Raw genomic sequence first — 115,343 nt, forward strand, 5'->3', positions numbered from 1 at the left:
CAGATGTCGGACGGATCCCGCGAGAACGTCCGACATCTGGAGTGTCGGCCCCGGAATCGGATCGGATCGGATCGGATCGACCCGCGGGGCGCTCAGCCCAGCAGCAGGGCGTGCAGCTCGCCGGCATCCGCCGCGCGCGCCTTCGCGCCCTCGGCTTCGTCGGGGTGGCCGAAGCCCCATTCCGAGAAGATGACCGGGATGCCGTGCTCGGCCGCGCCGTCGACGTCGTGGTGACGGTCGCCGATCAGCACCGGGCGTGAGACGTCGACACCTGCCGAGCGCAGCCGGTCGAGTGCCTGGCCGACCACGAACGACTTGCCGTCGTGGTTGCCGACGGTTCCGACCCTGGCACCTGAGACCGCGGTGAACAGCGGCGTCAGCTCATAGTGATCGAGGATCGCCCGCACCTGGTTCTCGGGCTTGGTGCTGGCCGTCGCCTGCGGGATGCCCGCGGCGTGAACTGCGCGCAGCACATCGGCGACGCCGGGGTAGAGGTCCACCGAGGCCGCGTATCCGTCTGCCGCGGCGAGAGCGCGATACCGCCGCACCGCCTCTTCGGCCTGCGCGGCGTCCATTCCCGCGCGCAGCTCGAACGACTCCAGCATCGGCGGGCCGATCCACGACGACAGCGCCTCGGCCTCGGGCTCAGGCAGACCGTACGACGCGAACACCTGTTGCAGGCGGGGGAGGATGCCGGCGGACGCGTCGGCGATGGTGCCGTCGACGTCCCAGAGGACGCAGGTGTATGACGAGGCGGGCATGCATCCAGCCTACGGGGCGCAGAGGATGCTCAGAAAAGCCGGGGGATGCCCGACTCGATGCCCTTCATGCCCTCGTAGTCGAGCACGACGCACCGGATGCCGCGATCCTCGGCGAGCACGCGGGCCTGGGGCTTGATCTCCTGGGCGGCGAACACCCCGGTGACGGGCGCGAGGTGCGGGTCGCGGCCGAGCAGCTCGAGGTAGCGGGTGAGCTGCTCCACACCGTCGATGTCACCGCGCCGCTTCACCTCGACCGCGATGGCGGCGCCCCGGGCATCCCGAACCATCAGGTCGACGGGACCGATCGCCGTCGGGTACTCGCGACGCACCAGCGTCGCGCCCTCGCTGATGAGGTCGACCTGCTCGGCGAGCAGCCGCTGCAGGTCGGCCTCCACGCCGTCCTTCTGCAGCCCGGGGTCGATCCCGAGCTCGTGCTGCGAATCGTGGATGATCTCGTAGATCTGCACGCGAAGCGCGTCACCGGTCTTCTTGTGAGTCACCCGCCACACCTCGATGACACCGGCGCCGGCCTCCTCCTCACCGGGGACCTCCGGCGAGAGCGAGCACGGCGGGCTCATCCAGTTCAGCGGCTTGTAGCTGCCGCCGTCGGAGTGCACGAGCAGGCTGCCGTCGCCCTTGTGCACCAGCAGGCGCGTGGCGAGGGGCAGGTGGGCGTTGAGCCGACCGGTGTAGTCGACCGAGCAGCGGGCGATGACGAGACGCACCCGTCGAGCCTAGTTCGTCAGGGCGGGGTCGGTGGCGCGCAACGGCTTCGCGGCCGACGAGAACAGTCCCGACATCACCACGAGCGCCACCAGGATGAACAGGGTGTTCAGCAGTCCGATGTGCTCGCTGATCAGACCGAGCACGGGCGGCCCGCCGAGGAAGGCGACATAGCCGATGGTCGCCGCCGCGCTCACCCGGGCTGCCGCCTTGGCCGGGTCGTCGGCCGCGGCCGACATGCCGAGCGGGAACCCGAGCGAGGCGCCGACGCCCCAGAGCGCGGCTCCCAGAAGCACCAGGGGGAGGTTCGGGGCGAGGATGAAGAGCAGGATGCCGGATGCCGCGGTCGCGGCGAGAACGCGCAGCACGGCGACCCGACCGAAGCGGTCGACGAGCGGCCCGCCGCACAGGCGCACGGCGGTCATGCCCACCGAGAACACGGTGAGCGCGAGCGCACCCATGCTCACCTCTTCGCCGTGGCCCTCGACGACGCCGAGGGCGATCCAGTCGTTGGCGCCGCCCTCGGCGAACGACATGCCGAGCATGACGATGCCGAGCGCGTACGTGCGCGGCTCGCGCCACGCCTCGAGAGCGGTGTGCAGACGTCGGCGCACCGACGGCTTCTCGTCGGGCGCCGGGTCGAGGGCCGCCTCGCGCACGGGCACCTGGACGAAGCAGATGACGGCAGCGGTGAGGATGATCGCGCCGATGATGCCGGCATGCGTGGCGACGTTCATCGAGAGCAGGGCGGCTCCTGCACCTGCGCCGGCGCCGATGACCGTGCCGAAGCTGAAGAAGGCGTGGAACACCGGCAGGATCGTCTTGCCCATCTGCTGCTCGATGGCGGTGGCCTCGACGTTCATCATGACGTCGACCGAGCCGTTGCCGAAGCCGAACAGCACCATGCCCAGCACGACGACGGGAATGGATCCGAACACGTCGGTGCCGACGCCGATGAGGATGACGCCCGAGCCGAAGAGCACCATGCCGATGAGCATCCCCAGGCGTGCGCCGGTGCGGGCCATCACGACCGGGCCGGTCGATATGCCGATGATCGACGAGATGCCCATAGCGAGCAGCAGCAGGCCGATCTGCGCCTTGTCGATCTGCAGCGCGGCTGCGATGCTCGGCACCCGTGACGCCCAGGTCGCGATCGACAGGCCGCTGGCGAGGAAGATCGCGAAGATCGCGATGCGCCAGCGGACGAACTGCGAGCGGGTGAGGGCGGTATCCATCCCGACAGTGTATCGAAACGATTCGATACACGAGCCCTTCGGTGGGAGCCGCGAGCTATCCTCGGAGCATGGGCACCGGGATGCGACGAGCGACGATCGCCGACGTCGCGCGCGAGGCCGGGGTGTCGACATCGACGGCATCGGTCGTGTTCAGCGGCAAGGTGAACGTCGCAGACGCCACCCGGGAGAAGGTCCTCGCGGCGGCGGCGGCCCTCGGCTACACCGGACCCGACCCTCGCGCCGCCTCGCTGCGCACGGGTCGCAGCGGCATCGTGGGGGTCGTGCTCGCCGGTGAGCTGCGGCACGCGTTCCTCGACCCGGTCACCACGGTGATGATGGATGGCCTGACCGACGCGCTGGCGTCGATCAGCACGGGCATCCTGCTGCTGCGCGACGACCCGCGCGACGACGAGCCGCCGGCCATCGCCGAGGCACCCGTCGACGCCGTCGTGCTGATCGGATGCTCGGCGCGGGCCGGCGAGCTGCTCGAGGTCGTGCGGCAGCGCGGCCTGCCCGTCGTGGTGATCGAGGGTGGGGCCGGTATCGAGGTTCCGCAGGTCACGCTCGACAATCGTGAGGCGAGCGCGACCATCTCCCGGCATGTATTCCAGCTCGGGCATAGACGAGTGGCGAGCATCACGCTGCCGGTGGACTCGGCGCGAGAGCGCGTGCCGCTGACTGCGGAGAGGGAGGCGGTGGCCACCGTCTCTGTCACGCTCGACCGGCTGGCGGGCTTCCGGGAGGTGTTCCCCGGGGCGGTGGCCGTCACGGCGGGGGGCAGCCTGGTCGACGAGGGCTACCTGGTCGCCCGCATGCTGCTCGCCACCGACGACGGAGCTCTGCACGACGACCGGCCGACCGCGATCATCGCGCAGAGCGACCTGCTCGCCGTGGGCGCCATCCGAGCGGCTGAAGAGCTCGGACTGCGGGTGCCCGACGACCTCACGGTGGTCGGCTTCGACGGCATCGCCGCCGACGGGCTCGGCTCGCTCGAGCTCACCACCATGGCGCAGCCTGCGCTCGAAAAGGGTCGCGCGGCAGGCGAGCAGGTGACGCGGATGCTCGGGGGCGAACCGGGCGAATCAGTGCACTTCTCGTGCGAATTCCGCGCTGGGGAGACATCTGCCCCGCCTGTTCACTGAGTCGTCGCGCAGCGGGCATTCGGCCCCGCATTGTCTTCGGATTACGCTATGTGGTTATATAACCTCATAGCGTAACTCTCAGACCTCGCGAAGGCAGGCCAGAATGAACCAGCTGGGCCCGGCGGACATCCGTCGCAGCAATGCCCTCGCGTGCCTGTCTGCGCTGCGTGCGACCGAAGACCCGGTGACGATCAGCGAGCTGGCGGCGGTCACGGCGCTCTCTCGTCCGACCGTCGAGGCGGCCATCGCGGGGTTCGAGCGACGCGGGACGGTCGTCGCCGCGGCGGCATCGGCCGGATCCAGTGCCGGAGGCCGGCCGGCACGGCGGTACATCCTCGACGAGATGAGTGCGCTGGTCGCCGGCATCGACGCCGGTCCGCGCAACGTGCGCGTCCTCATCTCGGACCTCCGCGGGCGGGTCGTGAGTCGCGCCCACGCGACGGTGCCTGGGACGCCGACCGCCGCCGAGCGTATCGACCTCGTCACCGACACCGTGCGGCAGGCCCTCGCGGCGAGCGGCGCGGCCCCCGACCGACTGCATGCGAGCTGCACAGCGGTCTCCGGAATCATCGGCGACGACGGCCGACTCGTCGACAGTTTCGCCGTGCCGGAGTGGAACGGCGTTCCCATCGCAGAGGAGGTGGCGCGACGCTTCGATTGCGAGTCCCTGATCGAGAACGACATCAAGCTCGCCGCCTACGCCGAGCATTACATGGGTGCGGCACGCGGTATCGACGACATCCTCTTCATCCAGATCGGCAACCGGATCTCGCTCGCGCAGACCTTCGGCGGGCAGATCTTCCAAGGCGCTCATCGCAGCGCCGGAGAGGTGGGAAGCCTGCGCGGTATGCGCTGGACCCGCACCTCGGTGAAGGGGAACCTCGCATGGCGCACCGGGCCGACCGGCGAGGATGTGCTCGCCGCGGCATCGGCGGGCGACGTGCAGGCGCTCGAGGAGGTGCGCGGATTCGTCACTGAGATCGCGCCGCTGCTCAGCACGGTCGCACTGGTGGTGGATCCCGCCCGGATCGTCATCGGCGGGGGACTGTCGCGCGCGGGAGAGCTCTTCGTCGACATGCTCCGCGACGAGATCCACCGCCTGATCGTCCTTCCGGCGCAGCCCGAGGTCCTGGCCTCGCCGCTCGGCTCGATAGGCTCCGCGGCCGGAGCGCTCGCCCTGGCCTTCCAGCGCGGCTCGCAGCGCCTGTTCGGCATCCCGGATGCCCCGGTGCCCACCATCACCATGCCCGCCGACGGGAAGGCAGCGGCATGACGCTCCGAGTGGGGATCGTCGGCGTCGGCGCGCGAGCCGAGATCGGACGATGGGTGAACGATGCCGGCGTCGACGCCCGACTGGTCGCCGCCGTCGACGTGCGTCCCGAGGCGGCCGCGCGGGCCCGGCGTCTGTTCGGCGACGACGTCGCGTTCGTCACGTCCCTCGACGACCTCGGGGCGCTCGACGTCGACGCGGCGATCGTCACGACTCCGGACGACGCCCACGCGGATGCCGCGGAGTTCCTGCTTCGCGCAGGAGTCGCTGTGTACCTCGAGAAGCCCCTCGCCATCACGGTCGAGGACTGCGATCGCATCCTGCTCGCGGCGTACGAGTCGGGCAGTCGGCTGTACGTCGGGCACAACATGCGCCACATGGACGTGGTGCGTCGTCTGCGCGACATCGTCGCGAGCGGTGCGATCGGCGAGGTGCGAGCAGTCTGGTGCCGGCACTTCGTCGGCAACGGCGGCGACTACTACTTCAAGGACTGGCATGCCGAGCGTGCGAGGGTCGGCAGCCTCCTGCTGCAGAAGGGCGCCCATGACATCGATGTCATCCACTGGATCGCAGGCGCCTATACCGAACAGGTCGTCGGCATGGGCGACCTCATGGTGTACGACAGAGTGACCTCGCGTCGCGACAACTCCGATCGGCTGCTGCGCGACTGGTTCAGCCATGACAACTGGCCGCCGGAAGCGCAGATCGACCTCAACCCCACAGTGGACGTCGAGGACGTCTCGATGGTGCAGATGCGGCTCTCGAACGGAGTTCTCGCGTCGTACCAGCAGTGTCACTTCACTCCCGACTACTGGCGCAACTACACGATCATCGGCACTCGCGGTCGAGCCGAGAACTTCGGTGACACAGAAGGCGGCGTCGTGCGCGTCTGGAACCGTCGGCACGACTACCAGGAACGCGGCGACCTCGAGTTCCCCATCGCCGGCGACGCGGCAGGCCACGGTGAAGCCGATCAGCTGACGATGGCCGAGTTCCTCGGGTTCGTCGCGCACGGGGGAAGCACGGCGACATCACCCGTCGCCGCGCGCCAGGCCGTCGCGACGGGCATCACCGCCACCCAGTCCCTGCGGCAGGGATCGGTGCCGATGACCATCGCGCCACTCGCTCCATCACTCCAGCACTACTTCGACAACCATCAAGTCCCCGCCTGACGGCGGGCGGGCGCTGCCTGCGCCCACCGAACGAAAGAGAGAAACATGCGGTCCATGCGAAGCGGCATCGGCGTCGGCATCATCGTCGGTGCACTCCTGCTCACCGGCTGCTCAGGCGGCGGAACGAACGGCGGAGGCGAGGTCGACACCTCGCTCGATCCCGCCGACATCAGCGGCAAGCTGTCGTACGCCATCTGGGATGTCAATCAGCAGCCAGGGATGGAGGCGCTGATCGACGACTTCAACAAGACCTACCCGAACGTCAAGGTCAAGATCGAAGTCACGGCGTATGCGCAGTACTTCACCAAGCTGCAGACGCAGGCGTCGTCGGGCACCCTCCCCGAGGTGTTCTGGATGAACGGCCCGAACTTCCAGCTCTTCGCCTCGAACGACATGCTCGCGCCGCTGTCACCGCTCGTCGAGGCCGACATGCTCGACACCTCGAAGTACCCCGAAGCGCTGAACAGCATGTACAGCCTCGGCGACGAGCAGTACAGCGTGCCGAAGGACTTCGACACCATCGCGGTGTACTACAACCGCGAGATCCTCGAGCGGGCCGGACTGGAGGAGCCCACCTCCGACTGGACCTGGGATGACTACCGGGCGATGGCCAACCAGATCACCGACCGCCTCGGCTCGGAGGGGATCATCGGCACCGGCGAGAACTACGACAACCAGCCCATGCTCTACCCCGCTATCGTCAGCAACGGCGGCAGCATCATCAAGGACGGGAAGTCCGGCTACGACGACCCGAAGACCATCGAGGCGATCCAGTTCTGGCGCGACATGGTCGCCGACGGCGCCACGCTGACCCCCTCGCAGAACGCCGACACCACCGGCACTCAGCGCTTCCTCAACGGCCAGGCCGGGATGGTGTGGTCTGGCACGTGGCAGGTCGCACCGCTGCTGGACTCCGTCGTCAAGGACAAGATCGGCGTCGTCGAGCTGCCGCTTGCGCCCTCGGGCGACCGGCAGACCGTCATCCACGGCATCGGCAACTCGATGAGCGCGAAGGCGGCCTCCGACCCTGCCGCTCAGGCGTTCCTTGCGTATCTCGGCTCTGAGAAGGCCGCGCTCATCCAGGCCGAGATGGGCACCGCCAACCCGGCCTACGAAGGAACCCAGCAGGCGTTCGTCGACTCGGCACCGGCCTACAACCTGGAGATCTTCCTCACCGCCGCGGATGAGTACGCACAGCCGTACCCGATCTCGAAGAACACCAGCGCCTGGAACAAGTTCGAGACCGAGCTGCTCCCCGAGGCGTTCTCCGGCGACCGTCCCGTCGACGAGGTCGCGAAGGAGCTCGCGGAGAAGATGAACGAGGCTCTCGGCAAGGAGAAGTGAGTCGGATGAGCTCCGCACGGAACGGGGTGGGCGCGCGCACCGCGCCCACCCCGGCCGTCCCGGTCGCGAAGCGAACGCGATCGGCCGACGGCTACTGGCCCTTCGTCTTCGTCGCGCCGCTGTTCGCCGGCGTGATCCTCTTCTACCTGTGGCCGCTCGCCCAGTCCGCCTACTACAGCTTCACCGAGTGGGGAGTCTTCGGTGGAGCGACCTGGATCGGCGCCGAGAACTACGTGCGTCTGCTGAACGATTCGCAGACGCTGCGCTCGATCCTGAACACGGTGATCTACACGGCGATCCTGCTGCTCGGCATCCCGATCGCCACGGTGCTCGCCAGTCTGCTGAACCGGCCGGGGCTGCGTTTCGCGACCCTCTATCGGATCTGCTTCTTCCTGCCTTACGTGGCGATGCCCACGGCGATCGCCATGGTCTGGAAGATCATCTACAACCAGGACTACGGCATCATCAACGCGATGCTCTCCACCCTCGGCATCCGCGGACCCGCGTGGATCTCCACGGAGTGGTTCGCGCTGATCGCCGTGTCGGTACTGGGACTGTGGATGTCGATCGGCTTCAACATGATCATCCTCGCCGCCGGCCTGAAGGGGATCCCCGCCGAGCTGTATGAGGCCTCGTCGCTCGATGGCGCCTCGCCGACGCGACAGTTCTTCTCGGTGACCGTGCCGCTGCTGACGCCGTCGATCTTCTTCCTGACCGTCATGCAGCTCATCAACGGCTTCCAGCTGTTCGACCTGCTGTACGCACTGCTCGGCCCGACCAACCCGGTGATGCCCAAGACGCAGTCTCTGGTGTTCCGCTTCTACGATGCGGCCTTCCTCGCCAACGACAAGGGCTACGCCTCGGCAGTGGCGATGGTCATCCTGCTCATCATCGCCGCGGTGACACTGCTGCAGTTCCGGATGCAGAGGAAGTGGGTGCACTATGTCGATTGACACGACCAGCACGACAGGGTCGGCGACCGAGGCGATGGTGACCCTCGGGCGACGCTCCGGCAAACGCCCCGTGGCCACGACGCGCGGCGGTCGCACGGGCAACCACACGATCGCGCACGTCGTGCTCGCTCTCGCATCGCTGCTGATGATCTTCCCCTTCCTGTGGCAGGTGAAGCTCTCACTGTCGACCGAGGCGGAGATCATGGCGATCCCGCCGAACTTCTGGCCGTCCTCGGCCGAGTGGCAGAACTACGCCGAGGTGTTCCAGCGACTGCCGTTCCTCAGCCAGTTCTGGGTCTCGGTGGGCGTCACCGCGCTGCGCACGCTCGGCCAGGTGCTGCTGTGCTCGATGGCGGGCTATGCCTTCGCGCGCATGCAGTTCCGTTTCAAGGGCGTGCTGCTGGCACTCATCCTGTCGATCCTGATGGTGCCCGCGCAGGTCTACCTCATCCCGCAGTACCAGATCATCCAGGGATTCGGACTGCTCGACACCGTGCTCGGCATCGCCCTGCCGGGACTGTTCAGCGCGTTCGGCACCTTCCTCATGGTGCAGTTCTTCCGCACCATGCCCGCGGAGCTCGAGCAGGCCGCGCGTCTGGACGGGTGTAACAGCTGGCAGATCTTCTGGCGTGTGATGCTTCCGCTCGCCAAGCCAGGGCTCGTCTCCCTCGCCATCATCACGATCCTCGCGTCGTGGAACGATCTGCTCTGGCCGCTGGTGGTCGCCAGCACACCCGAATCGATGCCGCTGTCGGTGGGTCTCGCGACCCTTCAGGGCTATCGCGCCAGCATCCACACCGGAGTGCTGATGGCGGCCTCGCTGCTGGCGATGGCGCCCGTGCTCATCTCGTTCATCATCCTGCAGCGCCGGGTCGTCGAGGGCATCGCCTTCTCCGGGCTGAAATAGAAGGGAACTCATGACTCACTCAGCAGAGTCCGACCCGCTCGTCGTCGGGCTGGTCGGGGCCGGCGGCATCTCGCAGGTGCACGCCGCAGCGTGGAAGCAGCTGGGCGCGCATGTCCTCGTGCACTCGCTCGCGGGAGCGGAGGAGCTCGCCGCCCGGCACGACCTCGAGGTCGTCGGCTCGCTCGACGAGCTGCTCGCACGGGCGGAGATCGTCGACATCGTCACGCCGACGCACACGCACGAGCAGATCGCGCTCGCCGCCGTGGCGGCAGGTCGCAACATCGTCTGTGAGAAGCCGCTCACTCTCTCCGCCGAGGCGACGCGTCGAGTCCATGCCGCGGCGGTGCGGGCGGGCGTCCAGATCTACCCCGCGCACGTCGTGCGATACATGGCGCCGTACATGCGGGCGAAGGCCGCGGTGGATGCCGGGCGCATTGGCACGGTCGCGGTGGCGCGCTTCTTCCGGGAAGGATCATCGCCCGCAGACGGCACCTGGTTCCAGAACGAGGCGCAATCCGGCGGCGTGATCATGGACCTGATGCTGCACGACCTCGATCAGGCGCGGTGGATCTGCGGCGAGGTCGAGACGGTGTACGCGGTGCAGAATCCGCCGAGCGTCGACGGCATCAGTCCGCCGTTCGTCTCAGCGCACGTGTCGTTGACGCATGTCGGCGGCGCGATCTCGCACATCCACGCCACGTGGGGCGCGATCGGCACGGTGTTCAAGACCGGGTTCTCGCTCGCGGGCGATCGCGGCGTGCTGGAGTACTCGTCGCTGGAGAACACCGGGCTGGTGCTGGAGGCTCAGGGGCACGAGCAGGGCGACCTGACCATCCCCGAGGCGGCTGTGCGGGAGAGTCCGTACCTGACCGAGCTCCGTGACTTCGCCGAGTCGTTCCGCAGCGGGCGCCCCGCGCGGGTGAGCGCGGAGGACGGTGCGATGGCTGTCTATCTCGCTCAGGCGGCGCAGCGCTCACTGAGCACCGGACAGGTGGTGACGATGGCGGAGCTCGCGCAGCAGCGGACCTCCGACCCGGACAGCGCTCATCAGGCGCAGGAGGAGACAGCATGAGCACGGACAGGCCACTGCGCATCGCGATCGCGTCCTTCGCGCACCTGCATGCGACGTCCTACATCGCCGCCCTGCAGGCCAGCCCGGGGATCGAGCTGCTGGCGAGCGATCCGGACGGGGCCCATGCCCCGGATGACCAGCCGCGCGGCGCCGCCCTGGCGGCCGAGCTGGGCGTCGACTACGTCGACGACTACGACGCGCTCTTCTCGTGGGGGCCGGACGCGGTGATCGTCACGAGCGAGAACGCCGGGCACCGCGCTCTTGTCGAGCGGGCGGCGGCAGCAGGGGCGCACGTGCTGTGCGAGAAGCCTCTCGCCACCGAGGTCGACGATGCGCGTGCCATGGTCGACGCATGCGAGCGAGCCGGCGTCATCCTCATGGTCGCCTTCCCCGTCCGCTTCGCCCCGCAGTTCGCCGCGATGCGTGCGCATGTGCAGGCAGGCAGCATCGGCCACCCGTTCGCGATCGTGGGCACCAACAACGGCAAGATCCCCATCGACGCCCGCCGCTGGTTCACCGATCCGGATCTGTCGGGCGGGGGCGCGCTCGTCGACCACGTCGTGCACTGCGCCGATCTCATCGACGCGCTCACCGGCGGGGAACCCGCGGTGACGGTGTACGCGGCGGCGAACCGCATCCTGCATGCCGAGAAGGACGTCGAGGTCGAGACAGCCGGACTCGTGACCATCACCTACCGCAGCGGCCTCATCGCCACGATCGACTGCTCGTGGAGTCAGCCCGATTCCGCTCCGACCTGGGGCGGGCTCACCCTGAAGGTCACCGGCTCGGCGGGCTCGGTAGAGATCGCCCCGTTCGCCGAGCGCGTCGACGGGCAGGGCGCGGACGGTCCCATCCATCTCGGTTACGCAACCGACACAGATGCGGCCCTGCTTCAGGAGTTCCTCGACGCAGTCCGGACGACCGGAAGGGCCAGCGCCGGAGTGGCCCCGACCGTTCGCCCGCAACCGGATGGCGGTGTCGGCATTCGCACGGTGCAGATCGTGGATGCCGCTCGGCGATCCGCGCTGAGCGGCGCGCCTGTGGCCGTCGAGGCGCTTCCCGAGGAGTGAACGACGCGGCATACGAGAGCCGCTCAGGCGAAGCAGTGCGGGTGCCCGTTCGGGCATCCGCACTGCGGGATGTGAGACGAGGTGACCGCAGGGGCGAAACGCGCCCGTAGAATAGAGTCACATCGCCCGCCTGTGCCGGAAGGTCTCGACGAGCTTGAGGAGCCGCTTATGCTGTTGCTCCTCGCCGTGTTCCTGGCCGGGTCTCTTCTTCTCCCCGTCCTGGTGCGCTGGCTCGGAGCACAGGCGTTCGTGCTCGGGGCGCTCGTCCCCGCGGCGGCCTTCGTACACGCTCTCACGCAGGCCCCACAGGTGCTGGGCGGAGGCGATGCCCCGTTCGAGCTGTACCGGTGGATACCGCAGCTCGGTCTCGATCTGTCGATGCACATGGACGTGCTCGGGTGGGTGCTGACGCTGATGGTCACCGGCATCGGAGCCCTCGTGCTGCTCTACTGCCGCTGGTACTTCTACGACGACGGGCGTGAGGTCGGTCAGTTCGCCGGTGTTCTGCTCGGCTTCGCCGGAGCGATGTACGGGCTGGTCCTCACCGACGACCTGGTGATGCTCGTGATGTTCTGGGAGATCACCAGCATCCTGTCTTACCTGCTCATCGGCCACTACCGGCGACGCGCGGCCAGCCGACGTGCCGCCCTGCAGGCACTCCTGGTCACCACGCTCGGCGGGCTCGTCATGTTCGTCGGCGTGATCCTGCTCGTCGTCGACGCCGGCACGGCCAGCATCCGGCAGCTGCTCGCCCTCGCCCCGACCGGACCGATCGTCGACGTCGCGATCGTGCTGCTGCTCATCGGGGCGATCTCGAAATCGGCCCTCTTCCCGTTCCACTTCTGGCTCCCCGGCGCGATGGCGGCGCCCACGCCGGTCAGCGCCTACCTGCACGCCGCAGCGATGGTGAAGGCGGGGATCTACCTCATCGCGCGCTTCGCGTCGATCTTCGCGCTCTCGGCTCCGTGGCGTCCGATCGTCATCACGCTCGGGGTGCTCACGATGCTGCTCGGCGGCATCCAGGCGTTGCGCGAGACCGATCTCAAGCGCATCCTCGCCTTCGGCACCGTCAGTCAGCTCGGCTTCTTCGCCGTCGTGGTCGGCTACGGCACCCCGGCGGCGGGGCTCGCCGGCCTCGCCCTGGTCATCGGGCACGCCCTGTTCAAGTCGGCGCTGTTCCTCATCGTCGGCGTGATCGACCGCCAGCTCTCCACGCGCGACATCGACGAGCTGTCCGGGGTCGGGCGCCAGGCGCCGGTGATGGCGACCGCCGCGTTCATCTCGGTGGCCTCGATGATGGGCGTCGCCCCGACGATCGGCTACGTCGCCAAGGAGTCGACCCTCACCGCGCTTCTCGAGGACGCCCTGCACGGCTCGGTCTGGGGGTGGGTGGCGCTGGTCGGGGTCACGATCGGCGCGATCTTGACCGCCGCCTACGGCTGCCGGTTCCTGTGGGGTGCGTTCTGGCGCAAGAAGGATGCCGATGGCGCACACCTGCCTGAGACGCCCTGGCCCGATCCGCCGGTGGGCTTCCTGTCGGCGCCGATCGTGCTCGCCGGTCTCACGATCACCGCAGGCATCGGCGCGCCCGCCGTCGACGTCGCCCTGCAGGGCTACGCGAGGACGCTCGGCTCGGGCGAGCCCGGTCACCTGGCGCTCTGGCACGGGCTGGAGCCTGCGCTGCTGCTCTCGCTGGGCGCGATCGCCGCGGGCATCGGGATGTTCGTGCTCAGCATCCGCACCGGGTGGGACCGTCGCCGTCGCCTGATGCGCTTCACCGCCGCCGACGCGTACTACCTGGTCATGCGCGGCGTCGACCGCCTCTCGGTGCTGACCACCAGCGTCACGCAGCGCGGTTCTCTGCCGCTGTACGTCGGAACGATCTTCGTCGTGCTGCTCGCCGCCGAGGCGACCGCGCTCGCCGCCGCGATGCCCGAGCGGCTCGCCCTCTCGGCCTGGCACACACCTGTGCAGATCGTCGTCGCGCCCGTGATGGCCGTCGCGGGCATCATCGCCGTGCGTGCCCGCAAGCGCTACACCGGTGTCGTGCTCGTCTCGGTCACCGGGCTCGGCATGGTCGTGCTCTTCGCGACGAGCGGTGCGCCCGACCTCGCACTCACGCAGATCCTCGTCGAGACCGTCACGATGGTCACCTTCGCCCTGGTGCTGCGTCGGCTGCCCTCGCGCATGGGTGAGCACAACGCCTCGGTCGGTCGGATCCCGCGGGCTGTGCTCGCCGTGGGCGTGGGGGTGGTGATGGCGTTCGTGGCCGTCGTCGCCACCCAGGCGCGCATGTTCGACCCGATCTCGATCGACTTCCCGCAGCTCGCCTACGACCTCGGGCACGGCAAGAACGTCGTCAACGTCGCTCTCGTCGACCTGCGCGGGTGGGACACGATGGGCGAGCTGAGCGTGCTCGTGCTGGCCGCGACAGGTGTGGCATCCCTCGTCTTCGTCACCCACCGCGCCGACCTGCTTTCGGCCACCCGCGACCTGCCCGAGACGAAGCGCCGCTCGACCGCGCGCCGGCCCATGGTCGAGACCGACGAGGGCCTGCGCTTCCAGACCGCGGAGAACAGCGGCGCGCCCCGCGCGTGGCTGGTCAGCGGCCAGCAGATGAAGGCCGAGAACCGGTCCATCCTGCTCGAGGTGATCGTGCGGGTGCTGTTCCACACGATCATCCTCGTGTCGATCTATCTGCTCTTCGCGGGCCACAACCTCCCCGGCGGAGGTTTCGCCGGCGGCCTGGTCGCGGGAATGGCCCTCGTGATGCGCTACATCGCCGGTGGGCGGTGGGAGCTGGGCGCCGCCGCCCCGACCGACGCCGGACGACTGCTCGGCGGGGGACTCATCCTCGCGGTGGGCGCCGCCCTGCTGCCGCTGTTCTTCGGCATGGCGCCGCTGCAGAGCACGGTGTGGGAGGCGGAGGTGCCGCTGCTGGGACACCTCGAGTTCGTCAGCTCGACCGTCTTCGACGTGGGCGTCTACCTCGTCGTCATCGGCCTCGTGCTCGACGTGCTGCGCAGCCTCGGCGCCGAGGTCGACCGACAGGCTCTCGAGGTGCGCAGCAAGGGGGCGGTGACCTGATGGACGTCTCGCTCACCCTCATCGTGATCATGGGCGTGCTCTTCGCCGCCGGGGCCTACGCCATGATGGAGCGCAGCCTGACCCGCGTGCTCATCGGCTTCCTGCTGCTCGGCAACGCGACCAACCTGCTGCTGCTGATCGTGATGGGCGTGCCCGGATCTGCGCCGTTCTACGGCGAGGAGGGTCCGGTGAGCGACCCGCTGCCGCAGGCGCTCACGCTGACGGCGATCGTCATCACCTTCGCCGTCTCGGCGTTCCTGCTCGCACTCATCTACCGGTCATGGCAGCTCGGACAGGCCGACACCGTCGAGGACGACCTCGGCGACATCGCGGTCCGCGAGCGCACGGATGCGGAAGAGGATCTGTTCGACGACGAGTCCACCGCCGAGGAGGAGTCCGCGACGACCGACTTCGTCGGCGTCACCACCGCGCCGATCACCGTGCTGAACATGCGCGATCACCCCGCCATCGTCGACGATGCCCCGGTGGACGTGCCGGACGCGCCGACGCCCGGGTCCGACGCGCGCACCGCGTCGCGCATCCGGGATGACGTGGCCCCCCGGGCCGACGAGGCCCCCCGGGCCGACGAGGCTCCCCGGGCCGACGAGGCTCCCCGGGCCGACGAGGGCGAGGACAGATCATGAGCGCACTCGTCCCCCTGATCGTGATGCTGCCGCTGCTCGGCGCGGCCGTCACGCTGATCTTCGGCCGCAACCCCCGCCTGCAGGTCGTGGTGACCACCGCCACGCTCGTGGCGGTCTCGATCATCGCGGCGGTGCTGCTGGTCACGGTGGACGCCTCGGATCAGCCACTGGCCGTCTCGGTGGGCGGCTGGCCGGTGCCGTTCGGCATCATCCTCTACGTCGACCGTCTCGCTGCGCTGCTCGTGCTCATCTCGAGCATCGTGCTGCTCGCGGTGCTGCTCTTCTCGATCGGTCAGGGTGCCGCAGACGGCGACGAGGAGACGCCGATCTCGATCTTCAACCCGACCTACCTGATCCTCGCCGCCGGCATCTTCGACGCGTTCATCGCCGGTGACCTGTTCAACCTGTACGTCGGATTCGAGATCCTGCTCGTCGCCTCGTACGTGCTGATCACCCTGGGCAGCACCGAATCCCGCATCCGCACCGGAGCGGTGTACATCGTCGTCTCGCTCGTGTCGTCGATCCTCTTCCTCGCCGCGATCGCGATGATCTACGGCGCCGTGGGCACGGTGAACATGGCCCAGGTGGCCGAGCGCGTCGCCCAGCTGCCGCAGGAGACCCAGCTGGTGCTGCACCTCATCCTGCTGATCGCGTTCGGGATCAAGGCCGCCATCTTCCCCGTGTCGTTCTGGCTGCCCGACTCGTACCCGACGGCGCCCGCACCCGTCACCGCCGTGTTCGCCGGCCTGCTGACCAAGGTCGGCGTGTACGCGCTGATCCGCACCGAGACCCAGCTGTTCGCGAGCAACGACATCAACACGCTGCTGCTGATCGTCGCGCTCGCCACCATGGTGATCGGCGTGCTCGGCGCCGTGGCGCAGGCCGAGCTGAAGCGGATCCTGTCGTTCACCCTCGTCAGCCACGTCGGCTACATGATCTTCGGTCTCGCGATAGCGACGGAGGATGCCATCGGCGCCACGGTGTACTACATCGTGCACCACATCGTCGTGCAGACCACCCTGTTCCTCGCTGTCGGGCTCATCGAGCGCAAGGCGGGCAGCACGTCGATCCTGCGCGTGAGCGGGCTGATGAAGGCGGCGCCGGTGCTGGCCCTGCTGTACTTCGTGCCCGCCATCAACCTGGGCGGTCTGCCGCCGTTCTCGGGTTTCATCGGCAAGGTGGCGCTGTTCGAAGCGGCTGCGAACGTGGGCACCCCGTTGATGATCGTGCTGATCTTCGGTGGCATCCTGACATCGCTGCTCACGCTCTACGCCCTGATGCGCGCGTGGAACCTGGCGTTCTGGCGCGAGGACGACGGGGGCGTCGAGAACGACGGCCGCATCGAGTACCTCGGCAATGCCCCGGCGGCCGACGAGCAGGGTGAGACCCGCGAGATCCCCGCGATCATGACGTATGCCACGGCAGGCATGGTCTCGGTGACCGTGGCGCTGACCGTCTTCGCCGGTCCGCTCTACGCGATCTGCGACCGGATCGGCACCGGCCTGCTGCAGCCCGTGACCCTCGAGCAGATCGACGAAGGGACGGGCTGATGAAGACCGACACCCGCCGCCGGATCATCCGCGACATCCTGCTCCAGCTGCCGTTCATGATCTGGCTGGTGCTGCTGTGGATGCTGCTCTGGCAGCAGTTCACACCGCTGGCGGTCGTCACGGGCATCCTGGTCGCGGTCTTCGTCACCCGCGTCTTCCGGCTGCCCACGGTCGAGCTGGTCGGCCGCGTGAACGTCTGGCACTCCCTGGTGTTCATCGTGCGCTTCGTCGGCGCGGTGGTCACGGGGGCGATCAGCGTGACCATCCAGGTGTTCGACCTCCGGCGCCAGCCGGGAGCCGCGATCATCGCGATCCCGCTGCGCTATGCCGACGACATCCTCACCACGCATGTCGCCGTGACCGCCTCGCTCATCCCGGGGTCGCTGGTCGTGGAGAGCGACCGCGACCGACGCATCATCTACCTGCACGTCATCGGCGTGCGCACCCGCGACGAGGTCGACAGGTTCCGCGAGGGAGTGCTCCGCTGGGAGCGCCGCATCGTGCGTGCCGTGGGCACGCCCGAGCAGTACCGGGCCCTGAAGGCCGACAAGAGCGGAGGCGCACGGTGAACCCGCTGATCATGATCATCCTCGTCGTGTTCGGCATCGCGGCGATCCTCGCGGTGATCCGCATCGTTCTCGGCCCGTCCATCCTCGACCGCACCGTCGCGTCGGATGTCCTGCTCACGGAGGTGATGTGCGTGCTCGGCGCCGACATGGCGCTGAACGGCCACACGCGCAACATCCCCGTGATGCTGATCATCGCGGCGGTCGGCGTCTTCGCGTCGATCTCGGTCGCCCGCTACGTCGCACGAAGGGACAACACGACACCATGACCGTGACATCGTTCCTCGAGATCGCCGTGCCGGCGCCCGTCGCCGAGACCATCGCTCTGGTGCTCGTGCTGTTCGGCGCGATCCTCTGCCTGTCGGCCGCCGTCGGCCTGCTGCACTTCCGCGATGTGCCCAGCCGCCTGCACGCGGGCACCAAGCCCCAGGTGCTGGGCCTCGTGCTGATCTGCCTGGCGATCGCCGTCTCGCAGCGCACGATCGGGGGCATGCTGCTCGGGCTGGTGATCGTGATCCCGGTGATCCTGCTGCAGTTCGCGACCGCGCCGCTGTCGGCGCACATGGTGGGCCGGCAGGCGTACCGCAACGGCACGATCCAGGCGCACACCCTCGTCGTCGACGAGTACGCGGAGTCGAAGCAGACCCCGCCCGCCGCCGGCTGAGCCGGTCGCGCCCGCCGCCGGGCGGCTGACGCCCCGGTGCCCGCTCGGCTGAACCGTTGACGATCCGGGGGCCGACACTCCACATGTCGGACCGATCCCGGGCATCCGTCCGACATCTGGAGTGTCGGCCCCCGGGGCGTGAAGGTGACACCCGCCGCGGGGACACCCGCCGGGGCGGCACCGGGGGCGCGGCCGGAGGGGGACGGCGGACGCCGCGGAACCGGGCGGGGTCAGAGGTCGCGGATGAAGTCGCGGATCGTGTCGGCCGCGCCACCGGAGTCGCTGATCAGCGTGCCGTGGCCATGGTCGGGGATCTCGACGAACTGGGCATCCGGAACCATGTCGACGATCTCGCGGCACCAGGTCATCGGGGCGAGCGGATCGCGCTGCCCGCGCACGACGAGCACCGGCACACCCACCCGCGGATACGCGTTCTCGGGTCGGTGCACGATCGTCGCCTTCATCTTGCGCAGCAGATGCGGTCCGCCGCGCAGGTACTCGCGCGCTCCTCGCCACAGCACTTCGGGACGCTCGTGCAGCAGGTCCCACAGCAGATATCCGGCTTGAGCCCGGATGCTGCGCGACGCGCTGTTCACCGTCGGGCCGGCGAGCACGAGCGCAGAGACGACATCCGGATGGCGCACCGCGATCTCGGCGGCGATCTGGCTGCCCATCGAATGCCCCATGATCACCGCGTCGTCGATGCGGCGGCTGCGCAGGTACGCGGCGACGAGATCGGCGTGACGCTCCATGGTGAGCGTGCGTGCGGGTTCGGGCGCCTCGCCGAAACCCGGCAGGTCGAGACCGATGATCCGACCCCCGAGGCGCGAAGTGAGGTCGAGGTACACGCTGCGGCCCATGCCGATGCCGTGCACCAGCACGACCGGCCGGCGTCCGCAGCGGAAGTCCTCGTGCACCAGCGTCGCGCCGGCGTGGGTGAACTCGCCGATGTCGGCAACGGTGCCCTCGGGTGCGAGCAGGCGTTCGGGCATCCCTCTACGGTACCCGGCCGCGGATGGGCGTCACCCGACCGACATCCCCCTTCGTCACCCGGCCGGGGCGGACGTCACCCGACCGACATCCCGGTGCGCTACCCGGCGGGGGTGAGCACCAGCCGGTCGACGGTCGCCTTCTGCACCGCCTTCGTCGAGAACGCCCACGGCTTCTGGATGCCCTTGGCCCAGTCTCCGGTCTGGTCGGTGTAGTGGGAGTTGAACGCGTGACCGCTCGCGCCGGTGAGGTGGTTCCAGGTCGACGAGTCGAAGTCGTCGAGGTCGATGACCATGCGCATCGACGGCACGGTGACCGTCGCGTACGACTCGCCCAGCCGCCAGCCGGTGGCGTTCACCACCGAGGCGCCGCCGCCGACCGGGTAGGGGCCGCGGTTGAAGAGCATCTCGACCGGGGCGATGCCCGAGGCGCCGAGGGTCGAATGGGTCAGCGAGAGCGCGTGCAGGTCGCCCCAGCGCCACGCGGTCACGTCCTCGCCCTGCAGCTCTGCGAGCTCGTCGTAGGCCTGATCAGCAGACAGTGCGAGCATCGACTCCATGTCGTCGACGCCGAGGCGCGCGTTCTGCCACAGCGGATCCGCCGGATCCTCGAGCATCTGGCCCACGACGGTGAACAGGCGCCCCTGGTCGCCGACCGGCATCGAGACCTCGCGGTCGATGAACAGGTTGTGCACGAGGTTCGACCAGAGCACGTTCGCGTAGGCCGCGGCGGGGGAGTCGGGGGCGTTCTGCACGTCCCACGTGCGCAGCAGGTCGACGGCGGCCTTCGGCCCCGTGCGCTCGACCGGCACTGCATCCATTGCGGCGGCGAGCTGCTTGCCGATCCACATCTCGTCGTCCATCTGGATGTCGCGCATGTCCTGCGCGGTGAGCGGGGCGGCCGCGGCGCGGCGCTCGATCAGGTGCGCGATGCGCGCGGCGCGGTACCCGTAGTCCCAGTCCTTCGAGAGGAAGTAGTCGTAGTCGTCGCCGACGATCGCATTGTTGGCCGTGACGATGTAGCCCTCGCGCGGGTTGTACGACACGGGCAGCTCGTCGAACGGGATGAAGCCCTGCCAGTCGTAGCTGCTGTCCCACCCCGGCTGCGGCAGGGTGCCGTCGCCGGCGCCGCGGACCGGCAGCCGCCCCGGCGCCTGGTATCCGATGTTGCCCTCGAGATCGGCGTAGATCAGATTCTGTGCGGGCACGTCGAAAAGGGATGCGGCGCGGCGGAAGCCCTCGAAATCCTCCGCCATGTTCATCGCGAAGAGGGCGCTGGAGGTGGTGCCGGGGTCGAGGGCCGTCCATCGCAGGCTGACGGCGGTGTCGCCGGACGGGATCTCGGGTGCGCCCGCGAGCGGCAGCGCAGCGTCCGCGTCGCCGACCACGGGGTCCTCGCTGATGGCGGTGAAGTCGTCTGCGAGGCCGGAGATGATCGGACCGTGGGCGGTGCGCCGGATGGTCAGCGGCACGTCGTCGCCGCCGGCGACCTTGATGACATCCTTCTCGATCTCGAGCGGGACGAGGGCGCCGTCACGCCAGTACGAGTCGCCGTCGATCTTCTCGACGTACAGATCGGCGACATCGGTGGTGAGGTTCGTGAACCCCCACGCGATCTTCGCGTTGTGCCCGATCACCACGCCCGGCATCCCCGAGAACGAGAACCCGCCGACGTCGAACGGGCAGGCCTCGCTCACCTTCCGGCACTTCAGCTGCACCTGATACCAGACCGACGGCAGCGCCGCGCCCAGGTGCGGATCGTTGGCCAGCAGCGGCATCCCGCTCTCGGTCAGATCGCCGGACACGACCCACGAGTTCGACCCGATGCCCTCGCCCGCACCGCCGAGCAGCATGCTCGCCGCCTCGATGACGCTGTCGGCCTCACGCCATTCGACGGTGCGCAGCGCGTCGGTGATCTCGGCGTCGCCGCTCCCGGAGAACGACGCAGGGGTGGCGTCGGTCGTGACAGGGTCGACGGGCGAGATCTCGGGCACGATGACCGGGTTCTTCTCGAACGGGTACTCGGGGTAGATCCGCTGGATCAGCCCGCCGGTCTGCTCGGTCGTCTCACCGGCATCGACGAGCCGCGCCGCGAGCAGGGCCCGGTCGGTCTCGTCCTCGATGTTGGTGCGCAGGTCCCAGGCCATCGCCTTCAACCATGCGACGGAATCGGCCGGCTCCCAGGGCTCGGGCTCGTAGTCGGGGTTCTGCATGCCGAGAACGGCATATTCCAGCGAGAGCTCGGCACCCGACCGCGACGACAGGTATGCGTTCACGCCGTCGGCGTACGCCTGGTAGTAGCCGAGGGTCGTCTCGTCGAGCGCCTCGACCTCCTGCTCGGCGACCGTGCGCCAGCCGAGCGTCCGCAGGAACTTGTCGGTGCCGACCTGCGAGGCGCCGAACATCTCCGCCACGCGGCCCGAGGTGACGTGCCGGCGGAAGTCCATCTCGAAGAAGCGGTCCTGTGCGTGCACGAAGCCCTGGGTGAACAGCAGATCCTCGGCGGTGGAGGCGGTGATGGTCGGGATGCCGCGGTCGTCCCGCTGCACGGTCACCGACTTCTCCAGACCTTTCAGCGCCAGCTCTCCCGACGTCTGCGGGAAGGATCGCTGGATCGTCCAGGTGAGGAAGAATGCGGCGGCGACGGCGATCACCACGAGGGCGGCGACGACGAGGAACGCGATTCTTCCGATGCGGGCGGCAAGGCTGCGGGGTCGCCTCGCAGCGGGGATATCAGTCGTCATCGGCGGAAGGTCCTCAAGGGTAGGTGGGACTGCGTGTCACGTAGTCCGAGTGCGCGTCTCGGGAAAGCGCGCGCCCTGGCATACTACCCATTCACCGAACGAGATCACATGAGCTTCGTCGACTCCAGGGCCGCCAGCATCTTCTGATTGCTGCGGATGAACGGGCGTCGCAGCACCAGGCCCAGCAGCAGGGCGGGAACGGCGAACGCGAGCAGGCAGCCGAGCGACACCCAGTAGTCGTTCTGGTAGATGCCGGCGATCGCCGAGCGCATGGCGTTCACCGCGTGCGTGGCCGGCAGGAACGGGCTGATGCTCTGGAACCACGGCGGCAGCACCTGCAGCGGGTACGCGCCGCCCGATCCCGAGATCTGCATCACCAGCAGAAGCACTGCCAGCGCTTTGCCGGCGTTGCCGAAGGTGACGACGAGCGTGTAGATGATCAGCGTGAACACCAGCGACGCGACCCACCCGGCGAGGATCAGCAGGAGCGGATGCCGCGGCTGCACCTGCGTGAACAGCACGCTGCCGAGACCGAGCAGCGAGCTCTGCAGGAATCCGACGACGGCGAAGATGCCGAACCGGCCGAGGTAGGTCTCGGTGGGGGAGAGGTCGGGCAGTCCCGTCCTGCCGCCGCGCGGCGGGTCGACGCGGATCGCGACCGAGGTCAGCAGCGCACCGACCCACAGGGCGAGCACGGTGTACAGCGGCGTCATCGCGGCGCCGAAGCTGACCACCGAGTACACCGGCACGCGGGTGAGCTCGACGGGCTCGGCGAGATGCGTCGCGAGCGCGTGGGGATCGGCGCCGATCAGCTCGGTCAGCTCGGTCAGATCGCCGGTGTCGCGAGCGGTCGCGAGCGCCGAGGCGAGCTCGTCGAACCTGGCCGCGGTCTCGGTGAGCGAGTCGGAGATGCCGGCGGTGAGCGCCTCGGCGTCGGACAGCGCCGAACCCGTCGACGAAGAGCCGGTGAGCGAGCCGGCGGCGCTCGACAGGTCGCTGCCGATCGTGTCGACGCCGGTGCTGATGCGCGCGAGCGTCGATGCGAGGGCGTCGAGCTTCGGGCGCAGGCTGTCGGTGTACGAGCGGCGCGCGTCGTCGACCGCGGACTTCGCCTGAGCGGTGAGCTGCTCGATCTCGGCGCGGGTGCTCTGGCTCGCGGTGCCGGCGATCGTGATCTGCGTCGCGGCCTCGTCGAGGCGCTCGCGCAGCGCCGTCTGCCGCGCGACGGCCGCGTCGATGGCCGACACCGATGCGTCGAACGCGTCGAGCGCGGTCTCAGGCAGCAGCGGCCGCACGTCCCGCACGAGTCCGTCGCGCAGCGTCTGCAGCTGATCGACCTGCGTCTGCACCCGGTCCGCGAGTGCGGCGATCGTGCGAGCGGCGCTCGCCGACTGCGCATCCATGGTGGCGAACACCTGCTCGATGCTCTCCGACACCGACTCGTAGCTGTCGGATGTGCCCTTCAGCGCCGCGTCGAGCGACGAGGTGGTCGACGACAGGGCGTCCTTCAGCGAGCCGGCGGCGTCCTTCCCGCCGCCGAACGCCCCGCGGGCGTCGCGCAGCGCGTCGCCGGAGGCGCTCACCAGGCCCGAGGCGCTGTCGACCAGTGGTCTGCTCGACGAGATGAGCGACGTGAACATGTCGGCGGTCCCTGCCCCTGCGCGCAGCTGCGCGGCGACCGATTCGACTCGCGCCTGCAGCCTCGACAGCGCCGCCTGGGTGTCGGCGTCGTCGAGGTAGTTCGACAGGGAGGTGATGATGTTCAGCCCGGCTTCGCTGAGCGTCTCGGTGAACACCTCGTTGATGCTCTTCGTGACTTCGCTGGCGCCCTGCCCGGTGATCTTCGGGGCGAGCGCGTTCTTCTTGTCGTTGAGGTAGTAGTCGATGCGGGTGCGATCGCCGTTGTTCGCGTAGAACGTCATCATGTCGGCGCTGAAGGTCGTGGGCAGCACGATCGCCGCGTAGTACTCGCCCGACCGGGTGCCGTCGATCGCGTCGTGCTTCGAGGTGATGACCCAGTTCAGGTCGTCGTTGGCGCGCAGCGCCGACACGACCTGTTCGCCGACGTTGATGCGCAGCGGCATGAGATCGCTCTGATAGCCGTCGTCGGTGTTCGCCACCGCGACGGTGAGGTTGCGGGTGTTCTCGAACGGGTTCCAGCTCGCGATCACGTTGAACCAGGTGAACAGCGACGGGATCACGACGAGCCCGAAGAGGACGATGACGGCCATCACGCTGCTCATCGCCCGTCGCAGGTCGTGCCGCATGACGGCGAGGACGTTGCTCACTTGTCGTCCTCCATCGGGTCGGGCCGGTCGGGTTGGTCAGACTGGTCGGGTTGATCCGGCTCATCGGGTTGGTCGGACTGGTGGGGTTGGTCAGACTGGTCGGGTCCGTCGGAGGCGCGCCCGTCGGGCGTCTGTTCCGGATGCCGGCCGGCCGGCCGGCCGAGATCGCTCGCGTCATCGGCATCCGGTGTCTGCGGCGCCTCGTCGGCGAACAGCTCGTCGAGGGCGACCGTGTCGTCGTCGGCGCCGGTCTCGTCGATGCTCCGCTGGTCGGGCTGGGCGTCGGGTCGGGCATCCGGATGCTCGAGCACCGCCGTGCGCGCCGACGTCGCGGCGTCACCGCCGGCAGACGTCGCCGCCGCGGCGGCATCGGCGGAGACGGCGGGACCCACGGAAGGAGTCGCGTCGGCACCCGGGTCTGCGAGCAGCTCGCGCTGTGCGGAGTTCTCGACGGCGAGGGCGCGGCGCAGCTCGGCATCCGGCATCTCGCTCACCTCGGCGGCCTGCTCGATGCTCTGCCTGATGTATTCGAGCGAGACGACGAAGCCGATCAGCAGCAGGCACCAGAGCGCGCCGAGACCGAGCACGACCGCCTTGGCTCCGGGGATCAGCCATCCGCACAGCGCGAGCACGGCGACCCCCGCGGCGCCGACGAGCAGCGTGAGGCGCAGGCGCGTCGCGTAGCGCTCGCCGAAACGCTGGGTGCGGCGCGCGACGTCGGCACGGAATCCGTCGCCGTCGGTCAGCGCGCGGATGATCTCGGGGGTGCGCCGGCGCGCGGTGATCTGCACGTCTTCGCTGACCATCAGCTCGGTCTCGGCCAGTCGCCGGTTGAACAGACGGGTGAAGCTGCCCAGGCGTCCGCGCAGAAGCAGCCCGAGCACCCAGGCCAGCGCGACGAAGATCGCCAGCATGCCCATGAAGCCCCACCAGTGCGCGCCGTAGAAGCCGCTGATGGTCTCGCGCATGGCGTCGATGCCGTAGGTGAACGGCAGGAAGGGATACAGCCCGCGGAAGAAGGCCGGCATCATCTCGATCGGGTACAGCCCCGAGGCCCCCGGGATCTGGACGATCACCAGCAGGATGCACAGACCCTTGCCGACGATCCCGAAGCACACTGACAACGCGTAGATGATGCTGAGGTATGCGAGCCCGATCAGCACCCCGGTGCCGACGTACGCGAGCGCGTTCGCCGTCTGCACTCCGATCACGAGATTGCCGACCGTCACGAGCACGGCTTGGAACACGGCGATCGTGGCGAACAGCAGCCAGCGACCGACGTACGCCTGGCGCACCGTGATGCCCTCGACGCCCTCGGTGTCGACCTCGACCCGGAAGATCACCATCAGCACGAACGCCCCGATCCAGAGCGAGAGGTTGGTGAACAGCGCCGCCATGGCCGAGCCGTAGGCCGCGGTGGGGAACATCGTCTTCGTGTTCACCTCGACGGGCGATGCCATGAACCGCGCGATCTCGTCGGGCTCGAGCCCGCTGACGGCGCCGAGCCGGTTCCAGATCTCGGCCGATCCGAGCGCGAGCACGTCGGTGCGCACAGTGCCGAGTGCGGTCTCGGCGGTGCCCAGGTCGCCGTCGAACGCGGCGAGAGCGTCGGCCGTGCCGGCGAGCTGCGTCTTCAGGCCACCGAGCAGGCTCTGTGCCTGAGCGACCTGGGTGCGCTGAGCGCCGAGCGCCGACGAGAACGCGTCGGCGCTCGCCGCGAGCTGCGACATCGCCCGATTCAGCTGCGGAACACTCTGCGTGAGCGCGTCGCGGATGGCGGAGGCCGAGGTCGCCGCCTGGTCGACGGCGCCGTTTACGCTGCCGGCCGCGCCCGTGACGGCGTCGATCGTGCTCGACACGTCGGCGGTCAGCGCGGTGAGGTCGGCGAGCACCTGCTGGTCGGCGGCGTTGCGCTGCTGCAGCGCGTCGATCGCCGCGCTGAGGCGCTGCGCCGCAGCGGAGCCGGATTCGGTGCGATCGAGCGCGGCCTGCAGCTCGTCGAGCGCGGCCGCGTTGCTCGCGATCACGGCCTTCAGATCGTCTGCGGTGGTGCCGACTGCGGCGTTCGCTTGCTGCAGGCCGGATGCCAGGGTCGCGATCGCGCCGTTCATCCGCGCGGCCGCATCGGCGATGAGGGTCGACCCCGAGACGTATGCGGATGTGACGCTGTCGGTGACGGTGAGCAGCTCCTGCTGCGCCTCACCTGCGATCTGCTGTGCCTGCGCGACGGCGGCCTGCACGTCGCCGAGGGTGCGGTCGACCGTGCTGAGCGTGCGGGATGCCCGGTCTATGCCGTTTGCGGCATCCATCAGCCCTGTCTGCAGTTCGGTGAGACGGTCGCGTGCGGACGAGACGGTCACGGCTGCCTCGTCGAGCGCCCCGACGGTGGAGTCGCGGGCGTCGGTGAGGCGGTCTTCGGCATCCAGCCCGGCGTCCTTCAGCTGCTCGCTGACAGCTTCGGCGACCGTCGAGACGAAAGTGCTGTTGATCTGATCGTCGAGGGTCGATGCACCGACATCGGTGATCTTCGGCGCGATCGCGCTGGCCTTCTCGTTGACGTAGTACTTCAGCTCGGGCCGGGTGAAGTCGCCCGTGGTGATGCTGACGAAGTCGCGGCTGAAGTCGGGTGGGATGATGATCGCCGCGTAGCTGCGCCCGCTGCGCACGGCATCCATCGCCTCGTCCTCGCCGACGAACTCCCAGCCCAGCTGATCGTTCTGCTTCAGCTGATCGACCAGCTCGCCGCCGATGTCGATGCGCCCCGTCAGCTCGGACGAGGCACCTGCGTCCTGGTCGACGATCGCGACACTGACCTGCTGGGTGTTCGAATACGGATCCCAGAACGCGACGATGTTGAACCATGCGTACAGCGAGGGCGTGACGATGACGCCGATGATGATGATCCATGCCTTGCTGACGCGTGCCAGTCGGCCGAGGTCGCGACGGTAGACGCTCCACGCGGTGGGCCTGGCTGCGGGGGCCGGTCCGCTCACGCGGCGATCTCCGTGATGTCGGGGTGAGCGGCGAGCAGCCGGTCGGTCTCGCGCCAGGAGAGGCCCGCGATGCTGAGCACCGTGCGGACGGCGAGGTCGGCGGCGCTGCTGCTGGAGGCGTCGGTGCGTGCGAGGACGGTGCGCGCGACCTCTTCGATCAGGCGGGAGAGGGTGGGGGCCGTGAGATCGGCGCGGAAGCTTCCGTCGTCCTGCCCGTGCCGCACGAGCTGCGCGACGGCGCGGCGCAGCGGCGCGAGGGCGATGGCGGTGTGCTCGACGTGATCCTCGTCGAGGGCGAGGGCGGCGGCGAATTGCACATGTGCGGCCTCCTGCCACAGCCGGGCCGCAAGCCGTGCGAGGGCGAGGCGCGCGTCGGCGTCGGTGATCGACTCGGCGATGGCGTTGAAGCGCTGTGCGCCGGTGCTGATCAGCTCGCGGATCAGCGCGTCACGGTCGTCGAAGTGACCGTACAGTGTGCGTCTGCTCAACCCTGCGCTGCGTGCGATGACGTCGACGCTGGCACGCGGATCGAGCGCGAGGGCGCTGCGTGCGGCATCGAGGATGCCGGCGCGGTTGGCGCGCGCATCGGAGCGAGGTGAGCGGGTCATGCATCCAGGATACGTATGTTGCACAGTCGTGTGCAACATAGTTCGGTGAACTCTCAGTGACGCGGATGCATAACGGGGGCCGACACGCCAGATGTCGGACGTTTTCGCAGGATGCGTCCGACATCTGGAGTGTCGGCCCCCGAAGTGTCACGGCCACGGCGGGCCGGAGGGCCGGAGGTCGGAGGGCCGGCGGACCCATGCGGCCGACACGCGAAAGGCGCGGACGCCGCAGCATCCGCGCCTTCCAGACGGGGATCAGTCGGTGCCGGAGTCGAACGCGGCACCCTCGGATGCCAGGTCGACCGCCTCCGCGAGCTGCTCGTCGTCGCTCTCGGATGCCGAGATCTCGGCGGCCTGACCGGCGGTGACCTTGCCGACGAGCTCGCCCGTCGCGCCGCCGACAAGGCCGAGGCCCGCGTACTGCTCGAGCCGCGAGCGCGAGTCGGCGATGTCGAGGTTGCGCATGGTGAGCTGGCCGATGCGGTCGACCGGGCCGAACGCCGCGTCGCCCACGCGCTCCATCGACAGCTTCTCGGGGCCGTACGAGAGGTTCGGCGAGACGGTGTCGAGGATGGTCCAGTCGTCGCCGCGGCGCAGGCGCAGGGTGACCGTGCCCGAGATGGTGAGTCCCACCCAGCGCTGGATCGACTCGCGCAGCATGAGCGACTGCGGCTCGAGCCAACGACCCTCGTACATCAGCCGGCCGAGGCGACGGCCCTGCTCGTGATAGGTGGCGAGGGTGTCTTCATTCAGGATGCCGTTGACCAGGCGCTCGTAGGCGATGAACAGCAGCGCCATTCCGGGGGCCTCGTAGATGCCGCGCGACTTCGCCTCGATGATGCGGTTCTCGATCTGGTCGCTCATGCCGAGCCCGTGGCGTCCGCCGATGGTGTTGGCCTCCATCACGAGGGCCACCGGATCGCTGTACTCGGTGCCGTTGATCGCGACCGGGCGGCCGCCCTCGAAGGTGACGGTGACGTCTTCGGTGTCGATCTGCACCGACGGGTCCCAGAACTTCACGCCCATGATCGGGTCGACGGTCTCGAGCGACACGTCGAGGTGCTCGAGGGTCTTCGCCTCGTGCGTGGCGCCCCAGATATTGGCATCCGTCGAATACGCCTTCTCGGCCGAGTCGCGGTACGGGAAGCCGCGCTCCACGAGCCACTCGCTCATCTCCGCACGTCCCCCGAGCTCGGTGACGAAGTCGGCGTCGAGCCAGGGCTTGTAGATGCGCAGGCGCGGGTTGGCCAGCAGGCCGTAGCGGTAGAAGCGCTCGATGTCGTTGCCCTTGTACGTCGAGCCGTCGCCCCAGATGTCGACGCCGTCGTCGCGCATCGCGCGCACGAGCAGCGTGCCGGTGACCGCGCGTCCGAGCGGGGTGGTGTTGAAGTACGTCTTCCCGCCCGAGCGGATGTGGAAGGCGCCGCACTGCAGCGCGACGAAGCCCTCTTCGACGAGTGCCGTCCTGGCATCCACCAGTCGCGATTCCTCGGCGCCGTACTCGAGCGCACGGCCGGGGATCGAGGCGATGTCGCTCTCGTCGTACTGCCCCAGATCGCCGGTGTACGTGTAGGGCACCGCGCCCTTCTCGCGCATCCACGCGACGGCGACGGAGGTGTCGAGCCCTCCGGAGAAAGCGATGCCGACCTTTTCGCCGACGGGGAGGGACTGGAGCACCTTGGACATGGCTTCAAGTCTATCGGCGCGCGGCGTGTCGCCCCGGCCCCGTTTCTCCCCTTCGAATCGCTTGAATGGCGGCAATCCGGGCCGCCGAACCGCCATTCAAGCGATTCGAAGGCGGGTAGCCTGGGCCGCATGGGCCAGGCGGTGCTGTGGGGCGCGGTTGCGGCAGCGCCGCTGCTCGTCGGGGCGCTACTGGCGCTGGTGCGCCGGTGGCCCGATCGGCTGCTCGGCATCATCCTCGGTTTCGGCGCCGGTGCGCTGATGGCGTCGATCGCCTTCGAGCTGTGGGAGCAGGGTGTGGATCTCGGCGGTCACCTGCCGCTGATCATCGGCGTCGCCGCCGGGGCGCTCTGCTACTACATCGCCGCGCGGATCCTCGATGCGCGGCAGGCGAAGAAGAAGGCGGATGCCGGTGGCGGGGCGCTCGCGATCGGGGCGCTGCTCGACGGCATCCCGGAGCAGCTCGTGCTGGGCATCGGACTCGCGTCCGGCGAGGGGGTGGGCGTCGCGCTGATCGTCGCGATCGTCGTCTCGAACCTGCCGGAGTCGATCGGCTCGGCATCGGACCTGCTGGCCGACGGTATGCGGCGCAGCCGCGTGGTGCTGCTGTGGGCAGGGGTGGCGGTGCTCTCTGTGCTCGCCACCGCAGGCGGATTCGCGCTGGCATCCGTCGTCGACAACAGCTTCCGCGCCGGGGCCAACGGATTCGCCGCGGGAGCCCTGCTGGTCATGCTCGTCGACTCGATGGTGCCCGAGGCGCAGAAGAAGGCGACCGAGTCGACGGGGCTCGCGACGGTCATCGGCTTCGCGTTCGCCGCCTGGCTCGCGCTCGCCGCCTGACCCGCCGGCCCGGACCCGCCTCCGACGGGCGCTCAGCCCGGACGCTCAGCCCAGACGCTCAGCCCAGACGCTCAGCCAGCCACGCCGCCTGGCGCTGCCACTGCACGCCGAGCCCGCCCTCGTGCTCGTTGAACGCGTACTCCACGACGTCCGCCCCGCCGCGGTGATGATTGGCCGCGGCGAACACGGTCGATGGCGGGCATACGGGATCCATCAGGGCGACCGAGTACAGCGCAGGAGCGTCGGCCCGCGCGGCGAAGTTCACGCCGTCGAAGTACGACAGGGTCTCGAAGGTCTGCGTCACGGCATCGCGATGCACCGCCAGATAGCGCACGATCTCCTGGTACGGATCGCTGTCGGTCAACCCGACCGCCCGCTCGAAGTGGCAGAGGAACGGCACGTCGGGCATGACGCCGACGAGCCCGGGGGTGAGACCGGCGGCGGCGATCGCGATGCCGCCGCCCTGGCTGCCGCCGGTGACCGCGATGCGGTCGGCGTCCACCTCTTCGAAGGCGCGCACGGCGTCGATCAACAGCGCGGCGTCGGTGAACACGCGACGGTAGTAGTACTGCTCGGGGTCGTCGATGCCGCGGGTCATGAACCCGGGAGCCGAGGCGCCGGTGCCGTGCGGGTCGGGGGTCGAGCCGCCGGTGCCCCAGCCGCTGCCCTGGCCGCGGGTGTCCATGAACACCCACGCGTACCCGGATGCCGCCCAGCCGAGGCGCTCGTGCGGCAGCCCGCGTCCGCCGCCGTAGCCGTTGTACTCCACCACCGTCGGCAGGGGTCCGGTCGCGCCGGCGGGTGCGACGTACCACCCGCGCACGCGGTCGCCGCCGAACCCGCTGAACGTCAGGTCGTACACGTCGACCAGCGTCAGGGGCGTCTCGACTCTGGTGCGCTCGGCCGGTGCGGCCAGCCGGCGCGACGAGTCGAGCGTGCGCTGCCAGAACGCGTCGAAGTCGGCGGGCTCGGCGACGGTGGGCCGGTACGTGCGCAGCTCGGCGGGAGACAGATCGAAGCGAGGCATGTCGATCAGCCTGCCGCCACGAACAGGCGTCCGGCGCCGGTGACCCGCACGGTGGCGGGGCGCGAGATCAGCACTGCGCGACCGCGCGGCATCGGGATGCGCTGGTCGTCGGATGCCAGCTCGAACTCGCCGTCGGTCGCGAGCGCGATGCCCGCGCCGTCGAGCACGATCTCGCCGTCGGATTCGATCGCGTACAGCTCGAACCCGGGATCGTCGTCCGTGCCGCGCTCGACCGGGCGGAAGACGCGGACACCGTCGGAGACGACCTCGGGAGCGAGCCGCGGGTCGCCGCCCTCGCGCGCGTCGAGCACCCGGTCGAGTTCGACCGTGTCGATGTGCTTGCCGGTGAGACCGCCGCGCATGACGTTGTCGCTCGGTCCCATCAGCTCGATCCCCGAGCCGCGCAGGTAGGCGTGGATGTTGCCCGCGGGCAGCCACAGCGCCTCGCCGGCATGCAGCGTGAGGTGCTGCAGCATGAGCGCCCCGAGGATCCCGGGGTCGGCCGGGTGCGCCTCGGCGATGCGGGCGAGAAGCGCGAAGCGGGCATCCCGTTCCGCGCCCGCGGTCACGGCCGTGACCAGCGCCGGCAGGCTCTCGTCTCCCGAGAGCAGCCACAGGAACGCCCGGCGGATGCCGTCGGCGCCGGCCAGGTGCTGCTGCCAGGTCTGCAGCGCCGCCGACGCGTCGGGCGCAGCGTCGATCAGCCCGGCGAGAGTCCGCAGGTCGGCCTGCACCTCGGCGGCGGGCCGGAAGCCGCACAGTGCCTCGAAACCGTCGTGCAGCGCGACGATCAGCTCGGGCTTCGCGTGCGGGTCGCGGTAGGTGCGGTGCGGCGCGTCGACGGGAATGCCGAGGGCGTTCTCGCGGTCGAAGCCCTCCTCCGCCTGCGCCGTGCTCGGGTGCGCCTGCAGAGACAGCGGCTCTGCCGCGCACAGCACCTTCAGCAGGAACGGCAGGGTCGTTCCCGTCTCGCGCTCCCACGCGTCGAGGGTCGGCCACGGTGCGTCGCCGAGGACGGTGCTCGGCGCGGAGGGGTGCGCGCCGAGCCACAGCTCGGCCTCCTTCCGCCCGGTCGGGGCGGTGCCGCGCACGTGAGCCACGCCGTCGACCAGCCCCCAGGCGTAGTCGCGGGGCGTGTTGTCGATCTCGTGGAAGAGGGGGGTCGTCATGATGCGGCTCCGATCGGGTGGTCAGATTGAGAGGCTCAGCGAGTGCGCTCGGCGAAGCGCTCGTGCAGCGGATGCCCGGGGCCCAGGTGGGCGAGGGCCACGGCGCCGTCGAGGCCGGACCCGGCGGCCGGCACGAACCTGGCATCCGGACGCTCGGCGCGCACGATCTCCTCGAACGCCGACCGGATCACGTCGGAGCCGAACACGCCGCCGATCGCTCCGACGGCGGCATCGGCCGGCGCGTCGGTGACCCGCAGCGCCGCGAGCACAGCCGTCGCGAGCTCGGCTGCGGCGGCGCGGCAGATGCCGATCGCGACGTCGTCTCCGGATGCCGCGTGCGCGGCTGTCGGCGCGGCGAACGATGCCACGGTGCGCACGCGATCCTCCGACGACTGCAGGGCGACGTACGCGGTCTCCAGGTCTGGCCAGCGCTCCTTCACGACCGCGGTCAGCGCCGTCGCCGGGCCGCGCCCGTCGTGCGCGCGCATCACGGCATCCAGGGCCGCTCGGCCGATCCAGTACCCGCTGCCCCCATCGCCCATGATGTGGCCCCAGCCGTCGACGCGGGTGGAGTGCTCCGGCCCGACGCCGAGCGTGACGACCCCCGTGCCGGCCGCCACCACGGCGCCCTGCCGGTCGCCGAGCACTCCCAGGAACGAGGTGACCGAGTCGTGGGACACGACGATGCGGTGCACGTCGGCGAGATCAGGGTGCCGCATCAGGGCATCCGCCTCGGCCTCGGCGGAGGTGAGACCCGAGACGCCGAAGGTCACCGTGTGCGGCGCCTCGTTCGTCACACGGGTGACCTCGGCGACCACGGCCGCGAGCTGAGCCAGCAGCGGCCGGTCGGTGAGCACGCCGGGGAACAGCCACTCCTGAGCGGTGTCGTCGGGTGCGACGAGGCGGGTCTTGATGCCCGTCTGGCCGGCGTCGATGGCGAGAAGCGTGTGCTCGGGCACGTGGACTCCCTGTTGATCGAGGGCCGCGACGCGGCCAGAAGCCAGCGTAGGACACCCGCCGTGCTCGCGTCGGTCGTGATGTCAAGCCCTGTTCATCGCCGCCGCGCTCACGGTGTACTGGGACTCACTCGCCCCCAGCGAAGGAGACACCGTGACGTCCTTATGGCTCGACGACCAGCGTGAGCGCATTCCCACCGACGCCTTCGAGCCCGACGCCCGCTACGACGCCGTGGTCGCCGGAGCGGGTCTCACCGGACTGACCACCGCCCTGCTGCTCGCGCGCGCCGGCCTGTCGGTGGCGGTGCTCGAGGCCCGCTTCGTGGGTGCCGCGGCGACCGGCAACACCACCGCGAAGCTCAGTCTGCTGCAGGGAAGCGTGCTCTCGGGCATCCGCTCGCGCGGATCCGACCGCGTCCTCACGGCGTATGTCGAGGGCAACCTCGAGGGTCAGCAGTGGATGCTGCGCTACCTCGGCGAGCACGGCGTCGGTGTCGAGCGTCGCGATGCGTTCACCTACGCGGCAACCGAGGACGGCGTGCGTTCGATCGAGAAGGAGTACGAGGCGTGCCTGGCGGCGGGACTCGACGTCGAGCGGGTGAGCGAGCTCGAGCTGCCGTTCCGTGTGCACGGCGCCATCCGACTGCGCGAGCAGGCGCAGTTCGACCCGATGGACGTGCTGCGCGCGCTCGCCGCCGATCTGCGCGAGCGGGGCGGGGTGATCGTCGAGGGCGTGCGGGTGAAGGACGTCGACACCGGCGAGCCCAGCCGGGTGATCACCTCGGTCGGCGACGTGCACGCCGGGACGGTGGTGCTGGCCACGGGTGTGCCGGTCCTCGACCGGGGCCTGTACTTCGCCAAGCTCAAGGCCAACCGCTCGTACGCGCAGGCGTACCGGATGCCGGACGCCGCCCGGATCCCGCAGGGCATGTACCTCTCGGTCGATGCACCGACCCGGTCGCTGCGCACCGCCTCGCACGACGGCGAGCAGCTGCTGCTGGTCGGCGGCAACGACCACGACGTGGGCCGCGCGGCCGATACCCAGGCCCTGGTCGACGATCTCGAGCACTGGACGCACCGTCACTTCCCCGGCGCGGAGCGCACGCACGCCTGGGCTGCGCAGGACTACCAGTCGCTGAACATGGTGCCGTTCGTCGGCTGGATGCCGCGCACCGGCAAGCACGTCAAGATCGCCACCGGCTACAACAAGTGGGGCATGACGAACGCCGTCGCGGCGGCGCTGAGCATCACGGCGGAGGTGCTCGACGGCAGCATCCCCTGGGCGCAGACGCTGCACCATCGCATCACCACGCCGAAGGATCTCGCGCAGGGTGCGGTCGCCGGCGCGGAGGTGGCGCGCGACGCCGCGACCGGGTGGATCTCGGCCGAACGGCATCCGCTGCCCACGACGCCGCCCGCGGAGGGCGAGGGCGTCGTGGGCAGCGCGGGGATGAAACCGGTGGCGGTCTCGACCGTCGACGGCGTCACCTGCCGCGTGTCTGCCGTGTGCACGCACCTGGGCGGCATCGTCACCTGGAACAGTGCCGAGCGCTCGTGGGACTGCCCGCTGCACGGCTCGCGCTTCGCCGCCGACGGCACGGTGCTCGAGGGTCCCGCGGTCGACGATCTCAGGCTCGTCGACGAGCCGGAGCTGCCCGGCGACGAGCACGTGCCGGTGGCAGACCTGCCGTAGGGCGGTTGTCAGGCCGGATCTCGGGCGCCGCGGGAGCGCAGCTCCGACCTCAGAACCCGGGGTAGTCCTGCAGGCGCTGCTCGAACTCGGCCCGGTCGGCCTCGGGCAGCACGCGGCGGGCGAAGGCGATGAGCTGGATGCCCTCGAGGGGCTCGCCCGTCTGCGCCGCGATCGCCTCGCGCTGCAGGCGGAACTCCCCGGTGGGGTCGTTCGACAGGTCGTACGCGTACGCGTAGAAGCGCATCGGCCCGGGGTAGGTGTCGCCGTAGTACTCCCAGGTGTGCTGCCGGGACGGCTCGGTCGAGCCGTACAGCTTCGCCACCATGTCGGGCGAGATGCCGGTGTCGATCTCGTTCAGCGGGTACAGGTCGCTGAGACCGCGCTCGAGGAGCACCTCGCCGATCGCCTGCATGACCTCGCGTTTGCGTGCGTCGTCCTGCACGGGCTGCTCGGTCGTCCACGCCGTCGACGTGTACCGGCGCAGCATCGACTCACCGCCGTACCCGTTGCGCTCGGGGCTCACGTCGACCGTGCCGCTCTGCACCCACGTGTAGCCGTAGCGATCGCTCAGTCGGGCGCGGATCGCGGTCATCAGAGCGTCGCCCTCGGCCTGCACCTCGTCGAGAGACGGCCCGTTCAGGGCCTCGTCGGGCGAGTAGTCCTTCACGCCCGGATACGCCTCCTCGTGCCGCTGCTGCTCGGACTTCGTGCCGCCGTACGCCTGGGTCGCCGAGGAGTACAGGGCGCCCACGGCGCCGACGGTCGCGACGTTGCAGACGAGCGAGACGGCCAGGGCGATCGCCCCCAGCATCCGGCCGCGTCGGGTGAGCAGCGCCGCGACGATCACGCCGACGATCGCGAGCTGCAGTACGAGCAGCGTCACGCCGTACAGCGCGTCGGTGCCGCCGGCGAGCATGAGCAGCAGCAGGATCACGGCGAAGACGGCCGTCGCCGAGATGGCGGCGAGCCCGACTGCGTTGACCCCCGTCTTGCGGACGGCCGCCGGGTCGGTGTAGGTGACTCCGGATGCCGTGGGCAGGCCGGCCGCGGCATCCAGCCCTCCCCGCGCACGGGCAGCGCCCGCGTAGCCGCCGACCGGGGGCAGGGGAGGGGCGCCTTCGGAGCCGCCGACGTATCTGCTGCGCTGATGATCTACCACGGCTTGTCCGTTCCCCCACCGGAGCCGTCGTCGCCCTGCCCGCCGCCGAGCTGGTCCTCTCGCTCCTGCGCGCCCTGATTCAGGCGGTCCTCGATGTCGTCGAGCCTGTCCTGCGGCGTCTCTCCCTGCTCTCCCTGCTCTCCCTGGTCTGGCTGCTGCGGCTGCTCGGGTGGCGGCTGCTGGCTCTGACGCTGCTTCTCCTGCTGGCGCCGCTGATTCTCGTCGAGCGTGTCGCTCATGTCGCGGTTCGGCTGCGGCGACTGCTGCTGGGCTGCCTCGCTGCGGCACTCCTCCGGCGTCTCGACGGTGATCTCGAGCGCTTCGCCGTACAGCTCGGCGGCTCTCGCGGCGTCGCCGTCGGCCTGCGCGGCGTCGCCCTGCCGCTCGACGACGAGCGACAGGTTGATCAGCACGGGGCACACCTGCAGCCCTTGGGCGAGGGGCAGCGCGCGCTCCAGCTCCGTCCGGGAGGCACCGAGCTCGTCTGCGCCGCCCAGCGCCGTGCCGATGTTGTACGGCGCGGCGAACGGCTCGAACCAGTTGGCGATGTCCTGCCCGCGGGCGGCCGACTCCGACTCGGCGTACGCACCAGACACGAACGTGCTGATCGACGTATGCGCGAACGCGTACATGCTCAGCAGCTTGGCCACGAGCAGCAGCGCGGCGAGCGTGAGGGGGAGGGTCGCGATCGCGACCCAGCGGCGGATCCGACGGCGGCGCCGGTTGACGGCCAGCAGGGCCGCTGCGGCATCCGCCTGCGATGGCGTGCTCATCCGATGCCCCCCTTCGGCGGCGCCGGGGCCGGCGGCGTCGGGGCCGGCCGCGCCGGCATCGGTGGCGCCGGGGCCGGCTGCGGTCGGGCGAGTCCGCGCAGCCGCACGACCGAGATGGTCGCGAGTGCGACCTCGACCGCCAGCATCGCGATCAGCGCCAGCGCCCCGATCCAGTACAGCTCGACGACGTTGCCGACCTCGCCGGAGGCCGCGTAGTCGGTGGTGCTCGTCGGCGCTTCGGGCAGGTCGATCTCGGCATCCGCCGCCCTGGCCCGGTACTCGATGCCGAGCTGCTCGGACACCCGGCGCAGGTTGTCTTCATCGATCACCGACCGGGCGGGCTGTCCCTGGTACTCGATGTATCCACCGCTCTCCGAGCCCTGGCCGGTCGTCTTCCGCATCGGCCCGCCCTCGGCGGTGCCGTAGCCCAGCACCGCCCCGCCGTCGACGTACTTCGCGCTCGAGGCGAATGACTCCGGCTCGCTCGACGCCGTCTGCTCGCCGTCGCCGAGGTAGAACACCATGCGCCCGCGCTCGGGCGACGCCTCCGCCGCAGCCGCGAGCGTGTCGGCCAGCATCCGGTTCGCGAGGCCGATCGACGATCCGCGCGACTGATCGGTCACCTCGGGCCGCAGCACGTCGAGCGATGAGATGAGCGCAGTGGCATCCGTCGTCAGCGGCAGACGCAGCTGCGCGGCCGCGTCGAAGCTGATCAGCGCGAACCGCGCCCCCGGGTACTCGTCGACGATGGCCTGCGCGTCGGCGCGGACGCCGTCGATGCGGGGGCGGTCACCTGCCCAGTCCTCGGCGACGATGCTCGCCGTCGTGTCCACGACGATCACGACATCGGTGTCGGTGGCGAGGGTCTCCGAGGTGCCACCGGGGATGCCGGGCCGCAGCAGCATGACGAAGACGACGACGATCATGCCCAGGCGCAGCGCCCACAGCCCGCGCGAGGGCCCCCTCACGAGTGCGCGCACGACGAAGAACGCCGGCACCGCGCACAGCAGCGCGAGCAGGATCGGATGCAGGACGGGCTGGAGGATCACGGGCGCCTCCCTCCGGCATCCCGAACCACGCTCAGCAGCACGACGAAGCCGAGCACCGCCACGAGCATCAGCGAGATCCACAGGTTCGGGCTGTCAACCAGGATCACCTGCGCCTGACCCTTCAGCGTCGTCGCCTCCTGCTTCTGGATCTCGGCGATGATGTCGCCCACGGTGGTGGTCGCCCGCAGCGCGTACGACTGCCCGCCGGTGAGTGCCGCCGCGTCGGCCAGCTGCGCGCTGACCTGCGCGTCCTTGCCCTGCACCGGGTTCAGGGCGAAGACACGCACGCGCTGCGCCTTCGCGTACTGCGCCGCCTCGTCGAGCGTGAGGATCGACGCGCCCGCGAGCTCGTTGTCGGTGGCGAGGATGACCGACCGGCTGCGCTCGTCGTCCTGATGGTCGAAGCGCATCGTGCACGCGGCGAGGCCGTCGCCGATCAGCGATGCACCCGGGCCGTTGAGCGTGCCGACCCAGTGCTCGGGCGTCTCGTCGACATAGTCGAAGCTGCTGCGCACATTCTGGAGTTGCTCCTTCACGAACGCGTAGTCGTCGGTGAGGGGGAACACCTGCACGGGCGAGCTGTTGAAGATGGTCAGTCCGATCCGCTCGCCCTCGAACCCCTCCAGCAGCTCTTCGAAGACGCTGAGCACCTCGACGTCGACGTCCGACATCGATCCCGACACGTCGAGGCAGAGCATGATGTCGCGGCTGGCGTTCACGGGTTGCACGGTCTTCGGCGCCATCGGACGGGCGGCGACGACCCCGCCGAGCAGCACGGCGATCGCGCCGAGCGCGACGATGCCGGACAGCAGCGCCGTCCGCCGCCGCACCGCGGCGCGGAACGAGGGCAGCGCGCGCAGTCGCTCCGCGCGCGAGACCAGTGCGGCCGGCCGGGCGTCGGCACGTCGGCCCGAGCGGATGCCGATGACCGCCCCCACCGCGACGGCTGCGGCGAGCACGCCGAGGGCGACCAGCGGCATCCACCAGATGTTCAGTGTCACGTAGTCACCCCTCAGTGCCAGCTCGTGACGACGGTGCGCGCGGCGTCGGCGCCGTAGACCGGATCGATCGCGGGTCCGCGCTGGAAGATGCTCGGGTAGTAGTGCCGGCGGATCGCGTCGATGAGGGCGGGATCGACGCCGCGAGCGACGAGATCGTCGAGCGCGAGCACCGGCGCCTCGAGCCCGGAGTACTCGTTGACGAACGCGCGCACGGTGCGGCTCAGCTCGAGATTCGCCTGTCGCGGCGTCATATTCCCCGAGCGGTATGCGTCTTCGATGCGCTGGACGTCGGCCAGGTACTCCCCGCGCAGCTGATCGAGGACCGCCGCTGCCGGCGGTGCGAGTGCGGCCTCTCCCGGCAGGGTGATGCTCTGCCTCGGCCTGGTCAGCGCGATCAGCAGCCAGGCGCCGCCGGCGAGCAGCAGCAGGATGCCGATCGCCAGCACGAGCCAGCCCCAGCCGTACTGAGCGGGCGGATACAGCTCATCAGGTGCGGGCATGCGACCTCCTGTTGAGCATGGCGAGCAGCGTGGGCACCGCCGCGCTCTGCGCGCCGAACTCGGCGTGCGCGATCTCGAGCCGTCGCAGCGTGGCATCGCGCGCGGCGGTGTGGGCCGCCTCGTCGGCGGCCAGCTCGGCCATCACCTCCACGTCGCCGTGCACGAAGTCGGGAATGGTCCAGCCGCTGTCGACGTCGCGTCGGTGCGCGCCCGCGCTGCCCGGCCGGATGACGGGGTCGGCGTCGCGCACGGTCATCCAGAGCACATCGTGCTGCACGGTGAGCCGGCGCAGCAGACCCTCGGTGTCGGGCGTCAGCGGCGCCTCGTCGGTGACGAGCACGACGATCATGCGCCGTGCGATAGTGCGCGCGGTGTAGCGCAGCAGGGCATCCCGATCCCCCGCCGCCGTGCTGGAGTCGATCGCCGCGCTCACCGTGCGCAGCGCGTGCTCGAGGGCGCCCTCGCTGCTGCCGGTCGCCAGCCGTCGCACGCGAGCGCTGTCGCCGTAGACGACGGAGAAGTCGTCACCGTGACGCACGGTGAGGAAGCCGAGGGCACCGGTCAGCAGCACGGCGAGATCGCGCTTGCCGCCCTCGTCCTCCGCGAGCGCGCGCATGCCGCGACCGGTGTCGACGAGGAACAGCACCGTGTGCTTGCGGGTGGCCTTGGTGCGCTTGATCAGCGGCTCGCCGTGACGGGCGGTCGCGCGCCAGTCGATGTCCCGCACCTGATCGCCGAACTCGTAAGGTCGCAGATCCTCGAAGTCGAGGCTGCGTCCGCGCAGCAGCGAGGCGTACGCGCCGTCCAGCGCGTGCATCGACTTCTGCGACGAGCGGATGAAGAGCGTGGCCTTCACCTGGGTGATCAGACTCGCCATGGGCGCTACGGGGTCGGCACGGACGCGAAGATCTGGTCGATGATGTCCTCGCTGCGCACGCCCTCGGCATCCGCCTCGAAGGTCAGCAGCACCCGATGGCGCAGCACGAGGTGGCGCAGCGACCGGATGTCCTCCGGCAGCACGTGGGTGCGGCCGTTCAGCAGCGCCAGGGCGCGCGACGCCTGCAGGAAGGCGATGCTCGCGCGAGGGCTGGCCCCGTACTTGATGAACCGGGCGCGTTCCTCGCCGATGTACGGCGCCGGATTGCGGGTGACGTAGGCGATCTGCACGATGTAGTTGCGGATCGCCGGGTCGATGTACACCCGCGAGGCGACGTCCTGCAGGTCGTGCACATCGTCGAGGCTGATCGCGCCGGCCACGTGCCGGTCGGGGTCGAGCGCCCCCGAGTCGATGCGGTTGAGGATCTCGAACTCCTCGGCGGGGCTCGGGTACTCGACGATCGCCTTGAGCAGGAAGCGATCCATCTGCGCCTCGGGCAGCTCGTAGGTGCCCTCCTGCTCGATCGGGTTCTGCGTGGCGATCACGAGGAACGGGCGCGGCAGCGGATGCACCTCGCCGCCGATCGTGGTCTGCCGCTCCTGCATCGCCTCGAGCATCGCCGACTGGGTCTTCGCGCTCGAGCGGTTGATCTCGTCGAGCAGCACGAAGTGGGCGTGCACCGGGCCGAGCACGGTGCGGAAGCTGCCGGTTCCGGCGTCGTAGATCTGGCTGCCGGTGATGTCGCTCGGCAGCAGGTCGGGAGTGCACTGGATGCGCTTGAAGCTGGCTTTCACGGTGTCGGCCAGAGTGCTCGCCGCTGTCGTCTTGGCCAGCCCGGGCACGGACTCGAGCAGGATGTGCCCGCCGGCGATGAGGGCGATGAGCAGGCTGGCGCGCAGGCTGTCCTGCCCGACCATCTTGGTCGCGTACGAGTCGGAGATGACGGTCAGGATGCGCTGCGCGCGAGCCAGATCGCCCGCTCCGGCGGGGGGCGCCTGCGAGGTCGATCCGGGATTCGGGAACTCAGACATCTCTCACTCCTCGTGCGCGTCGGGCGCTCGTCGACGACCGAGAACCCCCGGTACAGGGTAACCGCCCGGCCGATGCGCGAGCCGAAGGGCGGCATCGTGCAGGTGCGGTTCCCGATCCGGTTCACTCCGGCCGGCCGAGGGGCGAGGGGCGTCGCAGGGCCCCCGCGGGTTCGTGCCGATGCGCCGGGGGCCGTCGCAGGCCCTCCGATAGGATGGTCACGCCCGATCAGGGTCAGCTCATCTGCCGGTGCAAACCCGGCGAAAGCGTGCAGCACCAGGGGGTACACGCATGCCAGGAATCGTGATCGTCGGCGTCCAGTGGGGCGATGAGGGCAAGGGCAAGGCCACCGACCTGCTCGGCGAGCGCACCGACTGGGTGGTCAAGTTCAACGGCGGCAACAACGCCGGCCACACCGTCGTCATCGGCGACGAGAAGTACGCCCTGCACCTGCTCCCCTCGGGCATCCTGAGCCCCGGGGTGAACCCGGTGATCGGCAACGGCGTGGTCGTCGACCTCGCCGTGCTGTTCCAGGAGCTCGACGCGCTCGAGGCGCGCGGCGTCGACACGTCGCGCCTGAAGGTGAGCGCCAACGCGCACATCATCACGGCGTACCACCGCACGCTCGACAAGGTCACCGAGCGCTTCCTCGGCAAGCGCCGCATCGGCACCACCGGCCGCGGCATCGGCCCGGCGTACGCCGACAAGATCAACCGCGTCGGCATCCGCGTGCAGGACCTCTTCGACGAGAACATCCTGCGGCAGAAGGTCGAGGGCGCACTCGACCAGAAGAACCACCTGCTGGTGAAGATGTTCAACCGCCGCTCGATCACCGTCGACGAGATCGTCGACGACCTGCTCTCGTACACCGAGCGGCTGCGTCCGCTGGTCGCCGACACCGGGCACCTCGTCGACGAGGCCCTGAACCGCGGCGAGGTCGTCGTGTTCGAAGCCGGTCAGGCAACCATGCTCGACGTCGACCACGGCACCTACCCGTTCGTGACCTCGTCGACCGCGACGTCTTCGGGAGCGGCATCCGGCTCGGGGGTCGGACCCAACCGCCTCGACCGCATCGTCGGCATCGTCAAGGCGTACACCACCCGCGTCGGCTCGGGCCCGTTCCCCACCGAGCTCGAGGACGAGATGGGCGAGTGGCTGCGCAAGACCGGGTTCGAGTACGGCACCACCACGGGTCGCGACCGCCGCACCGGCTGGTACGACGCCCCGATCACCCGCTACGCGACGCGCGTGAACGGCATCACCGATCTCGTGCTCACCAAGCTCGACGTGCTCACCGGACTCGAGCAGATCCCGGTGTGCGTGGCCTACGACGTCGACGGCACGCGCTTCGACGAGGTGCCGGTCAACCAGACCGACTTCCACCACGCGAAGCCGATCTACGAGAGCTTCCCCGGCTGGAGCGAGGACATCTCGACGGCGCGCACCTTCGACGACCTGCCGCAGACGGCGAAGGACTACGTGCTCACCCTCGAGCGGATGAGCAACACCCGCATCTCGGTGATCGGCGTGGGCCCGGCCCGCGACCAGGTGATCGTGCGCCACGACCTGATCGACTGATCCCGCAGCCGGGAGAGGACGCAGCATGACGCGGTTCTGGATCGGCGGCTACGGCTCCGACATGGAGGGCGATGCCGAGGGCATCGGCATCCTCTCGGTCGACGAGGGCCGCGGACCGTCGACGCTGCGCCATCGCGGCACGGCCGCGCCGGTGGCATCCCCCTCGTGGCTGGCGGCGCATCCGACGCTCGACGTCGTCTACGCCGCCCAGGAGGGTGCAGGGGTGGTGCAGGCGTTCGCCCGCGCCGGAGAAGCGGCGCTGCGTCCGCTCGGCGGTCCGCTCCCCGCCGGCGACTCGGTCTGTCATCTCGCCGTCTCGCCCGGCGGACGGATGCTGATCGCCAGCTGCTACGGCGACGGACGGGTCGTCCGCTTCGGCATCGCCGACGACGGCGCGCTCGTGCCGGCCGGCGTCGACAAGGCCGCGGCCCTGCGCGCCGCGCTGTTCGGCGACGGTGGGGCCTCGGGCTTCTTCGACACTCCGGGGGCCGACACGCCAGATGTCGGACCGGATGCCGTGAACCGTCCGACATCTGGAGTGTCGGCCCCCGATGTGCATCGCGCCCGCGACCCGCACCCGCTTCCCGCGGGCGAGGAGCCGCGGGTGTCGCACGCGCACGCGGCGGTGTTCCTGCCCGACGGGCGCATCGCCACCACCGACCTCGGGTTCGATCTGGTGCGCATCTGGCGGGCATCCGGCGCGGGGCTGACGGTCGATCACGAGGTCGTGCTGCCGCGCGGCATCGGGCCGCGCCACATGGTGCTGCACCCCAGCGGGCATCTGCACGTGGTCACCGAGTACTCGTGCGAGGTGTTCACCCTGGCATCCGCCCGCGACGGAGTCTGGGGCCTCGTCTCGGCCACCACCGCGTCGCCGATCGCCCGGATCGGGGTCGACTTCCCCGCCGAGCTCGCGGTCTCCCGCGACGGGGACACCCTCTACACGGCGCTGCGCGGCAGCAACACGCTCGCGGCTCTCCGCGTGCGCGGTGGCGGCGATATTCTCGAACCGTTCGCGCTCGCCGACTCGGGCGTCGACTGGCCCCGCCACCATCTCGTGTACGACGGCACCCTGCTCGTGGCGGGACAGCGGTCGGGCACGGTCAGTGTGGTCGACCTGGACGAGCGCACCGGAGCCCCGCGCGATGTGCGCCACGTCACCGACGCGCCGACGCCGACGGTGATCCTGCCCGCGCGCTGACCCGGCCGGCCGGTGCCGGCGCGCGTCGTCCGCCGCACGGTGCACGCCACTGCCCGTGTCAAGCCCCGTCGACGAGTCGCCGCACTCGGCGAGACTGACGGCATGAGCGACGAATACGACCTCATCGTCCTGGGTGCCGGCCCCGTCGGCGAGAACGTGGCCGATCGAGCGGTGCAGGGCGGGCTCACCGCCGTCATCGTGGAGAGCGAGCTGGTCGGCGGCGAGTGCTCGTACTGGGCGTGCACGCCGTCGAAGGCGCTGCTGCGGCCCATGCAGGCGCTGCGTGCGGCGCAGCGAGTGCGGGGAGTCGACGGCGGCAGCATCGCGACCGCCGAGGTGCTCGCCCGGCGCGACGGCTTCGTATCGCACTGGTCGGACGACGGCCAGGTCACGTGGCTGCAGAGCGCCGGCATCGATCTGGTGCGCGGGCACGGCAGGCTCACCGCCGAGCGCGAGGTCACCGTGACCACAGACGACGGCGAGCGGGTGCTGCGGGCACGGCACGCGGTCGCGGTGGCCACCGGATCGGATGCCACGATCCCCGACATCCCCGGTCTCGCCGAAGCCCACCCGTGGACCAGCCGCGAAGCGACCGGCGCCGAGCACGTGCCCGACTCTCTGGCCGTCATCGGCGGCGGTGTGGTCGGCGTCGAGATGGCGACGGTCTACGCCGGACTCGGCGCGGCGGTCACGCTGATCGCCAGGCGCGGCCTGCTCGAGCGGATGGAGCCGTTCGCCGGTGAGCAGGTCGCCGAGGGGCTGCGGGGGCTGGGCGTCGACGTGCGGCTGAACACGCAGACCACCGCCGTGCGCCGCGAGGGCGACGCGGTGACGCTGACCCTCGATGACGGTCGCGAGATCACGACCGCCGAGGTGCTCGTCGCGACCGGACGAACGCCGCGCAGCGCCGACATCGGCCTCGAGACCGTGGGGCTGCGACCCGGCCGCGCGATCCAGGTCGACGACACGATGCGCGTGCCGGGCAGCGACTGGCTGTACGCCGTCGGCGACGTCAACGGCCGCGCACTGCTGACCCACCAGGGCAAGTACCAGGCGCGCGCTGCCGGCGATGTCATCGCGGCCCGCTCTCGCGGCGAGGTCATCGCCGACGACGCGTGGGGCCGTCACGTCGCGACGGCCGATCACGCCGCGGTGCCGCAGGTCGTGTTCAGCGAACCCGAGGTCGCCTCGGTGGGGATGACCGCGGATGCCGCGCGCGACACGCGACAGCAGATCGCGGTCGTCGACTACGACCTCGGCTCCGTGTCGGGCGCGGCGCTGCACGCCGACGGGTACCAGGGACAGGGGCGAGTGGTGATCGACACCGAGCGCGAGGTCGTCGTCGGGGCCACCTTCGTGGGGGCGGACGTGGCAGAGATGCTGCAGGCCGCGACGATCGCGGTCGTCGGCGAGGTGCCGATCAGCCGGCTCTGGCACGCGGTCCCCGCGTATCCGACCATGAGCGAGATCTGGCTGCGATTCCTCGAGGAGTACGGCAGGCAGTCCGCATGACAGGTCGGTGCGATTCCGCCGCAATGTCGGCGATGTCGCCTACCCTCGAAGGGATGCCAGGAGGTACGTGCATGAGAGCTGTCCCCGCAGGAGCCGCGACGCGATGATCGAGTTCCGGTCTGTCACCAAGAGGTTCCCCGATGGCACCCACGCCGTCGACGATTTCAGCCTGGTCATCCCGTCACGCAAGACGACCGTCTTCGTCGGCTCGTCCGGCTGCGGCAAGACGACGCTGCTGCGCATGATCAACCGCATGGTCGAGCCCACCTCCGGCGAGGTCGAGATCGACGGGAAGAGCGTGCTGGGCGGCGACCCGGTCGCACTGCGACGCAGCATCGGCTACGTCATGCAGAACTCCGGTCTGATGCCGCATTTCACCGTGCTCGACAACGTGGCGACCGTGCTGCGCCTCACCGGCGTCTCGCGTCGCGACGCACAGGTGCGCGCGCGCGAGATGCTCACCACGGTCGGTCTCGACCAGTCGCTCGCCGACCGCTACCCCAGCCAGCTCTCGGGCGGTCAGCAGCAGCGGGTGGGCGTCGCGCGGGGGCTCGCCGCCGACCCGAACATCCTGCTCATGGACGAGCCGTTCGGCGCCGTCGACCCGATCGTGCGCGCCGACCTGCAGCAGGAGCTCATCCGCCTGCAGGACGAGCTCGACAAGACGGTCGTCTTCGTCACGCACGACATCGACGAGGCCTTCCTGCTCGGCGACCAGGTCGTCATCCTCGATCGCGGAGCGCGGATCGTGCAGGTCGGCAGCCCGAGCGAGATCATCGAGAACCCGGCGGATGCCTTCGTCGAGGCGTTCATCGGCGCCGAGCGCGGCCGCCGCGCTCTGACCGTGAAGCAGACGCCGAACGGCGCGGTCGTCGTCGATTCGGAGGGTCGCACGCAGGGCCGCCTGGTGGAGGACACCGCATGAACTGGGTGGTGGACAACCTCGGGCTCATCGTCGAGCTCACGGTCATCCACCTGCGCCAGAGCCTCATCCCGATCGTGCTCGGGCTCGTGCTCTCGCTGCCGCTCGGCTGGGTCGCCTGGCGCTACCGGCTCGTGCGCGGGCCGGTCATCGTGCTCACCGGCCTGCTGTACACCATCCCCTCGCTCGCCCTGCTGATCCTGATGCCCGCGGCGCTCGGGTACTCCGTGATCAGCGAGCAGAACCTCGTCGCCGCGCTGACGATCTACGCGGTCGCCATCCTCGTGCGGGCCGTCGCCGACGGACTCGACTCGGTGGATGCCGACGTGCTGCAGGCGTCGACGGCCATGGGGTACGCCGCGCCGCGCCGGTTCTTCACCATCGAGCTGCCGCTCGCCGGCCCCGTGATCCTCGCCGGGCTGCGGGTGACCGCGGTGTCGACGATCTCGCTCGCCACGGTGGGCATCCTCATCGGCGTGACCAACCTCGGCTACCTGTTCACGAACGGGCAGCAGCGCCGGCTCATCCCTGAGGTGCTCGCCGGCGTCGTGGCGGTGGTGGTCATCGCCCTGCTCGTCGACGCCCTGCTGATCCTCGCGGGGCGGGCGCTGATGCCGTGGACCCGAGCGACAGCCATCGCGACTCGGCGGGCGAAGGCGGCCGACGCATGAACCTCTTCGCCGACGCGCTCGCCTGGCTGTTCTCGCCCGATCGCCTGGTGGGCACCTACGCCCTGCCGACCCTGCTCGCCCAGCACCTGATCTACACGATCGTCTCGGTCGCCGTCGCCGCCGCGATCGCACTGCCCGCGGGGTGGCTGATCGGCCACACCGGTCGCGGGCGCGAGATCGCCGTCGCCATCTCGGGCGCCGCGCGCGCGATCCCGTCGTTCGGGCTGCTCGTGCTGCTGGTGCTCGTGCTCGGCATCCTGCAGACCCCGCTCGCCGCCGTCATCACGTTCGTGCTGCTGGCGATCCCCTCGCTGCTCGCCGGCGCGTACACCGGGCTCGAGGCCATCGACCGCCGGGTCATCGATGCGGCGCGGGCGATGGGCATGACCGAGTGGCAGATCTTCACGAAGGTCGAGCTGCGACTTGGACTGCCGCTGCTCGTCGGCGGGCTCCGGTCGGCCCTGCTGCAGGTGATCGCCACCGTCACGATCGCCGCCTACGTCAACCTCGGCGGACTCGGGTGGCCCATCATTCAGGGCATCCCGCTCAGTCGTTTCGACCAGGTGCTCGGCGGGGCGATCCTCGTCGCGGCCCTGGCTCTCATCGTCGATCTGCTGATGGCGCTCGCGCAGCGAGCCGCCGTCCCTGCGGGGCTGCGCACCCCAGCATCCGCCCGTCCGTCTTCGCCGTCGCGCGCTCGACGCGCGGCATCCGCCCCTGCCTGACCCACACCGAAAGGCCCGCCATGTCCACACACAGCAGAACCCGCACCGCCGTCACCGCCGGCATCGCCATCGTCGCCGCCCTGTCACTGGCCGGCTGCGCCTCGGATTCGAACCCGCTCGACAAGCCCAGCGCCGACAGCGGCGACACGGGCGGCGACACGATCGTCGTCGGCTCGCAGGCGTACTACTCGAACGAGATCATCGCCGAGATCTACGCCCAGGGCCTGGAGAACGCCGGCTTCACCGTCGAGCGCACGTTCAACATCGGCCAGCGCGACGCCTACATGCCCGAGGTCGAGTCCGGCAACATCGACGTCTTCCCGGAGTACACCGGCAACCTGCTCGAGTACCTCGACAAGGAGGCGACGGCCACCAGCCCCGACGACGTGTACGCCGCCCTGAAGGACGCACTTCCCGACGGTCTCACCGCGCTGCAGTACGCCGACGCCAGCGACCAGGACACCTACACGGTGCTGACGTCGTTCGCCGACGAGAACGAGCTCACCTCGATCGCCGATCTGTCGAAGCTCAGCGAGCCCGCCACCATCGGAGCCGCGCCCGAGTTCGAGCAGCGCCCGTACGGCCCCGCGGGCGCGAAGGAGGCGTACGGCATCGACCTGACGTTCTCGGCCACCGGGCAGGGCACCCTCGAGGCGCTGCTGGCCGGCACGGTGCAGGTGGCAGACATCTACTCCGCCGACCCCGCCTTCCAGACCGAGGACATCGTGGCGCTGGAAGACCCCGAGAACATGATCCTGGCCTCGAACGTCGTGCCGCTCGTCTCGAGCGACATCGCCGACCAGGTCAGCGAGGTCATCGACTCCATCAGCGCCGAGCTGAGCGCCGAGGACCTCGTCGCGATGAACGTGCAGAGCACGGTCGACCAGAAGTCGTCGGCCGACATCGCCGAGGCATGGCTGAAGGACAAGGGTCTGATCTGACCCTCGTCACAGCGCCGGCGCGGCCGGGTGGGTTCGCCCACCCGGCCGCGTTCGCGTTGCGGCCGCGTCAGACCCGTTCGTCCTGCCGGGGGATGAATATCTGGTTGAGGATGATGAGGATGGATGCCGTGGCCGGCACCGCGACGAGCGCTCCGAGCAGCCCGAGCAGGGTACCGCCGACCAGCGCGCCGAGCACGACCAGCAGGCCCGGCACCTCGAGGGTGCGGTTCATGACCTTCGGCGTGAGGACGTACGCCTCGATCTGGATGTAGATCAGGTAGACGACGCCGAAGATCAGCGCGTGCAGAGGATCGGCGAGCAGTGCGACGACCGTGCCGATCGCGAGGAAGAGCAGCGGGCCGATCAGCGGGATGAGCGTCACGAGGAATGCGACGACGGCCATGAGCGGCGGGAACGGCAGACCCAGCAGCAGATAGAGCACGAGCGCCACCATCGAGTTCGCGAACGCGAGGACGACCATGCCCTGCACGTATCCGCCGACCGACTCGGTGATCTGGTCGACGATGCCGCGGGCCTGGCGGCGCTTGCGGGCAGGCGCCAGGCGCAGCATCGAGGTGATGATGCCGGGCAGGCCCACCACGAAGTACAGCGTGAGCACGAACACGATGACGAAGGCCGAGACGCCTTCCGCGATCGAGGTGCCGACCTTCAGGGCGCCCCCGCCGAGCGCGGTGAGTGTCTTGCCGTCGGTGAGCAGCTTCTCGCCATCGGCGAGCAGGGAGCCGATCTGATCGCCGAACTGCTTCTCGAGCAGGAGGTACAGGTCGGTGTGCACGAAGTCGTCGATGACCTTGGGCACCGACTTCACGAACGACGCGATCTGCTCGACGACGACGGGCACGATCAGCACGAGTACGAGACCGACGGCCGCGACGAGGGCGACGATGACGATGGCGACGCTGACGCCGCGCGACAGCCCGCGCCGGGTGAGCAGGCGGACGGCGGGGTTCAGGCCCAGCGCGGCGAACAGGGCGATCGCGACGTAGACGAGCACCGTCGACAGGCTGGTGAGCGCGAGCGCGAGCAGGAACGCCGACAGACCGCCGAGCGTGAGGAGGAATCCGAGCCGGAACGGGCGGTCCATGCGCGTCCACATCGAGCGTCGCGGCGTGGGCGCGTCGGCCGGCGAGGGGTGCTCCGCCGCTTCGGCGGCTGAGGCCGCGGCATCCGCCTCGTCGGCTGCGGCGCCGGCTTCATCGGCTGCGGCGTCTGCCTGGATGGCCGCGCCCATCTCGGCGGCCTCCGCAGCATCTGCGGCGCGGCTGGCCCTGGCTGCCGCGCGGGAGTCGCCGCCGCCGGAGGCGGCGGACGACGTGGGGTCTTCGGTGCTCATGGCGATCACTCTATGGCCGGCGCCGACCTGACCCTGCCTTCTCGGCCCGCGCTTGACTATCGTGGGAGGTGCGACGACCCCTTGGAGGATCCCATGTCCGACGAACACGCACACCACGCAGCCGAACCCGCTGAGGGCGAATACACGGATGCCGACCACGGCGACGGCACGACGACCGGCCATCAGGCGGGGCACGCCGGCGAAGCCGAAGGGGAGTACACCGACGGCGTCTACTCCGCCGACGGCCGTGAGCAGCACCTGCCGCGTCACGGCGAGGGCGCGTACACCGACGCCGACCATGCCGCCGGACGCGGTGATCACCCCGACGCCCACGCCGACGAGGAAGAGGGCGAGTACACCGACGGACGCTACCCCGACGACGGCGACGCGGGGCCCGCCGACCGCCGGCACAGCTGACGTCGTGGATGACGCCGACGCGCGCGCCGCAGGCGCTGAACTGCTGCGCCTGCGCGCCAGCATCGACAACATCGACGCCGCACTGATCTTCATGCTCGCCGAGCGCTTTCGCTGCACGCAGCAGGTCGGGCGCCTCAAGGCCGAGCACGACATGCCCGCCTCAGATCCCGGGCGGGAAGAGCAGCAGACCGCGCGCCTGCGCGCGCTCGCCGAGGAGGCCCACCTCGACCCCGAGTTCGCCGAGAAGTGGTTCAACTTCGTCGTCGCCGAGGTCATCCGCCACCACACCGAGGCCGCCGAGGGCCGCTGACCTTCGGCTCGCCCGTCGCAGCGATCCCGCTTCTTGGCGATCGTGCCTTTTCGCGCGCGTGCAATCTATGCCAGAATGTGATCGATATCCGGTTCGAAACATCAGAAACAAGCATTCAGGAGTCGCCATGCACACCACCGCCGGGGCGCACATGCGCGCAGAGCTCACCTCGCAGCCCGAGACCTGGGCGCGCGCAGCCGCCATGCGCGATGAGCAGGCGCTGCTCCCGGCATCCGGCGCCCGCATCGCCGTCGTCGGCTGCGGCACCTCCTGGTTCATGGCGCAGTCGTACGCCGCGCTGCGCGAAAGCGCCGGGCACGGCGAGACCGACGCGTTCACGGCATCCGAGTTCCCCTTCGGCCGCGGCTACGACGCGATCGTCGCCCTCACGCGCTCGGGCACGACCACCGAGGTGCTCGAGCTGACCGAGCGCGTGAAGGGCAAGACGCCCGTCATCGCCGTTGTCGGCGACACGAGCTCGCCGCTGGTCGATATGGCCGACAGTGTGATCGGCCTGCCCTTCGCCGATGAGCAGTCGGTCGTGCAGACCCGCTTCGCGACCACGGCGCTGGCCCTGTTCCGCGCGTCGGTCGGTGAGAGCCTCGACGCCGCGATCTCCGACGCGCAGGCCGTGCTCGACGGCACCGACGACGACGCTCTCGCCGAGGCCGAGCAGTACAGCTTCCTCGGTATGAGCTGGGCGATGGGGCTCGCTCACGAGGCGGCGCTGAAGATGCGCGAGTCCTCGCAGTCGTGGACCGAGTCGTACAGCTCGATGGAGTACCGCCACGGCCCGATCGCCATCGCCGCGCCCGGACGCATCACCTGGCAGCTCGGCTCCGCCCCCGAAGGCCTGCAGGCGCAGGTGGAGGCGACGGGCGCTCGTTTCGTGCAGCACCCGATCGACCCGATGGCCGACCTCGTGCGTCTGCACCGCGTCGCCCTCGACCGCGCGGTCGCGAAGGGGCTCGACCCCGACCAGCCGCGCAACCTCACCCGCTCGGTGGTCCTCGACGGCTGACAGCCCACGACGGACGGATGACGGAGGGCACGCATGTCCGAGCAGAGCGACATCCCCGAGGTGGTCGGCGACGAGTCCGGTGAGCGGCTCGCCGCTGCTGTCTCGATCGGCGCCGGCGCGCCCGTGCTGGCCTTCGACGTGGGCGGTACCGACATCAAGTCGGCGCTGTTCGACGCCGACGGCACGGCTCTCGGGCTGCGGCGCACTCCGACCCCGGTGCGCGGCGAAGACAGCCCCGCCCGGCTGATCGAGCGGCTCGCCGAGCTCGCCGACGAGCTGCGCGCACAGCATCCGGATGTCGTGCCGCAGGCCGTCGGACTCGTCGTGCCCGGCATCGTCGACGCCGAGAGCGGCATCGGGGTGTTCAGCAGCAACCTGGGCTGGCGCGATGCGCCGATGCGCGACCTGATGGCGGCGCGATTCGGGATGCCCGTGGCCTTCGACCACGACGTGCGTACGGCCAGCTGGGCCGAGCACGTGCTCGGCGGCGCCCGCGACTACGCGAACGCGGTCGTGCTGATCATCGGCACCGGCATCGCCGGTGCGCTGCTGGTCGACGGACGTCCGTACACCGCGGGCGGCTACGCCGGCGAGATCGGCCACTCGCCGCTCGGGGAGTGGCCGTGCCCGTGCGGAGCACGCGGATGCCTGGAGGCCATCGCGTCGGCCGGCGCGATCTCGCGCCGCTACACCGAGGCCACCGGCGACCCGGTCGACGGCGCCCGCGAGGTGATCGCCCGTGCTGCGGCGGGTGATGACACCGCCGCGCGCATCTGGAACGAGGCGCTCGACGCGCTCACGATGTCGATCGCCCAGCTCACGGCGGTGATCGCCCCGCAGGCCGTCGTCATCGGCGGGGGCCTGTCGCGTGCCGGGAGTGCGCTGTTCGACGAGCTGCGCACGCGCCTCGCCGACCGGCTCAGCTTCCACCGCATCCCGGCGCTGGTCCCGGCCGAGCTGTCCGGCGATGCCGGCATCCTCGGGTCGGCGCTGCGCGCACGGCAGGCGGTGCAGGCATGATCGTCACCGTCACCCCGAACCCCGCCCTCGACCTCACCTGGCACGTCGCCTCGCTAACGATCGGCGACACGCACCGGGCGGATGCCGGACAGGCGCGCGCCGGGGGTAAGGGACTCAACGTCGCCCGCGTCGCGCACGCGCAGGGGGCGGACTTGCTCGCCGTGACCACCACCGGCGGCGCGACCGGCGAGGAGTTCGCCGCGGAACTCGCCTCGTCGCGGGTTCCGCACGTGCTCGTGCCGGTCGAGGCATCCACCCGGCGCAGCATCGCCCTCGTCGACGAGGCACTCGGCGACACGACCGTGGTCAACGAGCGGGGCGTCGCCCCGTCTGACGCGGAGTGGAAGACCCTGCGGGATGCCGTGGTCCGCGCCCTCGCTGCCGGTGCCCCCGGTGCCCCGGCCCCTGGTGCCCCCGCCGCCGGTGACGAACGGGGGGCCGACACTCCAGATGTCGGACGCATCCCGCGAGAACGTCCGACATCTGGCGTGTCGGCCCCCGGTCCGGACTCGCCCGGCGCACGGGTCCTGGTGATCTCGGGGAGTCTGCCCCCTGGCATCCCGAACGACGCCCTGCCCGACCTGATCCGGCTCGGACGCGACGCCGGCGCGCTCGTGATCGCCGACACGTCCGGTCCGGCGCTGCTGGCCGCGGCGGATGCCGGGGCAGCCGTCCTCAAGCCGAACGAGCACGAGCTGCGCGACGCGACCGGCCTCGACGACCCGGTCGACGGTGCGCGCGAGCTCATCCGACGCGGAGCCCAGTTGGTGCTGCTCTCGCTCGGGGCCGACGGGATGCTGGCGGTCACGCCCACGGCATCCGGGGAGGTCGACGTGCTCCACGCCCGCCTCGGCGAGGTGCTCGCCGGCAATCCCACGGGCGCGGGGGATGCCGCGGTCGCGGCGTGCGCCGTGCTGATGGATGCCGGCATCCACGATCCGGATCCGATCCTGCGTCGCGCGACCGCGTGGTCCGCCGCCGCCGTGCTCATGCCTCTCGCCGGGGAGATCCACCCGTCCTGGCCCGACCTGGAGTCCGCGCTGACCGTCACCGCACGGCCGACCGGACCCACCGCTGATTCCGCACCCCACCCCGAGGAGGCCCGATGACACTCGCATCCGCACGCGATCTGATGCGCGAGGCAGCCGAGGCCGGTACCGGCATCGGGGCGTTCAACGTCATCCACCTCGAGACGGCGGAGGCGCTGGTCCGGGCATCCGAGCGCGCGAACCTGCCGGTCATCCTGCAGATCTCGCAGAACTGCGCCGACTACCACGGCGGCCTCGAGCCGATCGGCTGGGCCACCCTGGCCGTCGCGCGGCGCGCGAGCACGCCGGTCGCCGTGCACCTCGATCACGCCGAGCGGCCCGAGCTCGTCGACGAGGCCATCGAGCTGGGCTTCGGGTCGGTGATGTTCGACGGCGGCAAGCTCGACTACGAGCAGAACGTCGAGATCACGGCCGATGTGGCCGCGCGCGCCCGTGCCCGAGGCGTCTACATCGAAGCGGAGCTCGGTGAGGTCGGCGGCAAGGACGGCGCCCACGCTCCGGGTGTGCGCACCGATCCCGACGAGGCGCGCGCGTTCGTCGAAGCCACCGGGGTCGACTCGCTCGCCGTCGCGGTCGGCTCGTCGCACGCGATGCTCGACCGCTCGGCCTCGCTCGACATCGACCTCATCGGCCGCCTCAAGAGCGCTCTCAGCGGCATCGGCCGCTCGGGAGGCGACATCCCGCTCGTGCTGCACGGCTCGTCGGGCGTCTCAGACGATGTGATCGTACAGGCGGTCCGCGCCGGGATGACGAAGATCAACGTGTCGACCCATCTGAACGGCTTCTTCACGCGCGCGATCCGCGAGACGCTCGCCGCCGACGAGAAGCTCGTCGACTCACGCAAGTACTTCTCTCCCGCCCGTGAGGCGGTCACCGAGGAGGCGGCGCGGATGCTGCGCCTGTTCGCCCTCGAATCCGCCTGACGGCGGCCCGACTGACAGACTGGGCACGACATGAACCGCGCCGCCAGACTCACCGCCATCCTCGACCTGCTCGCAGACCAGGGTGAGGTGAGTGTCGACGACCTCGTCGAGCGCTTCGGCGCGTCCGCCGCCACCACCCGCCGCGACCTCGACAGCCTCGCCGAACGCCGCCTGCTGACCCGCACGCACGGCGGTGCGGTGGCGCAGTCCGTCGCCTACGAGCTGCCGATCCGCTTCCGCAGCCACCACGCCACGGGCGCCAAAGAGCAGATCGCCGCGGTGGCGGCATCCCTCGTCGAGCCCGGACAGGTCGTCGGCCTGTCCGGCGGTACCACCACCAATGCGATCGCGACCGCGCTCGCTGCGCGCGACGATCTCGCCGAGCAGGGCATCACCGTCGTCACCAACGCCGTCAACATCGCCGCCCAGCTGGCCATGCGCCCCGAGTTCAAGGTCGTCGTCACCGGCGGGGTCATCCACCCCCGCAGCTTCGAGCTGGTCGGTCCGTTCGTCGAGCAGCTGCTCGGCGGCATCCGGCTCGACATCGCCTTCATCGGCGTGAATGCTCTCTCGGCCGACGCGGGCGCGAGCACGCACGACGAGGCCGAGGCTGCGGTGAACCGCATGATGGCCCAGCGTGCGGACCGCGCCGTGATGGTCGCCGATTCGTCGAAGATCGGCCGCACCGCGTTCGCCCACGTCGGCGGGCCCGACCTCTTCCCGCTGGTGATCACCGACTCCGCGGCGACCGACGATCAGCGCACGGCGCTGACGGATGCCGGCTTCGAGGTTCGCACTGGGTGAGCTGCGGCGGGCGAGCTGCACCGTGTGAGCTGCAGGCTGGCGTTCGGATCGTCGCCGGAGGGGCGGGGTACCCGGACCGGGCTCGACCACGCGATCACCGGACCTGCGGCTGCCAGCGTGCGTCAGGTCACAGCCCGCGCGGCCCGGCCGCCTGGGCGAAGATCAGGCTGGTGCTGGTCGACGCCACCTCCGGCTTCAGGCTGATGGTGTCGGAGACGAGTTCGCGCAGCGCCCCGGCATCCGGAACCGCGACGTGCACGAGGAAGTCGCGGTCGCCGGCGAGGAAGTACACCCGCTGCGTCGCGGGGAGCTGTTCGAGGTAGGTCTGGAACCGGCGCAGATCCCCGCGGGCGTGGGCGTGCAGGCGGATGGTGATCAGCGCCTCCAGGTGCAGGCCCAGCGCCTCGGGCGAGATCTCGGCGTGGAAGCCGACGATCACGCCGTTCGCCTGCAGGGCGCGGACGCGCTTGAGGCACGTCGACTCGGCGATGCCGGCGATCGCGGCGAGCTCGGTGTTCGAGATGCGGCCGTTGCGGCTCAGCTCCGAAAGGAGGATGCGGTCGACGGCGTCCAGGGGGGTCTGGCCGGATGCCGAAGAATCAGGGGCCATGTGCGCACTTCCTCGTCGTGAGATGAAGAATTTGATCAGGTGAGCGCGATTCTACGCAGAATCTTCGACGCAGCATCCGCAGATCGCCAGAATCCGCATAATCGCAGGTAGGGGTGTCCGCTTTCGCGCCTCTCATCAGCTCTCTCAGGAGGACGCAATGACGCGAACGATCATCATCGGTGCAGGAATGGTCGGTCTCGCCACGGCATGGCATCTGCAGGAGCGCGGGGTCGACGTCACGGTCATCGACCGGGTCGGCGTCGCCGCCGGATCGTCGTGGGGCAACGCCGGGTGGCTCACGCCGGGCAAGACCATCCCGCTCGCCGACACCGGTCTGTGGACCTACGGGCCGAAGGCCCTGCTCGATCCGGATGCCGCGCTGCACGTGCCGTTCCGGGTGGATGCCGGGCTCTGGTCGTTCCTCGCGCAGTTCGCCGCGCACGGCACCAACCGTGCCTGGGATCGGACGATGGCCGACCTCACGCCGATCGACAAGATCGCGCTGGAGTGCTTCGACGAGCTGATCGACGGGGGTGTGCAGTCGTGGACCCGCGAGGGCCCGTTCGTGATCGGCTTCAAGGAGAAGGACCACGCCAAGGGGTTCCTGCACGAGATCGAGGGCGTGATCCGGCACGGGCAGGACGTGCCGTTCGAGCGTCTCGAGAACCCGCGCGAGCTGGCGCCGGTGCTGTCGGATGCTGTGACGCATGCGTACCGGCTCGACGGGCAGCGCTTCTTCGAGCCGGCGCCGTTCGTCGAGGCGCTGGCTGATGCCGTCGTCGAGCGGGGTGCCGAGCTGATCACCGGGTACGAGGTCACCGACGTCTCGTCGACCCGCCGTCCCGTGGTGACCATGTCGAACGGGCAGCGACTCGAGGCCGATTCTGTCGTGATCGCGACCGGCGCCTGGATGCCCGCGCTGGCCCGCAAGCTCGGGGTGCGCACCCGTGTGCAGGCCGGCCGCGGATACTCGTTCACGGTCGCCACGTCGGTGCCGCAGGAGCACCCGGTGTACTTCCCGTTCCAGCGCATCGCGTGCACCCCCTACCAGGGGCGCTTCCGCATCGCCGGCACCATGGAGTTCCGCCGTCCCGACGAGCCCTTCCAGCCGCGGCGCGTGCAGGCGATCATCGCGCAGGCGCGCGAGATGTTCCAGGGTCTCGACCTCGACGACCGTCAGGACGAGTGGGTCGGCTCCCGCCCTGTCACCCCCGACGGTCTGCCGCTGGTCGGCGCGACCCAGGCGCCGAACGTTTACGTCGCCGGTGGTCACGGAATGTGGGGCATCGTGCTCGGCCCCGCGACCGGCAAGCTGCTCGCCGAGCAGATCACCACGGGCCGCATCGCCCCCGAGATCCGCCCTTTCAACCCCCTCCGCTGACCCGAGGCCCCCGCTCCCGGGATCCGGGGTCGGTTTCGGACGCCGACGCGGCCTAAACCGTACGCAATCGACCCCGCACCGGCGGAATCCAGCCCCGCGTGCCTGCATCCGCGGTCGGGGATGTGTTCGTCCGGTCAGGCGGATACCCGAACGGAGAGATGCATCCCTGACAGCCCCGGCTCCGCTTGCTCAGGCCCGCGAGACGGGCTGCTGCAGCTCGGTGACCCAGCGGGATTCGTCTTCGAGGGGCCACGACCGCACATACAGTTCACGGCACGGACCCGAGGGCACGAAACCGCGGGCGAGCATCTCGGTGTGCAGCCCGTGCCAGGTCTTGCGGATGCCCGACATCGCGCCGAGATGGATGCCGCACACCGCGCGCTCCTCCGCGGCGAGCTCGATGATCTCTAGACCTTCGACGGGATCGCCGGCATACGCGTAGCCGATGGTCAGCAGCACCCCGTCATCGGTCGGTCGGTACTGCGCGATCGGCGTCTCGAGCATCCCCTCCGTCTCGGGCAGGCCGTCTTCGACCTCGCCGAACATGGCTCCCACATGCCGGCCGACCTCGTCGGCGGGCACGGTCGCCGTGCGGGCGATGAGGCGGACGGCGGGCAAAGGCTTCTCGATGAACTCGGCGGATGACATGCGATTCTCGCTTTCGATCAGGTGGAGGCGCCGTTCGACGTCGACGAGCCGTTCGGTCGCGATGCGGTGCTCGCGTTCCACCGCATCGCGGTGTCCGCGCAGCATCTGCATGAGTCGATCCCCGTCGATGCCCTCATCGAGCATGACGCCGATCTGCTCGAGACCGAACCCCAGCTGGCGCAGCGCGACGATCCGGTGCAGTCGGTGCAGCTGTGAGGGATCGTACGAGCGGTAGCCGCTGTGCTCGTCCACGTGGGCGGGTACGAGCAGGCCTGCGGTGTCCCAGTGTCGCAGCATGCGGTGGGTCACCTGGCCGATCTGCGCGAACGCTCCGATGGACAACATGGCTCCACTCGACCGCCTCTCACCGTGTCAGGGTCAAGTCTGGCTGATGGATGCGAAGAAGCATCGATCTCGCATCACGGCGAAGTGGTCGCGGTGCTGGTGAGCCCGCAGCGGCTGCGGAGCCGCCGCGCTCAGGAGGCGTGGCAGCAGACGGATGCGCTGCGTGAGCGCTTGGCGCGAGCACGCTCGAGCAGCCTGAGAGAGCGCCGCCCGGCATCCGGGGTCAGTTTCGTACGCTCATGCGGGCGAAACCGTACGCAATCGACCCCTCACCGGCGGAATCCAGCCCGGCAGCGCGGCGTCAGGCCATCGAGAAGTCGTAGCGCTCCGGCACGGGGCGGTCGGGGAAGGCCTCGCGCCAGAGATCCGACATGCTCAGCTCGCCCTCACGGATGTCGGGCACATCGAACTCGTCTTCCAGCATCCGTCGGGCCTCGTCGTGCGCTCCGGATGCCAGCGCCGCGCGCACCGCGAGCACGCGGAACCGCCCCTGCGCTCGGACCGCGGGAGCAAGCGCGGCGAGGAATCCGGATGCCTCCTCCGCCCGCCCTGCGATCAGCAGAGCCTCGCCGAGTTCCAGCGCGAGCGGCGCGAGATCGGGCGCCAGAGACGCGGCGTCGGTGAGAACGTTGATGCCCGCATCCACCTGGCCCTGGGCGATGCGCACCAAACCGAGCCCGCGCAGCGCCCACGCGCTGCGACGCTGCCGCAGCGACGCCTCGTAGTGCGCCGCCGCGCGGTCGACGGCCCCGGCGGCGTGCGCGATCACGCCGCGGTGGTAGTGGGTCAGCCATGTCGCCGGCGCGGCCCCGAGCAGGCGATCCCAATCTTCTCCGGCGACGTACGACACCGGGGCGTCCACGCCGGCATCGGGCGCCGATCCGTCGAGCAGCGCGCGCCAGTACTCGCCCTCGTCGCCCGCATCCCGGTCGAAGCGCACCCCGGGCAGGGCGTCGAAGTCGCGACCCAAGCGCGCGGCGAGCTCGGCCTCGAGGGCTCCCCAGGCGGCGCCGCGGTTCAGCATCCGCTCCGGTGCGGCGTCCGCGACCGCATCCAGACGTGACGAGTCGCAGCCGCCGACAGCGCGATGCACGGCCTCGCCGACGACGGCGACGGCCGCGCCCCACGCGCCGTCGGCACCGTCGACCTGCAGCGGCACGAAGGTCTCGGTCCACTCCCAGGTGGCACCGCCCGGCATCCGCAGGTGCTCGTACTGGGTGGTCGCGAGGCCGCCCTGGATCTCGAAGTACGAGCCGCCGAGCCACTTCTGCCAGTGCCGACCCCCGGCGGTGTCGCCCCAGACGAAGAGCTTGCGTCCCGACAGGCGCGGGGTCGAGAAGTGCCCCAGGCCCGAACCGTCGGGCTCGAGCGCGGCGATCCACGGCTGCGCCGCCCGATCGAGCACGTAGAACCAGTCGGCGGCGGCCGGGGCCTGCGCCGGTCGGCTCACGTCGGGCGCCGCGACGTCCACCCGCGCGAGAGTCCCGTCGTACTGCGTCTGATACGCGTGCGTCGCCGGGGCGAACACCCGCGAGCCCTCGGTCTGGGCGACCGCGATGTTCGTCCACCAGTACATGCCGGTCTCCTCGGCATGCGGATTGCGCACGCGCACCCGCACGTGCAGGGCCGCCACCTGCGAGTCGAGCGTGGCGTCGATCTGCACGATCAGCCCTCGGATGCGCTCGTACTCCCACATGCGCAGCACCGGTTCACCATCGGGCGCGGTCAGCGCGGCGGCATACAGCGGTGCGCAGGTGAGCGGCCAGTGGCCGCGCATGCCGATGTTCCACTCCACCCCGCCCGAGAACCAGGCGTCTCGCAGCCCGAGGTTCGCGGGCTGGAACACCGTGTTGCGGTAGACCAGATCGCGCCCGGTCGTCTTGTCGAGCAGGCGCACCAGGCGCCCGCCGAGGTCGACGGCGAACTCGGCCCGCATGAGATCGTTCTCGAGCACGGCGACGCGCATCGGCGAGTCGGTGCGCTCGCGGGTGTACTGATCCTGCAGCAGATACGGGTGGATGCTGCTGACCTGGCCGTACCGGATGTTCTCGGCCAGGTCGTCCGGCAGCCCGTCCGTCGCCGCCTCATACGGCGCCTGCGGCATCGCCGCGACCGCGGGCAGCGGATTCGGCGCGCCGACCGGCGCCGACGGGAGGGTGACGGAGTCGAGCGTGAGGGTGGCAGTCATGATGACGCTCACGCTAGCGCTCGCCGCGTCATACCCGCAGGTCTCGGCGCGAAAGGGCGAAGGCGGATGCCGCGGCCAGTGCCACCGCGACACCCCAGACGAGCAACAGGCCACCGGCGTCGACGCCGTCCCTCAGCGGTGGTTGGTGGTACACCCACGCGTACGGCGAGAGGGCGTTCAGCCACTCGAGGTCGTTCGACTGCCTCGCGACGGCCTGGAACACGTAGCCGAGCACGGCGACGGCTGCGGCGGCGCCGGTGGCCCACGCCTTGCGGCCGGTGAGAGCTCCGGCGAGCAGGCCCACGGTTGCGCTGAGGAAGGCGAGCCCGGTGAGGGCGAGCGCAGCGCCGGCGATGTGCGGCGGATGGATGCCCAGCTCCGCCGGCTCATTCAGCGCGTACACGATCGCCCCCGACAGGGCACCCAGCCAGAGCAGCCGCACGAGCACCGCCAGCGCCGCCTCGACCGCGTACTGCGCCCGCCCGATGCCGTGCGCGAGGTCGAGTTCGAGTCGGCCGGATTCTTCGGCGCCCGCGATAGCTGTCGAGCCCCACAGCACGGCGGCGATCGTCAGCAGCAGGAAGCCCATCAGTCCGTAGAAGGTGCTCTGCGCGTAGCCGGCGCCGGTGGCGATCTGGTCGTAGCCCAGCGTCTCGATCAGCTGCGTCGGCAGGGCCTTGATGATGTCTTCGAGCTGTCCGCTCGCGCCGAAGCTGGGGTACAGCGGCAGGTACAGCAGCAGCACCGCCGCAATGCCGAGGCTCCATCCGATCACGCTGCGCCACGACTCCCGGATGCTGCGCCGGAACACCGGCAGTACGCCCTTCATCGCGCGCCTCCCTCGTGACCCGCGGTGCCGACCGATGAGGCAGAGCCGGCGGAGTACAGGCGCAGCACGCTCTCCTCCAGATCGGGCTCCTCGACGGTCAGGTCGTGCACGGTCATCTGCGTGAGCGCCTTCACGAACGGGTCGATCGGGCCGTCTACGGTCGCGGTGAGGTGCAGCACGCCGCCGCGCGGAAGGAGGTCGATCTCGCGCACGCCCGGGATGCCCATGAAGCGGCGGCGCACGGCATCCGGATCCGATCCTTCGAGCGAGGCCCGCACTCGCCGCACCGAGCCGAGGCGCAGCGAGGCGACGTCGCCGCTCGCGACCACGCGGCCCGCCGCGAGCACCGCGACCTCGTCGGCGACCTGCTGGATCTCGCTGAGCACGTGCGAGCTGAGCAGCACGGTCTGCCCGGCATCGCGCGCTTCGCGCACCATCGAGAGGAACTCGCGCTGCATCAGCGGGTCGAGCCCGCTGGTCGGCTCATCGAGGATGAGCAGCTCGGGGCGGTGCATGAACGCCTGGATCAGGCCGACCTTCTGCTTGTTGCCCTTCGACAGGCTGCGCACCGGGCGCGACAGGTCGACGCCGAGGCGCTCCGCGAGCTCCGCGGTGTATCCGCGATCGACCGGGCCCGACACCTCGGCGTAGAACGACAGCATCCGGTGCCCGGTGACGCGCCCCTCGAGATGCAGCTCGCCGGGCACGAAGCCGATCCGGCGTCTCAGTCGGGCGCCGCCGTGCCGCGGCTCCTCGCCGAGCACGCGCACCTCGCCGGAGGTGGGACGGATGATGTCGACCAGGGTGCGCAGGGTCGTCGTCTTACCCGCGCCGTTCGGCCCGATCAGGCCGTAGATCGTGCCGCGCTGCACATGCATGTCGAGGCCATGCAGGGCAGTGCGCCACCCGAAGCGCTTGTGCAGCGCGGTGATGTCGATGACGGAACTCATGATGCGCCTCCTTCGGAGGGCTTATCGGATGCCAGGGCTTGGCGTGCCCCGTCGAGGAATGCGGTGCTCGAGTAGATGCCGTGCGTGAGCAGCTCGAGCGTGGGAAGCGTGGTGCGCACCATGCCGGCCGGACTCAGCTGGTCCTGACCGAGCATCCGGCCGACCTGCGCTCGCATCATCACGGGCGCGAGGCCCATCATCACCACGAGCAGCGTGGTCATCTCGGGGTCGCTCATCTCGACGAGGAGTCCCGCTTCGCGCTGCTCGTCGAGCATGTCGCGGGTGACGCGGACGATCTCGTCGAACAGGCGGTCGGCGGCCGGCGACCGGTCGCCGAGCATGCGCCCGAGGTAGTCGATGTACGGTCCGTAGCGCTCGACATCGTGCAGCGCGGCGCGGACGCGATCGGCCGTCGGCGTCTCGATCAGCTCGTGCTTGTCGTCGATGAACGCGGCGACGACGTAGTCGTCGCAAGCGGTGCGCAGCGCGTTCTTGTTGCCGAAGTGGTGCACGATCAGGGCGGCGCTCACGCCCGCTTCCTTCGCGATCGCGCGCAAGCTCGCCGCGTCGAACCCGTCGCGCGCGAAAGCGCGGATCGCGGCCTCGCGGATGCGGGCTCGCGCGGTGAGGTCGTCAGGTGCTGAACGCATGTACAGCAGACTAAACGCGCGTTCAGTGCGTGTCAATCTCCCTGCCTCGCGAAAAGGAGAACCACCCCTCGCTCCGGTATGACTTTCTGCCGCCTGAAGCCCTTTTGAGCGGCACGAACTCATACCGGAGCGAGAAGCGGTTCTCGATAGTGTGAGCAGGTGCCCGAGCTCGACTACAGCAGACTGCGCCGCTATCCCGACGTCGAGGCCCCGAACCTGCAGGCGTGGGATGCCACCGACCAGCTGCTCGTGCAACGCGCGCTCGACACCGGAATCGCCGGCGGTGAGACCGCGATCATCGGCGACGAGTACGGCGCGATCGCCCTCGCGCTGGCGGATGCAGGCGTCCAGGGTCTCCGCGCGCATCAGGACCTCATCACCGGCCGACGTGCGCTCGCCGCCAACGCCCGGGCGCTCGATCTGCCGATGCCCGCGGCGCACGAACTCGACAGCTCGCTGCTCAGCGGCGCGCGTCTCGTGCTGCTGCAGCTGCCCAAGGGGCTCGCCGAGCTCGAGGAGATCGCCGACGCGGTCGCCCGCTGGGCGGCGCCCGATGCCACACTCATCGCGGGTGGACGGGTGAAGCACATGGCGCTCACCCAGAATGAGGTGCTCGGGCGGTACTTCGCGGCTGTGCAGCCGCAGCGCGCGGAGCGCAAGTCACGGCTGATCGTGGCATCCGGCGTCCTGCCCGTGCCCGACCAGCCGCCGTTCCCGGTCAGCCGTCAGCACGACGGCTTCACCCTGTGCGCGTACGGCGGCGCGTTCGCCGGCGCGCGCCTCGACATCGGAACACGGGTGCTGATCGACGTGATGCCGACCCTCGCTCCGCCCGACCCGCCTGCGCTGCACGTCGTCGATCTCGGGTGCGGCACGGGGGCGCTCGCGGTCGCGTTCGCGCAGCAGCATCCGGATGCCAGGATCACCGCCACCGATCGGTCGGCCTCCGCGGCGCGCTCGGCTCAGGCATCCGTCGTCGCCAACGGCCTCGCCGGGCGCGTGACCGTGACCCTCGACGACGCGGGCTCCGAGCTGCCAGACGGATCGGCCGACCTCATCCTGCTGAATCCGCCGTTCCATCTCGGGACGAGCGTGCACGAGGGTGCCGGTCATCGCCTCATCCAGGCGGCGGCGCGACTGCTGCGCCCCGGTGGCGAGGTGTGGACGGTGTTCAACTCGCACCTCGATCATCGCGGCGTGCTGACCCGCGACGTGGGCCCGACCGAGCAGGTCGCCCGCACCCCGAAGTTCACCGTCACGCGCAGCGTCCGCCGCGGCTGACCCACCGCTTTCGAATCGCTCATATTGCCGTGTTCCGACCAGGAACACGGCAATATGAGCGATTCGAACGGAGGGGGAGAACCCCCGGTGACACGCGAAAACCGCAATCAGGATTTGCCACCGGATCAGCCATTCGTTAGCGTGGCTAGGTGGCCGAGAGGTCACAGTGACCAGTCCGCGGCCGCGTCCTTCCTTCGACACGAGCTGTACATGAAGAGGCGTGGGCGTACGGTCGATGTTCTGTCGCGGGGGTCCGAAATCCCCGTCCGTGCCGCTGTGCAGCATCTGTCGAAACGGCCTTGAGAACGTCACCCGGGCGTAACCGAAGCGGCCCGCCGAGACCCGAAGAATCGGTGGGCAACGGGGGAAACGTGTCCGAAACCGCTCTTGAAGCGCGCAACATCTACAAGGTCTTCGGTCGGAATCCGCAGCAGGCCGTGAAGCGTCTGAAGGCCGGTGAGACCCGCACCGAGGTGCAGGACGTCGGCACCGCAGCCGTCATCGACGCGAGCTTCACCGTGAACCGCGGTGAGATCTTCGTCATCATGGGCCTGTCGGGATCCGGCAAGTCGACCATCATCCGCATGCTCAACGGCCTGCACGACGCCACCGCGGGCGAGATCACGATCGGCGGAGACGCGATCACCGGCATCCCGGCCTCGCGCCTGCGCGACATCCGTCGTGACCGCGTGTCGATGGTGTTCCAGCACTTCGCGCTGCTGCCGCACCGCACGGTCGCCGACAACGTGGCCTACCCGCTCGAGCTGAAAGGCATCGGCAGGACCGAACGGCTGCGCAAGGCCGACGAGATCCTGTCCCTGGTGGGTCTCGACGGCTGGGGCGACAAGCTGCCCAGCGAGCTGTCGGGCGGCATGCAGCAGCGCGTCGGCATCGCCCGCGCGCTCGCCGCCGACACCGACATCCTGCTGATGGACGAGGCGTTCAGCGCCCTCGACCCGCTGATCCGCCGCGAGATGCAGGAGCAGCTCGTCGAGCTGCAGGCGAAGCTGCGCAAGACCATCGTGTTCATCACGCACGACCTCAACGAGGCCATGTTCCTCGGCGATCGCATCGCCGTGATGCGCGACGGTCGCATCGTGCAGATCGGCACGCCCGAAGACATCCTCACCGACCCCGCGAACGACTACGTCGAGCAGTTCGTGCAGGACGTCGACCGCGCCCGCGTGCTCACCGCCTCGAACGTCATGGAGCGCCCGCGCCCCGTCGTGGCCGAGTCGTCGGGACCCCGCACGGCGCTGCGCCAGATGCGGGATGCCTACATGTCGGCGACCTACGTGGTCGGCCGCGACCGCAAGCTCGTCGGCATCGTCACCGACCGGGATGCCGTGAAGCTCGTGCGCAAGGGCGAGTCCTCGCTCGCATCGATCATCAAGCCGGTGCCGCAGAAGGTCGACGAGAACGAGGTGCTGATGAACCTCTTCATCCCGTCGGTCGAATCCCCCGTTCCGCTCGCGGTGACGGATGCCGAGGGGCGCCTCACCGGTGTGATCCCGCGCGTCACCCTGCTCGCCGCCCTCGGCCCCGGGCCGGGAGCGACGGGCGAGCTCACCCTGCCCCTGAACCCCATGCCGCAGGCCGTCATCGACGAGGTGCTCGCCGAGGCGAGCTCGTTCACCGAGGCGGCCGCAGAGCCGGCCGTCGACGACACCCCTGCCGGCACCGCTGACACCGAGGAGGTGCGCTGATGGATTTCCGCATTCCGATCGGAACCTGGGTCGCCGGCATCGTCGACTGGGTCAAGGACAACCTCGACGGTCTGCTCGATGGCATCGCGTTCGTCTTCGGCTTCCTCGTCAACGGACTGACTGACGGTCTGCTCTCGGTGCACTTCATCGCGATCATCGCGATCGCCGCGCTCATCGCGTGGCTGGTGCGCTCGTGGCAGCTCGCAATCGGCACCGCCGTGTCGTTGCTGCTGATCGTGGGCATGAACCTGTGGGTCCCCGCCATGCAGACCATGTCGCTCGTGCTCGTCGCGACGGTCGTCGCGGTGTTGATCGCCGTGCCGCTGGGCATCTGGTCGGCCCGCAATGCCACGGTGCGTGCGCTGCTGAAGCCGGTGCTCGACTTCATGCAGACCATGCCCGCCTTCGTCTATCTGATCCCCGCGATCGTGTTCTTCGGCATCGGCGTGGTGCCCGGCATGGTCGCGACGATCATCTTCGCGCTGCCTCCCGGCGTGCGACTCACCGAGCTCGGCATCCGCGGCGTCGACGCCGAGACGGTCGAGGCCGGTCAGGCGTTCGGCGCGAAGCCCGGGCAGATCCTGCGCGGCATCCAGCTGCCGCTCGCGATGCCGACCATCATGGCCGGCATCAATCAGGTGATCATGCTCGCCCTGTCGATGGCGGTCATCGCCGGTATGGCCGGCGCCGACGGCCTCGGCAAGATGGTGGTCGAGGCGATCTCGACGATCAACATCGCCAAGGGCGTCGAGGCGGGCCTCGGCGTCGTGCTGATCGCCGTCTTCCTCGACCGGGTCACCGCCGCCCTCGGCGCACCGGCCGAGAACCACGCGTCGCTGCTCGGCGTCCTGGCGCGTCGCCGTGAGGCGCGGCGCCGCGCCTCGGCATCCGTCACCGCACCGGATGCCGTGCTGCAGCCCGCCTGAGACGGCACCCTGCAACACCCCGCAATCACACATACGCAACAGAAAGAGAACATCGTGAAGAAGAAGATCACTGCACTTCTGGCCATGGGCGCCATCGGCTCGCTCGCACTCGCCGGATGCGCCTCGGGTGGCGCCGGCGGAACGGGCGGCACCGGCGGCGACGCCGACGGCGGCTCCCCGGGCGACAAGGGCACCATCACGCTCGGCTTCCTGCCATCGTGGACCGACGGCCTGAGCACCGCGTACCTGCTCGAGAACAAGCTCGAGGAGATCGGCTACGACGTCGAGATGAAGACCCTCACCGACGCCGGCCCGCTGTACACCGGACTCGCGCAGGGCGACGTCGACATCTACCCGTCGGCGTGGCCCGAGCTGACCCACAAGAAGTACATGGACGAGTACGGCGACGACATCGAAGACCTCGGCACCTACTACGAGAACGCGAAGCTCACCATCGCGGTGCCCGAGTACTCCGAGCTCACCTCGATCGAGGACCTCAAGGGCAAGGCCGCGGACTACGACGGCAAGATCATCGGCATCGAGCCGGGTGCCGGCCTGACTGAGCAGACCACCAAGATGCTCGAAGAGACCGGTCTGAACAGCGAGTACGAGCTGGTCACCTCGTCGACCGCAGCCATGCTCACCGAGCTGAAGAAGGCGACCGACAAGCAGGAGGACATCGTCGTCACGCTGTGGCGTCCGTTCTGGGCCAACGACGCCTTCCCGGTGAAGGACCTCGAAGACCCGAACGGCCTGATGGGCGACGCCGAGGGCCTGCACTTCCTGGGCACGAAGGGCTTCGCGGACAAGTACCCCGAGGCCGCCGAGCTGATCGAGAGCATCAAGCTCGACGACGAGCAGTACGGCTCGCTCGAGGACATGGTCGTGAACGAGTACGGCGAGGGCAAGGAGCGCGAGGCCGTCCAGGCGTGGCTCGAGGAGAACCCCGACGTCATCAAGTGACCCGCTGACCGGCTGACGCTGCACCCTCAGCCGGTTACGCCCCGGGGGCCGACACGCCAGATGTCGGACGGAACGCCATGTTCCGTCCGACGGGTGGCGTGTCGGCCCCCGATTCGTATCGTCCCGGCGGCCGCGTTCGAATCGCTCATCTGGCGCCTCTGCGCGCAGTGAGACGGCAAGGTGAGCGATTCGAACGCTGTCAAGACCCCTTCAACCGACGCGTTCGCCGTCGTAGCCTGTGCGCATGGACGGGTTCGCCGCCGTCGACTTCGGCTTCGCCCGCGAGGTCCTTCAGCGGGGCATCGCGGCGCTCTACCTGGTCGCGTTCCTCTCGACGCTGAACCAGTTCCGCCCGCTGCTGGGCGAGCGCGGACTGCTGCCCGCTCCCGAGCTGCTCGCGTGGGCGACATCGTCTTCCGCGAGACGCCGGATGCTGCGCCCGACCCTCTTCACGCGCATCCGCTACACCGACCGCCGACTCGCGGCCCTGTGCTGGGCGGGGATGATCGTCGCAGGCACCGTGGTGATCGGCATCCCTCAGCTGGCGCCACCGTGGGTGCCGATGATCTGCTTCCTGCTGCTGTGGGGCGGGTACATGTCGATCACGAGCATCGGGCAGACGTTCTACTCGTTCGGGTGGGAGATGCTGCTGCTCGAGGCGGGGTTCCTCGCCGCCTTCCTCGGCTCAGCCGACCAGCCGCCGCCGACCGTCGTGATCGTGATGTTCTGGTGGCTGCTGTTCCGGCTGGAGTTCGGTGCCGGGATGATCAAGATCCGCGGCGGCCGGGAGTGGCGCGACCTGACCGCGCTGATGTACCACCACGAGACGCAGCCGATGCCGGGGCCCTTGAGTCGGCAGGCGCATCTGCTGCCGAAGTGGTTCCACAGGGGTGAGGTGCTCGGCAATCACTTCGCTCAGCTGGTGGTGCCGTTCTTCCTGTTCGCGCCGCTCGCGACGCTGTTCACACCGACCACGGTCGACGCGATCCTGCTGCTGATCGGCGCGATCGCCGCGACGATCGTCATCCTCACCCAGCTCTGGCTGGTGCTCACCGGCAACTTCGCCTGGCTGAACGCGGCGACGATCGTCATCGCCTTCTCGGCGTTCCCGACGTTCTGGTCGTCCGTCGACGTGCCGAATCCGGAGCCGCTGCGCGCCCCGAACGGCATCCCGCTGTACTGGGTCATCCTGACCTCGGCGGTCGGGATGCTGGTGATCGCGCTCAGCTGGCCCGCACTGCGCAACCTCTTCGCCCGCCGCCAGCTGATGAACGCGAGCTTCAGCCGGTGGCAGCTCGGCAACGCCTACGGTGCGTTCGGCACCGTCACGAAGCAGCGGATCGAGTACATCGTGGAGGGGACGACGGATGCCGATCCGGATGCCGCCGAATGGCGCGAGTACGAGTTCAAGGGCAAGCCCGGCGCCCTGCGCCGTATCCCGCGGCAGTTCGCGCCGTACCACCTGCGCCTGGACTGGCTGATGTGGTTCCTGCCGCTCGGTCGTTCGCTGGAGGACTGGTTCACGATGCTTCTCGTGCGGCTTCTCGAGGCTGACGAGCCGACGCTGCGGATGCTGCGTCGCGATCCCTTCGACGGCGAGCGACCCGCCTGGGTACGAGTCGTCTCGTATCGGTACCGCTTCGCGACCCGCGCCGAGCATCGAGACGCCGGCGTCGTGTGGGTGCGGGACCGGCGGCACGTGCTCGTGCGCCCGCTCGGCCTCGGGCGCTGAGGCGCCCGTGCCGGCACGCACGCACCGGCTGGTGGCCGGGCGCCGGCGGCTGCGGTCACGCAGCGGGGGCGGTCACGCACAGGGGGCGGGGCACGCCGGGAGCCCGCATACACATCGGGGGCCGACACTCCAGATGTCGGGCCCTTTCGCGGCATCCGTCCGACATCTGGCGTGTCGGCCCCCGGAACGTATCGCGAGAGGTCAGAACGTGATCGGGCGCTTCCCGGCGAGGGATGCGTACGCGGCATCCACTACGGAGACCGCCGCCAGCCCGTCGGCAGCGGTGACCCGCGCGTCGCCCCCGGTGCGGATCGCTTCGGCGAAGTCGGCCAGCTGAGCGCGATACGGGTCGACGCCGGCCGGGTCGACGTCGGTGTCGACGCGCAGGATGCCGTCGGATCCGGCGACCTCGGCGGTCGACCGGAACGGCGTGCCGGGCTCGAGCCAGTCGGCGCGCAGATGAGTGATCGCGCCGTTCGCGTGGGTGAGGGTGACATGCGCCGAGACCGGCGGCGAGACACGATCGGCGACCGCCGGCGGATCCTGGGTCGCCGTCACCTCGACGACCGATCCGGCCAGCCACAGCGCTTGGTCGATGTCGTGGATCATCAGATCGCGGATCACGCCGCCACCGGCATCCTCGGCATAGAACCAGGCCGAATCCGGCGCACCGACCGTGCGCCGGAAGGTCAGCTCGGCGAGGGTGCCGACCGATCCGATGCGCTCGTGCAGGTCGCGATACCCCTCGAAGTACCGCACGACGTGCGCGGGAAACAGCCGCACGCCGGCGTCATCGGCTGCGTCGATGAGCGCCCGCGCGTCGGCGGCGCTCGCCGCGAGGGGCTTCTCGCACACGACGTGCCTTCCGCGCGCGAAGGCGGCACGGGCGATCTCGAGATGCGTGGAAGTGGGGCTGATGATGTCGACCACGTCCACCGCATCGATCAGCTCGTCGAGCCCGCCGATGATCCGGATGGCGTAGCGATCAGCCAGCGCACCGGCATCCGTCCTGCGCAGGATCGCGACATCGGCGCCCAGCGCCATCCAGCCCTCGATGTGCACCGGGGCGATGCCGCCCGCCCCGACGATCCCCACCCGAAGCGTGCTCTTCATGGCCCGACTCTACGCCCGGGAGGGGCCGCGCGATCGGCTCAGCCCGCGAAAGGAAGCGTGGGCTGGCCCCGGATGCCGAGGTCGACGGCGAACAGCGATCCCGCCTCGGTGCCGTGGCCGGGATCGAGCCCCTGCGCCGACGTGGTGATGAACAGGGTGCTCAGCGCGCGCCCGCCGAACGTGCAGGCGCTCACCTGCGGCACCGGCAGCCGGATGCTCTCGATGAGCCCTCCCGAGCTGTCGTAGCCGTGCACGGCCGAGCCGCCCCACAGCGCCACCCACACGCTGCCGTCGGCGGCGACGCAGAGCCCGTCGGGTGCGCCGGCGTCGGACGGTATCGACACGAACGGCCGTCGGTTCACGAGGTCGCCGTCCGAGACGTCGAACACGTCGACGCGGCCGGTCGCCGTGTCGGCGTAGTACGCGTGCGAGCCCTCCGACGTGAAGGCGATGCCGTTCGAGATCGTCACCTCCGGCAGCACGTCGCTGATCGACAGATCCGCGTCGATCCGCCGCAGTGACCCGCGTCCCGCCCCCGCGTCGTAGGCCATCGAGCCGGCGAGCAGCCGGCCGTCGGGGTCGCAGCAGCCGTCGTTCATCCGCACGCCCGGATCGTCACCGAGCCGCGCGACCGCTCGGGTCTCGCCGTCGGCCTCGTCGGCCAGATACAGGGTGCGCGCTCCGACGGCGACGAAGCCGCCCGACCGGCGCGGACGCACGAAGGCCAGATACTCGTCGTCGACATGCTGCCGTGTCACGCCGTCATCGCGCAGCGTGAGCAGGTCGCCGACGGTGCCGTCGACCCATCGCAACCCGCCCCACGCGGCTGCCCAGACCGGTCCCTCGGCATGCCAGGCGATCGGCCCGGTGACGTTGTCGACTCTCACGGCTCGTCCCTCCGCAGCGGCATGCGCTCGGGTTCCGGTTCGGGAGCGAGGGAAGAACCGGATGCCCGTGCCGGGCCGATCTGACCGGCCACCTTCTGCTCGAGCACGTCGACGGCCTCGTCGGAGAGCAGGATGAGTCCGTCGAGCTCTTCGCGCACGCGCTTGTAGGCGAGGTTGCGCTCGGCCTGCGTGGCTGCGTCGTCGAGGGCGACGGTGAGCATGTGCTGCGCGCGATCGAGGCGCTTGCGCTCGTTCTCGCTGAAGTTCGCATCGCGCAGTCGGCGGGCATCGCGCTCGGCGATGTCGAAGGCGACCGCGTAGTCGCCCACCGCGTCGACGTACTCCGCGATCTCGGCCTCGCTGAGCTTCGCATCCGCAGACGCGGGGCGCAGAGTGTCGGCGATCTTCTTCGCCCGCAGGAATGCGGCGGTCAGGGGCTGTCGCCCGTCGCTCATCGCCGGGAAGGCGATGAGCTTGGCGACATCGAGCTCGTAGTCGAGCCAGCGCGCGGTGATCTCGTCGTGCTCGGCGAAGAGGCGCTCGAGCAGCTGGACGGTCGACGCGCGCTCCTCGTCGGCCGCGTCGCGCGCGAGCTTCCTCGTCTGCTGCTGCGTGCCCCCGCGGGCGGCGAGCTGGGCGGCCTTGAGCTCGCCCTTCAGACGCAGCGTCTCGAGTCGCCGCTCGTGACGGCGCTTCGATGCGCGCTCCCACGACTTGCCGATGCCGCCGGCGACGCCCATCAGCGGAAACACCAGCCACCAGTAGTTGCCGGCGAAGTCCCACATGCCCCGGGAGAACTCATCCATGATGGGCCCAGCCTACTTCCGCGCACCGCGTGCGCGAGAGGGCTCTCAGCCGGCATCCAGTTATACCCCCGGGGGTATCGGGTACGATCATCCGTACCCGAACCGAGGAGAGCGAAAATGTGCCGAGCAGTGACCTGCCGAACCTGTGGCAAGACGACGTGGGCCGGCTGCGGCCAGCACGTCGACATGGTGATGGCCGGCGTGCCGTCGAGTGACCGCTGCCGCGGACACGAGAACGAGCCCCGCACGGGTTTCTTCGCGAAGCTGTTCGGGCGGAGCTGACCGTGCGCGTGATCATCATCGGCGGCGTCGCCGGCGGCATGTCGGCGGCCACTCGCCTGCGGCGGCTCGACGAGCACGCCGAGATCATCGTCGTCGAACAGGGCGACTACGTCAGCTTCGCCAACTGCGGGCTGCCGTACTACGTCGGCGGCGTGATCACCGAGCGCGAGTCGCTGCTGCTGCAGACGCCCGAATCTCTGCGCGCCCGCTTCGCCCTCGACGTGCGCACCGGTTCCGAGGCCGTCGCGATCGACCGGGATGCCCGCACCGTCAGCATCCGGGAGGTGCGCACCGGCACGGTCGTCGACGAGCCCTACGACCACGTCGTGCTCGCGACCGGCGCCGCCTCGCGTGACGTGTTCGAGCAGACGCCCGGCGCCCCCGTCGTGTCGACCCTGCGCACGATCGACGACGTCGACCGCATCACCGATGCCCTGGCGGATCTTCCCGACGCGGGCCGCGCCGTCGTCGTCGGCGGCGGATTCATCGGCATCGAGGCGGTCGAGAACCTCGTGCACCGCGGCCTCGCCGTCACACTCGTCCAGCACGGCCCGCATCCGCTCAGTCCGCTCGACATCGAGATGGCCGCGCTCGTCGTCGACGAGCTGCGTGCGCGCGGCGTCGATCTGCGGTTGCGCGCGTCGGTCGAGTCGCTGGATGCCGTGGGCGTCCACCTCGACGACGGCACGACCGTCGCCGCCGACATCGTCATCGATGCCAGGGGTGTGCGCCCGGCGGCATCCCTCGCGGTCTCCGCGGGACTCGCGACCGGATCCACCGGCGGGATCGCCGTCGACGCGCTGCAGCGCACCAGCGACCCGCGCATCTTTGCGGTGGGAGACGGCGTCGAGAAGGTGGATGCCGTCTCCTCCGAGCCCACGCTCGTCACCATGGCCGGCCTCGCGAACCGGCACGGCCGCACCGCTGCCGACGCGATCGCCGCCGACGCGGGGCTGCTCGACGCCCCGCCCGCCGACGCGCCGCCGGCGCTCGGCACGGCGATCGTCGGCGTGTTCGATCTCGCGGTCGCGATGACGGGGTGGAGCGAGAAGCGCCTGCGGGATGCCGGTCGCGCGCACCGCGTGATCCACGCTCATCCCTCCGACCATGCCGGCTATTACCCTGGTGCCGAGCGGCTGACGATGAAGCTGCTCGTCGACCCCGACACCGACCTCATCCTCGGCGCGCAGGTCATCGGACGCCGCGGCGCCGACAAGCGCATCGACGTGATCGCGACGGCCATGCAGGCCGAGCTCACCGCGCCGCAGCTGAGCCGGCTCGAGCTCGCGTACGCGCCGCAGTTCGCCTCGGCGAAGGATCCGGTGAACATGCTCGGCTACATCGCCGACAACGCCGCGACCGGGCTGACCGAGGGTGTGCAGTGGCACGAGCTCTCCGCCGCGGTGGCCTCCGGCGCGACCGTGCTCGATGTGCGCAGCGTCGGCGAGCACGAGGCCGGAGCGATCCCCGGCAGCGTGAACGTCTCGGTCGACGAGCTGCGCGACCGGCTCCACGAGCTGCCCGACGGCGAGCTGATCGTGCACTGCCAGGTGGGTCAGCGTGGGCACACCGCCGTGCGTCTGCTGCGCCAGCACGGACGCCAGGCGCGCAACCTCGCCGGCGGATATCTCACGTGGCAGGCGGGCACCCGGATGCTCGCCGCCGACCGCTCTCTCGAAAAGGAGTCCGTATGAGCGCCGCACCCGATGACGAGATTCGCAAGGTCGTGAACCGGCTCAAGCGCGCCCGCGGGCAGCTGACCGCGGTGATCGACGCGATGGAGGCGGATGCCGACTGCCGTGACGTCGTGATCCAGCTCGCGGCCGTCGGCAAGGCCATCGACCGCGCCGGCTTCGCGGTGATCAGCACAGCGCTGAAGCACTGCGTGATCGACGGCGAGGATGCCGACGACGGCGCCCCCAGTATGGCGGAGCTCGAGAAGCTGTTCCTCACCCTCGCCTGACGCGGGCGGTCGCGGTCACCTTCCGGGCCGAAGCGGGCGTGCTCGGTCACGTTCGCGGGCCGACACGTGCCGCGCGGACTCGTTACGTTTCGGGGGCCGACACGTGCCGCGCGGACTCGTTACGTTTCGGGGGCCGACACGTGCCGCGCGGACTCGTTACGTTTCGGGGGCCGACACGCCAGATGTCGGACGTGTTCACGGGATCCGTCCGACATCTGGAGTGTCGGCCCCCGTTTCGTCTCGTCTTTTTCGTGGTGGCTGGTCTCGGCACGCGGCGGGCGAGGCTGCACGCGGGCGCGCACCGGAATCACCCGCGTCCCGGTCAACCGCGTCCCGCTTACCCGAGCTTTTCGGCGCACGGCACGCACAGTCGCGCGAAGGGGCGCACCTCGAGCCGACCCTCGGGGATGGGCCGGCCGCAGTTCGTGCAGATGCCGTAGTCGCCGGCATCCCACCGCGCCAGCGCATCGTCGTACTGCCGCACCTCGTCGGCCGCAGCATCCGCCAGCGCCGACAGCCGCGACCACTCCGACGACAGCGTCACACCCTCGGGATCGTGCTCGTCGTCGTCGTTCGACCCCTGACGGTCGTGCACGAGCTCGGCCAGGGCGGATGCCGCGTGCTCGGCGCGCGCTACCGCATCCGCCCGCTGCGCGGCGAGTGACTCACGACTGATCCCGGCCATCCCGCCACCCTAGCCCTGGTTCGGCCGTCATCGCCGGGAGCCGAATGTCGGCTTAGGCATGCGGATGCCCGGCATTCGGCTCCTCCCGACGGTCGCGCCCCCCTCCCGACGCGCTACCGCCCGCCACTCCGGTTCGGTGGACGTCGGCCGGGAGCCGAATGTCGGGGACGGGGTGCTCATGTCCGGCATCCGGCTCATCCCGACCCGCTGCCGCTCCCCGGGACGAGCCCGACGCCGCCGACCCGCACCGCGACGGCGAAGGATGCCACATCCGCACGAGCCTCGCACAGGCCTTGCCACCTCCGGGAGGGTGCGTGACGATGGGAACGCCAATCGACGGGAGACATGATGCAGCTGGGAATGATCGGACTCGGACGCATGGGCGCGAACATCGTGCGCCGACTGATGCGGGACGGACACGAATGCGTCGGTTTTGACGTGAACCAGGACGCGGTCCAGGCGATCGTCGCCGACGGTGCGACCGGGGCGAGCGACCTGCAGGACTTCGTGTCGAAGCTTCAGACGCCGCGCGTGATCTGGCTGATGGTGCCGGCCGGGCTCACCGGCACGATCGTCGAGCAGGTCGCCGATCTGCTCGACGAGGGCGACATCATCATCGACGGCGGCAACTCGAACTACCGCGACGATGTGCGCCGCGCGGCGGCGCTGCGCGAGCGCGGCATCGAGTACGTCGATGCCGGCACGAGCGGCGGTGTGTTCGGTCTCGAGCGCGGGTACTGCCTCATGGTCGGCGGATCGGATGCCGCTGTGCAGCACATCGAGCCGCTGCTGAAGACCATCGCCCCGGGCGTCGGCGAGATCGAACGCACGCCCGGACGCACCGGCGACCTCGCGCCGGAAGAACAGGGTTACCTGCACTGCGGTCCCGCCGGGGCCGGGCACTTCGTGAAGATGGTGCACAACGGCATCGAGTACGGCATCATGGCCGCGATCGCCGAGGGTCTGAACCTGCTCGAGAACGCCGACGCGGGAGTGCGCGAGGCCGAGCACTCCGCCGAGGTCGCGCCACTCGAAGAGCCCGAGTTCTACCAGTTCCCCATCGATACCGCGAAGGTCACCGAGCTGTGGCGCCGTGGGTCAGTGATCTCGTCGTGGCTGCTCGACCTCACCGCGACCGCACTGAACGAGAACCCCACCCTGCACGACCTCGCCGGCCGCGTCTCAGACTCGGGCGAGGGACGCTGGACGGTCAAGGCCGCCGTGGACGTCGGCGTGCCCGTGCCCGTGCTCTCGTCTGCTCTGTTCGAGCGCTTCGCCTCGCGCGGCGAAGACCACTTTGCGAACCAGGTGCTCTCGGCGATGCGTCTGCAGTTCGGCGGGCACAAGGAGCTTCCCGCCGGTGACGTTCTCGAGGCCGGCGGTCGCAAGTCGGAGTCGAGCGACCGCGGGCAGTCCGACACCGCGTGATCGACCCCGGCGCTCATTGAAGACGTCGGTCGAGAGGATCTCTCGACCGACGTCTTCGTGATGTGCGGGAATGCGTCCCGTTCGACTTCAGGCGAATCGGTCTCCGTCTTCCGCTGCCCCTTCTTCGTCGGCGTGCTCGCGCACGGCTGCGTCGTCGACCTGGGCGGGCGGTGTGTCCTGCAGATAGGTGCGGTCGTCGTTCGGGTCGCCGGTGCCGTCGTCCATGCCGTTCTCGAGCAGTTCCTCGTCGGTCGGCTCGTGTGCCGGTGTGCTGTCGCTCATACTCACTCCTTCGATCGGTGGAGTCCACGATCGGCGTGCTCTGCGAGGGAGTCGAGAGGCTTGACAGCCCTTGGTGCGTCGACGAGGGGACGCCACCTCCGTTGACTGGGCCCATATGGTCGCGTCAGGCGCGAGGAGGCGACCCTTCGGGACCTGCGGATGCCAAGGCGCGCACGAACCCCGCCCGCGTCAGCCGAACAGCAGGGAGAGCACGGTCACCCCGCCGCCGCCCACGATGAGCGCGACGATGGTCACCCAGGCGACGATCCGGATGCGGCGGCTGCGGCGCTCGGCGAGATCGCCGTAGTCCTCGTCGGCCTGAGTCATGCGGAAGGCTCGGTCACGGTCGGTCCGAACACCGCGGGCAGCGTGCCGCGCGAGGTCTCGCGCAACTCGTCGACCGAGACGGTGAAGACGTCCTGCACCTCGAGGGTCGGCTCGGTGTCGGTGACGCCGATGCGCAGCACGGGGTAGTCGCGCCCCTCGCACAGGCCACGGAACTTCACGTCCTCTTCGCGCGGCACGGTCACGATCACGCGGCCGGCCGACTCCGAGAACAGTGCGGTCGCGGCATCCACCCCGTCGCGCTCCATCAGCTCGGTGAGCCAGACGCGCGCGCCGACGCCGAAGCGCATGACGCCCTCGGCGAGGGCCTGGCCGAGTCCGCCCTCAGACAGGTCGTGCGCCGACGAGATCAGCCACTCCTCGCGGGCAGCTCCGAGGAGCCCTGCGAGACGACGCTCGCCGGCGAGGTCGACCTTCGGCGGCAGGCCGCCGAGGTGGTCGTGCACGACGTCGGCCCAGGCCGAGCCCGACAGCTCGGTGGAGGTCACACCGAGCAGGTAGATGTTGTCGCCGGCATCCTGCCAGCCCGACGGGATGCGACGCGAGACGTCATCGATGATGCCGAGCACGCCGACCAGCGGGGTCGGGTGGATGGGCACGTCTCCGGTCTGGTTGTAGAACGACACGTTGCCGCCGGTGACCGGGGTGCCCAGCTCGTAGCATCCGTCGGCCAGACCGTCGACGGTCTGCTCGAACTGCCACATCACCTCGGGGTTCTCGGGCGAGCCGAAGTTGAGGCAGTCGGTGATCGCCGTCGGGGTGGCGCCGGTGACGGCGACGTTGCGGTACGCCTCGGCGAGGGCGAGCTGCGCGCCCGCGTACGGGTCGAGCTGGCAGTAGCGGCCGTTGGCGTCGGTCGAGACGGCGAAGCCGAGACCCGACTCCTCGTCGACGCGCACCATGCCCGCGTCGTCGGGGAAGGCGAGCGCGGTGTTGCCGCCCACGTAGTAGTCGTACTGGTTGGTGATCCAGCTGGTGTCGGCGAGGTTCGGCGAGCCGAGCAGCTGCAGGAACTGCGTGCGCAGCGCCTCGGGCTCGTTCGACCGCGGCAGGTCTTCTGCGGCATCCGCCTGCAGCGCGTCGATCCAGGTCGGGTACGCGACCGGACGGTCGTAGACGGGGCCGTCGACGGCGACGGTCGATGGGTCGACGTCGACGATGCGCTCGCCCTGCCAGTCGATGATCAGGCGGCCGTCGCCGGTGACCTCGCCGAGCACGCTGGTCTCGACCTCCCACTTGCCGACCACCTCGAGGAACGCGTCGAGCTTCTCGGGCGCGACGATGGCCATCATGCGCTCCTGCGACTCGCTCATCAGGATCTCTTCGGCGGTGAGCGACGGGTCGCGCAGCAGAACGTTGTCGAGCGAGACGTGCATGCCGCTGTTGCCGTTGGCGGCCAGCTCGCTGGTCGCGCACGAGATGCCGGCGGCACCCAGGTCCTGAATCGCCTCGACCAGCTCGAGCTGGTACAGCTCGAGGCAGCACTCGATGAGCACCTTCTCGGCGAACGGGTCGCCGACCTGCACGGCGGGTCGCTTGGTCGGGCCGGCCTCGTCGAACGAGTCGGATGCCAGGATCGACGCGCCACCGATGCCGTCCCCGCCCGTGCGGGCACCGAACAGCACGACCTTGTTGCCGACGCCGGTGGCGTTGGCGAGCTTGAGGTCTTCGTGACGCAGCACGCCCACCGCGAGCGCGTTGACGAGCGGGTTGGCCTGGTAAACGGCGTCGAAGACGGTCTCACCGCCGATGTTCGGCAGGCCCAGGCAGTTGCCGTAGAAGCTGATGCCGCTGGTGACGCCGTGCACGACGCGCGGGGTGTCGGGGTGGTCGATGGCGCCGAAGCGCAGCGCATCCATCACCGCGACCGGACGGGCGCCCATCGAGATGATGTCGCGCACGATGCCGCCGACGCCGGTAGCGGCGCCCTGGAACGGCTCGATGAAGCTGGGGTGGTTGTGCGATTCGGCCTTGAAGGTGACGGCCCAGCCCTCGCCCACGTCGACGACGCCAGCGTTCTGGCCCATGCCGACCATGAGCCGTTCCTTCATCTCGTCGCTGACCTTCTGCCCGAACCGGCGCAGGTAGTTCTTCGACGACTTGTACGAGCAATGCTCCGACCACATCACCGAGTACATCGCCAGCTCGCCCGACGTGGGGCGGCGACCGAGGATGGTCTTGATCTGCTCGTACTCCTCGGGCTTCAGCCCGAGCGCGGCGTAGGGCTGCTCCTTCTCAGGAGTCGCGATGGCGTTCTCGACCGAGTCGGGAACATGCTGACGAGAGGCAGGAGTGGTCACGCGGGCTCCAGAAGAAGAGGGAGTCGGGGCGAGACCAGTTTAGGCGCTTATTCTTCCGCCACCTTCGACGGGGTCGTCAGTCCGTGCCGGTGTGCCCCCTCACCGCACGCCCGCCGGTGTTCGCATCTCGCCCCGACCGGCGCCCGCTGGAGAACCACCCGATGCGGCTTTCGCGGATGCGCTCTGCGGCGCCGACGCCGAACCCCCGGATGAATCCACTGCGGGCCCGTCGCCTGTCGCCCCCCGTGTCGTGCCACCGGCGATGCCGCTCCCCCGGCCCACCACGCGCGCATCGCGACCATCGCCTGCATCTGCAGGCTGGTGATCAGCACTTTGGATTGATCCACGTCCGATGTGTAGCCGACGAGATACAGCAGAGACGGTCCGCCGCGTCCGCTGGCATACAGCGTGCCGAGCGCGTGGACGACCCCCTGCGCCGAGCTCCCGCATGTCGCGCGCGTAGGTGTCGTCGAACATCATCAGCTCGGTCACGATCTGTTCGCGATCCTGCCCCAGCCGCGAGCGCTTCTCATCGAGCCGGGTCTGGGCCCTCCCCCCCGATGTGCTCGGCGGCGGTCGACGCCGCGCAGAGTGATTGACGTCGGAGCGGGCGTCCACCACGTCGCCGGCGCGCCCCGCCTCACCGGAGGTAGGCCAGCGCGCGAGCGACGGATGCACCAGCGTAGTTCCGGCCTACCTCCGTGCGTTCTCCGACCTCCGACGAGGTGGCCGGAAGACGAAGAAGAACCGGACTAGAGCTCGACTTTGCCGCTTTCGCCGCCGTCGTACTGCTCTCCCGTGAGCTTCGACTTCACGAAGCTGAACACCGTCGCGATGCGCCCACCCGGGGTGTCCCAGTACTCGGCCGACTCCGCCGTGAAGCGCACGAGGCCCACGTCGGGGTCGTCGGGTCCGTCAGGGAACCAGGCTTCGACCATCGGGTTCCACAGCTCGTCGATCTTCGAGCGGTCGTCGACCAGCCATGCCGTGCCGGAGAGCGAGACCCACGCGTCGTTCGAGCTCATCGAGACGTTCACGTCGGCATCGGCGGCGAGCTCTGCCGCGGGTGACGAGCTCTTCGAGATCAGGAACCACAGATCGCCGTCGAACTCCGCCTCCTGCACGGTGAACGGTCGAGACACGAGCTTGCCGTCGGCCTTGCGGGTCGTGAACATCGCGAAGCGGAAGTCCTTGATCAGTTCGGCGACCTTCTTGCGGTCATCGGTGGTGTCGGTCATCGCCTGCCCCTTCCTGCCGCCCGCCGGTCGCGGGTGGCGTGAGCTCTCACGATGCCTTCGTCGGGCCGTGGGATCGAGGGGGTTGTGGTGCCGCGCGGGCTGGGTTACGCCGTCGGGTCAGAGACGGATGCGTGCCCCGTCGCCGACCGCTCGTCCGAAAACGCGAACTCCGTACGATCCCGGACGGCAGTTCGCTCATTCCGGTCGCCCGGGTTTCCCAGACTGGGATCGTGTTCCCGACTTCACTTCACGCGCACCTCGAGCGTCCCCGAACGCGGCACGGCTGTGCCCTGACACCGGACGACTTCGTGTTCTTCCGCGCTGACGGACGGATCGGCTGGCGTGCCGCATCCAAAGTCGCCGGCGCCCAGCACGTTCAATACGAGATCTGGGATACGAATGCGCATACGCGAAGCGCGCCGTGCACGACGGCGATGCATGGCAGCATCCGCGTGGATGGCGAGGAGAACGCCCTTCCCCACCCCTACCGAAAGTCCTTGAGACGAAAAGCCGCTCTGCAGGACTGGTACGACGCGATCCTGCTGGAGGAGGCACAGCGAGAAGCGAGCGCACGCAGTGCCCGGCGCTGGGGACAGGATGAGATCTCCAGCATGATCAAGCGCTCGTCCATGGGGATCTCGGCGTACGGCGCCCACGAGGTCGCCGTCGACTCGCTCTCCACCCTGTCAGCACTGCAGGTATGGATAGACGAGGCCCTATCGGGCACGCAGGTGCGGGTGACGGCACTCTCGCTCACGGACTTCCCCTACGTGCGAGGTGAGATGCGGGAGGGACAGCTGCTGCAGAAGATGGACGGCGACGGGGCGGTCGGCTACCTGCCGCTCGTGGTCGCGACCAATCAGGACTCAACGGTCGCCTTCGCCCAACGTGATGGGCACCTCCCCCCTGGACCTTCGGCGACTGTCCGGATGTCGGGCGGCACGCTCATCCGCTGGTGGGCTGACGCGGTGCTCTCGTGGTCTTCGGTGGCCCGCAACAGCACCCTGAGTCGCGACGGCGACGCACGGCCTGCCGCAGGCGACTGGGTTCTGCTCGGGGTCGAAGGAACCGACATCGCTCTGCCGGTGCCGTGGGGCAGTTCGAACCTGCTCATAGAGATCGACGACGACGGGGCGCTGGTCGAGATCTCAGTACCGTCGACTGCGAGGCGCGAGCAGCACCATCGCCGCCGCGCAGAGTTCGAAGACAGGTGGGGGCGCTGGCTCGACGACGAGCAGAGCCTCACGCCGGCAGAGTTCAAGGCCGGCATCCGGCGCGCCGAAGACGGACTGCGTGCCGTGCTCGCGATCGAGGAGGACTGATGGCCACGCGCTCGACCGTGGAAGACGACGTCATCGGCATCGACGACAGCGACGGTGAAGACCGTCCACGCGGGTGCGCATGGGATGAGAGCGTCTGCACCACCACGCCGGAGTACCGCATCGGGCGGGGCAGCCACGTCGGAGAAGACGACGAGCCGAACGAGACCGAGGCTCACGTCTATTGCGGTCGCCACTACGCGCTCGAACTCGCGCGACTCACCGAGGTGCATCTGCACGACTGCGCTGCGCCCGCTTCTCATCATGTTTCGCACTACGGGAGAGTTGAATGAGCAATTTCGATCAGGACCAGACCGTCATCGCGCTGGTACTCGCAGAACTCATCACCGGCGACAGCAGCCGGCTGGTGGGAGAGATCCTGCATCCGGTGCCCAACTTCTGGGACATCGTCGACTACGGCGCCAACGCTGGCGAGACTCGGTACAGCAAGATGCTCGGCTGGCTGCTCGACCCGCAAGAGGACCACGGTCTGGGTACGTTCTTCGCATCGCGCTTCGTTCAGACGGCCTTCGGCGTCGGGGCGCCCGAGATCTCTGAGCGAGCCCGGGTGCATCCCAGGGAGTGGCGCAACATCGATGTCCTCCTCGTCGACTACGACGAGGAGGGGACACCGGTGCGCACCCTGGTGATCGAGAACAAGACCGACACGAGCGAGCATGCTCGGAGCGGACTGCCGATCGGTCAGACCACTTGGTACAACTGGGTGATCCGCGGCGACTTCGAGAGCATGGAGCAGTCGGTGGCATCCGCGACGGACCTCGAGCCTGCGCGAGCCGCTCGGCTGCGCAAGCAGATCCGAAGCTGGAAGACCGACACCGGCGACTACCGCAGCATCGACGATGCCGGCCGTCACTTCGTCTACCTCACGCCCCGTCAGGACGAGCACGCAGAGGATCCGGAGTTCCGCACCGTCACCTACGAGCGGCTCGAGGGGCTGCTCGATGAGGTGATCCAGCTGCTCACCGATCGGGGTGACGCAGACGCGGCGAAGATCGTGCTCGACTTCCGCCGCACGATCCACCGCCGATTCGACAGAAGGCTCGGCGAGCAGATCACGCACGCGTTCGATGAGTACCCCGATCTCGGCGCGGAGCTCGCTTCGGTGGCCCAGCAGATGGGTGTGGTCAACGCCGAGGACACGCGTAGCGGTGACAAGCAGTACTTCAAGGCCGCCCGCACGAAGAAGGTCGACCCTGAAGAGCTGCGGGCGCACCTCGATCAAGAGCTCGGACGCCCGATCACGGAGATCGAACTGCGACGCCTCGTTGCCCACGTCTGGCAGAGCCGGCCGAGCTCCTTCGCGAACGACACGTCGAAGTTCCACTGGGGTGACAAGCGCAACGGCAGGTTCTCGAAGACGGAGATGCTGCAGAAGATCGCGCAGGCCTTCGTCGTCGAGCACGGGATCACGTCGATCGGCGAGTTCGAGGAGCGCTTCGGCGAGATCGTCGGCGCCGCCTCCGTCCCCGATCCCGCGAATCCGTACGAGGGCACGGCGCTGCTGTACGACCCGGACCATCACCCGTACAGCGCATCCGACGCGAAGCGGTATAAGGGGACCGAGATCGACATGCGCGAGCGCATCGGAGCCATCACCTTCGACGACGGCAAGCGCTACCGCGTGCACTGGAACCTCGGACACCGACGCCCCGGCCGGGTCGGCGTGATCGCGCACCTGCCTGTCATCCGTCACTTCCAGCAGACGGGCGATCCCCAGGTCTATCCGATCGAGGACGCCTCGTGAGGGGGCGTTCGGTCGACGGGGGCTCGGCCTGGTGGCGTCGCCCGTGGTTCTGGGGGCTGGTGGTGCTGCTGTCTCCCGTCGCGGCGATGCTGGTCTGGTCGCTGGTCGTGCTGGTGTGGATCGGCCTGCACACTCTCGCCGGTCTGCCGCTGCCCCCGGCCATCGAGGAAACCGTTCCCCTCGGCGCCGTCGGCGACACCTTCGGGGGTCTGCTCGGCCCCATACTCAACACCCTCGTGCTGGTCGTGACCATCTCAGTGGCGCTCGGGCAGCGTCGGCATGTCGTCGCCGAGCGGGAGGCGAACGTCGAGGTCGCGGATCGCGCTCGCGCTGAACAGGTGACTGCCTGGGTCGCGGAAACCGCTCACTCCGATCAGCGGGGGAGCTATCTGGGCGTGGTGGTCATCAACAACGGGTCGACATTGGTGCGCGATGTCGACCTGGTGGTCACCGTGAAAAATGGCGAATCCCCCCTCGAACTGCGCAATCGAGAAGCGGTCATCCCACCCGGCACATGGTTTCTGCCCATCAACCGCGCTCATGCCGAGGACCGCGGTGAGGCCATGTCGCCGACGCCAGGGTCGGAGCCGAGCAGCGATTGGGCCGCAGCAGTGACCGTCGACACGAGCGGCCACCTGCGGGTCGATCTGCCGGATGACGACCGGCCGCGGGCGCCGCTGGCCTCGCACGTGCTCGGCGTGCATCTGCCGATCACGGTGGACGGTCAGAAGCGTCCCTACTACGAGATTCAACTGCTGCGCTTCACTCTAGACGGCGCGCAGTGGTGGCGCGACGGCGGAGGCCGGCTCAGCCGCAGCATCCCGCCGGCCGAGGCGGCGCGGACGGCGAATTGGGAGAGCGAATTCTCGCCGCTCGCCTCGGTTCCTCGGCCTCCGTCCGAGGGCCCGAAGCAGATCCACCGAAAGGACCCGGGCGTGCAGAGCTTCATCTCGCAGTTCGCGGCACGCCTGACGGGCCGGGATGCGGACGCCATCTCCCGGAACGTCCGCTACGCGACCGCGGAGCCGCTCCGCGGAGTGGGGATCGGGGCGCTTCGGATCAGCCGTGCAGGCCAGGGCATCGCGTTCTACGAGAGCGATTCGCCCGACGCACCGACAGTGCTGTGGCTCTCAGGCAACACGAATCGAATGCCGGCCGTCATCGACTTCGTGGAGGAGTGGAGAGAGCGTGCCGAGCGTCAGTCGGTCGGTCCGCTGATCTCGGAGCTGGTCGACTACAAGGACCCGATCGCGATGGCTGACAAGTTCGTCGCTCGTCTGCCGCGTCATCTCGCTGGGGTGGTGCCCGCCTCCGCGTGACCGCGCCGGGCCGGTGGCGGCTCAGAGCCGGATGTACGCCGCGCCCTCGAACTGGGCGTCGGTCAGGGCGACGATCGCGGCGGCGACGGTGCGGATGCCGGGCTGCAGGTCGTCTTCGGTGATCTCGTGTGCGCGCATGCCGCCCTCGCACGCCTCGATCGCGGCGCCTTCAGGCAGGCTGTCGATCGCGAGGGCGTCGGCGCCGCGCGTGACGCCGGTGATCGCCGGCCCGTTGACGATGATCCGGATGCGGTGCTCGGGCCGGTCCTTGTGCAGGATGCGCGCCGAGGTGATCGAGCGCGCGACGTCGGCGGGATCGGCGGTGACGTGGATGACGACGGTGCGGGATTCGGTCATACCGGCATCCTGCCACCGGATGCCGGGCGCGGGCGGGCTCAGCGCGCGAGCGCGGCCGCGAGATAGGGAGCCGTGCGACTCCCGGACGCTGCGGCGACGGCATCCGGGGTTCCGGTCGCGACGATCCGCCCGCCCGCGTCGCCGCCGGACGGCCCGAGGTCGACGACCCAGTCGGCGTCGGCGACGACGTTCATGTCGTGTTCGACCACGACCACCGTGTCGCCCGCGTCGACGAGGGCGTGCAGCTGCGCGAGCAGCAGGCGCACGTCGGCGGGGTGCAGTCCGGTCGTCGGCTCGTCGAGCAGGTAGAGCGTGTGCCCGCGGCGCACTCGCTGCAGCTCGGTGGCGAGCTTGATGCGCTGCGCCTCGCCGCCGGACAGCTCGGTGGCGGGCTGGCCGAGGCGCAGGTATCCGAGCCCGACGTCGAGCAGCGCGCGCAGGCTGCGCGCCGCCGCGGGGATCTCGGCGAGCACGTCCGCAGCCTGCGTGACGGTGAGCGCGAGCACGTCGGCGATGGAGTGCCCGTGCCAGCGGACCTCGAGGGTCTCGTCGTTGTACCGGGCGCCGTGGCAGGTGGGGCAGCGGCCGTAGCTGCCGGGCAGGAACAGCAGCTCGACGGCGACGAATCCCTCGCCCTGGCAGGTCTCGCAGCGCCCCCCGGGCACGTTGAACGAGAACCGGCCGGCCGAGTACCCGCGCTCGCGGGCGAGGTCGGTGCGCGCGAACGCCGTGCGCACCGCGTCGAACAGGCCGGTGTAGGTGGCGAGGTTCGAGCGCGGGGTGCGGCCGATCGGCTTCTGATCGACGCGCACGAGGCGGTCGACGAGCTGCAGGCCCTCGGTGGCCCGCACGGCGAGCACGTCGACGTCAGACGGTGCGGTCGCCTCGGCGACCCCCGGCTCGTCAGGATCGCTTTCGTCTTCGCCGGAGTCGGCGGCCTCGGCATCAGGATGCAGGTGATCGCGCACCACCTCGTGCAGCACCCGGCTGACGAGGGTCGACTTGCCCGACCCCGAGACGCCGGTCACGGCGACGAGGGTCTGCAGCGGGATCGCCACGTCGACGTCGTGGAGGTTGTGCAGCCGGATGCCGTCGACGCGCAGCCACCCGGCCGCTTCGCGGCGCTCGCGCGGGGCTGCGTGCTCGCCCTGCGCGGAGGGGAAGAGGAACGGGCGGGTGAGGCTGGCATCCACGGTCTCGAGGCCGTCGACGGGGCCGCTGTAGAGCACCTCGCCGCCGCCCTCGCCGGCGGCGGGGCCGACGTCGACGATCCAGTCGGCGTGGCGGACGACGTCCATGTTGTGCTCGACGACGAACACCGAGTTGCCCGAGCGCTTGAGCTGCTCGAGCACCTCGAGCAGCGGCTCGGCGTCGGCGGGGTGCAGCCCTGCCGAGGGCTCGTCGAGCACGTAGACGACGCCGAACAGTCCCGACCGCAGCTGCGTGGCCAGGCGCAGGCGCTGCATCTCTCCGGGGGAGAGGGTGGTGGTCACCCGGCCGAGGCCGAGGTAGCCGAGGCCCAGGTCGCAGAGCACCCCGATCCGCGCGCGCAGATCGGCGGCGATCGCCACGGCCACCTCGGTGCGCTCGCCGCTGGCCGCGGTGGGCAGCGCCGGGCCGGGGTCGGTGATCTCGGTGGTGGGGCGCAGCACCTCGGCGAGCTCGGTCATCGGCAGGGCGTTCAGCTCGGCGATCGAGCGCCCCGCGAAGGTGACTGCGAGGGCTTCGCGCCGCAGCCCGGTGCCGTGGCACAGCGGGCACGGGCCCGAGCGCATGAAGCGCAGCACCTTGGCCCGCATCATCGCGCTCTGCGAGTCGGCGAGGGTGTGGAAGACGTACTTCTTCGCGCCCCAGAAGCGGCCGTTGTAGGGCTTCTCGATGCGGTCGCGCTGCGGGATGATCTGCACGACCGGCTGCTCGTCGGTGAACAGCAGCCAGTCGCGGTCGGCCCGCGGCAGGTCGCGCCAGGGGCGGTCGACGTCGTAGCCGAGGGTGATGGCGATGTCGCGCAGGTTCTTGCCCTGCCAGGCGCCGGGCCAGGCGGCGATCGCGCCGTCGCGGATGCTGAGCGAGGGGTCGGGCACGAGCGATTCTTCGGTGACGTCGTGCACGACGCCCACGCCGTGGCAGCGCGGGCAGGCGCCGGCGGCCGTGTTGGGCGAGAAGGCGTCGGAGTCGAGGCGCTCGGTGACGCCGTCGGGGTAGGTTCCGGCGCGCGAGAACAGCATGCGCAGCGAGTTCGACAGCGTGGTGACCGTGCCGACGCTGGAGCGCGAGCTGGGCGCGCCGCGCCGCTGCTGCAGCGCGACCGCGGGCGGCAGTCCGGTGATCGAGTCGACGTGCGGGTCGTGGCCCTGCTGGATCAGCCGCCGGGCGTACGGTGCGACGGATTCGAGGTAGCGGCGCTGCGCCTCGGTGAAGATCGTGCCGAACGCGAGCGACGACTTACCCGAGCCCGAGACACCGGTGAACGCGACGATCCGGTCGCGCGGCATGTCGACGTCGACGCCGCGGAGGTTGTTCTCGTGGGCGCCGCGGACGCGGACGAAGGGATCGGCGGCCGGGGAGGTGTCGAGCATCCGGCCGAGTCTAGTGATGAAGGATCAGGGAGACGTTAATCCGTCAGAACGGGACGGTCAACGAGCCGTCGGCTGTGCGTGCGATGACCTTCTTGTCGATCAGCCGATCGATGACCGCTGAAGCGTCGATGGGCCGTGAGCCATCTTCCATCGGGCCGTCGCGATCGGGGTCGTGACGGTAAGCGGCTTCCAGGCGCGCGCGGGGCACCGGCCCGCCAAGCTCCTGCGACAGCCGCACGAGGGTGCCCGCGACGTCCCCTTCGTCTGGCGCCAAGCGCGTGAACTTCTGCAGGACACCGCGGAACTGCCCGACCGCGGCAGCCAGAGACAGAAAGGCTTGACCGGTCAAGATCGATGCGAGTCCGACCAGCAGCTGCCAGAGCGCGTCTTTGCGGAGTGCGGTCGTGTTGATGTGCCACCGCTCGTCGGACGTGACCATCTCCAGGACAGGGGAGTCGCCGCGCCAGTATGAATTCAGCGGTGCCGACTCTACGGCGATCCCCTCGACGCGCAGCGCGCGGGCTTCGGAGAACAGCGCCTCGACGTCATCGGGCGTCAGTCGGGCTGCCAGTTCGGGCTCGACCAGCGTGAGCGCTGCCGACAGGTTTCGCCTCGAGAAGTTGGTCACGAGCGACACTGTAGCGACGTTCCTCGCCGTCAGGTACGGACACGGCAGAATCACGCGCGCCCGAGTGCTGCAGGTGAGGGGGAAGCGCGTGGGTGGCGAGATCGGGCTTCGCGCCGGCCGATGGCCCTCACCGCAGCGCCGCCCGTGCGAACAGCCGCAGACCGTCGTCGGCGCTCACCGGATGCCGCCGCAGCGAGTCGCCGATCAGGTCGAGCACCTGCTGCGGATGGAAGGTGACGTGAGCGATGTCGCGCTCGGTGAATGCGAGGCGGGTGGATGACTGCCAGCCGCACCGCTCGAGTCCGAACGCGATGGCGTGCCAGCGCTCGCCGGGTGCCGTGTCGTCGGCGATGGTGAGCAGCAGCAGGGTGGCCGCATCTGACTCGGCGTCGCTGAGCTTGCGGTACAGGCCATGCGCGATCAGCTGCAGCTGGGCGCGGGGATCGCCGAGCACCTTCTGCGCGGCGGCGCTGAGCAGCAGGCGTCCCTTCTGCACCCGCACCAGGCCCAGCCGCTGGGCGGCGTCGCGCAGCTCAGAGATCGGGGGCGTGAGATCTTCCCGGTTGCTGGCGCCGATCCAGTCGTCGAGCAGCCCCAGCTCTGTCATGCCGGCGAGCACGCTGGCGGGTGGCATCCAGCCGGCTGCGGTGAGGGCGAGGCCATCGGGGCCGACGGCATCCATCAGCCAGGCGAAGGGGCGCACGATGCGCGCAGCCGTCTCGTCGTCGACCTCCAGCGGCTCGAGTACGCCGGTGAGGTGCAGGTGCTGGCGCAGTTCGGAGCGGATCGGCGGCGGCAGCTGCGCGGCGAGCTCGATGATCGGCGACTCGTCGGTGACGTCGCCCGGGCGGCGCAGCTCGTCGCTCTTCACCAGACCCGATATGTCGTACGGCGAGAGCCCCGACCCCTGCGGGTTGAACATGAGATTCAGCTCACTCTGCACGCCGACCAGGTCGAATGCGCCGGGCGACAGCGGCGCCCACGGGCCGACAGTTGCGCGCACCCAGTCGGTGATCTCGCGGTGCTCCGGATGCTGCGGATCGGCCAGCGCGGCGAGCTTGTCGCGGTATCCGTGCATGCCGCCGGCGTCTTCGAGCGGCCCGCGGTTCGCCCCGTCGAGCAGCACCACGGGGGCGAGCAGCGGGGCATCCGGCTCGCGCTCGACGACGTCAAGGCGGTGCACCCACCCGTCGCCGAAGTCGTACTCGTACCAGAGCGTGTCGAGGGTCGAGAGCACCTGGTCGACGGTGGCCGCGTCTTCCGACAGTGCCCCGTTGTCGCTCGCGAAGTCCGGCGATTCCCAGCGCCGCCCCTGCGTGGACGGCTGGTCGGGATCGGTGCCGGTGAACGCGTGCAGGTGTGATTCCCGCCAGCCCACGATCGTCTGCAAGGCGATGTGCAGCGAGCGCAGCGGCATCCGGCCGTCGATCTCGAACTCGCGCCAGATCTCGGGTTCGCTGTCGACGAGGGCGACGCGCAGGCGGTACCGGGTCATGACGACAGCGTACGGATGGGTTGGGACATCGGGGCCAGTCCCCCCGTGGCACCCCGCTTTCTCGTGCCCGTGAGAGACCACTTCCCGCGCGAGACGTCACCTCGGACGCCGCAGTCCCGTGCGTGTCCTGCGAGCGTTATCCGGCGTGTGCGACGACGGATGCCGCCAGGTCCCCGCCGAGCTTGCGGAGCCTCGCGCGGCCTTCCCTCAGCTCGGCGCACATGCCAAGGAGGTGCCGGACTCGATCGACGATCCGCCGCTGTTCCTCGAGCGGGGGTACTGGCAGAGGTAGCCGTTCGAGCTTGTCCTTTGTGAAGTGCTGAAGACCAACTCCTCCATGTGCGTCACCGATCAGCACATCCAGGCGGCTATTGATCGCGAGGCAGATGAAGTCACGGTAATCCTCAAAGAGTGTGCACTTGAAGATGTGCTGATTGAGGACACCTGCGGGTCCATCCCACACGAATGCCCCGAACGACGTACCGGGGGTGCCAGACCAGCTGATGAGTAGATCTCCGGGGTCCACTCGGTGGCGCGGAGCAACCTCCCCTTTGAAGTGGTTGAACGGGGCCTTGGTGTTGTTGAGGTTCTGAATCCTGATAATCGGAAGTCCGTCCGACGACCACTCGGCGGGCTTGAAGGCGCGCCCGTTGACCGTGTGAATCAGATCGACCGCTCGGCTCCATTCCCATCCATCGGGCGCCCGATACGGAACGTCTATGTCCTGGAGAACGGAGTAGGTTTTCGTGCGGCGTCTTCCACCGGCCGTGCCGAGGAATCGCTCCCTTTCGGATTGCACGCGGGCGAGCAGTGCGCGCGCCGGCTCGTCGGAACGGGCGCGTTCGGTTAGTGAGCCCCGCATGGCGAGATCCAGGATCAGTGCCTGAAGCTTGTCCAAACCCGCGTCGGACTCCACCATCGGAGCGAAGGCGGACCTGAAGGTCTCCGGCGGCAGGCTGGCGTTGGATGCTGCGCCAGCCAGTTCATCGCGAAGTGAGTCCCGAAGCTTCGCAAAGTCCCTCTTGGCAATTTGAAGATCATCGAGGAGCTCGGCGGGCTCGCGATGCGAGGGATCGGCATCGTTCGGGTTGTCTACGTCAAGGTTCCAGTTGTTCTCTCGAATCTGCTCGATCGAGACCTTCCATGACACCTGCGACTCGACGCGGTCATGCCACCATGCCTTCTCCGCCTCAAACTCCTCGAGCCGGATGGGCTTGGTCTTCGAGTAGTTCTTATAGCCGGCGGGGTACTGATGCTCGTAGTACCAGATCTCCTTCGTGGGTTCGCCCTTGGTAAAGAAGAGCAGGTTGGTGGCGATCCCGGTGTAAGGGTTGAAGACACCCTTGGGGAGACGGACGATCGTGTGCAGGTTGCATTCAGTGAGAAGCTTCTCCTTGATGCGAGCTTTCACGCCATCGCCGAACAGGGTGCCATCGGGAAGCACCACCGCAGCACGTCCTCCTGTCTTGAGTCGGTGTTGGATCAGGATGAGAAAGAGGTCGGCGGTCTCGCGCGTTCGGTAGGCACGGGGGAAATTGTTCTCGACGCCCGGCTCCTCTATCCCGCCGAATGGCGGGTTGGTGAGAATGACATCGACGCGCTCCTTGCTCGTGTAGTCGCGCAGTGGGCGCGCGAGTGTGTTGTCGTGGGCAACGTTGGTCGGCACGTCAATGCCGTGGAGCAGCAGATTAGTCGTGCACAGCAGGTGGGGAAGCTGCTTCTTCTCGACGCCGAGGATCGACGACTGAAGGATCTGTTCATCGTCGGGTGTCCTCACGTGGTTCGCGCGCACGTGTTCGATCGCCCCGGTGAGAAAGCCGCCTGTGCCGCAGGCCGGGTCGAGGACACTCTCACCAAGATTGGGTGAGACGATGTCGATCATGAATTGGGTGACAGCGCGAGGCGTGTAGTACTCACCGCTGTTCCCGGCGCTCTGGAGACCTTTGAGGATCTGCTCGTAGATGTCGCCGAACAGGTGCCGGTCCTCGGAACGGTTGAAATCGATCTCGTTGATCTTGTTCACGACTTGGCGGATCAGGGTGCCGTTCTTCATGTAGTTGAAGGCGTCCTGGAAGACATTGCCGATCACGTTTGAGCGGCCGGTCGTCGAGGTCTCCGCAAACTGCTTGAGGGTTGGGAACAGCTTGTTGTTGACAAAGCCGACTAGCGCGTCCCCGGTAATGCCCTCCTTGGGAGCGGCCCAAATGCGCCAGCGTAGGTCGCTGGGGATTGGTGAACGGTAGTCAGAGTCCAGCAACTCCGCTTCGGCCTCGCGGTCGTCGAAGATCTTGAGGAAGAACATCCAGGCGAGTTGACCGATGCGTTGCGCATCACCGTCGATGCCAGCGTCCTGCCGCATAACGTCTTGGATTGACTTCACAACGGCACTGATACTGCTCACGCGATCTCCTTAAGAGGCCGTCGAGTAGAGCTGGTGCTCCAGTTCCTCGACGGCCGAATCGAACCCTGCCTTGCCCCCGAACTCGACCACGATCTCCATCGGAGTGCCGATGTCGATGAACGGGCGAATCTTTAGGACACTCGCGTCGTGGTCGGGCTCGAAGCCTTCGTCAGCGTACTTGTCTAGAAGCGCCTTCAGCGTCGCCTGCGCCTTGGAGGAGTACTTCGCCCAGTAACCCGTTGCGAGGACATTGTCCGCGCGTTGGCGGCGAGTCAGCACCGGCTGGTCGAATGCGACGTGGCACACCAGGTCGAACGGGCTGAAGTCTTTGCCGACCTCTTCGGCGAGAGCTTCGAAGAACACTCCCTGCTCCTGAAGCTCGGCCACGATCGCTCGCTTACTGTTGGCGTGGCTCCAGCGGTTCAGGAACGCGTCCAATGTGGGGTAGGAATCCTTGATGCGCTTGCGGGTGTAATCGGTGAGGCTCTCGGTGATGAGCTTGCCGTCCGGTCCCATGTACTGAACGCGCTCCGCCACGAGCGTGACTGGCACGTCACCGACGAGGTACTTGATGCGCCGGTCTGGTGTCTTGATCGGTGGATCGTTGGACGGCAGGTCCTGCGAGCCCCGAGGATCGGCCGGGTCAACGTCCTCCGGCGGCACCAATGGCTCGTCCGGCCCTGGTGAATAGACGACTACAGGGCCGCCGTCGAAGTCCGGGTCGGCGAAGAGTTCCGTCGCCTTACGGAAGTCCATGATCGTGAAGTAGAACTTACCGTGCTCCTCGTTGATGCGCGTGCCACGACCGATGATCTGCTTGAATTTCGTCATCGACGCGATCGACTGGTCGAGAACGATGAGTTTGCATGTCTGGGCGTCGACGCCGGTGGACATGAGTTCGCTCGTCGTTGCGATCACGGGGTAGCGCGACTCAGGGTCGATGAAGTTGTCTAGTTCCGCCTTCCCCTCGGCGTCGTCGCCGGTGATCCTCATGACGTACTTGCGGTTCTTGGCAATGAGGTCGGTGTTCTCGTTCGCGAGTGCGGACCGCATCCGCTCGGCGTGGTCGACGTCCTGGCAGAAGACGATTGTCTTCGCGAACCGGTCGCCGGACTCTTTGAGGTACTGCGTGACCTTCTTGGCAACGAGTCGTGTGCGCTGCTCCAGGACCAAGTTGCGGTCGAAGTCCCTCTGGTTGTAGACGCGATCCTCGATGAGCTCGCCATGTTTGTCGGTCTGGCCATCCTCCGGTCGCCAACCCTGGAGGTCCTTATCAAGGTCGATGCGGACGACCTTGTAGGGAGCGAGATAGCCGTCGTCAATGCCCTGCTTAAGGGAGTACGTAAACACTGGGTCCCCAAAATAGGTGATGTTCGACGTATCAGTGGTTTCCTTCGGAGTCGCAGTGAGGCCCACCTGGACGGCGCCCGAAAAGTAATCGAGTACCTCTCGCCACTGCGCGTTCTCCCGGGCGCTGCCGCGGTGGCACTCGTCGACCACGATGAGGTCGAAGAAGTCGGGCGAGAAGTTCCGATAGATGTTCTCCGCATCTTCGGTACCAGTGATCGCTTGGTAGATCGCGAGGAAGATCTCGAAGGAAGGATCGGCCTTGCGGTTCGTGATCTTCGTCATCGCAGTGCCGAACGGTTTGAAGTCGTTGACCCGCGTCTGATCGACCAAGATGTTGCGATCGGCTAAGAAGAGCACTCGCTTGGCACGGCGAGATTTCCAGAGCCGCCAGATGATCTGGAAGGCGGTGAAGGTCTTGCCTGTACCGGTGGCCATGACCAGTAGGGCGCGGCGCTGCCCGCGAGCGACTGCCTCGACAGTGCGGTTCACCGCTTGAAGCTGGTAGTAGCGCAGATCCTTGCCGTGGAAGTAGTAGTCCTGTTCGATGATCTTCTTCGCGGCAGCCTCCGGTGCTACGCCCTTCCAATCGAGCCACCTCCGGTGCAACTCCTCAGGTGAGGGGAATTCGTCGAGGGTCAATTCTCGCTCGATCTCGCCCGCCGTTACCGTGCGATCATGGAAGACGAAGCCGTCGCCGTTCGAACTGAAGATGAACGGAACGTCGAGGCGGTCGGCATAACCCTGTGCTTGTTGCATGCCAGCGCCGATGCTGTGGTTATTATCCTTCGCCTCGACTACCGCCAGCGGGAGGCCCGGCTTGAGGAACAGCACGTAGTCGGCTGACATTGGTGCCTGGCGAGCGTGTAGCTTGCCTCGGACCACGATCCGGCCCGGGGCAATCGAGTATTCCTCGCGGACCTGATTCTTGTTCGGGTCCCAGCCGGCGCGCACGATGGCTGGCGTGATGTACCGAGTACGGATCTCGGTCTCCTTCAGCGCCTTCTTGTCGATCTCACCCATGGCTCGCGCCCTCCTTGGCGTAAGCGTATCGGGCAGGTCGATCCGTGTAGTTGCTGCGGGGTTCCCTGCCCTCGGGCCTCACGGAAACCATGGCTACCGATGGGCCACCGACGAGTCCGGCGCGAAGGCGTGGACCAGGCTTCGAGTGGGAGAAGTCGTCCCAGCACGGGCGCCACATGCGGCGGACTTACTCAGTACGTGTTGCACCCTCGCGATCGGATCGTCATCGACGAAGCCGGCATGGTCGACCTGCAGACGACGAACGTCCTCGTAGAGCTCGCGATCGAGCGGGGTGTCGGGCTGGCGTTCGTGGGTGACACGCATCAAGCATTGCCGGTCGGGCATGCAGGTGCGATGAATTCTGCGATCCGGCACACGAACGCTGCGGTGGAGCTCGACCGCAGTGCACCGGTTCCGCCATCCCGACTACGCGGCGCTCACACTGCGGCTCCGGGATGCGGGTGATCGCGAGCGTGCGCTGGTGGTTGCGGGCGAGCTTGCCGAACGTGGTCACGTCGCTCGAGTCGATCATCACGAAGCGGCCCGTGAGCGGATGATCGACGCGTACTTCGAGTGGCACACGCGCGGAAGCGAGTGACGTTGGTTCCGGTACTAATGCTGAGGCGGATGCGATCAACGACGCGATTCAGCAGCGGCGAGCCGATCGGGGGAAGCTCGACGTCCGCGTCTCCGCGTGGGGGATCGGGCAGCAGCGCATCCTCGTCGGCGACACCGTCCAGACACGCCGCAACGACTGGATCACGGGTGTCGAGGATTGCGCGCAGTGGATCGTGCGCGGCATCCGTGAGTCGTTCGTCGATCTGGTCTCAGTGGGCGACAGCGGCGAGGTCAGCGCGTGTCCGCCGCGTACGCGCGCGAGTACCTGCAGCTCGCGTACGCGTCCGCCGTTCACGGTGCGCAGGGCGACACCGCCGACGCGTCGGTAGTGGGGCCCGATGTCGATGCCGCAGGGCTCTGTGTGGGCCTTCCGCGCGGTTGGCCGCACAACGTCGCGATCGTCGCCGCGCGGACGGATGCTGCGGCCACGAGCGTGTCGCCGAGTCGATGCAGCGCGGTACTCCCAAGTTGACGATGCAGGATGCTGTGCGCGCTGCCGAGGCAGAGGTGCGGCGTGCGGCGAGGAACCGGGAGGCGGCGGCGGCCACGAGGCCGGCTGTCGGGGCGCCGAGTTTGGGCGCGGGATAGGGATCTAGCGGCGTTCGAAACGCGGGACGCCCGTTGGGCAGCGTTCAGAACCGCCCTTCGGGTGAGGTCGGATGCGTCATCGGAGCCCTCGCGTCGTCTCCTCGGCTGTCTTCATTGGACCGGCTCACGGGCGCTGCTTGGCGATCGCCAGCACCCATTGGGAGACGGCCGCGCGAGAGTGCTCACTACGTGAGACGGAGTTGTGTGATGAATCGGCTCACCGGGCAGGGATGACGGCGGTCCCAACGGTCAGTGGTGTATCCCGACCACAGCAGAGTGACCTTGAATCGGGCCCGGGTGAGGCCGACGTAGAACTTGTTCCGTTCCTCTTCAAGTTCACGACGGTTATTGATCGAGCGATAGAACGGGATACGTCCGTCATCGCAGTCGGGGATGAAAACGTGGTCGAACTCAAGACCCTTTCCGGCTGACAGCGTCGTCACGTACACGCGCCCGTCGCGCAGTTGCCGAGCGGCCAGTTCATCTACGGAGCGCAAGACCCGGGGGTCGCTCGAAAGGTAGTCGAGCAGCGGCGCAAGTTCGTCCGTTGCAACTGTTGCGGCATCGGTGCCCGCAGAGACGAGCAGGTTAAGTAGATCCGACGTCAACTGGCGCGCGCTCATTCCCGACTCGATCGAAAGAAGGAGGCCGACAATCTGGCCGCGGATCTCGACGTCAAGATTCGGGACGATTCGCGCTAGTTCGTCGACAAGTGCGCCGATGCCATCGCCACGAGCCAGGCCGAGAAGCGTCCCGCAGGCGCGCTCGAGCCAATTGGTGGTCATCGACTCCCACTCAGCGTCCTCACGGACCCAGGTGTCGAGACCGCGATCGCCGAGCGCTTCCGCCGCAGCACGAGCCAACCCGTTCGTGCGACAAAGTAGGCCAATGGCGTCGGGACGGACGTTCGATTCGACGAGCAGGGCTACCTCCTCGGCGATTCGTCTCACTTGGCCGTTGACGGAGCCTTCGACCTTCAGAGCCTCGATGGAACCACCCGCACGAGCAGTAATCATTGGCCGGCCGTCAGGGAATAGGCGCCTGCTGATCTCAGCGATGACTGCGCCGCACCGATAGTTCGTCTGGAGTGTGATCTCGGTTACCTCGGGTTGACTGGCGAGGTCGGTTAGCAGTCGGGAGTCCGTGCCGGTCCAGCCATAGATCGCTTGATCGGTGTCTCCGACGGCGAATAGCGTGCTGGGGTCAGCTTCTTCGCTTAGGCATAGATCGCGAACGATTCGGTCGAGGCCCGGTGCGAGGTCCTGGTACTCATCGACATAGATTCGGTCGAATGCGGCGCGAAGGGCTAGTCTCACATCAGCGTGGGTCTCGACAATCGTCACTGCTTGCTCGATTATCGAAGCGAAGTCGAGGAGTCGGTTGTCGCGCAAAACTTGAAGGTATGCGTCGCGCGCTTGGACGGCTGAGCCAGATAGAGACCACTGCTCCTCTGATGCGAACTCGCTGCGCAGCTTTCGAACCGTGTTGAGCAGAAGCGGGTCGTCGGGTATCCCTTTCTGTCGTAGCGTTTGCGCCCACAATGCTTCCGCTTCCCGTCGGCGGAGCACTCGCGCGTCCTGGATCTCTGGAAGGCCGGCAAGCGCTGCATAAGGCCGAAGAATTCTGTTGAGCGCGAAGCCATGAACCGTCCCGATGAAGAGATTGCTCCGTTGATCACCGCTCAGCTGCCCGAAGCGACTGCTCAGTTCGGCTGCGGCCGCTGTGGTTAGAGTGACGCATGCCGCACCACTCGGAGGGGCGATTCGGTCGGACAGGTCGCGAGCCAGACGCGTGACAAGGAGTTTCGTTTTGCCGCTTCCTGGCGGTGCGATCACAACGCAATGGCCCTCAACGTCCATTGCCGCGGTTTGCGAGTCATTGAGCTCGGCGCAGGCGTCCTCAAGCGTGCTCACTCTGCAGTCCTTAAGAAGTCGAGGGCCCGCTGAAATGCGGCCGGTGCGGTTAGAGGCTCAGAGGCAAGACGTTGGGCGAACCGACCCTTGCCGCCTGCATGGTCGATCTCGTCCACGAGCTGCTTGCGCGAAGGAGACCCCTTCCAAGTCTCAATGCGCGACGGGGTATTCCTTGTGCCAAGCTCCGTAAGAGCGACGTGGATTCGCTCAGCATTCGAGGCTGTCCGATAGAGGTCCACCTCCAGCGTGTCCTCACCAAGGAAGAGTCCGTGGCCGTCGAGTTCTCCTATGAGGCCCATGGCTTCCGCTAGTCGGCTGAGGCGGGTGCGACCTTGAAGTTCCCCGTCCCTAGGATCACCGTCCGTCACAATCGCAAACGGAATCCCCAGAGAACCGCATAGTTTCGCGTACGAAAGGAAGTGAGTCCCGTGGATCGCGCAGACCGTTATCCCCTCCTTGTTCAAGTCCATGCCGTGTTCGGATGCGAACGCCGGGACGAGCACTTCTTCCGCGTAGCCCTCAACCAGCAAGACCTTGGTTGCAAAGACCATCTCCGCTTGGGTTGCCCCTAAATACCGGTTGACGTCGCCCCATTCGCGCTCGGTCAGCGTTGCATCGGCGGCGGCGTGGGCAACGGTGCCGCCGTCCTTGCGCGACAAGCGCAGGAGAGCGCGGCCGTCGACCGCGCTCACGAGCTGGGGTGAGTGGGTCGTCACAAGAATCGACCTTGAGTCTGTGGGCGCGCCGATCGCCTCGAGAACACTCCGCTGAAGGTGCGGATGAAGGTGCGCTTCAGGCTCCTCTGCCATCACCAAGGTGTGGCTCACTTCTTTGCCCTCCAATCGAGCTTCAGAACCCAGCTGCAGAAGCACGAAGTAGAGAATGTTCAGCGAGCCAAGGCTGGCGGTGTCAAGGGAACGAGCCTGGGAGCCATCGACGTAGAGCGTCAGTGCCCGGATCACCTCGTCAACCTGCGGCGGAACGGTTCGAAGTGACGCACCTAGAGCATGTCGAGGACCTACCGCGGCCTCGACCCGCCTCTCGACGGTGGTCGCAAGGTCCTCCACGTCCGGCAGGCCAACGACTTGGTCGTTCGCCTCCGATAGGAGGGTGCGCAGGCGTGCGACTTCATCTGGGGGAATCTTTCCGATCACACGCTCTAGGAGTGAACGCAGCGGTGAACGTCGCCATGACCGTATATCGCTTTCGACGTCCCGAAGCGCAGAGGTGAAGGCGACAAAGACTTCATCGCGGAGGTCGTTGGGAACGCGTCGGTTATCTTCGCCGTCGGCAAAGTAGACCCCATCGGTGTAAATGCCGTCCTTCTTGGGATCAGGAGCCCACTTGTAGGTAAGGCGTGCGACGGGCGGTTTCAGCTCGACGAGACCGTTCCCGAGCGTGGCCATCATTCGCTTGTCGTCGCTGAGTTCGTCGAGGTCAAGCGAGATGCGTATCTCGTACCCATCCACCATCGGGTCACCGCTGGGACAATCGAGGCCATCCCAGAAGTCCTTGCTGGAGAGTCGTCGATCCGCATAGGGCAAGCTCGAGTCGAGCACAAGCCGAATGGCCTGCAGCAGATTGCTCTTTCCCGCGCGGTTCTCGCCCACGATCACGACGGATCGCCCCAACGCAGTATCCAGACTTGGGAGGTTTCTGAAGTTGTGAGTCCTGATTCGCGCGAGCCGCATGGTTTCACCGTATCCATCGCGGCGCCAGTCGAATCCTCGCCGCCCCGATTGGACCAAGACATGCTGCTCGTCTACGCAAGACCGCGCTTTGCGATTTCTGACGCGCGCGACATCGTCTCCACCATCGGTCTATTGGGCGAATCGACCGCAGAAGCGCTGCGGAAGGCCATCGGCGACCTGACGCTCCGATGCGGGCGGGTGGGATGACCGCGAGGTAACCACCGACTAGCCCGCACGTGTCCACGGGGACTAAGGCTTCGCAGCCGATCTCACTCCTGCCGACGCGAGAACGGGACGTTGGTTATCCGACTTCGCCTGGGACGACGAGGGCCGGTTCGCGTGCGGCGGCCGGATGTATCCGGACTCGCTCATGCTGGCCGCCGAGCCACCGATCTTCCACTGCTGCACAACGATCCGCGACTGGACCCAGTCGGTTCGGGTGCGGGACGCCTTGCGAACGCTATCTTTAGATGGGTGCAAAGCATGTACCCTCTCACTCCCGATTCGGAGCACCTCAGGCTCAGACCCGGAATGCGAAGGGTCACGGTGGAAACCGCGTCCACGACGGAACTCATCGACCTCGCAAGCCTTCGATACGACTTCAGCTCCGCCAAGATGTTCGCACAGTCCTATCTGTCACAAGACTTCGAGCTGCTAGGTCCAGAGCTTGGCGAGAGCGACGCCCTGTGGCTGGCCGCGTTGACACTCTACGGTCGCGCATTCGCTAACGGATTGCGACACCGTGGCCGCGCCAACACCGACGGTCTGAGTACGGACATGCAGGAGGCCCACGAATACTTCATCGACACGCGAAACAAGTTCGTCGCTCACTCAGTGAACGCTTTCGAGATCGGTATCGTCTTTGTTGATCTCAACCCGCGCGATGAAGCGCCTGGAATGTCCAGAATTGGAGAAGTTCACACGAGCGTGACACGTCTATCTCGCGAGATGGTGGAGCGGCTGAGCGTCCTATGCGCGCATCAAGTAAGGACGCTCACGCGGCGCATCGAAGTGTTACATCAAGTGATCGGGCGGGAGCTTCTCGCGCTCGGGGAGGAAGCGGTTTACTCTCTACCTGCCTTCACCCCTCCCGTGCCTGATGCTTCAAACCCTAGGTCTGCCCGCACATAGCTGACACAAAGCTTCACGCGCGGCGTGTCCCTCCTCGCAACTGAGCCGCATGCGTGGATAATTCGTCATGGTCTCCCCGAGCTTGCCCCTACCTGCTGACACGCACGTCCCGATTCTCAGGAAAAGCAAGCCGAGCTAGACGCCGTGTCAGGCGCTCCAGTCGACAAGCTCGTGCCTCTCTTCGAGTTTCTCGACCCCGCCAACGGCAAAGGATTTGCTGGCGCGTGCATGGTGGAGGGGATAGCAGCGGAGATGCGCCGTCATGACCACTCCACCAGGTGACCGACGGCTCTGTGGGAGCGGTCACCCTCCATGCCTGTTCCGCTGAGCGTTGGACTTGCAGGGCTATTGTGGCGAAGCGGACTGCGACCGACGAGCATTACGTCCTCGATCTGTGTGACGAAGTGCTGGGGCTCGCAGCTCAACGACCAGCACGAGCCGACTGGCTTCGGTGTCGGCGGCGCTCGAATTCTGAACGGTTTCGGCGTTCGAATTGTGAACGGTTGTCGGCAGTCTAGTCAGCTGGGTTGGTGATGTCGGTCCGGGTGCTGGGGAGGCTGTCGATGCCTCGGCCTCGGAGCCGGTAGCTGGCGCCTTTGAGGGTGATCACTTCGGCGTGGTGAACGATGCGGTCGATCATCGCTGCGGCGACGACTTGGTCGCCGAACACTGTGCCCCAGCCGGAGAACGGCAGGTTTGAGGTGAGCACGAGGGAGGCGTGTTCGTAGCGGGATGACACGAGCTGGAAGAACAGGTTCGCGGAGTCCTGCTCGAACGGTAGGTAGCCGACCTCGTCGACGATGATCAGCCCGTAGCGGCGCAGCCGGGCCAGTTCCTGCGGGAGCCGGCCTTGGCGGTGGGCGTCGGACAGGCGGGTGACCCATTCGGTGGCGGTGGCGAACAGGACCCGGTGGCCTTGGTGCGCGGCGATGACGCCCAGCGCGGTGGCCAGGTGCGTCTTCCCGGTGCCGGGAGGTCCGAGGAGAACCACGTTGCGGGCCTCGAGGAGGAACGCCCCGGAGGTCAGGCTCGCGACCTGCTGTCGGACGGCGGACTGCTGGTCCCAGTCGAAGTCCTCGATGGTCTTGACCGCGGGGAACCCGGCCGCGCGGATCCGCAACCGAGCACCGGAGGCGTTGCGGGCACTCACTTCGCGTTCCAGCACCGCGGCGAGGTAGTCCTCGAAAGACCAGCCCGCGGCCCGGGCCTGTTCCGCGAGCCGGCCTGCGGCTTCGAGGATGCGCGGCGCCTTCAGTGAGCCGGCGAGGTAGGTGAGCTGCTTGGCCGTCTCGGTCTGCGTGGTCGCCATCAGAACCCGCCTCCGATGCCGAAGGCCCGGTCATAGTCGGCAAGATCACGGACGAGATCATCACCGGCGGCGACCGGTCGCGGCGCGCGGAACTGCTCTCGCAGCGTCTTCGCGGTCTGCAGGTGTGCGGGGTCGGTGATCGTCATCCCGCGCGCCCAAACCCGCGTGTGCTCGGCGACCAGGCGTCCATCGGCCCTGACCCTGACGCGGTCCAGTTCAGCGGAGACATCGACGAGCCGGCCGACGGCGCGGGGGTCGACGGAGTAGTCGTTCGTGTCGACGCGGACGTAGTAGTCCCGCCCTAGCCGAATCCTGTTGCGCCAGCCCAGGTGCAACGGGACCGGTGGCAGCGGCAGCATCGCAGCCCGGTCCGCGTTGATGCGCTGCTCCGGCGACGCCTGCAAGGTGCGGACCGTGCGCGCGTTGGCGATCTGCAACCAGTCGGTGAACTGCTCGTTGAAGTCTCCCGGAGATGCGAACGAGCGGCCCGGCATGAACGAGGTCTCGAACCAGCCGTTGCGCCGCTCGACGATTCCCTTGGACTCCGGATCCCGGGGAGGCAACAGCACCAACTTCGCCGCTAACGTTCCCATGAACGACGCGACCCCTTCCGCCCGCCGTGGTCCGCGCCCGATCCCGGGTTCGTTGTCCCAGATGAACCTCCGCGGGACTGCGCCGATCTGCTGCAACAGCTCCCAGGACCCCAGCAGCAGATCCTCCGTCTTGCGGGTCGGGATCATCCGCCCGACGATGAACCGGGAGTGCGCGGGCGTGATCACCAGCACCGGCAACAGCTTCGCCGTCCCGTCCTCGAGCGGGATCTTCCTCGGCTGGAACCAGAGATCCCACTGCGCCGCATCTCCCGGTTCCCAGATCAACCGGTCCGCGGGATCGATGCGCCGCTGCTCGGGCCGCAACCGTTTCACGTTGTCACGGAACCAGCGGATCGAGCCCGACCAGCCCACCCGCTCGGCCAGCACCGTCGCCGGCATCTCCGGCGTCTCCCGCAAGAGCTCCTTCACCCGCGCTTCGAACGGCGTGAACGACGTCACCGCCGCCATCCGCTCATACTTCGGCGGGGAATCCGACGCCAACGCGGCATACACCGTCGTCCGCGAGATCCCCAACCTCGTCGCGATCTGCGCTTTCGCCACACCCTCCCCGGCAAGCCGGCGAATCAGTGCCCAGTCCTCCAAAGTGATCACACTCCAATCGTCGAGTGTTCACTTTTCAAGCGCCGCTACTGTCCAGTTTTCGAGCGCCGCCGACATTCGGGGCGACGTGTCGCCGCGTTCAGGTCGCGCGGTTCAGCTCCCAGTGGATGGATACTGGCCCTCGCTTCAGCTCGTCGTCGAGTTTCAGGAGAAGCAGCACACCGAGTCGGTGCCCCTCTTCGACCGGCGTGCGACGGTATCGGGCATTCCTCGAGGGGAGCAGCGCCGACTATACGACGAACGCAAAGCCGAACTTATTCCAGCTCAGGGGCTCCGCCTTGTCGTGACTCACAAGAGTGAGTTTGCGTTGAAGCGAGATCGAATCGTTCGCGATCACCACCGCGATTTGGCAGTGGTTCAGTGTCGCCTCGTGTCCTAGACAGACAGCGGCTTGCCGCAGGAGTGCTCTACTGCACGGCGAGTACCGCCCAGGAGCGGTTGGGCGTGAGACTCGGAACCCGGGGAGTTCCTGTCGTCCGTGCGGAGCAACTAATCCAGATACTAGCGTTCGCCTGCGGCATTCGAAGTCGCGGAATGACAACGATCTACCGGGGTGGCACCACCGCGCTGCGTCTTGCGTGCCCCTCCCGAACAAGCGGGCCGCTCTCGGATACCGACTGCCCACGATCACCACCTCCTCGTCGGGCAGCGCCGGCTTCGGCGGGGGCGATCGCATCCAGGCGACGATGATGTTCGAACGGCTGACCTGAGATTTCGCGCTCCGCAGATGCGGAGGCAGCAGTGATCGGGAGGAAGCGTTCGTTGTCCCCCTCGCGGGGGATCCCCACCGCCCGGCTCCCGCGTACAGTCGCGGTCATGGATATCGCGTCGATGATCATGGGCGGTTCGATCGCGTCGGTCATGTGGATCGCCTTCTACCCCTGGGCGAAGCTCCGCCGGCTCAGAGACCTGGAGTCCGAGGCCGACGGTACGGCATCGTAAGCGCATGTCGCCCACCGTCCCCACCTTCACCGCCGCGCAGGTGCGGGCGGCGGAGGCACCGCTGCTCGCCGCGGGCGTGCCACTCATGCGTCGTGCCGCGACCGCGCTCGCCGAGGTCATCGCTGAGCACAACCCCGAGCGCGTGCTGGTGCTCGCCGGCTCCGGCGACAACGGCGGCGACGCGCTGTTCGCCGCCGCCGACATCGCCGCACGCGGGATTCCCGTCGACATGCTGCGCACCTCCGACCGCGTGCACGAGAAGGCGCTGCAAGCCGCGATGGACGCCGGCGCGCGCAGCATCCGCCTCGCCGATCTCGACCCGGCCGCCTACGACGTGATCGTCGACGGCATCCTCGGCATCGGCGCGCACGGTGCCCTGCGCGGGCAGGGCCGCGACGCGGTGACCGCGCTGCTGTCGGCATCCGCCGTCGTCATCGCCGTCGACCTGCCCAGCGGACTCGACGCCGACACCGGCGCTGCCGACGACGCCGTGCTCGCCGCGGCGACGACGGTCACGTTCGGCGCGGTCAAGGCCGGCCTCGCCCGCGGCGAGGGCCCGCGGCTGAGCGGGCGGATCGTGCTGGTCGACATCGGGCTGACGCTCGACCCGGCGGATGCCGTGGGCCAGGCGACCGTGACGGAGAGGCGCGCCGGGTGAACCGTGCGCGCCGCGAATTAGGCTCGAGGCCGTGCTCGGTTCATCTGTCGAGGTGCATGTCGATCGTGAGAGCGTCGCCGCCGGCGACGATGTCGTCTCGCATGCCGCGGTGGTGCGCGTGCGGCGGGGTGCGCGGCTCAGCGCTGTCATCGAGCAGGTGTCGCCGGATGTGCGCGTGGCCGGTTGGTCGTGGGTGGTGAAAGTCGATGGTGTGACCGCCGCGGTGTGGTCGGTCGATCACGGGGTGCAGCTGCTGATCGCCGACCGCCGGGTGACGCAGAAGTCGGTGACGATCCTGTTCCGCTACTTCCTGCAGATCGACCCGGTATGGCTGTTCGCTCGTCTGGAGCAGGGGGCCCGCCCGAACCGCGAGGCGCTGCGCGCCGAGTATCAGGCGCGCTGACGGCTCTCGCATCGAGGCCGGTCATTCTGCACAATGGCCGATGCTGAGAGGTACTCCACAGGTGCCGGGATGCGGAGCGGTGAGCGTCGGGGCGGATGCCTATCGTCGCCTGCATGAACTATCGCGAGCACCTGGTCGTTCCATCGGCCGTGCGCATCGAGGTGTCGGTGGCGGGTCACCCCGAGTGGGACAGGACGATCGAGCTTCCGAAGCACTCGCCTGAGACATGGCTGTGGGAGGCCTACCTGCTCAGTGTCGGTATCGAAGCGTGCGACGAGGAGGTCGCCGCACTCAGGTATCGCCACCCGCACGTCTACTGTGGCGAGAGCTGGGTGGTTCGAGACGAGTGGTCCGCGCCGTTCGCGGCCCGTGCCGTGCGTTACGCGGGTGATGACTTCTTCGGCGATGATCCAGCCGCACTCGCCGAGGCAGCGGTGCGAGTGCCGTCGTTTCCGTTCGAACTCGACATCACCGTTGAGCGCGCGTCCGGTCGGCAGGCGGGAGACGCGAGCGTGTCGATCGTGGGTGCCGGCGTCGACAGCTCGCTGCGGCCCTCGAGGGACTGGCAGACGAGCGCGCAGCCGCTGGATCTGGATCAAGCCAACCGCGAGCTCGTCCGTCGCTTCGGCATCGTCGTGCCGTTCGTCCGCTCGGAGTCTCTGCGCACCATTCCCGACGACACCTCCGCGGGCTCGCTGATCGCTGATCTGCTCGCACCGCTGACGCCGGTGCGGCGGCTCGCCCTTCGGGCTCATCTGAACGCCACCGACCTGCTCGACGCCAACCGGCTGGGCATCGACACGGTGCGCCAGGCGACCCACGCGCTGCGCGCCCTGATCGACGCAGTCGGGCCCGACGGCGCCGACCAGGACGCCACCAGCGGGTGGCTGCCGACCAGCGTCGTCGACACGGTCGTCGCCAGCGTCGAGTGGGATGCCGATGATGCGGCGGATCTGCTCAGCTCGTTCGCACGGCGTGCGGGGCTCATCCGGCGGCTGAAAGGACACGTCGTGGTCACCGCACTCGGGAAGCAGCTGATGGCTGATCCCGTCAAGGCCTTCCCGCGGGTCGTCAGCGCGATCGCGGGCGGGACGCGAGGGTACTGGGGCTCGTTCGACACGAGCCGCTTCTCTCGCGCCGCGGCTCTGCTCGCACTCGCCGATGGATCGGCCACGTCGTACGACCAGCTGGCCGGCTACCTCGAGAAGGCGCACGCGGCGCGTGACGCGAGAAGATACGACGAGTTCGGCGACTGGTACGACACCGTCCGTTCCCGCGCGGGGTTCGATCGGGGCGAAGCAGATGGGGTGCTTCGCGAGCTCACCGACGGACTGCTCGCACTGTCGGCTCCCGGCGCCTTCGGCCTGGTGACGCCGCACATCCGGGCGGTGGCGCGTCTCGCCTTGCAGCGTGGCTGAGCGTTGGGTGCGGGGACTCTTGAGCACCGCGCCCGACGAGAGCGGCTCGCAGATATCCGAACAAAGTTTCGGTAAACGCTTGATCTCTTGATCGAACAGAAGTACTATTGACGCATGTCGAAGCTCACGCCGTTGATCGAAGCGATGTCGTCGCTCGATCGATCGTGGGGCGATGCGGAAGATGCCACGGATCTGACCCGTGAGCAGTTGATCGCCATCGACAGCGCTATCGGGATGGTGAAGCGTCGATTGGATGCCGTGCACGCCGACGTCGCCGCGGGGATCTCTCGCGAGTCGCGTCCTGAGCTCGGAGCAGGCAGCCTGGCCAAGCAGCAGGGGTACCGCACGCCGGCGAAACTCATCGCCGCGACCACCGGCGTCTCGACGGGGGATGCGATTCGACTCATCAAGGTTGGGGAGGCGACGGCTCCGCGGGCGGATCTGCTCGGTGATCGGCTTCCCGCGCGCTATCCGCTGGTGCGGGAAGCCCTGTCTGACGGTGCAGTCAGTTCGCAGGTGGCCGGGCTCATCATCAGCCTGCTCGATCGGTGCCGTATCGCTGCAGGGCCTGAGCGGACGAGCGAGGGCGAGCGGATCCTCACCGAGGCCGCGGTCGGGCTGTCCTTGGACGACGTGCGCAAGCTGACCGTCCGTGCCGAGGCGTGGCTGGACCCGGATGGAGTGGAGCCGCGCGCGGAAGAGCAGCGCGCCAAGCGGTCACTGACGATGTTCGAGCGTGACGGGATGGTTCACCTGAACGCGCTGCTCGACCCCGAGAGTGCCGCCCCGGTGATCACCGCGATCCGCGGGTACGTCACCGCCGCATTCGCGGCTCGACAAGACGCGCCGGATCCCGATGCCCCGGATGCCGATCGCCGCACCGTCCCGATGCTGCAGGCCGACGCCCTGAGCCTGTTCGGATCGCACATGCTCGGCTGCACCGCGCAGACGCCCGCGCTCGCAGGAGCGACCGTGGTGGTGCGGATGACCTTGCAGGATCTCCAGGCGGGCACCGGGTCGGCGACGATCGACGGGATCGACCAGCCGATCAGCATCAGTGCCGCCCGCCGGATGGCCGCCGACGGCGGGATCATCCCGTGCGTGCTCGGCGGAGACAGCGAAGTGCTCGATTGGGGGCGCCGCCGTCGACTGTTCACCCCGGCGCAGCGACTCGCTCTCGCCGAACGCGACGGCGGATGCGCCATGTGCGGCCTGCCACCCGGCATGGCCAAGGCGCATCACATTCGATGGTGGTTACGCGACGCCGGACCTACCGATCTCGCGAACGGGGTCCTGCTCTGCGAGACCTGTCACCACCGGATACATGACAACGGGTGGGACATCCGCATCGACCCACCCGGACACGGCAACACTGTCTGGTTCGTGCCACCACCACACGTCGACCCTGCCCGCGCGCCGCGTCGGGGTGGCCGAGCACGATTCGACATCGCAGCCTGATCCAACGCGTCGGTGATCGTCCGCGCGGTCACGGCGCATCCGCTACCTGTGGTGCCTGCCGCATGTGGGGCTAGGGGTACTTCGGCACGCTCAGCGCGTCAGGAGGGGCCAGGCGTTGCAGGGCGACGGCGCGGGCGGTGGCGTTCGTGCAGGCGTGAGTTCTTCCCTACTCGAACCCGCCGCTCAAGCGCCCGTGAAACACCCCGCTCGCGTCGTTCATCCCCACGATCTCCACCGACTTCCCGTACGCGGCGTACTTCGTCTCGATGGCATCCAGCGCCGCGACGGTCGACGCGTCCCACACGTGGGAGCCCGACAGGTCGATGACGACCCGGACGGGATCGGAAGAGTACGAGAACAGCGTCGTCAGATCGTTGCTCGAGGCGAAGAACAGCTCGCCGGTCACGATGTATGTCGCCACGCCATCCGAGACCACGCGGGTGACATCGACCAGATGCGCCACCCGCCGCACGAACAGCACCGACGCGACCAGCACCCCGCCCACGACGCCGACTGCGAGGTTGTGGGTGAGCAGCACGAGCACGACGGTGGAGACCATCACGAAGGTTTCGCTCTTCGGCATCCGCTTCAGCGTCGACGGACGCACGCTGTGCCAGTCGAACGCGCCGATCGCGACCATGATCATCACCGCGACCAGCGCCGCCATCGGGATCGTCGCGACGAAATCGCCGAACACGACCACGAGCAGGAACAGGAAGACGCCGGCGCAGAACGTCGAGATGCGGGTGCGCGCGCCCGACTCCTTCACGTTGATCATCGTCTGGCCGATCACCGCGCATCCGCCCATGCCGCCGAAGGCGCCCGACAGGATGTTCGCCACTCCCTGCGCCCACGCCTCGCGACCCTTGCGGGAGTGGGTGTCGGTGATCTCGTCGACCAGCTTCGCGGTGAGCAGCGACTCCATCAGCCCGACCAGCGCGACGGCGAGCGCGTAGGGCGCGATGATCGTGAACGTCTCCCAGGTCAGCGGCACGTTCGGGATGAACAGCGACGGCAGGCTGCGCGGCAGCTCGCCCTGATCGCCCACGGTCGGCACGGAGATCGCGAACGCGAGCACGACGCCGGTCACGATCACCACCGAGACCAGCGGCGCGGGGATCACCCTGGTGATGCGCGGCATCACGATCATCACCGCGATGCCCAGCGCGACCAGCGGATACACCAGCCACGGCACGTCGATCAGCTGCGGGAACTGCGAGCTGAACACGAAGATCGCCAGCGAGTTCACGAACCCGACCATCACGCTGCGCGGGATGAACCGCATCAGCTTCGCCACCCCCAGCACCCCGAGGATCACCTGGAACACACCGGCGAGGATCACCGTGGCGATGAAGTAGTCGATGCCGTACGTCGGCGCGACCGGTGCGATGACCAGCGCCACGGCCCCGGTCGCGGCGGTCACCATCGCGGGCCGACCGCCGAGGAACGCGATCGACACCGCCATGATGAACGACGAGAACAGTCCCACCTTCGGGTCGACCCCGGCTATCACCGAGAACGCGATCGCCTCCGGGATCAGCGCCAGCCCGACCACGAGACCCGCGAGCACCTCGCGGGTCAGCATCCGCGGGCTCTTCAGCGCGGTCAGCACCGACGGGTTCGGCCGGTAGCGGGCGGGATCATCAACGGATGCGGTGGACATGAGTGCTCCTGAAGACGCCTCGCAGGGGTGAGGCAGACGTTCAAGAGTAGAGCGGATGCCGGGGATCGGCGATCTCGGAGTCGGGAGGTGTGCAGGCGCGCTGGCCGGCAGCGCAGGTCGAGACGCTGAGCGGAGGGCATCACGCCGGCGGCATATTCGGCAGGTACTCCGCCACGATCCACCGGCTGATCGCCTCGACGACGTACTCGCGCTCGCCGTCGGTGAGCGCGTGCCCCTTGTGGATGCCGTGCCAGCGCGACAGGCAGGTGCGGCAGCAGGTGGCGGTCGCGTGCTGTGCGACGAAGACCGGATGCCCGCGGTACGGCGTCTGCTTGCCGTCGTTGCGCGGCTCGGCCGGCGCCAGCCGCTGATCGACGATCTCGCGGGCGTGACGACGGACGGTCTCGATGCCGCGCAGATCGACGATCGCACGGTCGCGTCCGTGCAGGTGGAATCGCGCCCGGAACGGATGCTGCCCGATCCGGCGCAGCCGGTCATCCAGATCATCACTCATTGCAGACATTGTGACGACAGGCGCCGACATTGGCCATCACCGCCGCGATTGTCAATCCCGCGCGCGGTCTGGCCGGCCCGGCGTACGCTTCCCGCATGTCCGATACACATGATTCCGAAGAGACCCTCGGCGCCGAAGACCCGCAGAACCCCGCCGCGAAGGATCCGTCCGACTGGGTCACGGGCGATGAGCCGATGACCGCGCCCCAGCGGAGCTACCTCGACACCCTCGCTCGCGAGGCCGGCGAGGAGCTGCCGGGTGACCTCAATAAGGCCCAGGCATCCGAGCAGATCGAACGGCTGCAGCAGAAGTCGGGCCGCGGCACGTCGTGAGGACGCCGGCGCACCATCTGTGCGCCGGCGACGCGGCCATCAGTCGATGTTCGTGTACTTCTCGCCGAAGTCCTGCTGCTGCGCCGCCGCGCGATCCTGCATCTGCTCGTCGTGCGTCGGCGCGCGGTCATCGGGGTGATCTTCAGCGGCGGCGTCGGACGACTCCCGCGAGTCGTCATCCTTGCTCATGTCGGGGTCGGTGCCCTCGGCCTTCATCGGGTCGGTCGGGAACGGCGTGGGATCGGACATCGTGGCTCCTGTCGGTCGATGAAGGCCCAGCGTGGCATCCGGCGAACGGCGACGGATGCCCGTTGACAGACCCCCTCCGCCCGCAAGCCGTTCCGGGCGGGCGCAGGAGCGGCCGCGGCTCCGTCAGGAATCCGACCCCTCATCCGGCTCCCAGCGCAGCAGGTCTCCGGGTTGACAGTCGAGGGCCTGGCACAGGGCATCCAGTGTGGTGAAGCGCACCGCCTTCGCCCGCCCGTTCTTCAGCACCGCGAGGTTGGTCGGGGTGATGCCGATGCGCTCGGCGAGCTCGCCGACGCCCATCTTGCGGCGGGCGAGCATCACGTCGATGTCGACGATCACCGCCATTCAGATCACCTCGCCCAGCTCATCGCGCAGCGTGCGCGCCTCATCTTCGCGCTCGATCGCCTGGCGCAGCAGCGCTTTCATCACGATCACAAGCAGGGCGAACCCGGCGAGCACCAGCCCGGCGCCGGCGATCAGCCCGACCATCCCCGGGGCGACCTCGCCCGGCGCCAGCAGCGCGGCCAGCGCGAACGCCAATACGGCGGCGGCCGAGATCGTGCCGACGATCACATCGACGTACCGGAACGACGAGACCTGGAAGATCGAGCCGCGGCGCACGCGGGTCAGCAGCATCCAGACGCACACCGCGAACACCTGCATGGTCAGGGTGCCGAGCGTCGCGATCGACACCAGGGCGATGCGTCCCCACAGTTCCTCTCCCTCGAGGTCGCGCCAGACGGCTGGCACGATCATCACCTGGACGACCAGTGAGCCGGCGAGCGCGAGCGCGATCACGACTTTCAGCAGAAGGATGGTGCCGGTGTTCATAGCGGACGCCTCTCGTTGATTAACGATGGGAATCTATCGTTAATCGTTCGGTTGCGCCAGGGGCGCGGAATACAAGGGCGCCGACCCGTCGGCGAGCCCGCGCCGGCGCAGGCGAACAACGCGAGGGAGGATGAATCTCGCCCGAAATCTCCTGCGCCCGCGCGTTCGCCTACGCTCGCGTGAGGCGTGTCTCCGGCCGCCGACGCGCGTCACCGCTGACGCGCGTCACCCCCCCGCGCGTCAGCGTGCGGCCGCCACCCCGCCCTCGGCCTCCGCCGTGATGCGGGCGGCCATGCCCGTGAAGATGAAGCCGTGGAACGGCAGCACCGCCAGCCAGTACAGCCGGCCGAGCAAGCCTCGCGGGAAGAACACCGCGCGCTGCTCGTAGCGGGTGCCGTCGGCATCCGGAACAGCCCGCAGCTCGAGCCAAGCCGAACCCGGCACGATCATCTCGGCTCGCAACCGCAGCAGACCGCCCCGCGAGCCGTCGCCCGACTCGAGCACGAGCGGCTCCTCCACCGCCTCGACGCGCCAGAAGTCGACCGCGTCACCCGGACGCAGAGTCGAGCGGCTGCGCCGACCCCGCCGCAGGCCCACCCCGCCGATCACGCGATCCATGACCCCGCGCACGGCCCAGAGGAACCGCGACGAGTACCAGCCGTTCTCGCCGCCGATCCCCGTGATCACGCGCCACACTTCGGCTACCGGCGCGGTGGTGTGCACGGATCTCTCATCGGTGAACACCGTGCGGCCTGCCCAATCCGGGTCGCTGGGCAGGGGGTCGCTCGGCGCGCCCGAGACCTCGGCATCCTGCCAGCTGGTCTCGACGCCGTCGGCATCCACCCGGCCCAGCGCCATCGCCACCGCCCGTCGATACGGGGTGAGGCCGCCCTCGGGCCGGGGGATCAGCTCGTCGATGGCGTGGTTCTTCATCACGCACTCGTTCTGCAGCGATTCGACCAGCGGTCGCGCGATCGATCGCGGCACCGGTGTGACGAGGTTGACCCAGTGCGATGCCAGCCGCGGAGTCAGCACCGGCAGCGACGCGATCGCCCGCTGTCGCAGCCCCGCCTCGAGGGCGTAGCCGTTCATCATCTGTCCGTAGCGCAGCACGTCGGGGCCGCCGACGTCGGCCGCCGTGTTCACCGACGCGTCGACGCGCGCCGCACCCAGCAGGTAGTGCAGGACATCGCGGATCGCGATCGGCTGGATGCGGTTGCGCACCCACTTCGGCGCGGGCATGTACGGCAGCACGTCGGTCAGGTGCCGGATCATCTCGAACGACGCCGATCCCGCTCCGATCACCACGCCCGCCTGCAGCACCAGCGTCGGCACACCCGACTCGAGGAAGATCTCGCCGACCCGCACCCGCGAGCGCAGGTGCGGCGACAGTTCGGCATCGTCCGGATGCAGCCCGCCGAGGTACACGATCCGGCTCGCGCCGGCCGCGGCCGCGGCATCCGCCACCGCTTCCGCCGCCGCGGTGTCCTTTTCTTCGAAGTCCTTGCCGCCGGTCATCGAGTGCACCAGGTAGTAGACGACGTCGACATCGCGCATGGCCTCGGCCACGGCATCGCGATCCTGCGCCTCACCCTCGACGATCTCGACGTCGCGACCCCAGCCGAACGACTCAGCGCGCGTGGCATCGCGCGCCAGCACTCGCACGCGGTACCCGGCGTTCAGCAGTCGCGGGGTGAGGCGCCCGCCGATGTATCCGGTGGCGCCGAAGACCAGCACACGGGGCGCCGATCCGTCGTCACGGGGGATGGCGCGCAGCGCCGGTTCGCGCCCCGTCGGGGTGGTGAGCTCGCTCATGAGAAGAGAGTACGGGCGGATGCCATGGCGCGGGGCACGGGTTGACGGCGGCGTCCGCGTCTGCCATCCCGCCGGCCGAGGCGCTCGCCGCTCATCCGAGGTAGGCGAACGACCCGAGGCAGGCCGAACCCGGCCGCGAATCTCCGACGCTGGCGCGGTCGCCTACCTCCGCGCGGCTCGCTCGCAGGCGATCTTGCATGCCGGTTCGCCACGCCTCCAGCACGTGTAAAGCGACATCACACATCCGTTAGACGTGTAAAGAATCGGCCCGATTTTTTGCACGTAACTGAGATCTGTCACTATCTTTGACACATGCCGTGGAAACCCGACGCTCCGTACAACGAGTTGCCGCTCTTGCCTCCCCGCGTCGACTTCGAGACAAGGCCGGTGCTCAAGGCAACCACGCGCGCTCGCGCTGCCTTGGCAGCCATGGACGAGGCAACCAAGCGGATGCCGAACCCCATGGTGCTGGTGAATTCGATCTCGCTTCTCGAAGCGCAGGCCAGTTCTGAGATCGAGAACATCGTCACGACGACAGACGAGTTGTTCCGATTCGCTCAGGAGGCAACGGACTCGGCTTCAGCAGAGACCAAGGAGACGTTGCGCTATCGCACTGCGCTCTTCGGCGGGTTGGAAGCGATCCGAAAGCGTCCGCTGTCGATCAACACGGCGATCGAGGTGTGCACCAACATCCACCGTCGCGATATGCGTGTGCGCGATCTGCCCGGTACATACATCGGCGACCCCAACACACGCAGCGCGATCTACACTCCACCTACCGGCGAGAGCGTGATCCTTCGCAAGCTCGACAACTGGGTCGACTTCGTGCACACCACAGC

105 protein-coding genes (1 of these 105 running past the window's edge) are annotated in these 115,343 nt (G+C 68.9%); 55 read left to right on the forward strand and 50 right to left on the reverse strand.

Annotation, left to right across the window (positions count from 1 at the left end):
• Positions 1–92: 92 nt before the first annotated feature.
• From AB0O65_RS00005 to AB0O65_RS00015, 3 genes are read right to left on the reverse strand one after another with little or no spacing between them, the layout of a single operon-like run.
• Entirely contained in the window at positions 93–761 is a 669-nt protein-coding gene (locus AB0O65_RS00005) for an HAD hydrolase-like protein (protein WP_363381909.1), read from the reverse strand.
• A 29-nt stretch (positions 762–790) separates the two neighbouring features.
• The gene (gene nucS, locus AB0O65_RS00010) at positions 791–1,486 is read right to left on the reverse strand and encodes an endonuclease NucS (protein WP_101187778.1); all 696 of its coding nucleotides are present in this window, start codon (positions 1,484–1,486) and stop codon (positions 791–793) included.
• Positions 1,487–1,495: 9 nt separating this feature from the next.
• The gene (locus AB0O65_RS00015) at positions 1,496–2,719 is read right to left on the reverse strand and encodes an MFS transporter (RefSeq protein ID WP_363381912.1); all 1,224 of its coding nucleotides are present in this window, start codon (positions 2,717–2,719) and stop codon (positions 1,496–1,498) included.
• 68 nt (positions 2,720–2,787) lie between these two features.
• Here AB0O65_RS00015 and AB0O65_RS00020 point away from each other — a divergent pair, with 68 nt between their 5' ends.
• From AB0O65_RS00020 to mnhG, 14 genes are all read left to right on the forward strand, one after another.
• Positions 2,788–3,861, forward strand: coding sequence for a LacI family DNA-binding transcriptional regulator (locus tag AB0O65_RS00020; protein WP_363381915.1), 1,074 nt, complete (start codon positions 2,788–2,790; stop codon positions 3,859–3,861).
• A gap of 103 nt (positions 3,862–3,964) precedes the next feature.
• Entirely contained in the window at positions 3,965–5,134 is a 1,170-nt protein-coding gene (locus AB0O65_RS00025; RefSeq protein WP_363381918.1) for an ROK family protein, read from the forward strand.
• On the forward strand, positions 5,131–6,303 hold the full coding sequence (locus AB0O65_RS00030) for a Gfo/Idh/MocA family oxidoreductase (RefSeq protein WP_363381921.1): 1,173 nt from the start codon (positions 5,131–5,133) through the stop codon (positions 6,301–6,303). The genes AB0O65_RS00025 and AB0O65_RS00030 overlap by 4 nt, the downstream gene beginning before the upstream one ends.
• A gap of 45 nt (positions 6,304–6,348) precedes the next feature.
• Entirely contained in the window at positions 6,349–7,647 is a 1,299-nt protein-coding gene (locus AB0O65_RS00035) for a sugar ABC transporter substrate-binding protein (protein ID WP_363381924.1), read from the forward strand.
• A gap of 5 nt (positions 7,648–7,652) precedes the next feature.
• A complete protein-coding gene (locus AB0O65_RS00040; protein ID WP_363381927.1) occupies positions 7,653–8,600 on the forward strand; it encodes a sugar ABC transporter permease in 948 nt (315 codons plus the stop codon).
• Positions 8,590–9,507, forward strand: a complete 918-nt coding sequence (locus AB0O65_RS00045; protein WP_363381930.1) for a carbohydrate ABC transporter permease — start codon at positions 8,590–8,592, stop codon at positions 9,505–9,507. The genes AB0O65_RS00040 and AB0O65_RS00045 overlap by 11 nt, the downstream gene beginning before the upstream one ends.
• A 10-nt stretch (positions 9,508–9,517) precedes the next feature.
• Positions 9,518–10,579, forward strand: a complete 1,062-nt coding sequence (locus AB0O65_RS00050) for a Gfo/Idh/MocA family oxidoreductase (protein ID WP_363381933.1) — start codon at positions 9,518–9,520, stop codon at positions 10,577–10,579.
• Positions 10,576–11,649 (forward strand): Gfo/Idh/MocA family oxidoreductase, encoded by a 1,074-nt coding sequence (locus AB0O65_RS00055; RefSeq protein ID WP_363381936.1) that lies wholly within the window; start codon positions 10,576–10,578, stop codon positions 11,647–11,649. The genes AB0O65_RS00050 and AB0O65_RS00055 overlap by 4 nt, the downstream gene beginning before the upstream one ends.
• Before the next feature lie 168 nt (positions 11,650–11,817).
• Positions 11,818–14,736 (forward strand): Na+/H+ antiporter subunit A, encoded by a 2,919-nt coding sequence (locus AB0O65_RS00060; RefSeq protein WP_363381939.1) that lies wholly within the window; start codon positions 11,818–11,820, stop codon positions 14,734–14,736.
• On the forward strand, positions 14,736–15,380 hold the full coding sequence (locus tag AB0O65_RS00065; RefSeq protein WP_363381941.1) for a Na(+)/H(+) antiporter subunit C: 645 nt from the start codon (positions 14,736–14,738) through the stop codon (positions 15,378–15,380). The genes AB0O65_RS00060 and AB0O65_RS00065 overlap by 1 nt, the downstream gene beginning before the upstream one ends.
• Complete coding sequence (locus AB0O65_RS00070) at positions 15,377–16,930, forward strand: Na+/H+ antiporter subunit D (protein WP_071641073.1); 1,554 nt, start codon at positions 15,377–15,379, stop codon at positions 16,928–16,930. The genes AB0O65_RS00065 and AB0O65_RS00070 overlap by 4 nt, the downstream gene beginning before the upstream one ends.
• Positions 16,930–17,499 (forward strand): Na+/H+ antiporter subunit E, encoded by a 570-nt coding sequence (locus AB0O65_RS00075; RefSeq protein ID WP_191712388.1) that lies wholly within the window; start codon positions 16,930–16,932, stop codon positions 17,497–17,499. Before AB0O65_RS00070 ends, AB0O65_RS00075 begins: the two co-directional genes overlap by 1 nt.
• On the forward strand, positions 17,496–17,765 hold the full coding sequence (locus AB0O65_RS00080; protein ID WP_071641077.1) for a monovalent cation/H+ antiporter complex subunit F: 270 nt from the start codon (positions 17,496–17,498) through the stop codon (positions 17,763–17,765). The genes AB0O65_RS00075 and AB0O65_RS00080 overlap by 4 nt, the downstream gene beginning before the upstream one ends.
• Entirely contained in the window at positions 17,762–18,160 is a 399-nt protein-coding gene (mnhG, locus tag AB0O65_RS00085; RefSeq protein ID WP_191712387.1) for a monovalent cation/H(+) antiporter subunit G, read from the forward strand. Before AB0O65_RS00080 ends, mnhG begins: the two co-directional genes overlap by 4 nt.
• Positions 18,161–18,390: 230 nt before the next feature.
• Here the strand turns inward: mnhG and AB0O65_RS00090 are convergent, their stop codons facing one another.
• The 6 genes from AB0O65_RS00090 to argG form a co-directional block, all read right to left on the reverse strand.
• The gene (locus tag AB0O65_RS00090) at positions 18,391–19,152 is read right to left on the reverse strand and encodes an alpha/beta hydrolase (protein ID WP_363381947.1); all 762 of its coding nucleotides are present in this window, start codon (positions 19,150–19,152) and stop codon (positions 18,391–18,393) included.
• A gap of 98 nt (positions 19,153–19,250) precedes the next feature.
• Positions 19,251–21,893 (reverse strand): penicillin acylase family protein, encoded by a 2,643-nt coding sequence (locus AB0O65_RS00095; protein ID WP_363381950.1) that lies wholly within the window; start codon positions 21,891–21,893, stop codon positions 19,251–19,253.
• A 104-nt stretch (positions 21,894–21,997) separates the two neighbouring features.
• The gene (locus AB0O65_RS00100; protein ID WP_363381953.1) at positions 21,998–24,181 is read right to left on the reverse strand and encodes a YhgE/Pip domain-containing protein; all 2,184 of its coding nucleotides are present in this window, start codon (positions 24,179–24,181) and stop codon (positions 21,998–22,000) included.
• Positions 24,178–27,174, reverse strand: coding sequence for a YhgE/Pip family protein (locus AB0O65_RS00105; protein WP_363381955.1), 2,997 nt, complete (start codon positions 27,172–27,174; stop codon positions 24,178–24,180). Before AB0O65_RS00105 ends, AB0O65_RS00100 begins: the two co-directional genes overlap by 4 nt.
• A complete protein-coding gene (locus AB0O65_RS00110; protein ID WP_363381958.1) occupies positions 27,171–27,782 on the reverse strand; it encodes a helix-turn-helix domain-containing protein in 612 nt (203 codons plus the stop codon). Before AB0O65_RS00110 ends, AB0O65_RS00105 begins: the two co-directional genes overlap by 4 nt.
• A gap of 255 nt (positions 27,783–28,037) precedes the next feature.
• Entirely contained in the window at positions 28,038–29,468 is a 1,431-nt protein-coding gene (gene argG, locus AB0O65_RS00115) for an argininosuccinate synthase (RefSeq protein ID WP_071644635.1), read from the reverse strand.
• Between the two features lie 129 nt (positions 29,469–29,597).
• Here argG and AB0O65_RS00120 point away from each other — a divergent pair, with 129 nt between their 5' ends.
• A complete protein-coding gene (locus AB0O65_RS00120) occupies positions 29,598–30,305 on the forward strand; it encodes a hypothetical protein (protein ID WP_191712383.1) in 708 nt (235 codons plus the stop codon).
• Positions 30,306–30,363: 58 nt separating this feature from the next.
• On the opposite strand, the gene AB0O65_RS00125 is transcribed toward AB0O65_RS00120, so the two are convergent.
• The 3 genes from AB0O65_RS00125 to AB0O65_RS00135 are packed head-to-tail and all read right to left on the reverse strand — an operon-like array spanning position 30,364 to position 33,460.
• Positions 30,364–31,332 carry an acetylxylan esterase gene (locus AB0O65_RS00125; protein WP_363381963.1) on the reverse strand — a complete coding sequence of 323 codons (969 nt, stop codon included), beginning with the start codon at positions 31,330–31,332 and terminating at the stop codon, positions 30,364–30,366.
• Between the two features lie 5 nt (positions 31,333–31,337).
• Positions 31,338–32,501, reverse strand: a complete 1,164-nt coding sequence (manA, locus tag AB0O65_RS00130) for a mannose-6-phosphate isomerase, class I (RefSeq protein ID WP_363381966.1) — start codon at positions 32,499–32,501, stop codon at positions 31,338–31,340.
• 35 nt (positions 32,502–32,536) lie between these two features.
• Complete coding sequence (locus tag AB0O65_RS00135; protein WP_363381969.1) at positions 32,537–33,460, reverse strand: BadF/BadG/BcrA/BcrD ATPase family protein; 924 nt, start codon at positions 33,458–33,460, stop codon at positions 32,537–32,539.
• Between the two features lie 151 nt (positions 33,461–33,611).
• Here AB0O65_RS00135 and AB0O65_RS00140 point away from each other — a divergent pair, with 151 nt between their 5' ends.
• Entirely contained in the window at positions 33,612–35,150 is a 1,539-nt protein-coding gene (locus AB0O65_RS00140; RefSeq protein WP_363381972.1) for an FAD-dependent oxidoreductase, read from the forward strand.
• 49 nt (positions 35,151–35,199) lie between these two features.
• Here AB0O65_RS00140 and AB0O65_RS00145 read toward each other — a convergent pair whose 3' ends face one another.
• From AB0O65_RS00145 to AB0O65_RS00175, 7 genes are read right to left on the reverse strand one after another with little or no spacing between them, the layout of a single operon-like run.
• Positions 35,200–36,309 carry a phage holin family protein gene (locus tag AB0O65_RS00145; RefSeq protein ID WP_363381975.1) on the reverse strand — a complete coding sequence of 370 codons (1,110 nt, stop codon included), beginning with the start codon at positions 36,307–36,309 and terminating at the stop codon, positions 35,200–35,202.
• Positions 36,303–37,082 (reverse strand): hypothetical protein, encoded by a 780-nt coding sequence (locus tag AB0O65_RS00150; protein WP_363381978.1) that lies wholly within the window; start codon positions 37,080–37,082, stop codon positions 36,303–36,305. Before AB0O65_RS00150 ends, AB0O65_RS00145 begins: the two co-directional genes overlap by 7 nt.
• Positions 37,079–38,131, reverse strand: a complete 1,053-nt coding sequence (locus AB0O65_RS00155; RefSeq protein WP_363381981.1) for a VWA domain-containing protein — start codon at positions 38,129–38,131, stop codon at positions 37,079–37,081. Before AB0O65_RS00155 ends, AB0O65_RS00150 begins: the two co-directional genes overlap by 4 nt.
• Positions 38,128–39,132 carry a VWA domain-containing protein gene (locus AB0O65_RS00160; protein ID WP_363381983.1) on the reverse strand — a complete coding sequence of 335 codons (1,005 nt, stop codon included), beginning with the start codon at positions 39,130–39,132 and terminating at the stop codon, positions 38,128–38,130. Before AB0O65_RS00160 ends, AB0O65_RS00155 begins: the two co-directional genes overlap by 4 nt.
• An 11-nt stretch (positions 39,133–39,143) precedes the next feature.
• Positions 39,144–39,632 carry a hypothetical protein gene (locus tag AB0O65_RS00165; RefSeq protein WP_191712376.1) on the reverse strand — a complete coding sequence of 163 codons (489 nt, stop codon included), beginning with the start codon at positions 39,630–39,632 and terminating at the stop codon, positions 39,144–39,146.
• Complete coding sequence (locus tag AB0O65_RS00170) at positions 39,619–40,509, reverse strand: DUF58 domain-containing protein (protein WP_191712375.1); 891 nt, start codon at positions 40,507–40,509, stop codon at positions 39,619–39,621. Before AB0O65_RS00170 ends, AB0O65_RS00165 begins: the two co-directional genes overlap by 14 nt.
• Before the next feature lie 5 nt (positions 40,510–40,514).
• The gene (locus AB0O65_RS00175) at positions 40,515–41,540 is read right to left on the reverse strand and encodes a MoxR family ATPase (RefSeq protein WP_313480217.1); all 1,026 of its coding nucleotides are present in this window, start codon (positions 41,538–41,540) and stop codon (positions 40,515–40,517) included.
• Between the two features lie 289 nt (positions 41,541–41,829).
• Between AB0O65_RS00175 and AB0O65_RS00180 the strand changes: the two genes are divergently transcribed.
• The 7 genes from AB0O65_RS00180 (at position 41,830) to AB0O65_RS00210 (ending at position 49,088) form a co-directional block, all read left to right on the forward strand.
• Positions 41,830–43,116: an adenylosuccinate synthase gene (locus AB0O65_RS00180; protein ID WP_071643889.1), complete on the forward strand. Its 1,287-nt coding sequence runs from the start codon at positions 41,830–41,832 to the stop codon at positions 43,114–43,116.
• 25 nt (positions 43,117–43,141) lie between these two features.
• Positions 43,142–44,317, forward strand: coding sequence for a beta-propeller fold lactonase family protein (locus AB0O65_RS00185; protein WP_363381988.1), 1,176 nt, complete (start codon positions 43,142–43,144; stop codon positions 44,315–44,317).
• A 102-nt stretch (positions 44,318–44,419) separates the two neighbouring features.
• On the forward strand, positions 44,420–45,829 hold the full coding sequence (locus AB0O65_RS00190; RefSeq protein ID WP_363381991.1) for an NAD(P)/FAD-dependent oxidoreductase: 1,410 nt from the start codon (positions 44,420–44,422) through the stop codon (positions 45,827–45,829).
• Between the two features lie 103 nt (positions 45,830–45,932).
• A complete protein-coding gene (locus tag AB0O65_RS00195; RefSeq protein ID WP_191712370.1) occupies positions 45,933–46,754 on the forward strand; it encodes an ATP-binding cassette domain-containing protein in 822 nt (273 codons plus the stop codon).
• Positions 46,751–47,422, forward strand: a complete 672-nt coding sequence (locus AB0O65_RS00200; protein WP_071643895.1) for an ABC transporter permease subunit — start codon at positions 46,751–46,753, stop codon at positions 47,420–47,422. Before AB0O65_RS00195 ends, AB0O65_RS00200 begins: the two co-directional genes overlap by 4 nt.
• On the forward strand, positions 47,419–48,147 hold the full coding sequence (locus AB0O65_RS00205; protein ID WP_363381994.1) for an ABC transporter permease subunit: 729 nt from the start codon (positions 47,419–47,421) through the stop codon (positions 48,145–48,147). Before AB0O65_RS00200 ends, AB0O65_RS00205 begins: the two co-directional genes overlap by 4 nt.
• Before the next feature lie 20 nt (positions 48,148–48,167).
• Positions 48,168–49,088, forward strand: a complete 921-nt coding sequence (locus AB0O65_RS00210) for an ABC transporter substrate-binding protein (protein WP_363381996.1) — start codon at positions 48,168–48,170, stop codon at positions 49,086–49,088.
• Between the two features lie 67 nt (positions 49,089–49,155).
• On the opposite strand, the gene AB0O65_RS00215 is transcribed toward AB0O65_RS00210, so the two are convergent.
• A complete protein-coding gene (locus AB0O65_RS00215) occupies positions 49,156–50,442 on the reverse strand; it encodes an AI-2E family transporter (RefSeq protein WP_313480223.1) in 1,287 nt (428 codons plus the stop codon).
• Between the two features lie 93 nt (positions 50,443–50,535).
• Between AB0O65_RS00215 and AB0O65_RS00220 the strand changes: the two genes are divergently transcribed.
• The 7 genes from AB0O65_RS00220 (at position 50,536) to AB0O65_RS00250 (ending at position 55,986) form a co-directional block, all read left to right on the forward strand.
• A complete protein-coding gene (locus AB0O65_RS00220) occupies positions 50,536–50,859 on the forward strand; it encodes a hypothetical protein (protein ID WP_071643901.1) in 324 nt (107 codons plus the stop codon).
• A gap of 4 nt (positions 50,860–50,863) precedes the next feature.
• Positions 50,864–51,169, forward strand: coding sequence for a chorismate mutase (locus AB0O65_RS00225; protein WP_071643903.1), 306 nt, complete (start codon positions 50,864–50,866; stop codon positions 51,167–51,169).
• A 127-nt stretch (positions 51,170–51,296) separates the two neighbouring features.
• Entirely contained in the window at positions 51,297–52,190 is an 894-nt protein-coding gene (locus AB0O65_RS00230) for an SIS domain-containing protein (protein WP_363382001.1), read from the forward strand.
• A gap of 33 nt (positions 52,191–52,223) precedes the next feature.
• Positions 52,224–53,210: an ROK family protein gene (locus AB0O65_RS00235; RefSeq protein ID WP_363382003.1), complete on the forward strand. Its 987-nt coding sequence runs from the start codon at positions 52,224–52,226 to the stop codon at positions 53,208–53,210.
• On the forward strand, positions 53,207–54,319 hold the full coding sequence (locus AB0O65_RS00240; RefSeq protein WP_363382006.1) for a PfkB family carbohydrate kinase: 1,113 nt from the start codon (positions 53,207–53,209) through the stop codon (positions 54,317–54,319). The genes AB0O65_RS00235 and AB0O65_RS00240 overlap by 4 nt, the downstream gene beginning before the upstream one ends.
• Complete coding sequence (locus AB0O65_RS00245; protein ID WP_363382009.1) at positions 54,316–55,182, forward strand: class II fructose-bisphosphate aldolase; 867 nt, start codon at positions 54,316–54,318, stop codon at positions 55,180–55,182. The genes AB0O65_RS00240 and AB0O65_RS00245 overlap by 4 nt, the downstream gene beginning before the upstream one ends.
• Positions 55,183–55,212: 30 nt before the next feature.
• Complete coding sequence (locus tag AB0O65_RS00250; RefSeq protein WP_363382012.1) at positions 55,213–55,986, forward strand: DeoR/GlpR family DNA-binding transcription regulator; 774 nt, start codon at positions 55,213–55,215, stop codon at positions 55,984–55,986.
• A 127-nt stretch (positions 55,987–56,113) separates the two neighbouring features.
• Here the strand turns inward: AB0O65_RS00250 and AB0O65_RS00255 are convergent, their stop codons facing one another.
• A complete protein-coding gene (locus AB0O65_RS00255; RefSeq protein WP_071643646.1) occupies positions 56,114–56,596 on the reverse strand; it encodes an Lrp/AsnC family transcriptional regulator in 483 nt (160 codons plus the stop codon).
• Positions 56,597–56,753: 157 nt separating this feature from the next.
• Between AB0O65_RS00255 and AB0O65_RS00260 the strand changes: the two genes are divergently transcribed.
• Positions 56,754–57,977: an FAD-binding oxidoreductase gene (locus tag AB0O65_RS00260; protein WP_363382015.1), complete on the forward strand. Its 1,224-nt coding sequence runs from the start codon at positions 56,754–56,756 to the stop codon at positions 57,975–57,977.
• A 189-nt stretch (positions 57,978–58,166) separates the two neighbouring features.
• On the opposite strand, the gene AB0O65_RS00265 is transcribed toward AB0O65_RS00260, so the two are convergent.
• The 5 genes from AB0O65_RS00265 to AB0O65_RS00285 all read right to left on the reverse strand — a co-directional run bounded on the left by AB0O65_RS00265 (position 58,167) and on the right by AB0O65_RS00285 (position 63,587).
• Entirely contained in the window at positions 58,167–58,970 is an 804-nt protein-coding gene (locus AB0O65_RS00265; protein ID WP_071643648.1) for a MerR family transcriptional regulator, read from the reverse strand.
• A 301-nt stretch (positions 58,971–59,271) separates the two neighbouring features.
• Positions 59,272–61,158 (reverse strand): DUF5107 domain-containing protein, encoded by a 1,887-nt coding sequence (locus tag AB0O65_RS00270; protein WP_363382018.1) that lies wholly within the window; start codon positions 61,156–61,158, stop codon positions 59,272–59,274.
• Between the two features lie 28 nt (positions 61,159–61,186).
• Positions 61,187–61,987 (reverse strand): ABC transporter permease subunit, encoded by an 801-nt coding sequence (locus AB0O65_RS00275; protein ID WP_363382021.1) that lies wholly within the window; start codon positions 61,985–61,987, stop codon positions 61,187–61,189.
• Complete coding sequence (locus AB0O65_RS00280) at positions 61,984–62,937, reverse strand: ABC transporter ATP-binding protein (RefSeq protein ID WP_363382023.1); 954 nt, start codon at positions 62,935–62,937, stop codon at positions 61,984–61,986. The genes AB0O65_RS00275 and AB0O65_RS00280 overlap by 4 nt, the downstream gene beginning before the upstream one ends.
• The gene (locus AB0O65_RS00285) at positions 62,934–63,587 is read right to left on the reverse strand and encodes a TetR family transcriptional regulator (RefSeq protein WP_363382026.1); all 654 of its coding nucleotides are present in this window, start codon (positions 63,585–63,587) and stop codon (positions 62,934–62,936) included. The genes AB0O65_RS00280 and AB0O65_RS00285 overlap by 4 nt, the downstream gene beginning before the upstream one ends.
• Positions 63,588–63,746: 159 nt before the next feature.
• On the opposite strand from AB0O65_RS00285, the gene AB0O65_RS00290 reads away from it, so the two are divergent.
• From AB0O65_RS00290 to AB0O65_RS00310, 5 genes are all read left to right on the forward strand, one after another.
• Complete coding sequence (locus AB0O65_RS00290; RefSeq protein ID WP_363382029.1) at positions 63,747–64,868, forward strand: methyltransferase; 1,122 nt, start codon at positions 63,747–63,749, stop codon at positions 64,866–64,868.
• Between the two features lie 371 nt (positions 64,869–65,239).
• A complete protein-coding gene (locus AB0O65_RS00295; protein WP_313480236.1) occupies positions 65,240–66,574 on the forward strand; it encodes a glycine betaine/L-proline ABC transporter ATP-binding protein in 1,335 nt (444 codons plus the stop codon).
• The gene (locus AB0O65_RS00300) at positions 66,574–67,500 is read left to right on the forward strand and encodes an ABC transporter permease subunit (RefSeq protein ID WP_191712350.1); all 927 of its coding nucleotides are present in this window, start codon (positions 66,574–66,576) and stop codon (positions 67,498–67,500) included. Before AB0O65_RS00295 ends, AB0O65_RS00300 begins: the two co-directional genes overlap by 1 nt.
• Positions 67,501–67,551: 51 nt before the next feature.
• A complete protein-coding gene (locus AB0O65_RS00305; protein WP_363383491.1) occupies positions 67,552–68,463 on the forward strand; it encodes a glycine betaine ABC transporter substrate-binding protein in 912 nt (303 codons plus the stop codon).
• Positions 68,464–68,707: 244 nt separating this feature from the next.
• Positions 68,708–70,195, forward strand: a complete 1,488-nt coding sequence (locus AB0O65_RS00310; protein ID WP_363382033.1) for a lipase maturation factor family protein — start codon at positions 68,708–68,710, stop codon at positions 70,193–70,195.
• A 201-nt stretch (positions 70,196–70,396) separates the two neighbouring features.
• Here the strand turns inward: AB0O65_RS00310 and AB0O65_RS00315 are convergent, their stop codons facing one another.
• The 3 genes from AB0O65_RS00315 to AB0O65_RS00325 are packed head-to-tail and all read right to left on the reverse strand — an operon-like array spanning position 70,397 to position 73,001.
• Entirely contained in the window at positions 70,397–71,308 is a 912-nt protein-coding gene (locus tag AB0O65_RS00315; protein ID WP_363382036.1) for a Gfo/Idh/MocA family oxidoreductase, read from the reverse strand.
• Between the two features lie 38 nt (positions 71,309–71,346).
• Positions 71,347–72,195: an SMP-30/gluconolactonase/LRE family protein gene (locus tag AB0O65_RS00320; RefSeq protein ID WP_363382039.1), complete on the reverse strand. Its 849-nt coding sequence runs from the start codon at positions 72,193–72,195 to the stop codon at positions 71,347–71,349.
• Complete coding sequence (locus AB0O65_RS00325; protein WP_363382042.1) at positions 72,192–73,001, reverse strand: hypothetical protein; 810 nt, start codon at positions 72,999–73,001, stop codon at positions 72,192–72,194. The genes AB0O65_RS00320 and AB0O65_RS00325 overlap by 4 nt, the downstream gene beginning before the upstream one ends.
• Before the next feature lie 284 nt (positions 73,002–73,285).
• Here AB0O65_RS00325 and AB0O65_RS00330 point away from each other — a divergent pair, with 284 nt between their 5' ends.
• Positions 73,286–74,977, forward strand: a complete 1,692-nt coding sequence (locus tag AB0O65_RS00330) for an FAD-dependent oxidoreductase (protein WP_363382044.1) — start codon at positions 73,286–73,288, stop codon at positions 74,975–74,977.
• A complete protein-coding gene (locus tag AB0O65_RS00335) occupies positions 74,974–75,246 on the forward strand; it encodes a metal-sensitive transcriptional regulator (protein ID WP_191712344.1) in 273 nt (90 codons plus the stop codon). The genes AB0O65_RS00330 and AB0O65_RS00335 overlap by 4 nt, the downstream gene beginning before the upstream one ends.
• Positions 75,247–75,583: 337 nt before the next feature.
• Here AB0O65_RS00335 and AB0O65_RS00340 read toward each other — a convergent pair whose 3' ends face one another.
• Positions 75,584–75,931, reverse strand: coding sequence for a TraR/DksA C4-type zinc finger protein (locus AB0O65_RS00340; RefSeq protein WP_313480242.1), 348 nt, complete (start codon positions 75,929–75,931; stop codon positions 75,584–75,586).
• A gap of 345 nt (positions 75,932–76,276) precedes the next feature.
• On the opposite strand from AB0O65_RS00340, the gene gnd reads away from it, so the two are divergent.
• Positions 76,277–77,359 (forward strand): phosphogluconate dehydrogenase (NAD(+)-dependent, decarboxylating), encoded by a 1,083-nt coding sequence (gene gnd, locus AB0O65_RS00345; protein ID WP_363382047.1) that lies wholly within the window; start codon positions 76,277–76,279, stop codon positions 77,357–77,359.
• 87 nt (positions 77,360–77,446) lie between these two features.
• Here the strand turns inward: gnd and AB0O65_RS00350 are convergent, their stop codons facing one another.
• The 4 genes from AB0O65_RS00350 to AB0O65_RS00365 form a co-directional block, all read right to left on the reverse strand.
• Positions 77,447–77,641: a hypothetical protein gene (locus tag AB0O65_RS00350; protein ID WP_363382050.1), complete on the reverse strand. Its 195-nt coding sequence runs from the start codon at positions 77,639–77,641 to the stop codon at positions 77,447–77,449.
• A 189-nt stretch (positions 77,642–77,830) separates the two neighbouring features.
• Positions 77,831–77,968: a hypothetical protein gene (locus AB0O65_RS00355; protein WP_177243775.1), complete on the reverse strand. Its 138-nt coding sequence runs from the start codon at positions 77,966–77,968 to the stop codon at positions 77,831–77,833.
• Positions 77,965–80,286, reverse strand: a complete 2,322-nt coding sequence (gene purL, locus AB0O65_RS00360; protein WP_363382053.1) for a phosphoribosylformylglycinamidine synthase subunit PurL — start codon at positions 80,284–80,286, stop codon at positions 77,965–77,967. The genes AB0O65_RS00355 and purL overlap by 4 nt, the downstream gene beginning before the upstream one ends.
• Positions 80,287–81,038: 752 nt before the next feature.
• Entirely contained in the window at positions 81,039–81,524 is a 486-nt protein-coding gene (locus AB0O65_RS00365; protein ID WP_363382056.1) for a pyridoxamine 5'-phosphate oxidase family protein, read from the reverse strand.
• A gap of 131 nt (positions 81,525–81,655) precedes the next feature.
• On the opposite strand from AB0O65_RS00365, the gene AB0O65_RS00370 reads away from it, so the two are divergent.
• The 4 genes from AB0O65_RS00370 to AB0O65_RS00385 are packed head-to-tail and all read left to right on the forward strand — an operon-like array spanning position 81,656 to position 85,927.
• Positions 81,656–82,846: a hypothetical protein gene (locus AB0O65_RS00370; RefSeq protein ID WP_363382059.1), complete on the forward strand. Its 1,191-nt coding sequence runs from the start codon at positions 81,656–81,658 to the stop codon at positions 82,844–82,846.
• Positions 82,846–83,136 (forward strand): hypothetical protein, encoded by a 291-nt coding sequence (locus AB0O65_RS00375; protein ID WP_363382062.1) that lies wholly within the window; start codon positions 82,846–82,848, stop codon positions 83,134–83,136. The genes AB0O65_RS00370 and AB0O65_RS00375 overlap by 1 nt, the downstream gene beginning before the upstream one ends.
• A complete protein-coding gene (locus AB0O65_RS00380) occupies positions 83,133–84,608 on the forward strand; it encodes a PD-(D/E)XK nuclease family protein (RefSeq protein ID WP_363382064.1) in 1,476 nt (491 codons plus the stop codon). Before AB0O65_RS00375 ends, AB0O65_RS00380 begins: the two co-directional genes overlap by 4 nt.
• Positions 84,605–85,927 (forward strand): hypothetical protein, encoded by a 1,323-nt coding sequence (locus AB0O65_RS00385; protein WP_363382066.1) that lies wholly within the window; start codon positions 84,605–84,607, stop codon positions 85,925–85,927. The genes AB0O65_RS00380 and AB0O65_RS00385 overlap by 4 nt, the downstream gene beginning before the upstream one ends.
• Positions 85,928–85,948: 21 nt before the next feature.
• Here the strand turns inward: AB0O65_RS00385 and AB0O65_RS00390 are convergent, their stop codons facing one another.
• From AB0O65_RS00390 to hsdR, 6 genes are all read right to left on the reverse strand, one after another.
• Positions 85,949–86,284 (reverse strand): hypothetical protein, encoded by a 336-nt coding sequence (locus tag AB0O65_RS00390; protein ID WP_363382069.1) that lies wholly within the window; start codon positions 86,282–86,284, stop codon positions 85,949–85,951.
• A 38-nt stretch (positions 86,285–86,322) separates the two neighbouring features.
• The gene (locus tag AB0O65_RS00395; protein WP_363382072.1) at positions 86,323–88,863 is read right to left on the reverse strand and encodes an excinuclease ABC subunit UvrA; all 2,541 of its coding nucleotides are present in this window, start codon (positions 88,861–88,863) and stop codon (positions 86,323–86,325) included.
• Between the two features lie 43 nt (positions 88,864–88,906).
• Positions 88,907–89,491, reverse strand: coding sequence for a hypothetical protein (locus tag AB0O65_RS00400; RefSeq protein ID WP_363382076.1), 585 nt, complete (start codon positions 89,489–89,491; stop codon positions 88,907–88,909).
• 127 nt (positions 89,492–89,618) lie between these two features.
• Positions 89,619–90,986 carry a plasmid pRiA4b ORF-3 family protein gene (locus tag AB0O65_RS00405; protein WP_363382079.1) on the reverse strand — a complete coding sequence of 456 codons (1,368 nt, stop codon included), beginning with the start codon at positions 90,984–90,986 and terminating at the stop codon, positions 89,619–89,621.
• Positions 90,987–91,122: 136 nt separating this feature from the next.
• Positions 91,123–93,387: an N-6 DNA methylase gene (locus tag AB0O65_RS00410; RefSeq protein WP_363382082.1), complete on the reverse strand. Its 2,265-nt coding sequence runs from the start codon at positions 93,385–93,387 to the stop codon at positions 91,123–91,125.
• A 9-nt stretch (positions 93,388–93,396) separates the two neighbouring features.
• Positions 93,397–95,757 (reverse strand): EcoAI/FtnUII family type I restriction enzme subunit R, encoded by a 2,361-nt coding sequence (gene hsdR, locus AB0O65_RS00415; protein ID WP_363382085.1) that lies wholly within the window; start codon positions 95,755–95,757, stop codon positions 93,397–93,399.
• Between the two features lie 240 nt (positions 95,758–95,997).
• Here hsdR and AB0O65_RS00420 point away from each other — a divergent pair, with 240 nt between their 5' ends.
• Both AB0O65_RS00420 and AB0O65_RS00425 read left to right on the forward strand, forming a co-directional pair.
• On the forward strand, positions 95,998–96,222 hold the full coding sequence (locus tag AB0O65_RS00420; RefSeq protein WP_363382087.1) for a hypothetical protein: 225 nt from the start codon (positions 95,998–96,000) through the stop codon (positions 96,220–96,222).
• A 391-nt stretch (positions 96,223–96,613) separates the two neighbouring features.
• A complete protein-coding gene (locus AB0O65_RS00425; protein WP_363382089.1) occupies positions 96,614–96,847 on the forward strand; it encodes a hypothetical protein in 234 nt (77 codons plus the stop codon).
• A 301-nt stretch (positions 96,848–97,148) separates the two neighbouring features.
• Here AB0O65_RS00425 and AB0O65_RS00430 read toward each other — a convergent pair whose 3' ends face one another.
• Both AB0O65_RS00430 and AB0O65_RS00435 read right to left on the reverse strand, forming a co-directional pair.
• Positions 97,149–98,876, reverse strand: coding sequence for an ATP-dependent helicase (locus AB0O65_RS00430; protein WP_363382092.1), 1,728 nt, complete (start codon positions 98,874–98,876; stop codon positions 97,149–97,151).
• A complete protein-coding gene (locus AB0O65_RS00435; protein WP_363382094.1) occupies positions 98,873–100,567 on the reverse strand; it encodes an AAA family ATPase in 1,695 nt (564 codons plus the stop codon). The genes AB0O65_RS00430 and AB0O65_RS00435 overlap by 4 nt, the downstream gene beginning before the upstream one ends.
• A gap of 60 nt (positions 100,568–100,627) precedes the next feature.
• Here AB0O65_RS00435 and AB0O65_RS00440 point away from each other — a divergent pair, with 60 nt between their 5' ends.
• Complete coding sequence (locus AB0O65_RS00440; protein ID WP_363382097.1) at positions 100,628–100,774, forward strand: hypothetical protein; 147 nt, start codon at positions 100,628–100,630, stop codon at positions 100,772–100,774.
• A gap of 339 nt (positions 100,775–101,113) precedes the next feature.
• Positions 101,114–101,698, forward strand: coding sequence for a hypothetical protein (locus AB0O65_RS00445; protein ID WP_363382100.1), 585 nt, complete (start codon positions 101,114–101,116; stop codon positions 101,696–101,698).
• Positions 101,699–102,212: 514 nt separating this feature from the next.
• On the opposite strand, the gene istB is transcribed toward AB0O65_RS00445, so the two are convergent.
• Together istB and istA are read right to left on the reverse strand one after the other, a co-directional pair.
• Entirely contained in the window at positions 102,213–103,007 is a 795-nt protein-coding gene (gene istB / locus AB0O65_RS00450) for an IS21-like element helper ATPase IstB (protein WP_363382102.1), read from the reverse strand.
• Entirely contained in the window at positions 103,007–104,212 is a 1,206-nt protein-coding gene (istA, locus tag AB0O65_RS00455) for an IS21 family transposase (protein ID WP_363382105.1), read from the reverse strand. Before istA ends, istB begins: the two co-directional genes overlap by 1 nt.
• 587 nt (positions 104,213–104,799) lie before the next feature.
• On the opposite strand from istA, the gene AB0O65_RS00460 reads away from it, so the two are divergent.
• The 6 genes from AB0O65_RS00460 to AB0O65_RS00485 all read left to right on the forward strand — a co-directional run bounded on the left by AB0O65_RS00460 (position 104,800) and on the right by AB0O65_RS00485 (position 109,100).
• Positions 104,800–104,931 (forward strand): hypothetical protein, encoded by a 132-nt coding sequence (locus tag AB0O65_RS00460; protein ID WP_363382108.1) that lies wholly within the window; start codon positions 104,800–104,802, stop codon positions 104,929–104,931.
• A 106-nt stretch (positions 104,932–105,037) separates the two neighbouring features.
• Entirely contained in the window at positions 105,038–105,163 is a 126-nt protein-coding gene (locus AB0O65_RS00465) for a hypothetical protein (RefSeq protein ID WP_313366225.1), read from the forward strand.
• A gap of 4 nt (positions 105,164–105,167) precedes the next feature.
• Positions 105,168–105,821 (forward strand): NAD(P)H-hydrate epimerase, encoded by a 654-nt coding sequence (locus tag AB0O65_RS00470; RefSeq protein WP_363382111.1) that lies wholly within the window; start codon positions 105,168–105,170, stop codon positions 105,819–105,821.
• 31 nt (positions 105,822–105,852) lie between these two features.
• Complete coding sequence (locus AB0O65_RS00475) at positions 105,853–106,224, forward strand: hypothetical protein (protein WP_071643189.1); 372 nt, start codon at positions 105,853–105,855, stop codon at positions 106,222–106,224.
• Between the two features lie 113 nt (positions 106,225–106,337).
• Positions 106,338–107,642, forward strand: a complete 1,305-nt coding sequence (locus tag AB0O65_RS00480; RefSeq protein WP_363382114.1) for a hypothetical protein — start codon at positions 106,338–106,340, stop codon at positions 107,640–107,642.
• A 114-nt stretch (positions 107,643–107,756) separates the two neighbouring features.
• A complete protein-coding gene (locus tag AB0O65_RS00485; RefSeq protein WP_363382117.1) occupies positions 107,757–109,100 on the forward strand; it encodes a DUF222 domain-containing protein in 1,344 nt (447 codons plus the stop codon).
• A gap of 166 nt (positions 109,101–109,266) precedes the next feature.
• Here the strand turns inward: AB0O65_RS00485 and AB0O65_RS00490 are convergent, their stop codons facing one another.
• Together AB0O65_RS00490 and AB0O65_RS00495 are read right to left on the reverse strand one after the other, a co-directional pair.
• The gene (locus AB0O65_RS00490) at positions 109,267–110,763 is read right to left on the reverse strand and encodes a SulP family inorganic anion transporter (protein ID WP_363382119.1); all 1,497 of its coding nucleotides are present in this window, start codon (positions 110,761–110,763) and stop codon (positions 109,267–109,269) included.
• Between the two features lie 139 nt (positions 110,764–110,902).
• Entirely contained in the window at positions 110,903–111,277 is a 375-nt protein-coding gene (locus AB0O65_RS00495; RefSeq protein WP_363382122.1) for a DUF4186 domain-containing protein, read from the reverse strand.
• A 95-nt stretch (positions 111,278–111,372) separates the two neighbouring features.
• Between AB0O65_RS00495 and AB0O65_RS00500 the strand changes: the two genes are divergently transcribed.
• Positions 111,373–111,609: a DUF3072 domain-containing protein gene (locus AB0O65_RS00500; RefSeq protein ID WP_071643336.1), complete on the forward strand. Its 237-nt coding sequence runs from the start codon at positions 111,373–111,375 to the stop codon at positions 111,607–111,609.
• Between the two features lie 39 nt (positions 111,610–111,648).
• On the opposite strand, the gene AB0O65_RS00505 is transcribed toward AB0O65_RS00500, so the two are convergent.
• The 4 genes from AB0O65_RS00505 to AB0O65_RS00520 form a co-directional block, all read right to left on the reverse strand.
• Complete coding sequence (locus AB0O65_RS00505; protein ID WP_363382125.1) at positions 111,649–111,858, reverse strand: hypothetical protein; 210 nt, start codon at positions 111,856–111,858, stop codon at positions 111,649–111,651.
• A 123-nt stretch (positions 111,859–111,981) separates the two neighbouring features.
• Entirely contained in the window at positions 111,982–112,203 is a 222-nt protein-coding gene (locus tag AB0O65_RS00510; RefSeq protein WP_313480275.1) for a helix-turn-helix transcriptional regulator, read from the reverse strand.
• Positions 112,204–112,689, reverse strand: coding sequence for a DUF2975 domain-containing protein (locus AB0O65_RS00515; RefSeq protein WP_363382128.1), 486 nt, complete (start codon positions 112,687–112,689; stop codon positions 112,204–112,206).
• A gap of 240 nt (positions 112,690–112,929) precedes the next feature.
• Positions 112,930–114,504: an SDR family oxidoreductase gene (locus AB0O65_RS00520; RefSeq protein WP_363382131.1), complete on the reverse strand. Its 1,575-nt coding sequence runs from the start codon at positions 114,502–114,504 to the stop codon at positions 112,930–112,932.
• Between the two features lie 312 nt (positions 114,505–114,816).
• On the opposite strand from AB0O65_RS00520, the gene AB0O65_RS00525 reads away from it, so the two are divergent.
• A protein-coding gene (locus AB0O65_RS00525) for a Fic family protein (RefSeq protein ID WP_191712302.1) crosses the window boundary here: on the forward strand, positions 114,817–115,343 show its 5' portion. It continues 592 nt past the right edge of the window; 527 of the gene's 1,119 nt are visible here — the first part of the coding sequence; it begins with the start codon at positions 114,817–114,819; its stop codon lies off the right edge, out of view.

The organism is Microbacterium sp. NPDC077391, from assembly GCF_040686955.1.
GTDB classification, from domain to species: domain Bacteria; phylum Actinomycetota; class Actinomycetes; order Actinomycetales; family Microbacteriaceae; genus Microbacterium; species Microbacterium commune.

Coding starts and splice junctions, on each gene's coding strand:
- AB0O65_RS00005 (WP_363381909.1), bottom strand. CDS start 761: ATGCCCGCCTCGTCATACACCTGCGTCCTCTGGGACGTCGACGGCACC.
- AB0O65_RS00015 (WP_363381912.1), bottom strand. CDS start 2,719: ATGGATACCGCCCTCACCCGCTCGCAGTTCGTCCGCTGGCGCATCGCG.
- AB0O65_RS00020 (WP_363381915.1), top strand. CDS start 2,788: ATGGGCACCGGGATGCGACGAGCGACGATCGCCGACGTCGCGCGCGAG.
- AB0O65_RS00025 (WP_363381918.1), top strand. CDS start 3,965: ATGAACCAGCTGGGCCCGGCGGACATCCGTCGCAGCAATGCCCTCGCG.
- AB0O65_RS00030 (WP_363381921.1), top strand. CDS start 5,131: ATGACGCTCCGAGTGGGGATCGTCGGCGTCGGCGCGCGAGCCGAGATC.
- AB0O65_RS00035 (WP_363381924.1), top strand. CDS start 6,349: ATGCGGTCCATGCGAAGCGGCATCGGCGTCGGCATCATCGTCGGTGCA.
- AB0O65_RS00040 (WP_363381927.1), top strand. CDS start 7,653: ATGAGCTCCGCACGGAACGGGGTGGGCGCGCGCACCGCGCCCACCCCG.
- AB0O65_RS00045 (WP_363381930.1), top strand. CDS start 8,590: ATGTCGATTGACACGACCAGCACGACAGGGTCGGCGACCGAGGCGATG.
- AB0O65_RS00050 (WP_363381933.1), top strand. CDS start 9,518: ATGACTCACTCAGCAGAGTCCGACCCGCTCGTCGTCGGGCTGGTCGGG.
- AB0O65_RS00055 (WP_363381936.1), top strand. CDS start 10,576: ATGAGCACGGACAGGCCACTGCGCATCGCGATCGCGTCCTTCGCGCAC.
- AB0O65_RS00060 (WP_363381939.1), top strand. CDS start 11,818: ATGCTGTTGCTCCTCGCCGTGTTCCTGGCCGGGTCTCTTCTTCTCCCC.
- AB0O65_RS00065 (WP_363381941.1), top strand. CDS start 14,736: ATGGACGTCTCGCTCACCCTCATCGTGATCATGGGCGTGCTCTTCGCC.
- AB0O65_RS00070 (WP_071641073.1), top strand. CDS start 15,377: ATGAGCGCACTCGTCCCCCTGATCGTGATGCTGCCGCTGCTCGGCGCG.
- AB0O65_RS00075 (WP_191712388.1), top strand. CDS start 16,930: ATGAAGACCGACACCCGCCGCCGGATCATCCGCGACATCCTGCTCCAG.
- mnhG (WP_191712387.1), top strand. CDS start 17,762: ATGACCGTGACATCGTTCCTCGAGATCGCCGTGCCGGCGCCCGTCGCC.
- AB0O65_RS00090 (WP_363381947.1), bottom strand. CDS start 19,152: ATGCCCGAACGCCTGCTCGCACCCGAGGGCACCGTTGCCGACATCGGC.
- AB0O65_RS00095 (WP_363381950.1), bottom strand. CDS start 21,893: ATGACGACTGATATCCCCGCTGCGAGGCGACCCCGCAGCCTTGCCGCC.
- AB0O65_RS00110 (WP_363381958.1), bottom strand. CDS start 27,782: ATGACCCGCTCACCTCGCTCCGATGCGCGCGCCAACCGCGCCGGCATC.
- argG (WP_071644635.1), bottom strand. CDS start 29,468: ATGTCCAAGGTGCTCCAGTCCCTCCCCGTCGGCGAAAAGGTCGGCATC.
- AB0O65_RS00120 (WP_191712383.1), top strand. CDS start 29,598: ATGGGCCAGGCGGTGCTGTGGGGCGCGGTTGCGGCAGCGCCGCTGCTC.
- AB0O65_RS00125 (WP_363381963.1), bottom strand. CDS start 31,332: ATGCCTCGCTTCGATCTGTCTCCCGCCGAGCTGCGCACGTACCGGCCC.
- manA (WP_363381966.1), bottom strand. CDS start 32,501: ATGACGACCCCCCTCTTCCACGAGATCGACAACACGCCCCGCGACTAC.
- AB0O65_RS00150 (WP_363381978.1), bottom strand. CDS start 37,082: ATGAGCACGCCATCGCAGGCGGATGCCGCAGCGGCCCTGCTGGCCGTC.
- AB0O65_RS00165 (WP_191712376.1), bottom strand. CDS start 39,632: ATGCCCGCACCTGATGAGCTGTATCCGCCCGCTCAGTACGGCTGGGGC.
- AB0O65_RS00170 (WP_191712375.1), bottom strand. CDS start 40,509: ATGGCGAGTCTGATCACCCAGGTGAAGGCCACGCTCTTCATCCGCTCG.
- AB0O65_RS00175 (WP_313480217.1), bottom strand. CDS start 41,540: ATGTCTGAGTTCCCGAATCCCGGATCGACCTCGCAGGCGCCCCCCGCC.
- AB0O65_RS00180 (WP_071643889.1), top strand. CDS start 41,830: ATGCCAGGAATCGTGATCGTCGGCGTCCAGTGGGGCGATGAGGGCAAG.
- AB0O65_RS00185 (WP_363381988.1), top strand. CDS start 43,142: ATGACGCGGTTCTGGATCGGCGGCTACGGCTCCGACATGGAGGGCGAT.
- AB0O65_RS00190 (WP_363381991.1), top strand. CDS start 44,420: ATGAGCGACGAATACGACCTCATCGTCCTGGGTGCCGGCCCCGTCGGC.
- AB0O65_RS00195 (WP_191712370.1), top strand. CDS start 45,933: ATGATCGAGTTCCGGTCTGTCACCAAGAGGTTCCCCGATGGCACCCAC.
- AB0O65_RS00200 (WP_071643895.1), top strand. CDS start 46,751: ATGAACTGGGTGGTGGACAACCTCGGGCTCATCGTCGAGCTCACGGTC.
- AB0O65_RS00205 (WP_363381994.1), top strand. CDS start 47,419: ATGAACCTCTTCGCCGACGCGCTCGCCTGGCTGTTCTCGCCCGATCGC.
- AB0O65_RS00210 (WP_363381996.1), top strand. CDS start 48,168: ATGTCCACACACAGCAGAACCCGCACCGCCGTCACCGCCGGCATCGCC.
- AB0O65_RS00215 (WP_313480223.1), bottom strand. CDS start 50,442: ATGAGCACCGAAGACCCCACGTCGTCCGCCGCCTCCGGCGGCGGCGAC.
- AB0O65_RS00220 (WP_071643901.1), top strand. CDS start 50,536: ATGTCCGACGAACACGCACACCACGCAGCCGAACCCGCTGAGGGCGAA.
- AB0O65_RS00230 (WP_363382001.1), top strand. CDS start 51,297: ATGCACACCACCGCCGGGGCGCACATGCGCGCAGAGCTCACCTCGCAG.
- AB0O65_RS00235 (WP_363382003.1), top strand. CDS start 52,224: ATGTCCGAGCAGAGCGACATCCCCGAGGTGGTCGGCGACGAGTCCGGT.
- AB0O65_RS00240 (WP_363382006.1), top strand. CDS start 53,207: ATGATCGTCACCGTCACCCCGAACCCCGCCCTCGACCTCACCTGGCAC.
- AB0O65_RS00245 (WP_363382009.1), top strand. CDS start 54,316: ATGACACTCGCATCCGCACGCGATCTGATGCGCGAGGCAGCCGAGGCC.
- AB0O65_RS00250 (WP_363382012.1), top strand. CDS start 55,213: ATGAACCGCGCCGCCAGACTCACCGCCATCCTCGACCTGCTCGCAGAC.
- AB0O65_RS00255 (WP_071643646.1), bottom strand. CDS start 56,596: ATGGCCCCTGATTCTTCGGCATCCGGCCAGACCCCCCTGGACGCCGTC.
- AB0O65_RS00260 (WP_363382015.1), top strand. CDS start 56,754: ATGACGCGAACGATCATCATCGGTGCAGGAATGGTCGGTCTCGCCACG.
- AB0O65_RS00265 (WP_071643648.1), bottom strand. CDS start 58,970: ATGTTGTCCATCGGAGCGTTCGCGCAGATCGGCCAGGTGACCCACCGC.
- AB0O65_RS00270 (WP_363382018.1), bottom strand. CDS start 61,158: ATGACTGCCACCCTCACGCTCGACTCCGTCACCCTCCCGTCGGCGCCG.
- AB0O65_RS00275 (WP_363382021.1), bottom strand. CDS start 61,987: ATGAAGGGCGTACTGCCGGTGTTCCGGCGCAGCATCCGGGAGTCGTGG.
- AB0O65_RS00280 (WP_363382023.1), bottom strand. CDS start 62,937: ATGAGTTCCGTCATCGACATCACCGCGCTGCACAAGCGCTTCGGGTGG.
- AB0O65_RS00285 (WP_363382026.1), bottom strand. CDS start 63,587: ATGCGTTCAGCACCTGACGACCTCACCGCGCGAGCCCGCATCCGCGAG.
- AB0O65_RS00300 (WP_191712350.1), top strand. CDS start 66,574: ATGGATTTCCGCATTCCGATCGGAACCTGGGTCGCCGGCATCGTCGAC.
- AB0O65_RS00310 (WP_363382033.1), top strand. CDS start 68,708: ATGGACGGGTTCGCCGCCGTCGACTTCGGCTTCGCCCGCGAGGTCCTT.
- AB0O65_RS00315 (WP_363382036.1), bottom strand. CDS start 71,308: ATGAAGAGCACGCTTCGGGTGGGGATCGTCGGGGCGGGCGGCATCGCC.
- AB0O65_RS00325 (WP_363382042.1), bottom strand. CDS start 73,001: ATGGATGAGTTCTCCCGGGGCATGTGGGACTTCGCCGGCAACTACTGG.
- AB0O65_RS00335 (WP_191712344.1), top strand. CDS start 74,974: ATGAGCGCCGCACCCGATGACGAGATTCGCAAGGTCGTGAACCGGCTC.
- AB0O65_RS00340 (WP_313480242.1), bottom strand. CDS start 75,931: ATGGCCGGGATCAGTCGTGAGTCACTCGCCGCGCAGCGGGCGGATGCG.
- gnd (WP_363382047.1), top strand. CDS start 76,277: ATGATGCAGCTGGGAATGATCGGACTCGGACGCATGGGCGCGAACATC.
- AB0O65_RS00350 (WP_363382050.1), bottom strand. CDS start 77,641: ATGAGCGACAGCACACCGGCACACGAGCCGACCGACGAGGAACTGCTC.
- AB0O65_RS00355 (WP_177243775.1), bottom strand. CDS start 77,968: ATGACTCAGGCCGACGAGGACTACGGCGATCTCGCCGAGCGCCGCAGC.
- AB0O65_RS00365 (WP_363382056.1), bottom strand. CDS start 81,524: ATGACCGACACCACCGATGACCGCAAGAAGGTCGCCGAACTGATCAAG.
- AB0O65_RS00375 (WP_363382062.1), top strand. CDS start 82,846: ATGGCCACGCGCTCGACCGTGGAAGACGACGTCATCGGCATCGACGAC.
- AB0O65_RS00380 (WP_363382064.1), top strand. CDS start 83,133: ATGAGCAATTTCGATCAGGACCAGACCGTCATCGCGCTGGTACTCGCA.
- AB0O65_RS00390 (WP_363382069.1), bottom strand. CDS start 86,284: ATGACCGAATCCCGCACCGTCGTCATCCACGTCACCGCCGATCCCGCC.
- AB0O65_RS00395 (WP_363382072.1), bottom strand. CDS start 88,863: ATGCTCGACACCTCCCCGGCCGCCGATCCCTTCGTCCGCGTCCGCGGC.
- AB0O65_RS00405 (WP_363382079.1), bottom strand. CDS start 90,986: ATGACCCGGTACCGCCTGCGCGTCGCCCTCGTCGACAGCGAACCCGAG.
- hsdR (WP_363382085.1), bottom strand. CDS start 95,757: ATGGGTGAGATCGACAAGAAGGCGCTGAAGGAGACCGAGATCCGTACT.
- AB0O65_RS00420 (WP_363382087.1), top strand. CDS start 95,998: ATGGTCGACCTGCAGACGACGAACGTCCTCGTAGAGCTCGCGATCGAG.
- AB0O65_RS00435 (WP_363382094.1), bottom strand. CDS start 100,567: ATGCGGCTCGCGCGAATCAGGACTCACAACTTCAGAAACCTCCCAAGT.
- AB0O65_RS00440 (WP_363382097.1), top strand. CDS start 100,628: ATGCTGCTCGTCTACGCAAGACCGCGCTTTGCGATTTCTGACGCGCGC.
- istB (WP_363382102.1), bottom strand. CDS start 103,007: ATGGCGACCACGCAGACCGAGACGGCCAAGCAGCTCACCTACCTCGCC.
- AB0O65_RS00465 (WP_313366225.1), top strand. CDS start 105,038: ATGGATATCGCGTCGATGATCATGGGCGGTTCGATCGCGTCGGTCATG.
- AB0O65_RS00470 (WP_363382111.1), top strand. CDS start 105,168: ATGTCGCCCACCGTCCCCACCTTCACCGCCGCGCAGGTGCGGGCGGCG.
- AB0O65_RS00480 (WP_363382114.1), top strand. CDS start 106,338: ATGAACTATCGCGAGCACCTGGTCGTTCCATCGGCCGTGCGCATCGAG.
- AB0O65_RS00485 (WP_363382117.1), top strand. CDS start 107,757: ATGTCGAAGCTCACGCCGTTGATCGAAGCGATGTCGTCGCTCGATCGA.
- AB0O65_RS00490 (WP_363382119.1), bottom strand. CDS start 110,763: ATGTCCACCGCATCCGTTGATGATCCCGCCCGCTACCGGCCGAACCCG.
- AB0O65_RS00495 (WP_363382122.1), bottom strand. CDS start 111,277: ATGAGTGATGATCTGGATGACCGGCTGCGCCGGATCGGGCAGCATCCG.
- AB0O65_RS00500 (WP_071643336.1), top strand. CDS start 111,373: ATGTCCGATACACATGATTCCGAAGAGACCCTCGGCGCCGAAGACCCG.
- AB0O65_RS00505 (WP_363382125.1), bottom strand. CDS start 111,858: ATGTCCGATCCCACGCCGTTCCCGACCGACCCGATGAAGGCCGAGGGC.
- AB0O65_RS00510 (WP_313480275.1), bottom strand. CDS start 112,203: ATGGCGGTGATCGTCGACATCGACGTGATGCTCGCCCGCCGCAAGATG.
- AB0O65_RS00515 (WP_363382128.1), bottom strand. CDS start 112,689: ATGAACACCGGCACCATCCTTCTGCTGAAAGTCGTGATCGCGCTCGCG.
- AB0O65_RS00520 (WP_363382131.1), bottom strand. CDS start 114,504: ATGAGCGAGCTCACCACCCCGACGGGGCGCGAACCGGCGCTGCGCGCC.